The organism is Proteiniborus sp. MB09-C3, from assembly GCF_030263895.1.
Taxonomy (GTDB): Bacteria; Bacillota; Clostridia; order Tissierellales; family Proteiniboraceae; genus Proteiniborus.
On the sequence record NZ_CP127161.1, the window covers coordinates 2420656 to 2535998 of the forward strand.

Annotated in this window: 119 protein-coding genes (2 of these 119 only partly in view); 110 read left to right on the forward strand and 9 right to left on the reverse strand. The window is 32.0% G+C overall.

Features of this window, described 5'->3' with window-relative positions; all coding sequences use genetic code 11:
* The 18 genes from acpP to QO263_RS11845 all read left to right on the forward strand — a co-directional run.
* On the forward strand, positions 1 to 128 hold the 3' portion of the coding sequence (gene acpP / locus QO263_RS11760; RefSeq protein ID WP_285621588.1) for an acyl carrier protein. The gene continues 103 nt to the left of window position 1, outside the view; the window shows 128 of its 231 coding nt (coding positions 104-231); its start codon lies beyond the left edge, outside the window; it ends in the stop codon at positions 126 to 128.
* A 178-nt stretch (positions 129 to 306) separates the two neighbouring features.
* Entirely contained in the window at positions 307 to 1548 is a 1242-nt protein-coding gene (gene fabF, locus QO263_RS11765) for a beta-ketoacyl-ACP synthase II (RefSeq protein ID WP_285621590.1), read from the forward strand.
* Between the two features lie 171 nt (positions 1549 to 1719).
* Positions 1720 to 2451 (forward strand): ribonuclease III, encoded by a 732-nt coding sequence (gene rnc / locus QO263_RS11770; protein WP_285621594.1) that lies wholly within the window; start codon positions 1720 to 1722, stop codon positions 2449 to 2451.
* A complete protein-coding gene (locus tag QO263_RS11775) occupies positions 2441 to 3532 on the forward strand; it encodes an elongator complex protein 3 (RefSeq protein ID WP_285621597.1) in 1092 nt (363 codons plus the stop codon). The genes rnc and QO263_RS11775 overlap by 11 nt, the downstream gene beginning before the upstream one ends.
* A 77-nt stretch (positions 3533 to 3609) precedes the next feature.
* Entirely contained in the window at positions 3610 to 7191 is a 3582-nt protein-coding gene (gene smc / locus QO263_RS11780) for a chromosome segregation protein SMC (RefSeq protein WP_502928716.1), read from the forward strand.
* A gap of 278 nt (positions 7192 to 7469) precedes the next feature.
* Positions 7470 to 8429 (forward strand): signal recognition particle-docking protein FtsY, encoded by a 960-nt coding sequence (ftsY, locus tag QO263_RS11785; protein ID WP_352169738.1) that lies wholly within the window; start codon positions 7470 to 7472, stop codon positions 8427 to 8429.
* 81 nt (positions 8430 to 8510) lie between these two features.
* Positions 8511 to 8891 carry a YlxM family DNA-binding protein gene (gene ylxM / locus QO263_RS11790; protein ID WP_285621603.1) on the forward strand — a complete coding sequence of 127 codons (381 nt, stop codon included), beginning with the start codon at positions 8511 to 8513 and terminating at the stop codon, positions 8889 to 8891.
* A complete protein-coding gene (ffh, locus tag QO263_RS11795; RefSeq protein WP_285621605.1) occupies positions 8891 to 10228 on the forward strand; it encodes a signal recognition particle protein in 1338 nt (445 codons plus the stop codon). Before ylxM ends, ffh begins: the two co-directional genes overlap by 1 nt.
* Before the next feature lie 32 nt (positions 10229 to 10260).
* A complete protein-coding gene (gene rpsP, locus QO263_RS11800) occupies positions 10261 to 10533 on the forward strand; it encodes a 30S ribosomal protein S16 (RefSeq protein ID WP_285621607.1) in 273 nt (90 codons plus the stop codon).
* Between the two features lie 22 nt (positions 10534 to 10555).
* A complete protein-coding gene (locus QO263_RS11805; protein ID WP_285621611.1) occupies positions 10556 to 10786 on the forward strand; it encodes a KH domain-containing protein in 231 nt (76 codons plus the stop codon).
* Between the two features lie 258 nt (positions 10787 to 11044).
* Complete coding sequence (rimM, locus tag QO263_RS11810; RefSeq protein ID WP_285621612.1) at positions 11045 to 11560, forward strand: ribosome maturation factor RimM; 516 nt, start codon at positions 11045 to 11047, stop codon at positions 11558 to 11560.
* On the forward strand, positions 11557 to 12318 hold the full coding sequence (gene trmD / locus QO263_RS11815; RefSeq protein WP_285621615.1) for a tRNA (guanosine(37)-N1)-methyltransferase TrmD: 762 nt from the start codon (positions 11557 to 11559) through the stop codon (positions 12316 to 12318). The genes rimM and trmD overlap by 4 nt, the downstream gene beginning before the upstream one ends.
* 92 nt (positions 12319 to 12410) lie before the next feature.
* Entirely contained in the window at positions 12411 to 12758 is a 348-nt protein-coding gene (gene rplS, locus QO263_RS11820; RefSeq protein ID WP_285621618.1) for a 50S ribosomal protein L19, read from the forward strand.
* 87 nt (positions 12759 to 12845) lie between these two features.
* A complete protein-coding gene (gene ylqF, locus QO263_RS11825; RefSeq protein WP_285621621.1) occupies positions 12846 to 13709 on the forward strand; it encodes a ribosome biogenesis GTPase YlqF in 864 nt (287 codons plus the stop codon).
* Between the two features lie 74 nt (positions 13710 to 13783).
* A complete protein-coding gene (rnhB, locus tag QO263_RS11830; RefSeq protein ID WP_285621624.1) occupies positions 13784 to 14416 on the forward strand; it encodes a ribonuclease HII in 633 nt (210 codons plus the stop codon).
* Between the two features lie 22 nt (positions 14417 to 14438).
* Positions 14439 to 15923, forward strand: coding sequence for a DUF6240 domain-containing protein (locus QO263_RS11835; protein ID WP_285621627.1), 1485 nt, complete (start codon positions 14439 to 14441; stop codon positions 15921 to 15923).
* Positions 15924 to 15928: 5 nt separating this feature from the next.
* Positions 15929 to 16213 carry an EscU/YscU/HrcU family type III secretion system export apparatus switch protein gene (locus QO263_RS11840; protein ID WP_285621631.1) on the forward strand — a complete coding sequence of 95 codons (285 nt, stop codon included), beginning with the start codon at positions 15929 to 15931 and terminating at the stop codon, positions 16211 to 16213.
* A complete protein-coding gene (locus QO263_RS11845; RefSeq protein ID WP_285621633.1) occupies positions 16206 to 16562 on the forward strand; it encodes a YraN family protein in 357 nt (118 codons plus the stop codon). Before QO263_RS11840 ends, QO263_RS11845 begins: the two co-directional genes overlap by 8 nt.
* 15 nt (positions 16563 to 16577) lie before the next feature.
* On the opposite strand, the gene QO263_RS11850 is transcribed toward QO263_RS11845, so the two are convergent.
* On the reverse strand, positions 16578 to 16991 hold the full coding sequence (locus QO263_RS11850) for a putative ABC transporter permease (RefSeq protein ID WP_285621635.1): 414 nt from the start codon (positions 16989 to 16991) through the stop codon (positions 16578 to 16580).
* Between the two features lie 229 nt (positions 16992 to 17220).
* On the opposite strand from QO263_RS11850, the gene QO263_RS11855 reads away from it, so the two are divergent.
* From QO263_RS11855 to QO263_RS12305, 91 genes are all read left to right on the forward strand, one after another.
* Positions 17221 to 17742, forward strand: a complete 522-nt coding sequence (locus QO263_RS11855; protein ID WP_285621641.1) for a peptidylprolyl isomerase — start codon at positions 17221 to 17223, stop codon at positions 17740 to 17742.
* A 192-nt stretch (positions 17743 to 17934) separates the two neighbouring features.
* Positions 17935 to 19482: a YifB family Mg chelatase-like AAA ATPase gene (locus QO263_RS11860; protein WP_285629290.1), complete on the forward strand. Its 1548-nt coding sequence runs from the start codon at positions 17935 to 17937 to the stop codon at positions 19480 to 19482.
* A gap of 28 nt (positions 19483 to 19510) precedes the next feature.
* Positions 19511 to 20605, forward strand: a complete 1095-nt coding sequence (gene dprA, locus QO263_RS11865) for a DNA-processing protein DprA (RefSeq protein WP_285621644.1) — start codon at positions 19511 to 19513, stop codon at positions 20603 to 20605.
* A 72-nt stretch (positions 20606 to 20677) separates the two neighbouring features.
* On the forward strand, positions 20678 to 22750 hold the full coding sequence (gene topA, locus QO263_RS11870) for a type I DNA topoisomerase (protein ID WP_285621647.1): 2073 nt from the start codon (positions 20678 to 20680) through the stop codon (positions 22748 to 22750).
* Positions 22751 to 22907: 157 nt separating this feature from the next.
* Positions 22908 to 23693: a GTP-sensing pleiotropic transcriptional regulator CodY gene (gene codY, locus QO263_RS11875; protein ID WP_285621648.1), complete on the forward strand. Its 786-nt coding sequence runs from the start codon at positions 22908 to 22910 to the stop codon at positions 23691 to 23693.
* Between the two features lie 286 nt (positions 23694 to 23979).
* Complete coding sequence (flgB, locus tag QO263_RS11880; protein ID WP_285621651.1) at positions 23980 to 24384, forward strand: flagellar basal body rod protein FlgB; 405 nt, start codon at positions 23980 to 23982, stop codon at positions 24382 to 24384.
* A 2-nt stretch (positions 24385 to 24386) separates the two neighbouring features.
* Positions 24387 to 24827 carry a flagellar basal body rod protein FlgC gene (gene flgC, locus QO263_RS11885; RefSeq protein ID WP_285621654.1) on the forward strand — a complete coding sequence of 147 codons (441 nt, stop codon included), beginning with the start codon at positions 24387 to 24389 and terminating at the stop codon, positions 24825 to 24827.
* Positions 24828 to 24839: 12 nt separating this feature from the next.
* A complete protein-coding gene (fliE, locus tag QO263_RS11890; protein ID WP_285621658.1) occupies positions 24840 to 25133 on the forward strand; it encodes a flagellar hook-basal body complex protein FliE in 294 nt (97 codons plus the stop codon).
* A gap of 30 nt (positions 25134 to 25163) precedes the next feature.
* Positions 25164 to 26708: a flagellar basal-body MS-ring/collar protein FliF gene (gene fliF / locus QO263_RS11895; protein WP_285621661.1), complete on the forward strand. Its 1545-nt coding sequence runs from the start codon at positions 25164 to 25166 to the stop codon at positions 26706 to 26708.
* Between the two features lie 10 nt (positions 26709 to 26718).
* Positions 26719 to 27726, forward strand: a complete 1008-nt coding sequence (gene fliG / locus QO263_RS11900; protein WP_285621663.1) for a flagellar motor switch protein FliG — start codon at positions 26719 to 26721, stop codon at positions 27724 to 27726.
* Positions 27719 to 28450: a FliH/SctL family protein gene (locus tag QO263_RS11905; protein WP_285621664.1), complete on the forward strand. Its 732-nt coding sequence runs from the start codon at positions 27719 to 27721 to the stop codon at positions 28448 to 28450. Before fliG ends, QO263_RS11905 begins: the two co-directional genes overlap by 8 nt.
* A gap of 5 nt (positions 28451 to 28455) precedes the next feature.
* Positions 28456 to 29784, forward strand: a complete 1329-nt coding sequence (gene fliI / locus QO263_RS11910; RefSeq protein WP_285621667.1) for a flagellar protein export ATPase FliI — start codon at positions 28456 to 28458, stop codon at positions 29782 to 29784.
* A 21-nt stretch (positions 29785 to 29805) separates the two neighbouring features.
* On the forward strand, positions 29806 to 30243 hold the full coding sequence (gene fliJ / locus QO263_RS11915; RefSeq protein ID WP_285621669.1) for a flagellar export protein FliJ: 438 nt from the start codon (positions 29806 to 29808) through the stop codon (positions 30241 to 30243).
* Positions 30244 to 30255: 12 nt separating this feature from the next.
* The gene (locus tag QO263_RS11920) at positions 30256 to 31479 is read left to right on the forward strand and encodes a MotE family protein (RefSeq protein WP_285621671.1); all 1224 of its coding nucleotides are present in this window, start codon (positions 30256 to 30258) and stop codon (positions 31477 to 31479) included.
* 29 nt (positions 31480 to 31508) lie between these two features.
* Positions 31509 to 32981 carry a flagellar hook-length control protein FliK gene (locus QO263_RS11925; RefSeq protein ID WP_285621673.1) on the forward strand — a complete coding sequence of 491 codons (1473 nt, stop codon included), beginning with the start codon at positions 31509 to 31511 and terminating at the stop codon, positions 32979 to 32981.
* A gap of 11 nt (positions 32982 to 32992) precedes the next feature.
* On the forward strand, positions 32993 to 33424 hold the full coding sequence (locus tag QO263_RS11930) for a flagellar hook capping FlgD N-terminal domain-containing protein (RefSeq protein ID WP_285621674.1): 432 nt from the start codon (positions 32993 to 32995) through the stop codon (positions 33422 to 33424).
* Position 33425: 1 nt separating this feature from the next.
* Positions 33426 to 33803 carry a TIGR02530 family flagellar biosynthesis protein gene (locus QO263_RS11935; RefSeq protein ID WP_285629292.1) on the forward strand — a complete coding sequence of 126 codons (378 nt, stop codon included), beginning with the start codon at positions 33426 to 33428 and terminating at the stop codon, positions 33801 to 33803.
* A gap of 77 nt (positions 33804 to 33880) precedes the next feature.
* A complete protein-coding gene (locus QO263_RS11940; RefSeq protein ID WP_285621677.1) occupies positions 33881 to 35341 on the forward strand; it encodes a flagellar hook protein FlgE in 1461 nt (486 codons plus the stop codon).
* 64 nt (positions 35342 to 35405) lie between these two features.
* Positions 35406 to 35603 (forward strand): flagellar FlbD family protein, encoded by a 198-nt coding sequence (locus QO263_RS11945; RefSeq protein ID WP_285621683.1) that lies wholly within the window; start codon positions 35406 to 35408, stop codon positions 35601 to 35603.
* Positions 35604 to 35618: 15 nt separating this feature from the next.
* Positions 35619 to 36407 (forward strand): motility protein A, encoded by a 789-nt coding sequence (locus QO263_RS11950; RefSeq protein ID WP_285621685.1) that lies wholly within the window; start codon positions 35619 to 35621, stop codon positions 36405 to 36407.
* Positions 36408 to 36443: 36 nt separating this feature from the next.
* On the forward strand, positions 36444 to 36860 hold the full coding sequence (locus QO263_RS11955; RefSeq protein ID WP_285621687.1) for a flagellar basal body-associated FliL family protein: 417 nt from the start codon (positions 36444 to 36446) through the stop codon (positions 36858 to 36860).
* Positions 36861 to 36873: 13 nt separating this feature from the next.
* Positions 36874 to 37869, forward strand: a complete 996-nt coding sequence (gene fliM / locus QO263_RS11960; protein WP_285621690.1) for a flagellar motor switch protein FliM — start codon at positions 36874 to 36876, stop codon at positions 37867 to 37869.
* Complete coding sequence (gene fliY / locus QO263_RS11965) at positions 37862 to 38998, forward strand: flagellar motor switch phosphatase FliY (RefSeq protein ID WP_285621691.1); 1137 nt, start codon at positions 37862 to 37864, stop codon at positions 38996 to 38998. The genes fliM and fliY overlap by 8 nt, the downstream gene beginning before the upstream one ends.
* 13 nt (positions 38999 to 39011) lie before the next feature.
* On the forward strand, positions 39012 to 39374 hold the full coding sequence (locus QO263_RS11970; protein WP_285621694.1) for a response regulator: 363 nt from the start codon (positions 39012 to 39014) through the stop codon (positions 39372 to 39374).
* Positions 39375 to 39417: 43 nt separating this feature from the next.
* Positions 39418 to 39783 (forward strand): flagellar biosynthetic protein FliO, encoded by a 366-nt coding sequence (locus tag QO263_RS11975; RefSeq protein ID WP_285629294.1) that lies wholly within the window; start codon positions 39418 to 39420, stop codon positions 39781 to 39783.
* A gap of 74 nt (positions 39784 to 39857) precedes the next feature.
* The gene (fliP, locus tag QO263_RS11980) at positions 39858 to 40619 is read left to right on the forward strand and encodes a flagellar type III secretion system pore protein FliP (protein WP_285621696.1); all 762 of its coding nucleotides are present in this window, start codon (positions 39858 to 39860) and stop codon (positions 40617 to 40619) included.
* Between the two features lie 15 nt (positions 40620 to 40634).
* Complete coding sequence (gene fliQ, locus QO263_RS11985; RefSeq protein WP_285621699.1) at positions 40635 to 40904, forward strand: flagellar biosynthesis protein FliQ; 270 nt, start codon at positions 40635 to 40637, stop codon at positions 40902 to 40904.
* A 14-nt stretch (positions 40905 to 40918) separates the two neighbouring features.
* Entirely contained in the window at positions 40919 to 41701 is a 783-nt protein-coding gene (gene fliR, locus QO263_RS11990) for a flagellar biosynthetic protein FliR (protein ID WP_285621702.1), read from the forward strand.
* Between the two features lie 5 nt (positions 41702 to 41706).
* Positions 41707 to 42792, forward strand: a complete 1086-nt coding sequence (gene flhB / locus QO263_RS11995) for a flagellar biosynthesis protein FlhB (RefSeq protein ID WP_285621705.1) — start codon at positions 41707 to 41709, stop codon at positions 42790 to 42792.
* A 12-nt stretch (positions 42793 to 42804) separates the two neighbouring features.
* Positions 42805 to 44838 carry a flagellar biosynthesis protein FlhA gene (gene flhA / locus QO263_RS12000; RefSeq protein WP_285621708.1) on the forward strand — a complete coding sequence of 678 codons (2034 nt, stop codon included), beginning with the start codon at positions 42805 to 42807 and terminating at the stop codon, positions 44836 to 44838.
* Positions 44838 to 45968: a flagellar biosynthesis GTPase FlhF gene (gene flhF / locus QO263_RS12005; RefSeq protein WP_285621711.1), complete on the forward strand. Its 1131-nt coding sequence runs from the start codon at positions 44838 to 44840 to the stop codon at positions 45966 to 45968. The genes flhA and flhF overlap by 1 nt, the downstream gene beginning before the upstream one ends.
* 4 nt (positions 45969 to 45972) lie before the next feature.
* Positions 45973 to 46863: a MinD/ParA family protein gene (locus tag QO263_RS12010; protein WP_285621714.1), complete on the forward strand. Its 891-nt coding sequence runs from the start codon at positions 45973 to 45975 to the stop codon at positions 46861 to 46863.
* A 57-nt stretch (positions 46864 to 46920) separates the two neighbouring features.
* A complete protein-coding gene (locus tag QO263_RS12015; protein ID WP_285621717.1) occupies positions 46921 to 47583 on the forward strand; it encodes a flagellar brake protein in 663 nt (220 codons plus the stop codon).
* A complete protein-coding gene (locus QO263_RS12020; RefSeq protein ID WP_285621720.1) occupies positions 47584 to 48633 on the forward strand; it encodes a protein-glutamate methylesterase/protein-glutamine glutaminase in 1050 nt (349 codons plus the stop codon).
* 3 nt (positions 48634 to 48636) lie between these two features.
* Positions 48637 to 50667, forward strand: a complete 2031-nt coding sequence (locus QO263_RS12025; protein ID WP_502928667.1) for a chemotaxis protein CheW — start codon at positions 48637 to 48639, stop codon at positions 50665 to 50667.
* Between the two features lie 17 nt (positions 50668 to 50684).
* Entirely contained in the window at positions 50685 to 51140 is a 456-nt protein-coding gene (locus QO263_RS12030; protein ID WP_285621723.1) for a chemotaxis protein CheW, read from the forward strand.
* A 12-nt stretch (positions 51141 to 51152) separates the two neighbouring features.
* Positions 51153 to 51767 carry a chemotaxis protein CheC gene (locus tag QO263_RS12035; protein WP_285621726.1) on the forward strand — a complete coding sequence of 205 codons (615 nt, stop codon included), beginning with the start codon at positions 51153 to 51155 and terminating at the stop codon, positions 51765 to 51767.
* Complete coding sequence (locus tag QO263_RS12040; protein WP_285621728.1) at positions 51767 to 52249, forward strand: chemotaxis protein CheD; 483 nt, start codon at positions 51767 to 51769, stop codon at positions 52247 to 52249. The genes QO263_RS12035 and QO263_RS12040 overlap by 1 nt, the downstream gene beginning before the upstream one ends.
* Before the next feature lie 36 nt (positions 52250 to 52285).
* Positions 52286 to 53029, forward strand: a complete 744-nt coding sequence (locus QO263_RS12045) for a FliA/WhiG family RNA polymerase sigma factor (protein ID WP_285621731.1) — start codon at positions 52286 to 52288, stop codon at positions 53027 to 53029.
* A gap of 18 nt (positions 53030 to 53047) precedes the next feature.
* On the forward strand, positions 53048 to 54886 hold the full coding sequence (locus QO263_RS12050; RefSeq protein ID WP_285621734.1) for a flagellar assembly protein A: 1839 nt from the start codon (positions 53048 to 53050) through the stop codon (positions 54884 to 54886).
* A gap of 23 nt (positions 54887 to 54909) precedes the next feature.
* Positions 54910 to 55239 (forward strand): hypothetical protein, encoded by a 330-nt coding sequence (locus tag QO263_RS12055; protein ID WP_285621737.1) that lies wholly within the window; start codon positions 54910 to 54912, stop codon positions 55237 to 55239.
* A gap of 11 nt (positions 55240 to 55250) precedes the next feature.
* Positions 55251 to 55697 (forward strand): hypothetical protein, encoded by a 447-nt coding sequence (locus QO263_RS12060; RefSeq protein ID WP_285621740.1) that lies wholly within the window; start codon positions 55251 to 55253, stop codon positions 55695 to 55697.
* A 202-nt stretch (positions 55698 to 55899) separates the two neighbouring features.
* A complete protein-coding gene (rpsB, locus tag QO263_RS12065; RefSeq protein WP_285621743.1) occupies positions 55900 to 56598 on the forward strand; it encodes a 30S ribosomal protein S2 in 699 nt (232 codons plus the stop codon).
* A gap of 75 nt (positions 56599 to 56673) precedes the next feature.
* Positions 56674 to 57321, forward strand: a complete 648-nt coding sequence (gene tsf, locus QO263_RS12070; RefSeq protein ID WP_285621748.1) for a translation elongation factor Ts — start codon at positions 56674 to 56676, stop codon at positions 57319 to 57321.
* Between the two features lie 125 nt (positions 57322 to 57446).
* On the forward strand, positions 57447 to 58163 hold the full coding sequence (pyrH, locus tag QO263_RS12075; protein WP_285621750.1) for a UMP kinase: 717 nt from the start codon (positions 57447 to 57449) through the stop codon (positions 58161 to 58163).
* A 2-nt stretch (positions 58164 to 58165) separates the two neighbouring features.
* Positions 58166 to 58723 (forward strand): ribosome recycling factor, encoded by a 558-nt coding sequence (gene frr / locus QO263_RS12080; protein ID WP_285621755.1) that lies wholly within the window; start codon positions 58166 to 58168, stop codon positions 58721 to 58723.
* Positions 58724 to 58728: 5 nt separating this feature from the next.
* Positions 58729 to 58923, forward strand: a complete 195-nt coding sequence (locus QO263_RS12085) for a hypothetical protein (RefSeq protein WP_285621759.1) — start codon at positions 58729 to 58731, stop codon at positions 58921 to 58923.
* Between the two features lie 60 nt (positions 58924 to 58983).
* Positions 58984 to 59727 carry an undecaprenyl pyrophosphate synthase gene (gene uppS, locus QO263_RS12090; protein WP_285621761.1) on the forward strand — a complete coding sequence of 248 codons (744 nt, stop codon included), beginning with the start codon at positions 58984 to 58986 and terminating at the stop codon, positions 59725 to 59727.
* Between the two features lie 10 nt (positions 59728 to 59737).
* The gene (locus QO263_RS12095; RefSeq protein WP_285621764.1) at positions 59738 to 60511 is read left to right on the forward strand and encodes a phosphatidate cytidylyltransferase; all 774 of its coding nucleotides are present in this window, start codon (positions 59738 to 59740) and stop codon (positions 60509 to 60511) included.
* A 60-nt stretch (positions 60512 to 60571) separates the two neighbouring features.
* Positions 60572 to 61723 carry a 1-deoxy-D-xylulose-5-phosphate reductoisomerase gene (locus QO263_RS12100; RefSeq protein ID WP_285629298.1) on the forward strand — a complete coding sequence of 384 codons (1152 nt, stop codon included), beginning with the start codon at positions 60572 to 60574 and terminating at the stop codon, positions 61721 to 61723.
* A gap of 16 nt (positions 61724 to 61739) precedes the next feature.
* Complete coding sequence (gene rseP / locus QO263_RS12105) at positions 61740 to 62747, forward strand: RIP metalloprotease RseP (RefSeq protein ID WP_285621767.1); 1008 nt, start codon at positions 61740 to 61742, stop codon at positions 62745 to 62747.
* Between the two features lie 11 nt (positions 62748 to 62758).
* Positions 62759 to 63805: a flavodoxin-dependent (E)-4-hydroxy-3-methylbut-2-enyl-diphosphate synthase gene (ispG, locus tag QO263_RS12110; protein WP_285621770.1), complete on the forward strand. Its 1047-nt coding sequence runs from the start codon at positions 62759 to 62761 to the stop codon at positions 63803 to 63805.
* A gap of 19 nt (positions 63806 to 63824) precedes the next feature.
* On the forward strand, positions 63825 to 64463 hold the full coding sequence (locus QO263_RS12115) for a glycosyltransferase (protein WP_285621773.1): 639 nt from the start codon (positions 63825 to 63827) through the stop codon (positions 64461 to 64463).
* Positions 64464 to 64467: 4 nt separating this feature from the next.
* On the forward strand, positions 64468 to 65133 hold the full coding sequence (locus QO263_RS12120) for an MgtC/SapB family protein (protein ID WP_285621776.1): 666 nt from the start codon (positions 64468 to 64470) through the stop codon (positions 65131 to 65133).
* 18 nt (positions 65134 to 65151) lie between these two features.
* The gene (locus QO263_RS12125) at positions 65152 to 69459 is read left to right on the forward strand and encodes a PolC-type DNA polymerase III (protein WP_285621779.1); all 4308 of its coding nucleotides are present in this window, start codon (positions 65152 to 65154) and stop codon (positions 69457 to 69459) included.
* A 149-nt stretch (positions 69460 to 69608) separates the two neighbouring features.
* Positions 69609 to 70073 (forward strand): ribosome maturation factor RimP, encoded by a 465-nt coding sequence (gene rimP, locus QO263_RS12130; protein WP_285621781.1) that lies wholly within the window; start codon positions 69609 to 69611, stop codon positions 70071 to 70073.
* A 19-nt stretch (positions 70074 to 70092) separates the two neighbouring features.
* On the forward strand, positions 70093 to 71130 hold the full coding sequence (gene nusA / locus QO263_RS12135) for a transcription termination factor NusA (protein WP_285621788.1): 1038 nt from the start codon (positions 70093 to 70095) through the stop codon (positions 71128 to 71130).
* A gap of 20 nt (positions 71131 to 71150) precedes the next feature.
* A complete protein-coding gene (gene rnpM, locus QO263_RS12140) occupies positions 71151 to 71411 on the forward strand; it encodes an RNase P modulator RnpM (protein ID WP_285621790.1) in 261 nt (86 codons plus the stop codon).
* Positions 71412 to 71726, forward strand: a complete 315-nt coding sequence (locus QO263_RS12145; protein ID WP_285621792.1) for a L7Ae/L30e/S12e/Gadd45 family ribosomal protein — start codon at positions 71412 to 71414, stop codon at positions 71724 to 71726. It begins immediately after the preceding gene.
* A 16-nt stretch (positions 71727 to 71742) separates the two neighbouring features.
* Positions 71743 to 73836 (forward strand): translation initiation factor IF-2, encoded by a 2094-nt coding sequence (infB, locus tag QO263_RS12150; RefSeq protein ID WP_285621795.1) that lies wholly within the window; start codon positions 71743 to 71745, stop codon positions 73834 to 73836.
* A 38-nt stretch (positions 73837 to 73874) separates the two neighbouring features.
* Positions 73875 to 74252 carry a 30S ribosome-binding factor RbfA gene (gene rbfA / locus QO263_RS12155; RefSeq protein WP_285621798.1) on the forward strand — a complete coding sequence of 126 codons (378 nt, stop codon included), beginning with the start codon at positions 73875 to 73877 and terminating at the stop codon, positions 74250 to 74252.
* Positions 74245 to 75228: a DHH family phosphoesterase gene (locus tag QO263_RS12160; RefSeq protein WP_285621801.1), complete on the forward strand. Its 984-nt coding sequence runs from the start codon at positions 74245 to 74247 to the stop codon at positions 75226 to 75228. The genes rbfA and QO263_RS12160 overlap by 8 nt, the downstream gene beginning before the upstream one ends.
* A gap of 6 nt (positions 75229 to 75234) precedes the next feature.
* A complete protein-coding gene (gene truB / locus QO263_RS12165) occupies positions 75235 to 76140 on the forward strand; it encodes a tRNA pseudouridine(55) synthase TruB (RefSeq protein WP_285621805.1) in 906 nt (301 codons plus the stop codon).
* Between the two features lie 12 nt (positions 76141 to 76152).
* The gene (locus QO263_RS12170) at positions 76153 to 77070 is read left to right on the forward strand and encodes a bifunctional riboflavin kinase/FAD synthetase (protein WP_285621807.1); all 918 of its coding nucleotides are present in this window, start codon (positions 76153 to 76155) and stop codon (positions 77068 to 77070) included.
* A 138-nt stretch (positions 77071 to 77208) separates the two neighbouring features.
* On the forward strand, positions 77209 to 77478 hold the full coding sequence (rpsO, locus tag QO263_RS12175; protein WP_285621810.1) for a 30S ribosomal protein S15: 270 nt from the start codon (positions 77209 to 77211) through the stop codon (positions 77476 to 77478).
* Between the two features lie 107 nt (positions 77479 to 77585).
* On the forward strand, positions 77586 to 79691 hold the full coding sequence (locus QO263_RS12180; protein WP_285621813.1) for a polyribonucleotide nucleotidyltransferase: 2106 nt from the start codon (positions 77586 to 77588) through the stop codon (positions 79689 to 79691).
* Between the two features lie 98 nt (positions 79692 to 79789).
* Complete coding sequence (locus QO263_RS12185) at positions 79790 to 80506, forward strand: polysaccharide deacetylase family protein (protein WP_285621816.1); 717 nt, start codon at positions 79790 to 79792, stop codon at positions 80504 to 80506.
* A 62-nt stretch (positions 80507 to 80568) separates the two neighbouring features.
* Positions 80569 to 81840, forward strand: coding sequence for a M16 family metallopeptidase (locus QO263_RS12190; RefSeq protein WP_285621819.1), 1272 nt, complete (start codon positions 80569 to 80571; stop codon positions 81838 to 81840).
* Positions 81841 to 81971: 131 nt separating this feature from the next.
* A complete protein-coding gene (locus QO263_RS12195) occupies positions 81972 to 82247 on the forward strand; it encodes a YlmC/YmxH family sporulation protein (RefSeq protein ID WP_285621821.1) in 276 nt (91 codons plus the stop codon).
* An 81-nt stretch (positions 82248 to 82328) separates the two neighbouring features.
* On the forward strand, positions 82329 to 83528 hold the full coding sequence (dapG, locus tag QO263_RS12200) for an aspartate kinase (RefSeq protein WP_285621823.1): 1200 nt from the start codon (positions 82329 to 82331) through the stop codon (positions 83526 to 83528).
* A 139-nt stretch (positions 83529 to 83667) separates the two neighbouring features.
* Positions 83668 to 84420, forward strand: a complete 753-nt coding sequence (locus QO263_RS12205; protein WP_285621827.1) for a ClpP family protease — start codon at positions 83668 to 83670, stop codon at positions 84418 to 84420.
* Positions 84421 to 84726: 306 nt separating this feature from the next.
* Positions 84727 to 87027, forward strand: a complete 2301-nt coding sequence (locus QO263_RS12210) for an FtsK/SpoIIIE family DNA translocase (RefSeq protein WP_285621830.1) — start codon at positions 84727 to 84729, stop codon at positions 87025 to 87027.
* A 37-nt stretch (positions 87028 to 87064) separates the two neighbouring features.
* On the forward strand, positions 87065 to 88108 hold the full coding sequence (gene mnmH / locus QO263_RS12215) for a tRNA 2-selenouridine(34) synthase MnmH (RefSeq protein ID WP_285621832.1): 1044 nt from the start codon (positions 87065 to 87067) through the stop codon (positions 88106 to 88108).
* A gap of 63 nt (positions 88109 to 88171) precedes the next feature.
* Complete coding sequence (pgsA, locus tag QO263_RS12220; protein WP_285621837.1) at positions 88172 to 88717, forward strand: CDP-diacylglycerol--glycerol-3-phosphate 3-phosphatidyltransferase; 546 nt, start codon at positions 88172 to 88174, stop codon at positions 88715 to 88717.
* 27 nt (positions 88718 to 88744) lie between these two features.
* Entirely contained in the window at positions 88745 to 89977 is a 1233-nt protein-coding gene (locus tag QO263_RS12225; RefSeq protein ID WP_285621838.1) for a competence/damage-inducible protein A, read from the forward strand.
* A gap of 113 nt (positions 89978 to 90090) precedes the next feature.
* Positions 90091 to 91131: a recombinase RecA gene (gene recA / locus QO263_RS12230; protein WP_285621840.1), complete on the forward strand. Its 1041-nt coding sequence runs from the start codon at positions 90091 to 90093 to the stop codon at positions 91129 to 91131.
* A 351-nt stretch (positions 91132 to 91482) separates the two neighbouring features.
* On the forward strand, positions 91483 to 93009 hold the full coding sequence (gene rny / locus QO263_RS12235) for a ribonuclease Y (protein WP_285621842.1): 1527 nt from the start codon (positions 91483 to 91485) through the stop codon (positions 93007 to 93009).
* Between the two features lie 143 nt (positions 93010 to 93152).
* Complete coding sequence (gene spoVS / locus QO263_RS12240) at positions 93153 to 93413, forward strand: stage V sporulation protein SpoVS (RefSeq protein WP_050354976.1); 261 nt, start codon at positions 93153 to 93155, stop codon at positions 93411 to 93413.
* A 125-nt stretch (positions 93414 to 93538) separates the two neighbouring features.
* Complete coding sequence (locus QO263_RS12245) at positions 93539 to 94405, forward strand: PHP domain-containing protein (protein WP_285621844.1); 867 nt, start codon at positions 93539 to 93541, stop codon at positions 94403 to 94405.
* 2 nt (positions 94406 to 94407) lie between these two features.
* Positions 94408 to 94779, forward strand: a complete 372-nt coding sequence (locus QO263_RS12250; RefSeq protein WP_285621847.1) for a PadR family transcriptional regulator — start codon at positions 94408 to 94410, stop codon at positions 94777 to 94779.
* A 93-nt stretch (positions 94780 to 94872) separates the two neighbouring features.
* Positions 94873 to 96063 carry a pyridoxal phosphate-dependent aminotransferase gene (locus QO263_RS12255; protein ID WP_285621850.1) on the forward strand — a complete coding sequence of 397 codons (1191 nt, stop codon included), beginning with the start codon at positions 94873 to 94875 and terminating at the stop codon, positions 96061 to 96063.
* A gap of 140 nt (positions 96064 to 96203) precedes the next feature.
* Positions 96204 to 97976: a sigma 54-interacting transcriptional regulator gene (locus tag QO263_RS12260; RefSeq protein WP_285621853.1), complete on the forward strand. Its 1773-nt coding sequence runs from the start codon at positions 96204 to 96206 to the stop codon at positions 97974 to 97976.
* Between the two features lie 284 nt (positions 97977 to 98260).
* The gene (locus QO263_RS12265) at positions 98261 to 98578 is read left to right on the forward strand and encodes a (2Fe-2S)-binding protein (RefSeq protein ID WP_285621856.1); all 318 of its coding nucleotides are present in this window, start codon (positions 98261 to 98263) and stop codon (positions 98576 to 98578) included.
* Complete coding sequence (locus QO263_RS12270) at positions 98565 to 99653, forward strand: NAD(P)/FAD-dependent oxidoreductase (protein WP_285621866.1); 1089 nt, start codon at positions 98565 to 98567, stop codon at positions 99651 to 99653. The genes QO263_RS12265 and QO263_RS12270 overlap by 14 nt, the downstream gene beginning before the upstream one ends.
* Positions 99654 to 100154, forward strand: a complete 501-nt coding sequence (locus QO263_RS12275) for a 4Fe-4S binding protein (RefSeq protein WP_285621869.1) — start codon at positions 99654 to 99656, stop codon at positions 100152 to 100154. It abuts the gene before it with no gap.
* On the forward strand, positions 100147 to 100425 hold the full coding sequence (locus tag QO263_RS12280) for a (2Fe-2S)-binding protein (RefSeq protein WP_285621872.1): 279 nt from the start codon (positions 100147 to 100149) through the stop codon (positions 100423 to 100425). Before QO263_RS12275 ends, QO263_RS12280 begins: the two co-directional genes overlap by 8 nt.
* Entirely contained in the window at positions 100418 to 101566 is a 1149-nt protein-coding gene (locus QO263_RS12285; protein ID WP_285621875.1) for an NAD(P)/FAD-dependent oxidoreductase, read from the forward strand. The genes QO263_RS12280 and QO263_RS12285 overlap by 8 nt, the downstream gene beginning before the upstream one ends.
* A 30-nt stretch (positions 101567 to 101596) precedes the next feature.
* Positions 101597 to 101983, forward strand: coding sequence for a 4Fe-4S binding protein (locus QO263_RS12290; protein WP_285621878.1), 387 nt, complete (start codon positions 101597 to 101599; stop codon positions 101981 to 101983).
* Positions 101984 to 102010: 27 nt separating this feature from the next.
* The gene (locus QO263_RS12295; RefSeq protein ID WP_285621881.1) at positions 102011 to 104167 is read left to right on the forward strand and encodes an aldehyde ferredoxin oxidoreductase family protein; all 2157 of its coding nucleotides are present in this window, start codon (positions 102011 to 102013) and stop codon (positions 104165 to 104167) included.
* Positions 104168 to 104184: 17 nt separating this feature from the next.
* Positions 104185 to 104382, forward strand: a complete 198-nt coding sequence (thiS, locus tag QO263_RS12300; RefSeq protein WP_285621883.1) for a sulfur carrier protein ThiS — start codon at positions 104185 to 104187, stop codon at positions 104380 to 104382.
* Positions 104383 to 105019: 637 nt separating this feature from the next.
* Positions 105020 to 105976, forward strand: coding sequence for a tyrosine recombinase XerC (locus tag QO263_RS12305; protein ID WP_285621886.1), 957 nt, complete (start codon positions 105020 to 105022; stop codon positions 105974 to 105976).
* 115 nt (positions 105977 to 106091) lie between these two features.
* Here the strand turns inward: QO263_RS12305 and QO263_RS12310 are convergent, their stop codons facing one another.
* Positions 106092 to 106391 carry a LysM peptidoglycan-binding domain-containing protein gene (locus QO263_RS12310; RefSeq protein ID WP_285621889.1) on the reverse strand — a complete coding sequence of 100 codons (300 nt, stop codon included), beginning with the start codon at positions 106389 to 106391 and terminating at the stop codon, positions 106092 to 106094.
* 155 nt (positions 106392 to 106546) lie between these two features.
* Here QO263_RS12310 and lexA point away from each other — a divergent pair, with 155 nt between their 5' ends.
* Positions 106547 to 107170, forward strand: coding sequence for a transcriptional repressor LexA (gene lexA, locus QO263_RS12315; RefSeq protein ID WP_285621893.1), 624 nt, complete (start codon positions 106547 to 106549; stop codon positions 107168 to 107170).
* A gap of 15 nt (positions 107171 to 107185) precedes the next feature.
* Here lexA and QO263_RS12320 read toward each other — a convergent pair whose 3' ends face one another.
* The 7 genes from QO263_RS12320 to miaB form a co-directional block, all read right to left on the reverse strand.
* Positions 107186 to 108499: a methionine gamma-lyase family protein gene (locus QO263_RS12320; protein ID WP_502928717.1), complete on the reverse strand. Its 1314-nt coding sequence runs from the start codon at positions 108497 to 108499 to the stop codon at positions 107186 to 107188.
* A 145-nt stretch (positions 108500 to 108644) separates the two neighbouring features.
* A complete protein-coding gene (gene hfq / locus QO263_RS12325; protein WP_285629300.1) occupies positions 108645 to 108896 on the reverse strand; it encodes an RNA chaperone Hfq in 252 nt (83 codons plus the stop codon).
* A 73-nt stretch (positions 108897 to 108969) separates the two neighbouring features.
* Positions 108970 to 109914, reverse strand: a complete 945-nt coding sequence (miaA, locus tag QO263_RS12330) for a tRNA (adenosine(37)-N6)-dimethylallyltransferase MiaA (RefSeq protein WP_285621899.1) — start codon at positions 109912 to 109914, stop codon at positions 108970 to 108972.
* 14 nt (positions 109915 to 109928) lie between these two features.
* The gene (gene mutL, locus QO263_RS12335; RefSeq protein ID WP_285621902.1) at positions 109929 to 111815 is read right to left on the reverse strand and encodes a DNA mismatch repair endonuclease MutL; all 1887 of its coding nucleotides are present in this window, start codon (positions 111813 to 111815) and stop codon (positions 109929 to 109931) included.
* Between the two features lie 9 nt (positions 111816 to 111824).
* Positions 111825 to 114473: a DNA mismatch repair protein MutS gene (gene mutS / locus QO263_RS12340; protein ID WP_285621904.1), complete on the reverse strand. Its 2649-nt coding sequence runs from the start codon at positions 114471 to 114473 to the stop codon at positions 111825 to 111827.
* A gap of 91 nt (positions 114474 to 114564) precedes the next feature.
* Positions 114565 to 114852 (reverse strand): hypothetical protein, encoded by a 288-nt coding sequence (locus QO263_RS12345; protein ID WP_285621907.1) that lies wholly within the window; start codon positions 114850 to 114852, stop codon positions 114565 to 114567.
* Positions 114842 to 115343, reverse strand: partial view of a tRNA (N6-isopentenyl adenosine(37)-C2)-methylthiotransferase MiaB gene (miaB, locus tag QO263_RS12350; RefSeq protein WP_285621910.1) — the end only. 836 nt of this gene lie beyond the right edge of the window; only the last 502 of its 1338 coding nucleotides appear in the window; the start codon falls outside the window, past its right edge — the gene reads right to left on this strand; it ends in the stop codon at positions 114842 to 114844. The genes QO263_RS12345 and miaB overlap by 11 nt, the downstream gene beginning before the upstream one ends.

The following is a 115343-nucleotide window of genomic DNA, read 5'->3' on the forward strand; positions in this document are numbered from 1 at the left end:
CATTGGATGTTGTTGAGTTAATAATGGCTATTGAGGATGAATTTGATATAGAAATATCTGATGAAGATGCAGAAAAGATAGCTACTGTAAAAGATGCAGTTAATTATATTCAAAATAATACTAAGTAAAGAATAAAAAGAGGGTCCCGTTTAAGCCGGGACCTTAAAAAATAAATTAGATATATAAAAAACGTCAAATCATATTTTACACTATTTAGAATCAGAATACTAGTTAATAAATTTTTATTATAGAATGATATTGAAATCTAAATCATTTAGTTTATTTTATTATGAGAGTAGGTATAGCATGAAAAAAAGAGTAGTTATAACAGGTTTAGGAATCATAAGTCCCATAGGAATTAGGAAAGAACAGTTTTTGGATTCTCTTTTTCATGGAAAAAGTGGTATATCACATATTACTCGATTTGATACAAGTGGTTATGGTACAACGATAGCAGGTGAGGTTAAGGACTTTGAGCCTGAAAACTATATAGACAAGAAAGAAGCTAAAAAGATGGACAGGTTTACTCAATTTGCTGTTGCTGCTTCTAAGTTGGCGATAGAAGATGCTGGAGTTAAATTAGAAGAAATCAGCAAGGAAAGATTTGGAGTCATCATTGGTTCAGGAGTAGGAGGAATTGAGACTTTTGAAGAGCAGCATAAAAAACTATTAGAAAAAGGTCCAAAGCGAGTTAGTCCATTTTTTATTCCCATGATGATAGGCAATATGGCAGCAGGACAAATATCTATAATGCTGGGTGCAAAAGGAATAAGTGAAACTATAATTACTGCTTGCGCTTCATCAACAAATGCAATTGGAGATGCATTTAAGGTAATTCAAAGAGGAGACAGCGATATAATTGTTGCTGGTGGTACAGAAGCTTCAATTACACCTATGGCATTAGCAGGATTTGCTGCTATGAAAGCATTATCAACAAATAACCTAGAGCCTTCTAAAGCAAGCAGACCTTTTGATAAAAATAGAGATGGCTTTGTAATGGGTGAAGGAGCAGGTATTCTTATTCTAGAAGAGCTGCAACATGCATTAGACAGAGGAGCTAGGATATATGGGGAAATAGTAGGCTATGGTTCCACAGCTGATGCATATCATATTACAACGCCTTCTGAAGCTGGTGAAGGAGCAGCTAGAGCTATGAAAATGGCCTTAAATGATGCTAAAATACTGCCTGAAAATGTAGACTACATTAATGCCCATGGTACGTCTACATCCTACAATGATGCCCTAGAAACAGCTGCAATTAAAGAGGTGTTTAAAGAACATGCATATAAATTAAAGATAAGTTCTACTAAGTCAATGACAGGACATTTATTAGGAGCAGCAGGAGGTATAGAGGCCTGTGTATGTTCTCTAGCTATAACTAATGGGTATTTGCCTCCAACAATTAATTACGAAACCTATGATGAGGAATGTGATCTAAATTATTTACCTAATAAAGGTATTTTTGAAGAAGTTAATATTGCTCTTTCTAATTCTCTCGGCTTCGGGGGACATAATGCAACGATAGTAATTAAAAAATTTAAGGGTTAGTATTCTAATCCTTATTTTTTTATTCATAGGTTTCTAATACAAAATAGTTTGCATAATCTACATGTTATATAGTAAACTAATGTATGTGGGTGTTATCGTAGATGCTTTAAATCCCTTAAAACATCTACAATAATACCTCTATGTACAATTTATTATATGGAGGAATTCATAATGAGATATGTAATAAATACTGACAGAATACATTTGCTAAACGAAATTCAGGCTAAAATCGGATATAAATTTAGAAATGTCGAATTATTAAATTGGGCATTGACTCATAGCTCTTATGCAAACGAACACAAGAGATTTAAAATTACCTACAATGAAAGGCTTGAGTTTTTAGGAGATTCCGTTTTAGGACTTATAGTAAGTGACTTCATCTTTACAAAATATTTAGATTATCCAGAAGGAGAATTGACTAAACTTAGGGCTACAGTTGTCTGTGAACCATCTCTTTCCTATGTTGCAAAACAAATAGATCTAGGGAAATATATGCTTTTAGGAAAAGGAGAAGAAGTTACTGGAGGACGGGAAAGGGTTTCTATATTAGCAGATGCTTTTGAAGCCTTGATAGGCTCCATTTATCTGGATGGAAAATTTAATAATGCTAGGACTTTTGTGCTGAAGTATATGACTGGAATTATTGAAAATGCAGTTGATGGAAGAGAATTATTTATAGACTATAAAACACAGCTTCAAGAGATACTACAGAAAAAAACAAAGTCAAAGATTGAATATAAAATAGTTTCTGAAGAGGGGCCAGATCATAATAAAGTATTCCATACAGAAGTTGTGGTGAAAAATAAAATCCTAGGAAAAGGCATTGGTAAAAGTAAAAAGGAAGCAGAGCAAAATGCCGCCAAGATTGCCTTGGAAAGAATGGAAGTTGAAAATGAGCATTAAGTATCATATAATTCCAATATTTGTTCCTCATGTAGGATGTCCCCATGACTGTATTTTTTGCAATCAAAGAAAAATTGCACAGGAAAAAGCTAATATAGATGGAAATAGTATTAAAGATACAATTGATAGCTATTTAAGCACTATTCCTAATACTAATGAAAAGCTGGAGATAGCTTTTTTTGGAGGCAGCTTTACAGGCATAGATGTTGAGAGTCAAAAAAAACTTTTGGAAATAGCCTATAATTATAAAAACAAAGGCTATATAGATAGAATTCGTCTATCTACAAGGCCTGATTATATAGATAATGAAAGGCTGAATTTGCTGAAACAATACGATGTTGACATTATTGAATTAGGAGTTCAGTCAATGTGCCCTGATGTTCTTCAAAATAGTTTCAGGGGTCATAGTGATGTTGATGTAATTAATGCCTCTAAGCTTATTAAAGACTATGGTTTTACATTAGGCTTACAGATGATGGTAGGGCTTCCAGAAAGCAATTATGAAAAGGAGATATTTACGGCAAAACAACTGATTGATTTAAACCCAAGTATTGTACGTATATATCCTACATTGGTCATTAAGGACACATATTTAGAAAAAAATTTTTACAATGGCGATTATATTCCTTTGTCCTTAGATGAAGCTATTGAGATATGTATTGACTTATTGATGCTGTTTAATTACTATGATATAAATGTTATTAGGGTGGGGCTTCAACCCACAGATAATATAGCTAAGAATAAGGACGTTGTAGCGGGACCTTTTCACCCTGCCTTCAGACAGCTAGTTGAGGAAAAAGTTTGTAGAGAGTATTTAAAAATATTTTTTAAATATAATACAGAGATTAAAAATATTCAAGTATATATAAATAAAAAGGAAATATCGAATTTCGTAGGTCAGCATTCATCTAATTTGAAATTTTTAAGAGAAGCATATGGAATAGATAAGGTAAAGATCATGGGCAAAGATATTAATAAAGAATCATTTTTTATAGCAAATGAAGGAATAAACTATGAAATAAAAACAAAAGAGCTCACAGAAAGATATTTAATAAATAAAGGTCTAGTTACTATGAACTAGATACCTACAGGTTTCCTCAGTGGAAACCTTTAATTCATGTATTGATATTTATTCCTTAGGAATTGAGGTGTATGGATTTGTATCTAAAGAAAATTGAAGTTCAAGGGTTCAAGTCTTTTGCAGACAAAACCGAAGTCGAATTTAAAGGTGGTATTACAGCCGTTGTTGGGCCTAATGGCAGTGGAAAAAGCAATATTTCAGACGCATTACGGTGGGTATTAGGTGAGCAAAGTGCTAAGACATTGAGAGGCAGCAAAATGGAAGATGTTATTTTTGCTGGAACTAATAACAGAAGACCTACTGGATTTGCAGAAGTGACATTGGTTCTTGACAATAAAGAGGGAAGCCTTCCTATAGACTATTCAGAGGTTAGTGTTACCCGTAGGGTATTTAGATCAGGAGAAAGCGAATATTATATAAATAAAAACTCATGTAGACTAAAGGATGTAAGAGAGCTTTTTATGGATACAGGGGTTGGAAAAGACGGTTACTCAATTATTGGACAAGGTAGAATAGATGAAATATTAAGTACAAAATCTGAAGATAGAAGAATGATTTTTGAGGAAGCCGCTGGAATAGTAAAGTACAAGACTAGAAAAGAAGAAGCAGAGAAAAAATTAGAAAAAACAAAAGAGAATTTAATAAGAATAAATGACATCATAAATGAACTTGAGAATCAAATAGAGCCACTTCAAAATCAATCAGAAAAAGCAAAGGAATATCTCTTGCTTTCAGAAAAGCTAAAGGATTTAGAGGTTAGTCTTTTTGTAAGAGAATACGATAGGCTTAAAGAGGAACTGAACCATATAGAGGAACAAAAAGAATTAGTGGTATCCCAGCTTAAATACAATGAAGAAAAAAGAGATGCCTTTGAGAGTAAATATAATAAGGTTAAAAATGAAATAGAAAAAATGGATGCCAAAATAGAAGAAATACAGAATTTTAAATATTCAACTCAGAATATTATTGAAAAGAATGAAGGAGAATTAAAGCTAAGCAAAGAAAGAATCTTTTATTTGGAAAAAGAGACAGAAAGACATCTAAATGATGTGAAATTAATTGAAAAGCAAATCAATGATACTAATGACAAGGAAAATGAAGAAATGGACCATAAGCTAGAGCTTGAGAAAAAAGTTGAAGCTCTAGATATCCAGCTAAATAGAAAGGTTAAAGAGCTGGAGGATTTAATCAATAGTATGAAAAAAACCGAAGAAAGCATGGAAAATAATAAAAGTGATTTAATTCAGTACCTAAACCAAATAGCAGATAAAAAAAGCAAACTAAATAGCATATCCACGTTTAGTAAGAGTATAAATAAGAGAATAGAACAGATAGAACATGATATCAATGGCATTAGGCTGCAAATTGAAGAAAATAGTAAGCAAAGTGATAATATTTCAGAGGAAATACTAAATTATAAAAATACTTTGGATGGACTCAATAAAGAAAAAAGAGAGAAAATAAAAGCTAGAGATCAAGTTATAACACATCAGGAGTCTTTAAAAGCTGAAGCTGATAGCATAAAAGGTCAAGTTCACGGAAAGCTGTCAAACTTGAAGCTGCTTATGGAGATGAAGGATGAGTATGAAGGATATTATAAGAGTGTAAAAAATACTCTTTTAGCATGTAAAAATGATAAGAGGTTAGGTAAAGGAGTTAAAGGCGTAGTTGCTGAACTAATAAGTGTGGACAAGAGATATGAGAGAGCCATAGAGGTGGCTTTAGGCTCATCATTACAAAACATTGTTACTGAAACCCAAGAAGACGCAAAGATTATAATAGATTATTTGAAAAAAAATAAGTTGGGGAGAGTAACATTTTTACCTATTTCATCAATAAAAGCTAGAGGGCTAAATGCAGCTGAAAGAAAGTTGCTGGGAAGTGAAGGATTAATAGGAGTTGCCTCAGAATTAATTAACTTCCACAGTGACTATAACAAAATATTTGAATATTTGCTTGGAAGAGTTTTAATAGTTGAAACACTAGATGATGGAATAAAGCTTTCAAAGCAGAGCGGCCATTCATATAAGATTGTATCTCTAGATGGTGAAATACTAAATCCAGGTGGATCAATGACAGGGGGAAGCTTTAATTCCAGCAATACAAACATATTAGGCAGAGATAGACAGATAAAAGAACTGGAAGAGGATTTGAAGGAGCTAAATAATAAATATTCATATTCCAATAATAAGATTGGGGAGTATCAAAAGGAAAAGATAGAGTTAGAAGCTAGGCTCTTAAATATAGATGATAAAATAAATGAGCTTAATGTTTACCTAGTTAAATTAGAGAATAAACATAATCAATTTACTACAGATAATATTAGAAACAATTCTTTAGTGGAAAAATATATAAGAGAAAAAAATCAGCTTATAAATGAAAATCACGATTCTAGTGTTGATATCTGTGGCCTAGAAAAAGACGTGGAGACCTTAAATGAAAAAACCAGATTAACTCAAACTAAAATTGAAGAGTTGACTGAGAAATTTGAAAAGCAAAGAGCTATTAAAGATGAGGTTATAAAGGCTAATACAGATTTGCAAGTAGAAACAGCTACAATAAAACAAGAATTAAAAGCTATTTCAGAATCAATAAATAGTTATATTGATAATCGTTCTAAGCTAGAAGAGGATATTGAAAGGAAAACTAAGGAGAAAGAGAATAATAAGGAAGAAGTGCTTAAGGAAAGAACTAGAATAGATTCTTTACTTGAAGAAAAGAAAAGATTATCAGAAGAGCTCTTGGAGTATGATATTAGACTTGATGAGGTAAAGTCTGAAAGAAATAATTTTATGCAGGCCTATTACACAGATCAAGAGAAGCTGAATGAAATGAATAGAAAAATAAATGATCTTCAAAAGAGTGTTTCTTCTCTAGAGGTAAAACAAGAAAAGTACAACATGCAGGTTGAAAATATAAACACTAAGCTATGGGAAGAATATGAAATGACTTACCAAATGGCGCTTAAATACAAAAAAGAAATCGAAAATGTAACCAGAGTTCAAGGTGAAATACGGGAGCTTAAAAATAGAATAAAAGCTTTGGGCAATATAAATTTAGATTCCATTGAAGAATTTATAAAGACAAGTGAAAGATTTGAATTTTTAAAAACCCAAAAAAAAGATTTGACTGAGGCTAAAGAATCCCTTGATGTTGTGATTAAGGATATGAATATAAAAATGAAACAACAATTCAAAGAGAGCTTTGATATAATTAGAGTTAATTTTACTGAAGTATTTTCCAAGTTGTTTGGTGGTGGCAAAGCGGATGTATTACTAGAGGATGAGGAGAATATTCTTTCTAGTGGTATTGAGATAATAGCCCAGCCGCCAGGCAAAAAGCTACAAAGCTTATCCTTATTATCTGGTGGAGAAAGGGCTCTGACAGCAATTGCTCTTTTGTTTGCAATATTAAAAACTAAGCCAACACCATTTTGTATACTCGACGAAATTGAAGCAGCTCTTGATGACGCAAATGTTTATAGATATGCAGATTATTTGAAGGAATTTTCTAATGAAACACAATTTATTATAATAACCCATAGGAAAGGAACTATGGAATGTGCTGACTCTCTATATGGAATAACTATGGAGGAAGAGGGAGTAAGTAAATTAATTTCAGTAAAGCTAACAGAAAAAAATAATGAAAGAGCTAGCTAAGGAGGTATATAATGTTTAAGAACTTATTTAAATGGGGAAAAAAAGATAAACAAGACAATACTGATAAGCCTATTGATGAAATGATTAATGAAGAAATATATGCTAAAGATAGCCAGTACGATGAAACATCTACTGAAGATTTTGAGTTAAATGAAGATGAGATAGAAGAAATGTTTAGCGAGGATATTCAAGAGGATGTAGAAAATTATAATGTAGATACAACTATTGATGAAGCTGAAGCAGAGAAGAAAAATGATCTTGAAGATCAAAAAAATGTAATTACTGAAGAAAATGATACTGAAGATAAATCAGATTCAGAAAAATTAGGTTTTTTTGGTAGACTAAAAAGTGGGCTTTCTAAAACTAGGAAGGGAATCACTGAAAAGGTTGATATAATTTTAAAATCCTATAAAAAGGTAGAGGAAGAGCTTTTTGAAGACTTAGAAGAAGTTTTGATTACAGCAGATGTTGGTGTTAACACATCATTGGCTATTATTGAAGAGTTAAGAAATAGAGTGAAAGAAAGAAAGGTTAATGAAGTATCTGAAGTAAGAGAGTTGCTAAAAGAAGTGCTTAGAGATGTTTTGATGAAGGGTGAAACGAACAAGCTTGATATTGAGCCCTCACCTGCAATTATTTTAGTAGTTGGTGTAAATGGAGTTGGGAAAACAACAACTATAGGAAAACTATCTTCAAGACTAAAATCAGAAGGCAAAAAAGTCCTTATAGCAGCGGGTGATACATTTAGGGCTGCAGCCATAGAGCAGCTGCAAGAATGGGGTAATAGAGCTGGTGTAGATATTATTTCTCACCAAGAAGGTTCAGATCCTGCAGCAGTAATCTTTGACGGAATCCAAGCTGCAAAAGCTAGAAAAACTGATGTGTTGATTTGTGATACAGCTGGAAGACTACACAATAAAAAGAATCTGATGAACGAGCTCAGTAAAATATTCAGGGTTGTAGAAAGAGAATACCCAGAAGCAAAAAAAGAAGTATTGCTTGTAGTAGATGCTACTACAGGGCAAAATGCTGTTTCTCAAGCAAAAGTATTTAAAGAAGCATGCGATATAACTGGAATTGTATTAACTAAGCTTGATGGAACTGCTAAAGGAGGAGTAGTTTTAGCAGTGCAGTCAGAACTAAATGTACCAGTTAAATTAGTTGGTGTAGGGGAAAAAATAGCAGATTTACAAGATTTTGACCCAGTAAACTTTGTAGAAGCAATTTTTGAAGAATAGATGTTGACAAAGAGTATATTATGATATAGAATAACACTGTCAAGCAAATAGCTTTACACTAAAACTAATAATGGTGATCATATGTTTGAGAAAATTTTTGAAATTGGATTACTTTTTGATTTTTATGGTAAGTTATTAAATGATAAACAATATTCAGCTATTGAATTTTATTATATATACGACCTGTCATTAAGTGAGATTGGAGAACTTCTTGGTATAAGTAGACAAGGAGTACACGATTTACTAAAGCGTTCTGAAAGCAAGCTTTTTGCCTATGAAGAGAAATTAGGCTTAGTTAAAAAGTTTTCAGATAACAAGATTAAAGTAAAATACATTTTAGAGAATGCGGATGGAATAATAAAATCACTTGATGACAAAGATTTTATTCATGCAGGAGAACATATAAAAAGGATAAAAGATATTGCTGTAGAGATATTAGAAATCGGTCAGGAGGTTAAGTGATGGTTTTTGAAGGTTTAGCTGAAAAGCTACAAAATGCTTTAGGTAAGCTTAAAGGAAAAGGAAAACTTTCTGAAAAAGACGTAGATAACGCTATGAGAGAAGTAAAGCTGGCTCTTTTAGAAGCCGATGTTAACTTCAAAGTGGTTAAAAATTTTGTGAATGCAGTTAAGGAAAGATCTATAGGTCATGAAGTCATGGAAAGTTTAACACCTGGACAACAAGTGATTAAAATAGTAAATGAAGAATTGACAAAATTGATGGGTGAAAAAGAAAGTAAAATTGAATTTTCAAGTACTCCGCCTACAGTTATAATGATGTGCGGTCTTCAAGGAGCAGGTAAAACTACTACTTCTGGTAAATTAGGTGCTTTATTAAAGAAAAAAGGCAGAAGACCTTTACTTGTAGCATGTGATGTCTATAGACCTGCTGCCATTAAACAGCTGGAGGTTGTTGGAGAAAAAGTTGGCATTCCAGTCTTTACTATGGGTGATAAGCAAAACCCAGTTAATATAGCAAAGGCTTCAATTGAGCATGGAAAGAAAAATGGAAATGATCTTATTATAATAGATACTGCTGGTAGACTTCATATTGATGAGGAGCTAATGGAAGAGTTAGAGAATATAAAGAGTCAGGTTAAACCTAGTGAAATATTATTAGTAGTTGATGCAATGACTGGTCAAGATGCTGTAACGGTGGCACAATCATTTGACGAGTCACTAGGAATTACTGGAGTAGTATTGACAAAACTCGATGGTGATGCAAGAGGAGGAGCTGCTCTTTCTATTAGAACAGTAACTAATAAACCAATTAAGTTCGTTGGTATGGGAGAGAAATTAGATCAACTAGAGACTTTTTATCCTGATAGGATGGCATCTAGAATATTAGGCATGGGTGACATGTTAAGCCTAATTGAAAAAGCTCAAGCAAGCTTTGATGAAAAAAAGGCATTAGAGCTTGAGAAAAAATTACGTAGTCAGCAATTTACTTTTGAAGATTTTTTAGATCAGCTTCAACAGATGAAAAACATGGGACCAATGAATCAAATATTAGAGATGATACCAGGTGTGAATTCCAAACAGTTAAAAAATCTCAATGTAGATGAAAAAGAATTAGTTCATATAGAGGCAATTATTCAATCAATGACTAAAGATGAAAGAATGAATCCAGTCATTATTGACGGCAGTAGAAGGAAAAGAATTGCCAAGGGAAGTGGAACCAGCATTCAAGAGGTAAACAAACTCCTTAAGCAGTTTAGTGAAACTAAAAAAATGCTTAAGAAATTTTCTGGAATGGAAAAGACCATGAAGAAGAAAGGAAAATTTGGGTTACCTTTTTAAAATAATTCATAATTTTTAAAGGAGGTGAAAAAATGGCAGTAAAAATCAGACTAACAAGAATGGGTTCTAAGAAAAAACCTTTCTACAGAATTGTAGTAGCAGATTCTCGTTCACCAAGAGATGGTAGAATTATTGAGGAAATTGGACACTATAATCCTGTATCAGAACCAAAGGAAGTTGTAATTGATGATGAAAAAGCAATAAAATGGTTAAATAATGGTGCAAAACCAACTGACACAGTTAGTTATTTATTTAAAAACAATGGAGTTTTAGAAAAATATGAAGCTACAAAAAAAGCCGAATAATTGCTTTCAGGGGGTGAAATAGATGAGAGAATTAGTTGAAATACTTGCAAAGGCACTTGTTGATAATCCAGATGAAGTTATAGTAAACGAAATAGAAGGTACTCAATCAATTATCATTGAGTTAAAGGTAGCCCCAGAAGATATGGGAAAAGTTATAGGCAAACAAGGCAGAATAGCAAAAGCTATGAGAACTTTAGTAAAAGCTGCAGCAATCAAGGAAAATAAAAGAGTAGTAGTAGAAATCATACAATAAGGGATTAGATTAGCTAATCCCTTTTTATGACCTAACCCAATTTTCCGAACGCTTTTTTCGGGAAATTGTTGGTAGGTCAAACGCAACGAGCACCAAATTTATGAGAGCGATAGCGAGCAAATAAATTTGAGTTGCGAGACTGCGGAAAATGACCTAACCCAATTTTCCGAACGCTTTTTTCGGGAAATTGCTGGTAGGTCAAACGCAATAGACAATCCATATTATAGAATATATTTAATTAAAATGGCAGGTGTACGTATGGAATATATTCGGGTAGGTAAGATAGTTAATACACATGGTATAAAAGGCGATGTTAAAGTATTACCTCTAACAGATAATATTAATAGATTTGAAAAATTAGAATCAGTATATATTGAAGATGATAAAAGCCGCATTAAAATAGAAAAGGTTTGGTACAGCAAGGGATTTGTGATGCTAAAATTCAGAGGACATGATGACATTAATGATGTTTTAAAATATAAGGACAAATATATCGTTATTGAGGAAAAAGATGCCATAGAATTACCAGAAGATTCATATTTTATTTATCAGATAGTTGGAATTAAGGTTTTTTGCTCCGATGGAAGAGAACTAGGAGAGATAGTTGACATTTTACAGCCTGGAAGCAATGATGTTTATGTAGTCAAAGGAAAGGACATAATCAGTAATGTTGAAAAGGAATATTTAATACCAGCTATAAAAGATGTTGTTAAATATATTAATATAGAAGATAAAAAAATGATTATAGAGCCCATTGAAGGATTGATAGAATGAGAATAGATGTACTTACGTTGTTTCCTGAAATGTTTTTTAACTTCCTAGATGCTAGTATTGTTGGAAGAGCAGTAAATAGCAACATTGCAAGAATTAATTGTATAGATATCAGAGATTTTTCTAAAGATAAGCATAGGAGAGTAGACGATTATCCTTTTGGTGGAGGGCCTGGTATGGTTATGGGACCTGAACCAATTTATAATGCAATTAATTCAGTAAAAAGCGAAAAAAGTAGAATTATTTGTCTTAGTCCAAAGGGGAGAACCTATAATCAAGAAATTGCAAACAAATTATCCTTAGAGGAGCATATTGTTCTTTTATGCGGACATTATGAGGGAATAGATAATAGAGTAATAGAGAACTATATTGATGATGAGATATCCATAGGTGATTATGTTTTAACTGGTGGAGAGATTGCTGCAATGGCTGTAATAGATTCTATTATAAGATTATTACCAGGAGTATTAAATAATCAAGAATCCTATATGGACGAATCTTATTTTAATGGACTTTTGGAATATCCTCATTATACTAGGCCAAGAATATTTAACGGTATTGAGGTTCCTGAGGTTCTTTTATCAGGTAATCATGAAAAGATTAACCAATGGAGAAAATATCAATCACTAAAGATAACTTATGAGAGAAGGCCAGATTTACTTGCGAATATAGAATTAGATAAAAATGAACAAAAGATGCTAGAGGATATTATTAAAAAAGATAGTAATTGCGAAAAAATCAAGGCTAAAAATAAGTTGTAATATTATTTTATATATGTTATAATGACATTTGTGGAAAATGGGCGGTCCTCTGCATATAGGCAAGAACGTCTAGGAGGAAGGGAGGTAATACAATGGATATTATTAAAATGCTTGAGCAAGAACAAATCAATAATGAGGTTATTGACTTTAACGTAGGAGATACTGTACAAGTACACTATAGAATTAAGGAAGGTAACAGAGAAAGAATCCAAGTCTTTGAAGGAACTGTACTTAAAAGACAAGGTGGAGGATTAGGAGAAACTTTTACAGTAAGAAGAATTTCTTATGGAGTAGGAGTAGAAAGAACTTTCCCTCTACACACACCAAAGATTGAAAAACTTGTTGTAGTAAGAAAAGGTAAGGTAAGAAGAGCTAAGCTTAACTACTTAAGAGAAAGACAAGGTAAATCAGCAAAAGTAAAAGAGAAAACAGATTATTAATAAATTTGGGACTGGCTACAGTCCCAATGTTTATTTTAAGGAGTAAATAACTAGGGTGTGACTAGCTAATTAAGGGTTGGTGATAAAATGAATATTAATTGGTATCCTGGGCATATGAAAAAAACAAAAGATTTAATAAGTAATAATTTAAAGCTGGTGGATTTAGTAATAGAACTATTAGATTCTAGAATTCCATACAGTAGTAAAAATCCCGACATTGATAAGTTAATCAGCAACAAGCCCAGAATAGTTATTATGAATAAAAGTGACCTCAGTAATGAGAAAGCAAACTATAAGTGGATTAGATACTATAAATCAAAAGCTCAGCCTGTTGTATTGGCTAATTCAATAAGCAATATAGGCATAGGCAATATTATAAATGAAGCCAATAGAGCTGTGGAAGAAAAGCTGCAGCTAAGAGAACAAAAAGGAATTAGAAACACGTCTATTAGGGCTATGATTGTAGGTATTCCTAATGTGGGGAAATCAACGCTGATTAATTCTTTGGCTGGAAGAAAGGGTGCACAGACTGGCAATAGGCCTGGAGTAACTAAAGGAAAGCAATGGATAAAGTTAAAAGGTAATATTGAGCTATTAGATACCCCAGGAATACTATGGCCCAAATTTGATGACAAAAATGTAGCACTAAACCTAGCTTTTACTGGCGCTATTAAAGATGAAATAATGGACATAGAAACTCTTGCCCTCAAATTGATTGAGAGGCTTAGAGATAAAGAACAAGGTCTTTTAGAGAATAGATATAATATAAAGATAGAAAACGATGAACCTATTGAAATTATGGAGAAAATTGCCTTTAAAAGAGGCTGCCTTTTAAAGAAAGAGGAAATTGATTACACCAGAGCAAGTCATCTTATACTAGATGAATTTAGAAGGGGTCTGATAGGTCAGATTACATTAGAATATCCAGAAGATATAAAGAATTATGATTAGCCTTCCGATATTATATATAGGAGGGCTTTAATTCTATAAATATATAATTAGAAATTATTACAGATAAAAATAAATTGGGGGCAAATAATATGCTAGAATTTGAACGAGAATTATGGGATAAAGGATATAGAAATATTGCATGCATAGATGAAGTTGGGAGGGGTTGTTTAGCAGGTGATGTTGTAGCCTGTGCAATTATACTTCCTATGGAATTATTAATTGAAGGTGTTAAGGATTCTAAAAAGCTTACTCCTAAGAAAAGGGAGACTCTTTATGATGTAATAACTGAAAATGCTGTTGCCATAGGCATAGGTAGTGTTGATCCTAAAACAATTGATGAGCTCAATATAAAAGAATGCACATTGATAGCTATGAAAAAAGCAATAGAAGCTCTTAAAGATAAAGATGGGAACCCAGTAACTCCAGATTTTGTTTTGATTGATGCAGAAAAGTTAGCCATTGACATACCTCAAAAAAGTATAATTAAAGGTGATGAAAAGTGTCACGGCATAGCAGCAGCCTCTATAATAGCTAAGGTATATAGGGACAGAAAATGTGGAGAATGGGCAAAAAAATATCCAGATTATAGTTTTGAAAAGCATAAAGGATATGGAACTAAAGTACATATAGATGCAATAAAAAAATATGGACCATGCTTAATACATAGAGAGAGTTTTTTAAAAAAGATTATTGGCGCCCGAAAATAATAAGGAATGTTGGTGGTTTAATGTGAAAGTAACAAATGCTTATTTAAATGAAAAATTATCAATTAACAACAATAAGCCTTTAAAAGAGGGGCTATTTATTAGGGCAAAAGTAGCAGAAATAAATGGTGATGACATTACTATAGTCCTAGAAAATGGAGAAATTCTAGATGCAAAAACTAATATAGATCTAGAAAATATGAAGAATAGTTTATTAACTTTTCTGATCAAAAGCGTTCAAGATAATAAGATATTTTTATTACCAATTGATGAGGGAAGCCTACTCATTCCTAATATAGAAAACGGAGATGCTGAAAATAAAGTAGAGCTTTTTATTAACAAAGTACTTGATGATTACAATCTGCCAAAGAATAAAGAAAATGTACAAATTGTCAGAACAATGCTTAGTTTTAAAATTCCATTGACACAGGAGAATGTTACTAAAGTCATAAAAAATTTAGATAAAATTAATAATCTTAAAAATGTACAGAGGGAGGATAAAATAATTACATTTAATTCTGGCAGATCTCCACTAAATGAAAATATTATGAAACTCATTAAAGTGGACTCTAGTGCTGACATTATTAGACATAGCTATAACAGTGAAGCTTCACATAATAGCTTTTCAGACTTGACGAATATAGTAGTTCAAAATAATAGCACAGGAAATATGAAATTTATTGACGTTACTGAGATTGTGTATTCAAAGCTAGAATCTATTTTTCCTGAGCATAATACATCAACTGATATCATAAATAAACTCGTTTTCCTAATGAATTTAGACCTTGAAATATCTATAGAAAATATTGAAATATTGACTAACTTATTGAATAAAGAAGAGGGAATAACAAAGCCTCTATTTGAACTATTTAGCTACTTGAAGAATCATAGCAGAAGTGATAATATCTTTTCAAGTGAGAATATTGATTTATTTAATAAAATAAATTTCAAGCCCTTAAAGGTTAACTATGAGAATAATTTCAACAAGGAAAATGTGAAATTATTTTTAAATGAAATAAATGACTTATCGGAGCAAATAAAATCCTCTATTATAAATAAAAAAAATATCATTAAAGAGCTGAATATTAAGCTAGATGACTTTTTTCAAAGTATAGAGCTACATAATAAGATAAACTCATATTATTCCTTTGTTAACATACCTATTGAATTTAATGAAGAAAAAGATAATAGTCATATAACTATATTGAAAAAGAAAAATAAGCTCAAGAAAAATAGCTATGTTTTTTATATATCTTTAAATACTAAAAATTTAAGAAAGGTAGATATATTATGTAATATTAATTATGAAGAGATAAGATTAGATTTTATAGTAGAAAAAGAGTTTGTTTCCTATTTCACTAGAGAACTTAAGCACTTAAGAAAATCTTTAGTAAATCTAGGATACCAAAATATCGAGATTAATTTTAAGGAAGATAAAGAAAGTGATTTACTAAGCATGTTCATAGATGAAGATTTATTTTTAAACTATAATCTAAATATTAGGGTGTGATAATATTGTATAAGGAAAATGATAGAAAAGTAGCAGTAGCCATAAAATATGATGGGAATAAAAAAGAGGCACCCTATGTAATAGCAAAAGGAAAAGGATTAGTTGCAGATAACATTATTGAAAAAGGCATTGAAGAAGGAATAAATATTATTGAAGATAAAGTATTAGCTGACAATCTAATAAAGCTAGAAATTGCTGAAGAAATACCAGAGGAACTGTATACAGCAGTTGCAGAAGTGCTTTCTTTTATTTATAGGCTTGATAAAGAAAGGGAAGATAGTCATGAATAGTACAAGAAATATTGGCATTATTGGAGAAGATATAGCAGAAAGATATTTATTAGAAAATGATTACAAAGTACTAGAAAGGAATTTCAGAGTTAAGGCTGGCGAGATAGATATTATTGCTCAAAAAAATCAGATTATAATTTTTGTTGAAGTAAAGGCGAGAAGTAGCAATAAATATGGTTTTCCATATGAATCAGTTGACTATAGAAAGCAGCAGAAAATTATTAGAGTGGCAGAAAATTATATAAAATTTAAAGGACTAACTAATTGTCAGTATAGATTTGATATTATTGAAGTATTTTTAAAAGAAAATAAAAAAATCAATCACATTCAAAATGCTTTTTGGGCATAATTCATAGGGTCATTACTAAGTTAACCCTATGAATTTTTTGTCTAAAAAATCATGTGCCTTTTCAAAAATTAGACCTACAATAAACCAAGCAGGAAAATAATCAAACCGTATATATCCTCTTAGTGTATACGTAGTTGAGCTTTTATAATCCCATGGACATGAACCTATTAACTGTTCAAGCAGAAAACCACTGAGAAATTCAATCGTATATATTAAAAATACCCACGTTATTCCTCTAATGAATATATTATTCCTCCTTATTTTGTCATGTATAGGCTCTAAGAATACTGCTGAACCATATATAAAAAACATCCAGATGCTTGTTTTGCTTATTAAATTTAAATTTCCTGATAGCAAAGAATGCATACCAGTCCAAAATACCTCCATTAACATTCCTAATAATCCGTATATAACAAAGTGAGTTAACATAATAATATTATGTTCTATATATTTTTATTTATGCTTTTAGACATGTAGTGGTATAAAGTAACAAAAAATCATTAGGTTTAAAAAGAAAATGTCATTATGTGACTATTGCCCAAGGAATATCATTGGGAAATTGATATTATATGTTTTAAAATTCGTGGAAACATTATATAATAATATATGCTGCATTAGAGCAGTATTTTAATATTATAAATAGCAGGGGAGGATTAAGATGAGCAACAAACCTATAGTAACTATTGAAATGGAGAATGGAAAGAACATAAAAGTGGAGTTGTATCCAGAGATTGCACAAAATACTGTAAGAAATTTCATCTCATTGGTTAATAAAGGCTATTATGATGGTCTTATTTTTCACAGAGTAATTCCTGGTTTTATGATACAAGGAGGCTGTCCACATGGAAATGGAACTGGCGGTCCTGGCTATTCAATAAAGGGAGAATTCAAAAGCAATGGCTTTGAAAACAACTTAAAGCATGAAAGAGGAGTTATTTCTATGGCCAGATCAATGATGCCTGATTCTGCAGGTTCACAATTTTTTATTATGGTTGAAAAAGCATCTCATTTAGACGGTGAATATGCTGCTTTTGGAAAAGCTATTGAGGGCTTGGAAGAAGTTGATAGAATTGTAAATGTTAAAAGAGACTATAGCGATAAACCCTTAGAAGATCAAAGAATAAAAAAAGTAACAGTTGATACTTTTGGAACTGATTATGGTGATGTGGAAAGGATTTAGATGGAAAACTGCCTTATAAATGGCAGTTTTTTATTTGAATCCTTGAAATAATTATTGCTAATCATGCTTTATATAACAAATTTTCAGAAAATTTAAAGGAATAACGAACTTAATATTGAATTATTCATAATTATAGAATAAACTAAAATATGACAATTATTATGACTAAATTATTTTTTTACCTATAATCAGATAAAAAAGGAGAAAAGTCATATGCTATCTAAAATAAAAACCTGTGTTTTGCAAGGATTAGACGGGTCTATTGTAGAGGTGGAGACTGATATATCACGTGGCCTCCCAATGTTCAATATAGTAGGGCTGCCAGATGCTTCAATTAAAGAATCAAAAGAAAGAGTGAGGACTGCAATAAAAAATAGTGGATTTGAATTTCCCCTAAGTAGAATTACTGTAAATCTTGCACCTGCTAACACCAGAAAAGAGGGCTCACAGATAGATTTATCTATAGCTGTTGGAATACTTACTTCTATGGAGGTTGTTAAACATGGCTTTGAGGATACCTGTTTCATCGGTGAGCTATCCTTAGATGGTAACATAAGCAGAGTAGATGGGGCTCTTCCAATAACTATTTCTTTAATGGAGCAAGGACTAAAAAGAGTTATTATTCCATTTGATAATAGAGACGAATGTAGTGTAGTTAAAAATATCGATATTATTCCTGTAAAAAATATAGAAGAATTGGTTTTGTTTTTAAATGGAGAATTAGCTATAGAGCCCTATACATCATCAGATTACCTTATAGATGATGAGGAAGAAAATTATTATGATGATTTTGCTGATATTAAAGGTCAATATGCTTTGAAAAGGGCAATGGAAGTAGCAGCTGCTGGACATCATAATGTACTCATTCTTGGCCCTCCTGGCTCGGGAAAGACTATGGCAGCAAGGAGACTGCCATCAATATTACCCAAACTTACATTTGAAGAATCCTTAGAAATAACCAAAATATATAGTATTGCTGGATTACTAGATAATAAATCGTTTATAAGTACTAGGCCCTTTAGATCACCTCATCATACGACCTCAGCTATTTCGTTAATTGGAGGGGGAAGAATACCTAAGCCTGGGGAAATATCATTGGCGCATCATGGTATTTTATTTTTAGATGAATTACCTGAGTTTTCGAAAAGTGTTATAGAGGTTCTAAGACAACCAATGGAGGATGGAATAGTTACTATTTCCCGAGTAAATGCTACCTTAACATACCCAACAAAGTTTATGTTAGTGGCAAGTATGAATCCATGTCCATGCGGCTATTATGGTGATCCAATTCATCAATGCAGCTGTAGTCAGAAAAACATTGATAGATATTTAGGTAAAATTAGTGGACCTCTTTTAGATCGTATGGATATTCATATTGAAGTAACTCCTGTTTCCTACAATGATTTAGGAGAAAACAGCTCTAACGTAGAAACTTCAAAGGAAATCAGAGAAAGGGTTAATAAAGCAAGGAAGCTGCAAGTAGAGAGGTATAAAAATGATAATATTTTTTCTAACTCACAATTAACTACAAAAAATATCAACAAGTATTGTAAACTAGATTCAAGAAGCAAGAAACTTATAAAGGAAGCCTTTGATAAGCTTGGATTAAGTGCTAGGGCATATAATAAAGTATTAAAGGTTGCAAGAACAATTGCAGATTTAGAGGGTAAGGAAGAAATTCAATATAATCATTTAGCAGAGGCTATTCAATATAGAAATTTGGATAGAAAGTACTGGTAAACAAGAGAATGTTTAAGGATGGGCTAATATGAATAATAGAGATATATTAATATGGCTTTCAAGTATTGAAGGAATCAGCAATAAAGCAATTGATTTATTAGAAAAAAAATTAGGTGATTTATCATGTCTTTGGAGTACAAGTGATAATGATATCTTATCTATGAATGAAATAAATGAAAAAATAAGACATGAAATTATTAAGAATAGAAATGATGTATATTACGAAAACTTATATAAAAAGATAGATGACTTTAATGTAAAATTAATAACATATTATGACGAGGATTATCCTCAAAGTCTTAGATATATAAATGACAGTCCCAAGGTTTTATATTTAAAGGGTCAACTGCTTCCAGAAGATGAAACTTCTATCGCCATTGTTGGTTCTAGAAAATCTACATCATATGGAAAGTGGGTAGCAGAAAAAATTTCTAGTGAACTTGCTAGCTTAGGAATTGTGCTAATAAGTGGAATGGCTAAAGGGATAGATACTCAGGTGCATGTCAGTGCACTAAATAGTAAAACGAGAACAATTGCTGTTTTGGGATGTGGAGTTGACGTGGTTTATCCAAGCTCAAACAGAGAATTATATGATAGAATACAAGATAATGGTTGTATTATTTCTGAATTTCCCTTAGGCACTCAACCCTTGCCATATAATTTTCCACAAAGAAATAGAATTATTAGTGGACTATCCTTAGGAGTAGTGGTTGTAGAAGCTGCTGAAAAAAGTGGTTCATTGATAACAGCTCACCATGCTATGGAACAGGGTAAGGATGTATTTGCAATACCGGGCAATATAAATAGTATTTTTAGCAGAGGAACTAATCTTCTAATTAAGGATGGAGCTAAACTGGTCATGTCAGTTGAAGATATTATAGAAGAAATTCCATGCTTAGTAGAAAAATATACAAAACTTTATAAAAAAAATGAATTGGACTATAATCAATTTAGTGAAGATGAAATTAATGTAATAAAATGCATTTCAGAAAGACCTATACATTGTGACTTAATAGCGTATAAGACAGGTATTAGTGTTGTTGAGCTAACCAGCCTTCTCACAATACTTGAGATGAAGGGAGCTGTTAAACAGCTTCCAGGGAGAATATATACCATTAGATAATGGAAAACATAGATTTATGTTAACTTTTTTGATATAATTACACACGTCATCATATTTTCGGAGGTGGAAGTCTTGGCAAAGGATTTAGTTATAGTTGAATCACCTGCAAAAGCTAAAACTATATCGAAATTTTTAGGAAAAAATTATGAGGTCAAAGCCTCTGTTGGACATATTAGGGACTTACCTAAAAGTAAGCTTGGGATTGATATAGATAATAATTTCGAGCCAGAATACATTACCATTAGAGGAAAAGGACCAGTAATAAAGGAATTAAAGAATGAAGCTAAAAAAGCAAGAAAAGTATTTTTAGCAACAGACCCTGATAGAGAGGGAGAAGCTATATCATGGCACTTATCCAATATATTAGATTTAGATGAAACCAATAAAAGTAGGATAGAATTTCATGAGATCACTAAGAGTGCTATTCAAAATGCAATTAAAAATCCAAGGGCAATAAATAAATCATTAGTAGATGCTCAACAAGCGAGGAGAGTATTAGATAGGCTAGTGGGATACAAAATAAGTCCTTTACTTTGGAAAAAAGTAAAGAAAGGTCTTAGTGCAGGGAGAGTACAGTCTGTTGCTACTAAGCTAATTTGTGACCGTGAGGAAGACATAGAAAAATTTATACCTAAAGAGTACTGGTCATTAGATGCTATTTTGTTGAAGAATAAAAATAAAATCAAAGCTGGCTTTTATGGAGAGATTAAAGATAATAAAGAATTAAAAATTGAATTAAATACAAAGGAACAGGTAGACGAAGTAATATCTGCCGTAAAAAACAAGGGATTTATTGTTCAAGATGTAAAGAAGGGGAAGAAAAGCAGAAATCCTAATCCTCCTTTTACTACTAGTAGCTTACAACAAGAGGCATCAAAACGCATCGGTTTTTCTACAAAAAAAACCATGATGATAGCCCAGCAATTATATGAGGGTGTTGACATAAAGGGTGAAGGAACAGTAGGACTTATTTCATATATAAGAACTGACTCTACGAGAATTTCTGAAGAAGCGTTAAAAAGTGTTAAAGAGTATATAATAGATGAATATGGTGAGAAATACTTAGGAACTACTAATAAAAATAACACGAAAAAGAAAAAAGAAATTCAAGATGCGCATGAGGCTATTAGACCTACATCTGTTACTAGGACACCAAGTATGGTAAAAGATTCTTTAAAGAAGGATCAATATAAACTCTATCAGCTTATTTGGGAACGCTATGTGGCAAGTCAAATGGGACCAGCACTGTATGAGACTCTTACTATTAAGATTTATGCTGGGAACTATGTATTTAAAGTTACAGGATCTAAAATTATCTTTGAGGGATTTTTAAAGGTATATAATTCTTCTGAGGATGAAAAAGATGTTTTATTGCCAGAGCTAGAGCCAGGAGAAAAATTAGCACTTAAAGATTTGGAACCTCAACAGCATTTTACCCAACCTCCCCCAAGATATACGGAGGCTTCATTAGTAAAAGCTTTAGAAGAATTAGGGATTGGTAGGCCTAGTACCTATGCTCCTACTATAAGCACAATATTAAGTAGAGGATATGTGATACTAGAGAAAAAGGTTTTTAAACCGACTGAGTTGGGCATAGTAGTTACAGATTTACTAAGGGAATACTTTAAAGGGATAGTTAATGAAGAATTTACTGCCGAAATGGAGAAGCAACTGGATCAAATCGAAGAAGAAAGCACTGACTGGAAAAAAGTAATTGAATTTTTCTATAGAGATTTTTCGAAAGAATTGGAGATAGCTGAAAGAGAAATAAGTAAAATTGAAATACAAGATGAAGAAACAGATGTAATATGTGACAAATGTGGTAGAAATATGGTTATAAAAATGGGTAGGTATGGAAAGTTCTTAGCCTGTCCTGGATATCCAGAATGTAAAAATACCAAGCCTATTACACAGGAAATAGGAGTTAAATGCCCTAAATGTGGTGGAGACATAGTTGAGAGGACATCTAAGAGAGGAAGAAAATTTTATGGATGTAGCAAATACCCAGATTGTAATTTTGTTTCCTGGGATAAACCACTTAATGAGAAATGTCCAAAGTGTAAAAGTATTTTGGTAGAAAAGAAGTCTAGAAAAGGAACCGAAAAAAAATGCATTAACTCGGAATGTGATTTTGTTGAAGAATAAAAAATAAATGTATATATGGTTATACTATATAGTAGAAAATTAAATATGTTGTAATATTTCGAAAAGTATGATAACATCTTTATTGCTTTGTTTAGTATGATAAATAAGGGAAAAGCCTTTATTAGAAATAAGGGAAAATTTCATAAGGAGGATTTAAATGGGTGAAAGCTTGTTGATTAAAGCTAGAAGATTAAACAAAATTTTGCAAAACACGGGATATAAACCTGTTTCTTTCACTGAGATTAGTAGATTGCTATCTGATATATTAGCTGCAAATGTCTATATTGCAAGTAGAAAAGGAAGGGTATTAGGATTTGCACTGCATGAAGGCTTTGAATGCGGAATACTTCATAGTGAGGTAGTAGAAGAAAAGCGATTTCCAGAAGAATATAATAGTGATTTATTAAGGATAATTGAAACTAAGGAAAATATTAGAGAAATATCAGAATGTGTATTTGACCAAGTTTCAAAATGTGATTATCAAGATAAAATCACAACTGTAATTCCATTAATAAGTGGAGGGACAAGATTAGGAACATTAGTATTAGCAAGATTCGGGAGAGAGTTTTCAGAAGATGACTTAGTTTTATCTGAATACAGTGCTACCATTGTAGGAATGGAAATACTTAGATCCAAAAACGAAGAAATAGAAGAAGAAGCAAGGAAAAAAGCAGTGGTTCAAATGGCCATAGGTACACTTTCATACTCAGAGCTAGAGGCTATAGAACATATATTTAATGAATTAGATGGAAACGAAGGCTTGTTAGTTGCCAGCAAGATTGCAGATAGGGTAGGCATTACTAGGTCAGTAATAGTAAATGCCCTGAGAAAGTTTGAAAGTGCTGGAGTGATTGAATCTAGGTCACTAGGCATGAAAGGAACACATATCAAAATATTAAATGATAAGCTGCTAGATGAGCTTAATAAGTTAAAAGAAAGTTGATAGTTTCTATCGGCTTTTTTTATTTTGCTTCAATTTTTTAGCATAAATCTAAAATAATTATGGACATGTTGCTTTTAGGCCCAAGGTACCAAAACTTAAAATTCGATAAATATTTACATGAAATAGCAGGAAAAGCAAAATAAAAATAGAATATACATTCATTATGTTTAAAACCATTTTAAAACCATAAAAAACAGCATAAATATTAGGTAATAAGTATTAAAATAGAAATTATAGTAGAAAATTATCGAATTCTATAATAAACTATCTTTGAAAGGTGATGTATATGATAAATGGAATTTTTAACTCAGTAGACTTTCTTAAAATAGCTCTTGATGGTTCTATTTTAAGACATACTGCTATATCAGACAATATAGCTAATGTGAATACACCTGGCTATAAGAGAAAAACAGTAGATTTTGAAAATCTTTTAAAAGATGAATTAGAAAAAAACAAATTAAGGCTGTCTACTACTAATAGCAGACACATAGGGGGGACTTCTATTAGCAATTTAGATTTGGCAATTAAGGAGCAAAATAATATTGCAGTAAGAAGAGATGGTAATAGTGTGAACATAGATATTGAAGTAGCTGAAAGAGCTAAGAATGAAATCTACCATAATGCTATTAGCAGACAATTATCTAGGCAATTTGAGACAATTAATTCTGTTATCAATGAAGGGGGGAGATAATTATGAAAATGTTTAATTCTATAGATATTAGCGCAACGGGTATGACGGCTGAAAGAACAAGAATGGAGATAATTTCCAAGAACATTGCAAATGCTAGTGTAACTAGAACTAGCAGTGGAATGCCTTATAGAAGACAAATGGTTGTATTTAAGCAAAACGAAGCCTCACCTTTTTCAGCATATTTATCAGAGTTCAGTAATGAGCTCCAGAAGGCTAAAGGTGTAAAAGTAAGTGAAATAGTTGAAGACAAAACCCCATTTAAGCAAATATATGAACCTGGTCACCCTGATGCAGATAATAATGGTTATGTACAAATGCCAAATGTTGATATAACTACTGAAATGGTGGACATGATTTCTGCTACTAGAGCCTATGAAGCTAATATGAGTGCAATAAACTCAGCTAAGAATATGGCCCTAAAAGCTTTAGAAATAGGACGATAATGGAGGAAAATTATGAAAGTTGAAAATATAAATAATTTATTTACGAAGAGTAATAGTAACGCCATCGAAAAAAATGCTACAGAAGCTACTACATTTAGTGATTTTTTAAAAAATGCCTTGGATGAAGTTAATGAATTACAAATCAACTCAGAAAACTATACAAAGTTGTTAGCTTTAGGAGAAATTGATAATATTCATGACGTTCCAATAGCAGCAGAAAAAGCCAAGGTTGCATTTCAGATGACTCTTGCCATTAGAAATAAAGTGGTTGATGCCTATAAAGAAATTATGAGAATGCAAGTCTAATACATATGCGGTAAGAAATGAGGTGATATGGTGGGAGAATCCATACAGCAAATGATAAGGCAATTAAACGAGTTTTGGAACAACCTCGAAAAAAAGAAAAAAATTAAGTTAGTAGTAGGAAGTGTAGTATTAGTATTTAGCGTTACAGCTTTGATTTTTTTTATGACCAGAACCAAATATGATGTTCTTTTTAGTGGCTTAAATCCAAAAGAGGCAGGAACAGTTACAAAGAAGCTTGAGGAATTGAATATTCCTTGGAAGGACGAAAATAATGGAACTACCATATTGGTGCCGCAAAAGATGGTAAGTAAGGCAAAAATGGAACTGGCCACAGAAGGTATACCTAAAGGAAGATATAGCATGGAGGATGCCTTAAATGATTCAAGCTGGACGATGACTGAATTTGATAAAAAACAGAGAGCAAATTATGGACGTGCCAATGATTTAGCCATGGATTTAGAAAAAATCGATGGAGTAGAAGAAGCGTCTGTTTTTTTGAACATACCTGAGGACACTAGTTTTGTATTAAACAATGATGAAAAGCCTTCTGCTTCTGTATTTATTACTCTATCTAAGGGAAGAACATTGACTTCAAACCAAGTACGAGGAATACAGGATCATATAGCAAGGGCAGTAGGAATGGATCCTGAAGATGTCTCTGTTGTTGATGATTCGGGAAAAATTTTAACAATTACAAATGAAAATCAAGAGGACTTTGATTTAACCGAACAGCTTAATCTTCAACAAGGCTTACAGGAAAGGATTAATAAGAGTATAAAGGATTTTCTTGAAAGTGTATTTGGATATGGAAATGTTGTAGTAAGGTCTGGAGTTAAGGTAAACTTTGATACAGAAATGACAAGCATTCAAGAGTTTAATCCTCCTGTTGAAGGTATGGAGGAAGGCTTAGCACGAAGCATGGAAAGACTTGAAGAGCAAATGGAAAACATGCTGGATGGTGGTATACCTGGTGTAGATTCTAATGTAGATGATATTACTGATTATGCTCAAGTGACTGGAGAAAATTCAAAATATAATAAAGCTAGTGAAACTATTAATTTTGAGTTAAATGAAATAAACAAGCAAATAAGAAAAGCACCTGGACAAGTTGAATCAATTACTGTTGCCATAATACTAAACAAGGATTCTTTGCCTGAAGATGGACTTAATGATGAACTGAGAAAAGAAATTTCAAACCTTATATATGCCGCAACAGGTCTTGATACAAAACAAGTTGAAGTTAGTGCTATGAAATTTAATGATGGACTTTCAGCTCAGGAAGGGCTTGAAAGTGATGTAAAAGATAGCACTATGTCTTGGCTTAAATACTTGATTTTTGGACTTGCTATAGCAGGTGGATCAGCCATCATAACAATAGTAGTGTTTAAAAGAAGAAAGAACGAGGAAATTGACATCAATGAGATGATTGAACAAAGAGCAAACGAAATGGCTATTATTGAAGACATTGATTTTGATTCAGAGAAATCTAAAGTAAAAGAACAGATTAATAATTTTGTTGACAAGAAACCTGATGCAGTGGCACAACTTTTAAGAACTTGGTTGAATGAAGATTAGAGGTGAAATTATGTCTAGAAAACAATCTGTGAAGGGGAAAGAAAAGGCAGCAATTCTTTTAATAACTCTAGGTCCTCAAAAATCAGCAGAAATTTTTAAACATTTAAGTGATGAAGAAATTGAAGAGTTAACCCTCGAGATAGCAAACATGAGAGTTGTTTCACCTGAAGAAAAAGAGAGTGTTTTAGATAGTTTTTATCAACTATGCTTAGCGCAGGAGTACATATCTGAAGGTGGTATTAACTATGCAAAAGATGTCTTAGAAAGAGCATTAGGCTCACAAAAAGCTGTTGATGTTATTAATAGATTAACAGCATCGCTTCAGGTTAGACCTTTTGAGTTTGTTAGAAAGGCGGATCCTAACCAGATACTGAACTACATACAAAATGAGCATCCTCAAACAATTGCTTTAATATTAGCCTATCTAAGGCCGCATCAAGCTGCGCAAATATTAGCAAAATTATCTGTAGACAAGCAAGCGGATGTAGCTAGAAGAATTGCAGTGATGGATAGAACTTCGCCTGAAGTAATAAAGGAAATTGAACGTGTGATTGAAAGTAAATTTTCTACACTTGTTTCTCAAGATTATACTACTGCTGGAGGAATATCTACAATTGTATCTATATTGAATTCTGTTGATAGAGGTACAGAAAAATACATAATGGAAGAACTTGATATTAAGGATGCAGAATTGTCCGAGGAAATAAGAAAGAGAATGTTTGTATTTGAAGATATAGTAACTCTTGACAGCAGGTCTATTCAAAGATTTGTTAGGGAAATCGACAATAGCAGGTGGGCTGTTGCTCTTAAGTCTGCTAGTGATGAAGTCAAGGATGTTATCTTCAACAACATGTCTAAGCGTTTGGTTGAGATGATTAAAGAGGATATGGAATTTATGGGTCCAATTCGAATTAAAGATATTGAAGAAGCTCAACAAAGCATTGTTAATACAATAAGAAAACTAGAAGAAGAAGGTGAAATAGTAACACCAAGGGGAGGAGACGATGTAGTTGTCTAATATTATCAAATCTTCTCAAGTAAGAATTGTAAGTCCACCTGTTCACAAAAACTGTGAGCAGGAAAATAGGGAAGCAGAATTAGCTGATAAAATTGCAGAAGCAGAGTTAACGGCAAATATAATCATTGAAGATGCAAGGATTGAGGCTGAAAACCTAGTTTTAAACGCAAGGAAGGATGCTGAAAAGGTTCTTGAAGATACCCACTTACATGCAAAAAATATATGCGATGCTGCTAAAGAAGATGGGTATAAAGAAGGATTCGAGAAGGGATACAATGAAGGAAAGAAGGTTTCTGATGAGCTAATTGAAGAAGCCAATGAGATTAAGAAAAGCTATTTAAGAGAAAGAGAAATAGTTCTTTCAAATATAGAAAAAGATGTCATCAATATGACGATGTCTTTGTGTGAAAAAATAATACATAAAAAACTAATAGATGATGAAGAAACTATAATTTCGATAGTATTAAAAGGAATAGACAGTTTAAATGTAAAAGAAAACTTATTAATTAAGGTTTCCAAAGAGGATTATGATGTTGTTGAGATGTCTAAACAGAGAATATTAGCTATGGCAAATCTAGTTGAAGATATCCAAGTGCGTATAGACTCTACATTATCAAGAGGTGGATGTATAATAGAAGGCTCAAAGGGTAATGTTGATGTAAGCGTAGATATGCAAATAGAAGAAATGAAAAAGCTTTTAACTACTTTACTTAATAGCGAGTGATAATCATGCATACTATTAATATTCAAAAATACTTAGATGTAATAAAGGGTGCAGAATTTATTAAATACAATGGCGAGATTACAAAAGTAACTGGCCTAACTATAGAATCAAAGGGTCCCCAATCAAATATTGGCGAACTATGCTATATAAAGCCTTTTAATTCGAGCAGTCCTATCATGGCAGAGGTAGTAGGATTTAAGGAAGACAAGATTCTGTTGATGCCATTTGGTGATATGGAGGGGATTGGTCCAGGAAGTAAGGTAATTGCTAGTGGCCATTCCTTACAAGTAAGTGTGGGGGAAGAATTAATAGGAAGAATTTTAGACGGATTAGGAAGTCCTATGGATGGCAAAGAACCTATTGTAACTATTAAGCAGTACCCTGTTTCAAATATGCCTCCTAATCCTCTTCAAAGGACAAGGATTACTGATGTCATACCATTAGGAGTCAAATCAATTGACGGATTGCTGACCTGCGGAAAGGGGCAAAGAATAGGAATATTCGCAGGAAGCGGTGTGGGGAAAAGCACTCTGATGGGTATGATTGCGAGAAATGCAAAATCAGATATAAACGTTATAGGACTAATAGGTGAAAGAGGTAGAGAGGTTAGAGAATTTATTGAAAATGATCTAGGAGAAGAAGGATTAAGAAACTCTGTAGTAGTAGTAGCTACTTCAGACCAACCAGCTCTAGTTAGGATGAAAGGAGCATTATTGACTACTGCAATTGCTGAATATTTCCGTGATAAAGGTAAGAATGTAATGCTAATGATGGATTCTTTGACAAGATTCGCCATGGCCCAGCGGGAAATAGGACTAGCTATTGGCGAGCCGCCAGTTACCCGTGGATTTACACCATCAGTTTTTTCTGTATTGCCTAAGCTCTTAGAAAGAGCAGGCACATCTTCTGTTGGCAGCATTACTGGTCTTTACACAGTTCTGGTTGATGGTGATGATTTAAATGAACCAATTACAGATGCCGTGAGAGGTATACTAGATGGGCATATTGTTCTCACTAGAAAGCTAGCGAATCAAAACCACTACCCTGCAATTGATATACTACAGAGTGTCAGTAGAGTAATGCCTAGTATTTGCTCTAAAGAACATATAGATATGTCAAATGAAATTAAAGATATATTAGCAACCTACAGAGAGGCAGAGGATTTAATTAACATTGGCGCTTATAAGCTAGGCACTAATCCTAAAATAGACAGAGCAATAAAAATAATTGACCAAATTAATGGCTTTTTAAAGCAAGATAAAGACTCAAGTTATTCATTTGAACAAATAACTGAAATGTTAGAAATTATTATAAATAATTCTAATACGAACTAGCATTATCAAGGAGTTGATATTATGGGAAAGTTTGTTTTTAGATTAGACAAGGTATTAGAATACAGAGAAAAAATTGAAGATATCAATAAAACTGAGTATGGAAAAGCAAAAAGAAATCTTGACGATGAGATTGTTTTATTTGAAGAAATCTTATCTCATAAAGAAAGTATTGGTTGTGAAAGAGATAAAATGGCTTCAAGTGCTACAATAAATGATTTAAAAAATTACAACTTATATTTGAAAAATGTAAAAGAAAAGCTAATCAATCAAAAAGAAATAGTAGAAAAAGCTCAAAACAAAGTTGAATTGGCTAGAAATAAACTTATTAATTCTTCCATAGATAAGAAAACACTTGAGAATTTAAAAAATAGAGATTTTGATAATCATTTATATGATATGAAAAAGAAAGAAGAGAAAATCATAGATCAGGTTGTAAGCTATCAAAGCAGTATGAAATAGTGGGGGACAAAAATGCCTAAAGAAAAAAAGAGCAAAGAAATATTTAAAGTCATACTAATATTTGCCTTAGTTTTTATATTAGTACCTATAGTAGTTTTTGCATTAGTATATGCTATGAACGATAATTTTAAAAAAAGTGCTAATGAATATTTTAGAAATACTCCCGGCGTAGTTGGCGAATATTTTAGTAAATATCCTACAGAAAACGAAAAAGCAGAAAAAGAGCTTTTTCTTGCAAACTACTATCTTTCAATGAATGAAGAAAATTCTGCTGACAAGCTGTATATTATTAAAAAGTCAAATGAAGAATTATTTAATAATATTATAAAAAAAATGAATCAAAAATCACCAGCTAAGACAAAAAACATTATCAGCTCGGTCAGAAATATTGAGCTTCGAAAAGATTTACTTCATACCTTATATGAAGAAATAAAAGAGGAGCAAAAAGTAGCCTTAGGTGAAGAACTAAAAAGACTAGAAGGCTTAGAGCTGAGCTTGGCTATAAAAGAAGTCGAGATGATGATTGAAAAAAATGGCGGCAAAGAAGATCTTGGAAAAATATTTGAAAATATGAAGGAAAATATTGCTGTTGATATTCTCTATTACATACAACCTGATATTCAGAGCCAAATAATGACCAATATTGAAACAAAAAAAAGAAAAGAAATTACTACACTTTTGCTTAAAAAAGGGAAAAAAGAAGAAGAATTAATAAAGAAATCTGAAGTATATGAGGCAATGGATACTGAAAAGGCTTTTTCTGAGATCGGCAATAGTAATACATATAAAATTGAAGATTTATCAATAATTTATATGAACCTTAGTATAAAGAAGGCAGCAGGTATTTTATTAGACTCAGACGATAGCTTTATTAATGAACTTATTTCAAAGATAGAGACAATGGAAGACCTAGTTGGAGAAGATGAGTCAAGAGCTGTAAAGATAATGGAGACTATTAATTTTAAAAAGCAATATGATAAAAAAATATCTGAGTTAGTAGCACTATATGAAAAAATGGAAGCTGCTGATATAGTGAAAATTGTAGAAAAAATGATGGCAAACAAAAATAGTGTGACAGTATTTGAAATTGATGAGAATCCAATTTATACTATATCTGATTCTTCAATAATTATGGATGTATTGAAGAATATGAAAAAGCAAAAGATATCTCAAATTCTAAGCATTATGGATCCGGATAAAGCAGCTGAAATTACCAGAGAGCTTGCAATTCAATAGAATATTCTTATTTGAAAGGGGGTGAAAAAATGATAACAAATGATTTTTTTATGTTCATTTCTAAAGCAGATGTTAATAATGGAAAAGGTAATCAAGCAAGAACAAACGAAATGAAGAAAAATGGGGCCTTTGAAAGTATTCTTAATAGTAAGAAAGAAGCTTCCAATTATTCAAAATCAAACACGAGAAATAATTTTCGGACAAGTCCTGTAAGTAATCAAAATTATAATGTGAAAAAAGCACAGGCTCCAGAAAATACAACTAAAGAACAAGCTAAAGTTAATGATTCTTCTGTAGATAATCGCAATAATCAAAGTAAAAATGCTGACTCCACTAAGGTAATGAATAGTGATAAAGAACATTCTAATTTAGAAGAAGTTAATGAAGAAAATGTTACTGATGATTCAAACAATACTTATGATTATCTAGCTTCATTTATGTTAGGTACAGTTGATCTAGATAAGACCCTAGATTTAAATGAGTTATCTAGTGAAGTAACTGAGGAGCAAATGCTTAATGCAACAACCTCCATGGAACTAGTAGTTAATCCAGATGTAGTTGATGATATGACTACTACACATACGCAACAAAATCCTGAAGCTTTGACTAAATCAAATGAAACTAATAATTTACACGAGCTAGATGGTGATATTACATTAAACTTTGACTTTGAATTAAATCAAATTAATAAAGAGGAAAAGGAAGCTACACTTTTTACAGATGAGACTATAGAATTAGAAAAGAATATAAGTAAAGAATTTAAAGCTAGCAACTTTATTCTTAATACCTACCATAGCGAAGAAGACCAAAGCATTGAACAGGATACTGATACAATAATCAAGACTGATTTTGATGAAAAAGTTGTTACTCTACAGAATGCAAATAATGAAAAAGGCTCTGGAAATGAAGAAAAGGTAGAATTTATAGAAGAACTAGATACGCAAAGAATTATTGAACCAAGAGATGAAGGTGTCTTTTCACAATTCAATGATAACAATCTTAACTATCATGGAAAAGATCTAGGTAATGGATTAAAGACTATTACTAATGAAAAAACAGCGGCATTTAATAAGGAAAGTATTTTTGAACAAATAGTAGAAAAAGTGAAAATAGACATGGACAATAAAGATGAGATTAGAATTAAGCTTAAGCCTGACTTTTTAGGAGAAGTATCCTTAAAACTGCTATCAGAAAAAGGTGTAATTACAGCTAAAGCTTATGTAGAAAACTATAATGTCAAGCAGTTAATAGAGTCTAACTTAGATAATCTTAAGGAAAACATGAAGGAGCTTGGGATTAATTTTGAAGCATTGGATGTTTCAGTTGGCAAAGATTCAGGATTTGACAAAAAGAATTCTCAGGCATGGAAACAAGAACAGAAACTTAGAGCTAAAAAACCAAGCATTGATAAAGCTTCTATAAATTCAGCGTATCAAGAGGAAATAGAACAAGTAATTGGAGGCTTATATTCAGCAGAAGGGAATATTGATTTAATTGTATAGGTGGTGAGATGATGGATGTAAACAATGTAGATGACAAGCTTATATGGCATAAATTTGGCAATACGGCAAAGGAAGCAGAAGAAACGAATAATAATGGAATGCTTGGAAAAGATGCCTTCTTAAAGCTATTGATAACACAGCTCAGAAACCAAGACCCTTTAAATCCTATGGAAGATAAAGAGTTTATAGCTCAGATGGCACAGTTTAGCACATTGGAACAAATGCAAGAGATTAACAAGAATATGTTATCTTCTCAAGAGCAAACATTGGATTTACTAGATAAGATGAATGAAAATCAAGTTCTTGGAAGTGTTCAAATTATTAAAGAGCTGATGAATATTAGGAAAGCTATAGAAGCATATACGGGAGAACCCATAGAAAAACCAGAAGAAACTCCAGAAGAGACGCCAGAGGAAACACCAGGAGATGATAAGGTTGAATAAAATGGATATACAAAATATTAGTTTTAAAATTCTTAATAACAATAAATTAGGACAGGCACAACAGATTCGTCGAGATGTTCCTAAAAGCAGCTTTGATGAATTACTTAAAATAGAGGAACAAAAGCAAAGCATTAAGTTTTCCAAGCATGCAGTAGAAAGAATGCAGGTCAGAGATATTAGCCTAGACAATATGGAAATGACGAGGATTGAAGAAGCTATTGATAAAGCTTCAAAAAAGGGAGTTAAGGAAGCGTTGATATTAATGGACGATAAAGCATTTATTGCAAGCATTAAAAACAAAACTATCGTTACTTCTGTAAATAAGGAACAACTAAAAAACAACATATTTACCAATATAGATGGGGCTATAATAATATAACTGGACCTTTTTAAGGAAGTTATTTATGTCTAACTGATAGAGGACATATAGTAGCCTAAAAGGGAGGAAAATTAATTATGATGAGATCAATGTATTCAGGAGTTTCAGGACTCCGAGTCCATCAAACAAAGATGGACGTCATAGGTAACAATATTGCTAACGTAAATACAGTAGGATTTAAAAGAGGACAAGTTACATTCCAGGAAGTATTCAGTCAAGTAGTTAGAGGAGCTTCAGCACCACAAGGCGGAAAGGGAGGTACTAATCCGCAGCAAATAGGTTTAGGAGTCAATATTGGTTCAATAAGCACAGTACATACAAAAGGAGCTGTTCAAAGAACAGATAACCCAACTGACTTAATGATAGATGGTGAAGGCTTTTTTGTAGTAACGGATGATCCTAACTTTCAGAATAAATTCTATACAAGGGCAGGTAATTTTGACGTAGATGGTGCTGGAAATTTAATAACAGCAGATGGATTTAAGATTTTAGGCTACAAATTTGTAGATGGAAAATGGACAAGCGAAATAGGACCTATAACTATCAATAAAACAGAGACAGTTCCACCAACTACTACTAAAGATGTTGAATTTAGAGGAAATTTGGATTCTAGAATAGGGCTACCCTATAAAACAGTTGAGGTCACAGATAACTCAGACCCAGATAATCCTGTAACAAAATATAAGCTAGTATTGAACCCAGATGGATTTCACAAGACAGATACAATTATAAGAGACAGCTTAGGAAATGGATATAAAGTTGAATTTGAAATTTTTAGAGATTTTGCTGAAGCAAAAGATAGATTCGATACTAGTGGTGAATGGCCTGAAGAATACGATGGTACTGAATATGCTACAAAAGCAGAAGCAGAAGCAGCACTATTGAATGGTATTTCCACGGGAGCTTGGAAAACACGTATGGTTTCCGTTAAGCCTTTAAATGGTGATTCTGAAATAGTGCCTAATAATGCAAGTCTATTTCATGATCTAGTGTTCAGTACAGAAGGAAAATTAGTTAGTGGTAATAAATTTACCTTGGAGATTACTAAAGCTGGTGTAGGTTTTGGTAAAGTAGATAGTAATGGAGTATATGGAGGTAAAATAGAATTTGATTTGTCCAAGCTAACTCAATATGCCAACGAAGCAGATGCTAAGCCACATGCATTAAATGGAAATACAGCAGGTGTTTTAGACGGATTTGCTATAGATGCTACTGGTACTATTATAGCCAGCTTTACAAATAATGAGAAAAGAGAGCTAGGTCAGCTTATACTTGCTAAATTTGATAACCCAGCAGGGCTCCAAAAAATAGGCAATAACTTCTTTATAGACACAAGGAACTCTGGAGAGGCTCAAATTGGAAGAGCTGGAACTACTGGCTTAGGAGCAATAGCACCTGGTTCACTTGAAATGTCAAACGTAGATTTGTCTCTAGAATTTACTGAAATGATTACTACACAAAGAGGCTTCCAAGCAAACTCAAGAATCATAACGACATCTGATGAAATGCTGCAAGAGCTAGTTAATATGAAGAGGTAGGAAAAACCCATAAACTTTAATTAGGCAGCATTGCTGCCTAATTAAAGAAAAAAAGGATGGTTATATGATTAGAGTTAGCAGATTTAACAATACTGAGTTTATGATTAATTGTGAGCTTATTGAAATTATTGAAGAAACTCCTGACACAGTCATTACATTAACAACAGGAAAGAAATTTGTTGTAAAAGAATCTATGGAAGAAATAGTTAACAGGATAATTGAGTACAAAGGCAGTATCAATTATCTTAAAATTACGAAGTAAAAAGAGGTGTGGCTAATGGACATAGCAACAATTATTGGTTTTATAGCTGCTATAGGCTTTACAGTTTGGGGAATAATGGATTCAGGCGATATAGGAAATTTCTATGATTTTTCTTCAATTGTCATAGTATTTGGAGGAACCATCGCTTCAACTTTAGTAGCTTATCCATTAAAAAAAGTAATAGGAGCTATGAAAGCAATTAGAAAAGCTTTTTTTGTAAAAACATTGGATCCTAGTGGAGTAATTAGCCAGCTAATTGAGCTTTCAAATCTTGCAAGAAGAGAGGGTTTATTAGCACTAGAAGAGGCTGGGGAAAAAGCAGAAGATGAATTTTTAAAGAAAGGAATTATGCTAATAGTAGATGGTACTGACCCAGAGCTTGTAAGGAATATTCTTGAGACAGAACTAACTTTCCTAGAAGAAAGACATAAGGACGGGCAAAGTGTATTTGAGTCTATGGGTAGCTATGCTCCAGCTTTTGGTATGATAGGAACACTTATAGGGCTTATAAATATGCTAGTTGGCATGGAAGATGCATCAAGTGTTGGGCCAAACATGTCTGTTGCACTAGTAACTACTTTTTATGGTTCCTTGTTAGCGAATGCTGTATTTATTCCTTTAGCTAACAAGCTTAAAGGTAAAAGTAGCGAAGAAATATTACTTAAAGAATTGATGGTAGAAGGACTTCTTTCTATACAAGCAGGAGAAAACCCTAGAATAATAGAAGAAAAGCTAAAGACCTTCTTATCACCAGAGATAAGGAAGAATTATAAAAAAGGGTTTGAAAGTGAAGATGCATTGTAAAAAATACATAAACTGAATTAAAAAGGAGTCGTAAAAATGAGTACTAAAAAGATTTTTCTCTTAGCTATTATTTCCTTTGTTATGATAATGATGATAATCGGTGCTGTTTTCTTGTTGATTTCATATAAAAACAATAGTGAGAAAAACACATCAAAAGAACTTTATTATTATGATGTAGGTGAAATGTATTGCAACTTAAGAGAGAGTAAAAAAATAATTAAACTGAAAATTACTATTGAGGCGACAGATAAAAAAATTATTGAAGAGCTTGATAAAAAGAATTTTTTAATTAAGCATGAAATTAATGCTATAATGATTAATAAGAATGAAAAGGATTTAGAGGGAAAAGAAGGAATATTAGTACTTCAAAGTGAAATATCTAATAGATTATCAGAAATTTTTAATTCAAAGGATATTACAAAAATTTACTTTGAAGAAATTATTGTACAGTAGGGAGGTAACAATATTGGCTGAAGTTTTATCACAAAATGAAATAGATGCCCTACTTAACGCTTTAAGCTCTGGCGAAGTTGATGTTAAAGAGATGAAGGACGATAGCTCCGAGAAAAAGATTAAAAAGTATGATTTCAGAAATCCTCAGAAAATAGCTAAGGATCAGCTAAGAACATTGGAAATTATACACGATAACTTTAGCAGGCTTCTACAGACTTTTTTATCAGGATATTTAAGGGCTCCGGTAAAGGTTTCTGTTTTAACAGTAGACCAGTATGCGTATAGTGAATTTACAAATGCTATTTCCAACCCTGCTTTTCTTTCATTAGTTGATTTTGAGCCTTTAGACGGACAAATTATTATAGATATTTCGTCTAACGCTGCATTTGCAGTTATTGATCGCTTATTAGGCGGTGATGGAGAAAAATTAGTAGATGTTAGAAGCTTTACAGAAATTGAACTAACATTGCTGAAAAACATGATGAAAAAAATTATAGGCCTTATAGCACAGGCTTGGGATAATGTGATTATTTTAACACCATCATTAGAAAAAATAGAGACAAACTCTCAGTTCGCTCAAATTATTTCTCCAAATGAGACAATAGCATTAGTTACCATGAATTTATCGATAGGAAGTATAGAGGGGCTGATTAATATATGTATTCCACATATAGTCATAGAACCTATTTTAGAAAAGCTGAGTACAAAGCTATGGTTTTCAACTACTAAGAAAGAGGCTGCTGATACAGATAAAGAACTTCTTCATAGAAGAATTAAAAACACTTATGTTAGCTTAAATGCTAATCTTAGTTCAGCAAGAGTTACTGTAAGAGATTTATTAAACATTCAAAAAGGCGATGTTATTATGCTAGATAATATGGTTGATGACGAGGTTTATATAAATGTGGGTACACAACTAAAGTTTTATGGGAAGCCTGGTAGTAGCAAGAACAAAGTAGCAGTTCAGATAACTAGAGTTCAAAAGGAAGGTGATGTAACTGATGACTAATAACATGCTAAGTCAAGAAGAAATCGATATGCTATTAAAAGGGAGCTATGATAAAGTAGAAGATGAAACGATTAATGAAGTGGAAAAAGATGCATTAGGTGAGATAGGAAATATAAGCATGGGTACTGCAGCAACTACCTTGTTTACACTTTTAGGGCAAAAGGTTATTATTACTACTCCTAAGGTTTCTTTAACTACAATAAGAGAAATATCTGAGCAGTATCCTATACCTTTTATTGCTGTTAATGTTAAGTATAAACAAGGGCTACAAGGAACTAACCTATTGATACTTAAAAGCCATGATGTCAAAGTGATTACTGATTTGATGATGGGTGGAGATGGTACAAATGTCGATAGAGATATTAATGAAATGGATATCAGTGCTATTAGCGAAGCTATGAACCAAATGGTTGGATCTTCATGCACATCCTTATCAGAATTATTTTCAAGTTTTATAGATATTGAACCTCCAATGGCATTTCAGATTAATTTAAATGAAGGTATTGATATTGACGCTTTTACCTTTGATGAAACCATTGTGAAAGTTTCATTTAAAATGATAGTGGGAGATTTGATAGATAGTGAAATAATGCAGCTGATACCATTAAAATTTGCGCAGGATATGGTAAATCAGCTTTTAGAAAAGGATGAGGCGGAAGATTTAAGTGATATTAGTGAAATTGAGGATTTAAATTATTCTTATGGAGCTGATGAATCCTTGGAAACATCAATAAAACAAAATACTTCATCAACGCAACAAATAATGCATGATGAAAGAGACTTAGAAAAAAGCAACAATATTAAACAAAACCCTGTAAATATGAAAAAATTTGAGTTACATCAATTTGAAACGGCTGAGAATAAAGTATATAATGAGGGCATCGAGTTAATCAATGAAATTCCTATAGATATTACTGTAGAATTAGGAAGGACTACTAGAAAAATTGGAGAAATTTTAGAGTATGGCCCAGGAACTATTATTGAACTGGACAAGCTCCTAGGAGAGCCCCTAGAAATTTATGCAAATGGGAAATTTATTGCAAAAGGTGAGGTTGTAGTTATAGATGATAATTTTGGTGTTAGGATAACCGATATTATAAGTCCATCAAAAAGAATAAGCAAGAATTAAGGGAGGAATTTTTATGGCAAATGGAATATTGATTGTAGATGATGCAGCATTTATGAGAATGATGATAAAAGATATTCTCACAAAAAATGGATTCAATGTAGTAGGTGAAGCAGAAAATGGGGCAAAAGCTATAGATAAATATAAAGAGCTTACGCCCGAGCTAGTAATCATGGATATTACAATGCCTGAGGTAGATGGTATTCAAGCTGTTAAAGAAATTAAAAAGATCGATAATAGTGCAAAAGTAGTAATGTGCTCTGCTATGGGGCAGCAGGCTATGGTTATTGAGGCCATACAGGCTGGGGCTAAGGACTTCATTGTAAAACCCTTTCAAACTGATAGAGTAATTGAGGCTGTTAAAAAAGTTTTAGGATAGTTTATTTAAATACAAATTTTCAATTGGGTGTGATGTCTTAGTGATGGCTGAAATTGTAAAAACAACAATATATTTAGGTTCTTTTATAATTGTAATATTTTTAGCCTTTTTTTTTACAAAGTACATAGCTAGAAAATCAAGCTCATTAAGTAGAAGTAAAAATATCAAAATAATTGAAGCTATTTCATTAGGAAATAATACTAGAGTATTTGTTATTGAGATATTTGAAGTCATCTATATTATCTATGATAATAATTCACACTTACTATTATTGGATAAGTTTAATAAGGAAGATATGAATACTCAATTCATGGATTCTGGAACTGAAAAGGCTGAAATTAATAGTGTTGTAGAGAAATTTTTAATGCGAAAGGATAATATTATTAATAAGCTAGGTAAAAAGAAATAGAGATTAGAACAAAAGCCACAATTGTGACAAATATTATAGGGTAAATTACATGAGAAAAGATAAGGAATGGGATTATGAAACTAACTTTTAGAATATCTTTAATTTTGCTTATAATTATGCTTTTTATTACAGGAACTAGTTATGCAGCACCTCAAGCTCCATCATTTGATGGGGCATTAGGCTTTATTAATGGCAGTAGCGACAATGCTGGATATGTCTCAGCTATTCAGCTATTGATATTATTTACGATTTTATCTTTAGCGCCATCAATACTGATTATGATGACCAGCTTTACTAGAATAATTATTGTTTTATCTTTTCTTAGAAACGCAATAGGAACACAGCAAACTCCGCCAAATCAAGTTTTAATTGGAATAGCTTTGTTCTTAACATTTTTTTTAATGGCTCCTATAGCCGCTGAAATTAATCAGGAAGCAATTCAGCCCTACTTAGCAGGTGAAGTGGGGCAGGAAGAAGCTTTAGATACTGCAATGGGCCCCATAAGGGAATTTATGTTTAAACAGACTAAAGAGAAGGATATTGCACTTTTTTTAAGGATTGCTAAAATCGATAAGGTAGATAAACTTGAGGATATTCCTACAAGGGTGCTAATTCCTTCGTTTATAATAAGCGAATTAAAAACAGCATTTCAAATTGGCTTTATTCTATACATCCCATTTTTAGTCATTGATATGGTAGTGGCTAGTACATTAATGTCTATGGGAATGATGATGCTTCCACCTGTTATGATATCATTGCCATTCAAATTGCTGCTTTTTATAATGGTAGATGGATGGAACCTAATAATTGGGCAGATTATTTCTAGTTTTAAATAATTGAGGAGAGATATTATGAGTCAAGGTGAAGTATTAAATATTGCACAGCAAGCTCTTAGAACAATCCTAATGGTATCGGCTCCAATGCTTGGATTTGGGCTACTGGTGGGATTATTAGTTAGTATTTTTCAAGCAACTACACAAATCCAGGAGGCAACTCTAGCTTTTGTACCTAAAATAGTCGCAGTGTTTATATCTATTTTAGTATTTGGCCCTTGGATTTTGAATGTGCTAATGGACTTTACACTAAATCTTATAAATAACATAAATACATATATCAATTAAACTGAGGGATTAGCATGGAAGCCTTATTAATAGACACATTAAATAAATACCAAATTTTTTTATTGATTTTAGTAAGAATGGCAGGGCTTTTCCTGATTACTCCAATATTTAGTAGAAATAACATTCCTAATGTACTAAAAATTGGTTTTTCATTTTTTTGTTCGATTATATTAGTTAATGTTATGGAGGTTGAGATTTTAAATCTAGCTCCTTATGAATTAATATTATTTTCAATTAAAGAGCTGTTAGTAGGTCTAATGCTAGGCTTTATATCCTACCTTTTTTTCACTACCCTGTATTTAGCTGGACAAGTTATCGACATGCAAACAGGCTTTGGTATGGTTAATGTATTAGATCCACAGCAAAATATACAAGTACCTATAATGGGTACCTTTTACTATATAATTACCGTATTGGTTTTCCTTATTATAGACGGTCATCATACCTTGCTAGAGGCTTTAGTAAAATCTTATGAGTATGTTCCAATTGGGCAATTTAGATTTTCAGGAGATATGATTAATCAGTTGGTGCGTATCCTTACTCAAACCTTTATCGTTAGTTTTAAAATAAGTGGGCCTGTTTTGGCTGCAATTTTTTTAACTGATGTCTTATTAGGTATATTAGCAAAGACAATGCCTCAGATGAATGTATTCATAGTAGGAATGCCTTTAAAAATATTTATAGGAATAGCGACAATAATAATTACCTTGCCTTTATTTATTGCTACTCTTCAGAATATTTTTTCTAATATGTATGAGGAGATTTTTAACTTTTTAAAGGTTATTCAAAAAGGATGATAAATGTGAGCTTAAATTTAATAATTAATCTACAACTATTTTCTGAAGAAAAAACGGAAAAAGCGACTCCCAAAAGAAGAAGAGAAGCCAGGGAAAAGGGACAAGTGCTTCAAAGTAAAGAAATTAATTCTGCGATTATCATTATAGTTTCCTTTGCATGCTTAAAAATCCTTGGAGGATATATGTTTAATCATTTATTATCTTTTTCGAATAATTTTTACGAAGACTACTTTCCAAATCTTGATATATTTAATACTAAGGATATTAATATATTGATGATGAGATTAACTAGTATTATAGTAATTATTGTTGGTCCATTGACGGCAATAATATTGCTATTTGGGGTGTCAACTAGCTATTTGCAGGTAGGATTTTTGTTTACTACCAAAGCTCTAGAGTTTAAATTGAGTAGATTAAATCCTATTGAAGGATTTAAAAGGATAATCTCAAAACGGTCTTTAGTAGAATTAGTTAAATCATTATTTAAAATTATAGTTGTAGGATATTTAATATATGTATATGCAATTAAAGAAGTATATAATATTTTCAAACTAATGGAGCTTAACATTGAAAGCATAGCAACCTATATAGGAAATATAGTGGTCAATGTTGGAATTAGGTCAGGAATTGCTCTTTTGGTTTTGGCTATATTTGATTATGGCTATCAATGGTGGGACTATGAAAAGAACTTAAAAATGTCTAAACAGGAAATAAAAGAAGAGTTTAAACAAACTGAGGGTAACCCTCAAATAAAATCGAAGATAAGAGAAAAACAGAGACAAATGGCTATGAGAAGGATGATGCAAGATGTGCCTAAAGCGGATGTAATTATTACAAACCCAACTCATTTTGCTATTGCTCTAAAGTACGATAAAGATATGTATGGTGCTCCCTATGTATTAGCTAAAGGAGCCGATTTAATTGCTAAAAATATTAAAGATATAGCTAAGAAGCATGGGATACCAACTGTAGAGAATAAGCCTCTTGCACAGACATTATATAATACAGTTGAAATAGGTCAAATAATACCTGAGGAACTCTATCAAGCAGTAGCTGAGGTCCTTGCCTATGTTTACAGTCTTAGATACTAAAAGGAGGATTCTATGAAAAAAGGGGATATTTTCATAGCAATTGCGGTAATTGCTATAATAATGCTTATAATAATTCCAGTTCCTATGGGAGCTTTAGATGTCTTGTTAAGTCTCAATATTTCTCTGGCATTGCTTATCCTTATGATTTCTATGTATGCAAAGGATGCGCTCCAATTTTCTATATTTCCTTCATTATTACTGATAACCACTTTATTCAGGTTATCTTTAAACATATCTACTACTAGGTACATTTTAAGCGAAGGCCAAGCAGGAGATGTTATCGAAGCATTTGGTAACTTTGTTATACAAGGAAATGTTTTTGTAGGTCTTATTATATTTCTTATTATTGTAATCATCAATTTTATAGTAATAACAAAAGGTGCAGAAAGAGTTGCAGAAGTAGCTGCTAGATTTACTTTGGATGCCATGCCAGGTAAGCAGATGGCCATAGATGCAGATTTAAACTCAGGATTAATTACCGAGCAGGTTGCTAAAACCAGAAGAAAAGAAGTACAGCAACAGGCAGATTTTTATGGAGCAATGGATGGTGCCAGTAAATTCGTTAAGGGAGATGCAATTGCAGGGATTATTATTACATTGGTCAATATTACTGCGGGTCTAGTTATTGGAGTTGTGGTAAAAAAGCTACCTATAGGGGAGGCTTTAGTTAAATATACTTTATTGACAGTAGGCGATGGTTTAGTAAGCCAGATTCCTGCACTTTTAATTTCTACTGCTACTGGTATTGTCGTAACAAGGGCAGCTTCCGAATCAAACCTTGGCCAAGATATTTTAACTCAACTTTTTGGAAACAATCCAACACTGATGTATATAGTTGGTGGGGTACTACTCTTTCTTGGAATAGCAACGCCTTTACCTAGTGGACCTTATTTAACTTTAGGAGCCATATTTGTATTTGTAGCCTATACTATGAACTCAAATAAGAGAAAAAATGAACATGAAGAAATAGAAATTTCTCAATCGGCTGAAATAGAAGAAATACGAAAACCAGAAAATGTTATGACCTTACTAAAGGTAGAAGATATTGAGCTTGAATTTGGTTATGGAATAATACCTTTGGCAGACATAAATCAAGGCGGGGATTTATTAGATAGAGTCGTAATGATAAGAAGGCAGGTTGCACTAGAGCTTGGAATGGTTGTACCTATTGTAAGGATACGCGACAATATTCAGCTCAATCCCAATGAATATGTAATCAAGATAAAAGGTGTTGAAATAGCAAAGGGAGAAGTCCTTTTTGATCATTTTCTTGCCATGGATCCAGGCACTTCTCAGGGAGATATAATTGGTATAGATACTATAGAGCCTGCTTTTGGTCTGCCTGCTAAGTGGATAACAGAGCAAGAAAGAGAAAAAGCTGAGGTCTTGGGCTATACTGTAGTAGACCCTCCATCAATAATTGCAACCCACTTGACGGAAATTATCAGAAGAAATGCCAGTGAGCTTCTAAGCAGGCAAGATGTCAAGGTGTTAGTAGACAATGTGAGAGAGGAGCATCCTGCTTTAATTGAAGAGCTTACTCCTAAGCTCTTATCAATCGGAGAGATACAAAAAGTTCTAATTAACTTATTAAAGGAACAAATTTCAATCAGAGACATGGTAACTATATTGGAAACCTTAGCTGATTATGCAGCTATCACTAGAGACACAGAAATGCTTACAGAATATGTAAGACAAAAGCTTTCTAGATATATTACAAAAAAATATGTAGAAAAAAACAAAATAAAAGTAATAACGCTAGATAGCGAATTAGAGCAGCTAATTATGGAATCAATTAACCAGACTGATACAGGATCGTATTTGGCTATTGAACCTAACAAAGCTCAGAATATATTAAATAAGATTATAGTGAATATTGAAAAGATGACTTCCATAGGATTACAACCTATTATTTTAACTGCACCTATTGTTAGAATATATTTAAAAAGATTGACTGAACAGATAACTAAGGATTTAATTGTTTTATCTTATAATGAAATAGACTCTTCTGTTGAAGTGCAATCAATTGGGATGGTGACTATATAATGAAGGTAAAAAGGTTTATAGGTGATTCAGTTCAGGAGGTAATGGGTAAAGTAAAAAAAGAGCTAGGCTCAGATGCTATAATATTGCATACTAGAAATATTAGACAATCTGGCTTTTTAGGCCTTTTTAAAAAAAACCTAGTAGAAGTCGTTGCAGCTCTTGAGGAAAACAAAGTAGAGCATAGACATAGCTTAAATACTTCAAATGGCATATCGAATAGTGGAATAAATAACAGCTTAAGATATGAAGGCAATTCTTTAAAGTCTAAGGATCATCTAGAAGACGAAATTAGAAAGATTAGAACAATGATGGAGACAATGGTTAATACATTAGATTTTAAAAAGTCTGAATTACCTAAAGAACTATCAAAATATTTAGATTGCCTTATTGCTAACGGAGTCAATGATGAAGTCGCATTTCAAATATTAACTAGGATAAATCAGCAAATTAATATTGCAAATAAAGATAGCACTCAGGTACAGGAAATAGTTTTATATAGTATTAAGGATTATTTGGGGGAATCATGTCCTATTACTTATGATGGGAAACAAAAAGTAATATTTTTCGTTGGCCCCACAGGAGTAGGAAAGACAACAACCTTGGCGAAAATAGCAGCAAATTTTTCTATAAACAATGGATATTCTGTTGGTATGATTACTGCTGATACTTATAGAATTGCAGCTGTTGAACAAATAAAAGTATATTCTGAAATTATGAATATTCCTATTAAAGTAGTATATGAAATAAAGGATATTTATAAATCTCTGTCGAATTTTAGAGATATGGATATTATTCTTGTAGATACTGCTGGAAGAAATCATAAAAATGGGGAACAAATGAATGAAATAAAAGAGCTAATTGAATCAGTAAACAATAAGGAGATACATCTTGTTATTAATGCCACTACAGATTTTAAAACTATTAAAGATGTATTAGATAGATATAGTTTTATTACCGACTTTAAAATAATATTCAGTAAAGTTGATGAGGCAAATAATCTAGGGAATATACTTAATACAAGGTTCTATTTTGATAATAAAATATCCTATTTAACAACTGGGCAAAATGTTCCTGATGATATAGAAGCACCTAATATGGAAAATTTAAGCGAGAAATTGATTGGGGAATGAAATCATGTATGATCAAGCAGAAAAACTAAGACAATTAATAAAAAAAACAGGAAATTCTCATCAAGAAAGTGATATCAAAAAAAGGACTAATGATACAAGAATTATTGCTGTTACTAGTGGAAAAGGTGGCGTTGGAAAAACAAATTTTACTATTAATCTAGCCATTTCACTAAGCAATCTGGGATATAGTGTCATTGTAATGGATGCTGATATAGGTCTTGCAAATATTGATGTATTGTTAGGTTTGCTTCCCAAAGATACTATAAGCAGTGTATTAAACAAAAATAAAAAAATAACTGATGTTATTACTGATGGGCCAAATGGTATAAAAATAATTGCTGGTGGTTCTGGCCTATATGATATGTTTCAGTTAGATCAGGAAAATATAGAGCACTTAAAAAAGCAGTTGATGGAATTAGAGAACTTATTTGATTTTGTGCTAATAGATACTGGTGCAGGAATCTCAGAGATGGTTATGAGTTTTGTAACTGCTGCCCATGAAGTGATTTTAATAACAACACCAGAGCCAACTTCATTAACTGATGTATACGCACTTATTAAAGCATTGAGAATTAAAGGGTGCTATAATAAGCTTCAATTAGTAGTGAATAGGGTAGAAAGCCCGAATGAGGCATTTAGTGTATTTGAAAAATTAAGTATAGCATCAACTAAGTTTTTAAATACAAAGATAGAAAATCTAGGGTATATGCAAAATAGTAAACAGGTACTGGAGGCTGTAAAAAATCAGCATCCATTTGTAAATCTTTACCCTAACTCTACTGTAGCTAAAAATGTTAACAGTATCGCAATTAAGATTATAGGGACTCCTATAGAAAATGAAAATAACAATTTTTTGAGTTTTATTAGTAAATTTAAAAGCTTTTTTCGTCAATAATAAAACTTAGCTTAAATTCAATTATATAAATGTCTATTTGAAGGGGGTAAGTTCCTAGTGTCTATAGGTTCATTTGCACTAAAAGTAGGAGATAAAATTGAAATTTCAAAATTGGAGTATCCTGTAAACAAATATAGTAGTCAGATATTAGATATATTAAATGATAAAGAGTACATAATTGGTGGGCCAATACGAAGAAGCACTATTATACATATTAGACCAAATACTATTATAGAAGTTAGCTATTATAAAGAAAAAATAGGAAAGTTTATTTTTAAAGCATTAGTAAGAGATATATGGGAGAAAGGAATATATAAATTAAGGATAGAAAGACTCAATGATATTATCAAAATTCAGGAGCGTAACTTCTTCAGACTACCGATATCAATAAAAGTCCAAAAGAAATACGAAGTAAAAAACGAAGGTGAAGATAAAGCCATAGAAGAGATATGCAGAACTGGAGATATAAGTGGAGGAGGACTAAGACTCTTTTCAAATTTTAAGCATAAGAAAAACGATCAATTATCACTTACTCTATTTATAGAAGATATGGAGTTTAACATGCAAGGAGAAGTTGTGAGAGTCTTTGAATCTAGAAGCGATGATTACAAATATGAAATTGGGGTTAAGTTTAAAGATATTGATAGTATTCAAAGAGACACAATCGTTAAATTCATTTTTGAACAACAAAGAGAACTTAGGAAAAAAGGGTTGATTTAAATGACAATTAAGGTAATGGTAGTAGATGATTCTGCATTTATGAGGAAAATAATATCTGACATATTAAAAGATGATAGAGACATTGAGGTACCATGGACAGCAAGAAATGGACAAGATGCATTAGAAAAATTAAAATATGTTAATCCAGACATAATTACACTGGATATTGAAATGCCAGTAATGGATGGAATCACTACTTTAAGGGAGATAGTAGAAAAATACAGCACTCCTGTAGTAATGTTAAGTAGTCTAACTGTAGATGGTGCAGAGTCAACTATAAAGGCCTTAGAAATTGGCGCGATAGATTTCATAACTAAACCGACTGGTATTTTTGATTTAAATAAAAAAGAAGAAAGAGTTAAGCTAATAGAAAAAGTCAAGGTAGCTTCCAAAATTAATAGAAATTCTAAAGGTTACATTTCTAGTGCAAAGCCTAAGAATATATACAAATCTTTTACTTTAGACAAAAGTAAAGAATTGGAATTTGTTATTGCTATTGGGACTTCAACGGGTGGACCTAAAGCTTTACAATCAGTGATTCCTCAAATTCCCGCGGATATTAATGGTAGTATTTTAGTTGTACAGCATATGCCAGAAGGATTTACTAAGTCTTTAGCTACAAGGCTAGACTCTATGTCTAATATTAGGGTAAAAGAAGCAGAGGATGGAGAAAAGCTGATAAGAGGATATTGTTACATTGCTCCAGGTAACCATCACCTAACAGTTCACGAAGAGAAAGATGGAATTACCTTGAGACTTAATCAAAATCCTTCCGTATCTGGACATAGACCATCTGTTGATGTGATGATGGACTCTGTTGCAGCAATAAAATCCTTGAAAAAAGTAGCTATTATCATGACTGGTATGGGTTCTGACGGCGCCAATGGAATGAAAAAAATATCTGACACTGGTGGTTTTACTGTAGCACAGGATGAAGATAGCAGTGTGGTATTTGGAATGCCAAAGGCGGCTATAAATAACGGTTCTGTTAATAAAATATTGCCATTAAATGAAATAAGTAATGAGATAATGAATATATTGGGGGTGTAAGATATGGATATAAATATGAATCAATATCTTGATATGTTTATCGAAGAATCTAAAGAGCATTTGCAGTTTATGAATGAGCATCTATTAAATCTGGAAAAGAATCCTGATGACAAAGACCTTATTAATGAGATTTTTAGGATAGCACATACTTTAAAGGGAATGTCAGGAACTATGGGTTTTAGTAAGATAGCAAATCTTACTCATGAAATGGAGAATTTACTTGATGCAGTAAGAAGTAATAAAATGGAGGTTTGTTCAGAGATTGTAGATTTACTATTCTCTTGTTTTGATGTACTTGATGAGTACATAGGCAATATTACAAGCACTGGGAAAGAGGGAGAGCAGGATAGCACTGAGTTAATTCAGCAGCTTAATGACAGGTTAAATGGCAGAAAGAATACATCATATAGTAGTCAACCTGTTAAAAACAATAAATCTAAGAAAACTGACTTAGATGAATATGTTATCAATGCAATTAGAAAGGCAAAAAGTAAAAGATTAAATGTCTATAGTTTAGTAGTCAGGTTAAGTGAAAGCTGCTTACTGAAATCTGCTAGAGCGTTTATCGTTTTCAATACCTTAGAATCCTATTCAGATATAATTCACTCTTTACCATCAACTGAAGACATAGAAGACGAAAAATTTAATTTTGAATTTTCACTAACACTGGTTACAGAGAAGGCAAAGGAAGAAATAAAAAATGATATTTTAATGATTTCTGAAATTGATAAAGTTGAAATAGATGAAGTATCAATTGAGGGTATGAATATCGAAGAGGAAAATCAAATTGATGCTAAGAGCAATGAGGCCATTGAAATCGACAAAGAAGGCAATACAGAAGTCAATTCAAGCAATGAAACAGTTGTACATGAAAAGAAAAAGGTAGCCAGTATTATTGGTAAAACTGTTAGAGTAGATATAGATAGATTAGATAATTTGATGAACTTAGTAAGCGAACTAATAATAATCAAGACTAGACTTGAAGATAGTGGCAATACTGAAAGAAGCAACATGAATGAGGCAATTGAATATCTAGAGAGAATCACTACAAACCTTCATGATGCAGTAATGAAAGTAAGGATGGTCCCTATAGAAAGAGTATTCAATAGGTTCCCAAGAATGGTAAGAGACCTTGCTAAAGAGCTTGGCAAAGAAATTGAGTTAGAAATGACTGGTGAAGAAACAGAAGTTGATAGAACAATAATTGACGAAATAGGAGATCCGCTTATTCATCTTATTAGGAATTCTCTTGATCATGGAATAGAAAGCCCTGAAACTAGGAAGGAAAGAGGAAAGCCAGCCATAGGTAAGATAAAGCTTAGAGCATACCCTGATGGAAATAATGTAGTTATTGAGTTAGAAGACGACGGAGCAGGAATTGACGTTGAAAAAGTTAAAAGAAAATCAGTAGATAAAGGTCTATTGACTCAGGCAGAAGCTAAAGAATTAGCCGATAACGAGATTATTGAACTATTATTTAAGCCTGGCTTTAGTACGGCAGATTCAGTCTCAGATGTATCAGGTAGAGGTGTAGGTTTAGATGTGGTAAAAAATAAAATTGAATCTATAAATGGTATTGTAGAAGTTGAGACAAGCCATCACAAAGGCAGTAAGTTTAGCATAAGGTTACCTTTAACACTTGCTATTATTCAAGCACTTCTAATAAATATAAAAGAAGAAATATATGCGATACCATTAAGCTCTATAAGGGAAATAACTCCTGTTCAAAGTAATGAAATTAGGAAAATACAAAATCAAGAGGTTGTGCTATTTAGGAATAATACCCTTCCAATAATTAGACTTAATAGAGTATTAGGAAAATATGATACTGAAGATGATGAAGAAGCAATAATGGTTGTAGTAAAAAAAGGTGAAAAAGAAGCTGGATTAATAGTGGACAAGTTAATAGGGCAGCAAGAAATTGTAATTAAATCCCTGGGTAAATACCTATCAGGAATACCATATTTAGCTGGTGCGACTATTTTAGGTAATGGACAGATTTCTTTGATTTTAGATGTTAACTCTTTATTCTAGAGAAAAGGAGGGTAAATATGAGCGACACAAATATTAATACAAAGTACGTGGTATTTAAAATAGATAATGAGTATTATGGAATTGATATTAGTAATGTAAAGTCTATAGAAAGGGTACAGTATTTTACTAGAGTGCCCAATTCACCCTTGTATATAAAAGGTGTGATTAATCTTAGGGGCGAAGTAGTGCCTGTAATAGATCTAAGACTAAGGTTTGAGCTAACTCACAAGGAGATAGATTCTAATTCTAGGATAATAATTGTCTTTGTAAATGATATAGAGATCGGCCTATTAGTAGACTCGTCTTCGGAGGTAATTGAAATTAACTCTGAAGATATTGATAGCCCACCAATGGTAAAGGATAATGCGGCTGAAGTCTTTATTAAAGGAATTGGAAAGCAAGATGGAAAACTAATAATACTAATTGATATCGAGAAAGTTATAGGAATCAAGGAGATTGAACAAGTCGGTTAGGGGTGAAAGAACATGGTGGATATGAACAACTTAAATTCTATCTTGTTAGATGTTTTAAAAGAGCTAGGAAACATAGGATCTGGAAATGCAGCAACTGCACTTGCGACTATGATTGATAAAAAAGTTGATATGAGGGTGCCTCAGGTAAAAATTCTGGAATTTAAAGATGTAGGTGAAATCTTAGGAGACAGTGAAACACCAGTAGTAGGCATTTACTTCAAAATGTCTGATGAAATAGAAGGAAATATTATGTTTGTATTAGATATTGATTCAGCATTAAATTTAACTAATATGCTTTTTGGCCGCAGTAATTCAAAAAACGAACTAGACGAAATGGATATGTCTGCTTTGTCTGAAGTTGGGAACATTTTGTCAGCATCGTATATTAATTCCTTAAGTGCTCTTACTGGATTAAAGTTAAAGCTTTCTGTTCCATCTATTTGTGTAGACATGGCTGCTGCAATTCTTAGTGTACCTGCAGTTCAATTTGGTCATATTGGAGAACATGTTATTTTTATAGAAACCCAGTTTGAAGAGGATGATAGATTAATTACAGGAGATTTATTTCTGATACCAGAGGTTGATTCTTTTGAAAAAATATTAAGTAGTTTAGGGGTAGTTGGATAATGGAAATAGTTAAGGTAGGGATGGCAGATTTTAAAGTGATAAAATCCACAGGTATATTGACCACATTAGGTCTTGGTTCATGTGTAGGTATTGCTTTATATGATAGAATAAACAAGGTTGCAGGACTAGCGCATATCATGCTGCCGTCCAGTACGGAAATAAAAAACAATAGCAATAAAGCTAAGTTTGCTGATACTGCAATTCAAGAACTAGTAAAGGAAATGATTCTACTAGGAGCAAATAAAAAATATATAACTGCTAAACTTGCAGGTGGTTCTCAAATGTTTTCTTTTGATTCAAATACTGATATTTTGAGAATAGGAGAAAGAAACACATTGGCTTCAAAAAAGAAATTACAAGAATTAGATGTGCCTATAGTCGCTGAGGATACTGGGGGAAATTATGGTAGAACTATTGAGTTAAATAGCCAAGATGGCAATCTATTAATAAAAACAATAGGACATGGTGTAAAAAACATATAAAGGTTAACTTTTACCACCTTTTTTGGAGGTGACAATATGGCAATTGACGAGTTATGGAAACTCTATAAAGATACTAAAGATATTGAGTATAAACAAACCTTAATTGAACGATATGTCCAACTAGTCAAGATTGTTGCTGGTAGAATGTATAATTATTATGGTGGAAATGTTGAGTATGAAGACTTAATAGGGTTTGGAATATTTGGGCTTATTGATGCAATAGATAAATTTGATATTAACAGAGATTTAAAATTCGAGACCTATGCTCAGATCAGAATAAGAGGCTCCATCATAGATAGTTTAAGAAAAATCGATTGGGTACCTAGGGGATTGAGAAAAAAGGCAAAAGAGATAGAAAAAGCAGTGAGCATCATAGAAAACAAACTTGGAAGAAGTGCTACAATCAAAGAAATTGCTGACGAACTAAATATTAATGAAATAGAAGTGGAAAGTATACTTTCAGAGATTTCAACTATAAATGTACTATCTTTAGAGGAAACACTAGTCAGCAAAGGGGATATATATTTAAATTTGAGTGATTTGGAAAGTCCAGAGAAAAAGTTCGAAATTAAAGAACTAAAGTCTATTCTAAAGGAAGCTATAGAGGATCTTAATGAGAAGGAAAAAATAGTAGTTTCTTTATATTATTTTGAAGAGTTAACATATAAAGAAATAGCAAATATTTTAGAGGTTTCCGAATCGAGAATATCTCAGCTACATAGTAAAGCTATTCTATCACTTAGAAACGTATTAACATCAAAAGGAATTGGGAAATATTAATTATTAGGATGTGATTATATGTCTCAAAATTATGTTATTTTAGAGGGTAAGGATCTTAATACATTAATAGATGAAGGACTTAATAGATTAAAAAAAGACAAGGATCAAGTAGAGATTGAGGTTTTAGAAAAAGACAAATCATTAATGGGGGTATCTATCAGAGATTACAAGATAAAGATGTCATTAAAGCAGCCTATTAGTGAAGAAATCCATATGAGCAAAGAAATAGCAAAAAGTGAAAAATTATTAGATTTAATATCAAGTGAGTCTTATAATAAAGACTATTTTATGCTAAAATTTTTAGATGATGGTGTATATCTTACTATTCTAGATTGGGACACTTTTTATTCAAATACAAGACAAGTACTTGATGCAATAAGAAAGAAAAAAATAACAGATATCGATATTAAAGCAATAGAAGAAGCTTTAAATTCCACAGAGAAAAAAGAGTTTAAGATTGCGCCAAAGCAAGAAGAAATATTGTTTGATGCAGAGCTGAATATAGATATTTCAAAGGACAGCTTATATGCTTATATTACATTAATTCCTCCAGATGGTGGAAAAGAAATGGAAATAGATTCAGCGTTAGAAGAAATCGGTAAACAAATTAAACATGGATTGGATATCAACTTAGTTAGTAAAGTAATTAGTGAGAGACATTACAACAATAAAACATTAGTAGCAACAGGTGAAGTAGCCATAGATGGAGAAGATGGCTATATAAAGTATCTTTTTTCAGATAAGACAAATACAACTCCTCGTATGCTAGAGGATGGCAGTGTTGATTTTAGAAACCTTGACATAATACACAATGTTAGAATGGGAGATATATTAGCAGAATTGATACATCCAACTAGTGGTAAGCAAGGTACTACAGTACGGGGAGAGCTTATAAAGTGTAAAAACGGAAAAGAAGCAATATTTAGATATGGCAAAAATGTAAAAGTTTCTGAAGATGGAAACAAGTTAATAGCAGAAAAAGATGGGCAGGTACGTTTAGAAGATGGCAAGGTTGAAGTGAATGAAGTCCTTGAAGTAAAAGAAAATGTTGATAATTCAACAGGTAATATAAAATTTAATGGCACTATTAAAATTAGAGGTAATGTTATAACTGGATTTAAGGTAGATTCAGATGGAGATGTGGAAATTGAAGGAGTAGTTGAGGGTGCTGAAATAACTAGTCTAGGTAATATTCTTTTAAAAAGAGGAATTCAAGGATATAATAAGGGCAGACTTATTTCTAAAGGCTCTATTGTTGCAAAATATATTGAAAATAGCTATTTAGAAGCTGATAGTGATATTATAGCAGATGCAATAATGCATAGCGAGGTGTCTAGCAAGGGAAATATAAAAGTATCTGGGAGAAAAGGTTTAATTGTCGGAGGAACCTGTAAAGCAGCCGTTGAAATAGCAGCTAAAACCATTGGTTCAACTATGGCAACTGCAACTATTTTAGAAGTGGGAGTGGTTCCAGGTCAAAGAGCTAATCAAGAAGCAATTAAGAGCAAAATCGATGAAACTGAAAGTAATATTGAAAAGTTAAATAAAACCATTACCTTATTTAATAGACTATCTAAAAATGGCGAATTAACAGAAGAAAAAGAAGACATGTTGAGCAAAACCATTCGAACAAGAAATATCCTTAATCAAAACCTAGATAATCTAAAAAAAGAATTAGCCTACATTGGAATGCAGATAGAATTATTATCTAGAGGTAGGGTAAAAGCTGAGAATGTTATATATCCTGGAGTAAAGATTATTATTGGTAACAGCACTATGTTTGTAAGAGATGAAATAAAGCATTGTACTATCTATAGAGAAGATAACGAAATAAAGATTGGTCCATATGAATTATAATAGTATTAAGGGGGTATTATTCGATGAGACCAATTGATTTAAATAACCTTGTTCCAAATACACAATTAGTTTCAAAGGTACAGCATGTAGAAAATAACAAGCAAAAACATTTTGTACATGATCAAACCATAATCCAAAATAGAAAGTTTGAGAGAGAGCTAAAGAAGGTTAATACAACAGATAAACCATATCATGTTAAGATCGATAATAAACAGAAGGGTAATAAAGGCAAGGGTAACCATGGGGAAAAAGAGGAGAAATCTAACCAAGAAAAAAATGAAAAAGAAATAAGCAAAAAAACTGAGAGCATATCATGCGGAACTGTAGGCACTAAAATTGATATTAAAATTTAATGAGGTGCAGAATGAATACTATTATATTCTTTTTTGGTTTACTTTTGATTATATTATCATCTATAGCTATTATGTATAATAAAAAGAGTGAAAAAAACATCATTAAGGAGACAGTCTTATCAAATTATACTGCTGGGATTAGTTCTTATCCAGAGGAAAAAAAAGCACGCTTTGATAAAATATTAGATGCTGCTAATGATAATAAGGAAGCTGTGTTTATTGATGAAAAATCGTTTTCGGATTCATTTGATAAGGAATCCAGTTTTGCAGATGTTAATACTAATAACATTATTGACTATAGAGAAGAAGTAAAGGGTGACATTCAGAATTATAGTTTTGATAAAATTATTGAACTAAGTAATTCAGGATTAAAGGCAGAAGAGATTGCAAAGATTACGAGCAAAGGTATTAGAGAAGTCGAGATTATTTTAAGGCTTCAGAATAAGAAAAGTAATTAACAAAATATAGTATAAAAACGAAAAAAAAGAGGATTATAGTATAATACCATGTATATCGTAAAAAACTTATTGCTAAATTAAACGTGGTATGTTATACTACATAAGGTGAAACTACACACACTCTTTGATCTTTAGGGTTGTGCCATTATGGTGCCCTATAGAGCTGAGAAGAGTGGAGGAAAAACAAAGGGAGGTGAATGGCATGTCAGTTATTACTATGAAAAGTCTTTTAGAAGCAGGAGTACATTTTGGACATCAGACAAGAAGATGGAATCCAAAGATGGCAGAATATATTTTTACCGAAAGAAATGGAATATACATTATTGATTTACAGAAGACAGTTGTAAAAGTAGAGGAAGCATATGAATTTATTAAAGATGTAGCTGCTAATGGTGGAGAAATACTTTTTGTTGGTACAAAGAAACAAGCACAGGAATCTATTGAAAGCGAATCAAAAAGATGCGGCATGCATTTTGTAAGCCAAAGATGGCTTGGAGGAATGCTTACAAACTATAAGACAATAAGAAAAAGAATTGAGAGACTTCAACAGCTTCAAAAAATGGAGGAAGACGGAACTTTCGATGTTCTTCCTAAGAAAGAAGTAATTAAATTGAAGCATGAAGCTGAGAGATTAGAAAAATTCCTCGGTGGCATTAAAAATATGCAAAGAACACCAGATGCATTATTCGTTGTTGACCCTAGAAAAGAAAAAATTGCAGTTAAGGAAGCTAGGATACTTGGAATACCTGTAGTAGGGATTGTAGATACAAATTGCGATCCAGAAGAAGTAGATTTTGTAATTCCAGGAAACGATGATGCAATAAGAGCTGTTAAGCTACTTACTGAAACTATTGCTAATGCTGTCTTAGAGGGTAAACAAGGCGAGCAAATAGAAGAGTAATCATAAAGGTAAGGGTTATAGGGGATTTTTTCCCTTACTGCTCTTACCTTTTTAATTTAAAAGGAGGCATGGAAAATGGCTATATCAGCAGGAATGGTTAAGGAATTAAGAGAAAGAACAGGCGCTGGAATGCTTGATTGTAAAAAAGCTTTAGAGGAAACAAACGGAGACATTGAAAAAGCTATCGATTTGTTAAGAGAAAAAGGATTGTCGAAGGCTGCTAAAAAAGCAGGAAGAATTGCATCCGAAGGTATTGTAGAAGCATACATACATGGAGGCAGAATTGGTGTATTGATTGAAGTTAATACTGAGACAGACTTTGTTGCAAAAAATGAAGAGTTTAGAGCTTTTGTAAAAGATATGGCAATGCAAGTAGCAGCTTCAAATCCTAGATATGTTTCAGTAGATGAAGTTCCACAAGATGAAATAGAAAAAGAAAGAGAAATATTAAAGCATCAAGCATTAAATGAAGGCAAACCTGAGCATATTGCAGAAAAAATGGTTGAAGGAAGAATTGAAAAATACTATAAAGAGGTATGCCTATTAGAACAACCATTTATTAAAGATTCTGATGTTGCTGTAAAGGACCTTTTAGCTGAAAAAATTGCTAAGATTGGTGAAAATATTAAAATAAGAAGATTTGTTAGATATCAGGTTGGAGAAGGCCTAGAAAAAAGAGAAGAAAACTTTGCTGAAGAGGTAGCTAAACAAATCAATGGCTAATTGGATGGAGAACACAAAGTGTTCTCCATTTGAATAAAAATTTCAGGCCTTTTATTCAGGTGAAATTACTATTTATTGAAGGTATTTTTAATATAATGTAGAATATGTATGCTAGGAGTGTTTACATGATAGAACCCAAATATAAAAGAATTGTTCTTAAACTAAGCGGTGAAGCATTAGCAGGAGATAAAGGTTTTGGTATCGATGAAAACACTATTGTTAAGATAGCTGAAGAAATAAAAAAAATACAAGAGATGAAAGTGCAGGTGGCCATAGTAGTTGGAGGAGGAAACTTTTGGAGAGGCAGAAGCTCAGAAGGAATGGATAGAACGACTTCAGACTACATGGGAATGCTAGGAACTACAATTAATGCACTTGCTTTACAGGATGCTTTAGAAAAGATAGGTGTTTTAACAAGGGTACAGACTGCTATTGAAATGAGACAAATTGCGGAGCCTTATATAAGAAGAAGAGCTATTAGGCATTTAGAAAAAGGTAGAGTTGTGATTTTTGCAGGTGGTTCAGGTAATCCTTATTTTTCAACTGATACTACGGCTGCACTGAGAGCTGCAGAGATTGAAGCAGAGGTTATCTTACTTGCTAAAAAAGGTGTAGATGGAGTTTATGATTCTGACCCTTATTTGAACACAGAAGCTAAAAAATTTGAGAAATTAAAATATATAGATATATTAAACTTAGGGTTGGGAATTATGGATTCTACTGCTACTTCATTATGTATGGATAACAAAATACCTTTAATTGTTTTCGGTATCGATGATGCCAACAATATTGTAAGAATTATTCAGGGAGATCAAATTGGAACACAAGTAAAGGAGGAATGATTATGTATCTAGATATTCATAAGCAAACAGAAGAAAGGATGAAAAAAGCTATTAAGTCATACAAAGATGAACTTAATAGTGTAAGGGCTGGAAGAGCTAATCCTACTTTATTAGACAGAATTTCTATTGATTATTATGGAACTCAAACACCACTAAACCAAATAGCAAATATATCTGCACCAGAGCCAAGACTCCTTGTCATTCAACCATGGGATGTTAACGTTGTATCTCAGATTGAAAAGTCAATTTTGAAATCAGACTTAGGTCTAAACCCATCAGTTGATGGGAAGATAATTAGACTAGCTATACCTCAACTAACAGAGGAACGAAGAAAGGAATTAATAAAAGTAGTGAAAAAGGTTGCAGAGAATGCAAAAGTTGCTATTAGAAATGGTAGAAGAGAAGCAAATGAACAGATTAAGAAATTGCAGAAATCTTCGGAAATAACTGAGGATGAACAAAAACAAGCAGAAGATCAAATGCAAAAAATTACAGATAAATACATTGAAGAGATTGATAGCTTACTAGGCCAGAAAGAGAAGGAGCTATTGGAGGTATAGTTTTTTTGAATGAATTTGATGTTTTAGGTTTCCCATTAGAAGAAGGATTAGTTTTTTTAAGAAGATTAGGTGACAAAAGAATAGAGATTAAAGGGACAACAGCAAATAAAAAGGATAAAGAGACTTTACTATTTGAGCCAAGGATAATCAGATGTACTGAAACTGAAAGTATTATTACTGTTGTAATTAGTTACTTTTAACCCCTTCTTATGTAAAGAAGGGGTTTTTAGTAGTTTCTATGCTATATGGAGGTAATAGATATGAGCACAAAAAGTATTAATTTTATGTTAAATAAAATAGATATGGATAGGATGCCTAAACATGTGGCTATAATAATGGATGGTAATGGGAGATGGGCAAAAAAAAGATTACTTCCAAGGACAGCAGGCCATAGAGAAGGAGTAGAAAGAGTCAAGGAAATTGTTGAGGAAGCTGGAAATCTTGGAATACCATACTTAACCCTATTTGCTTTTTCTACAGAAAATTGGGGACGTCCTAAAGATGAAGTTGATACATTAATGAAACTTTTAGTTGAATATTTGAAAAAAGAACTTAATACCTTACATGAAAATAATGTAAAAATAAACATTTTGGGTAACTTAGATAAATTGCCTCCTACACCGAGAAAAGAAGTATATAATGCAGTTGAGAAAACAAAATACAATAGTAAAATGAATTTAAATATTGCATTAAATTATGGTGGTAGATATGAAATAGTTAATGGGATAAAGTTATTAGTAAATGATGTGAAAAGTGGTAACATTAATTTAGACGATATAGATGAAGACTTATTTAAGAACTATCTTTTTACAAAAGATCAACCTGATCCTGATTTGCTAATTAGACCAAGCGGAGAAAAACGTATAAGTAATTTTTTACTTTATCAAATTGCTTATACAGAATTTATTTTTACAGATGTATACTGGCCAGAGTTTACTACAGAAGAATTTTATAAATCTATAATTGAATTTCAAAGTAGAAAACGTAGATTTGGGGGAATTTAGGTGAATAGCTATGAAGGTTAGAGTTATTTCTGGAATTATTGGGTTAGTTATTCTTTTTACAGTGGTTTTAGTAGGCGGTCAAGTATTAAATATTTCTACTCTATTGATTTCCTTTATAGGACTATATGAATTTGATAGAGCAGTAAGAAAAATTAATGGACTCAAGCCCATACTAGTTATTAATTATTTATTTACAATTTGTTTATACACTTTACTTATGATAAATAAAAATAATTTATTTACACTTATACTATTTATATATATTATGTCTTTACTATGCTTATTAGTTTTTGATGAGAAGGTAAAGATTAGCGATATAGCAGTTACTGCTCTAGGGGCTTTATATATACCTTTTTCCATTTCGCATATAGCCTTACTAGGTGGAAGTATTTATATTTGGCTAGTCTTCATAACTGCTTGGGGTACAGATACTTTTGCTTATTTTGTTGGGGTTAATTTTGGAAAGAGAAAATTATGTCCTAACTTAAGTCCAAATAAAAGCATAGAAGGTTCTTTCGGAGGAATTTTAGGAAGCTTATGCTTAGCCTTGATATTTTCCTTTTACTTTAAGCTTGATAATGTATTTGGCATCGCCGTATTAAGTATTATTTGTTCAGTAATGGCACAAATCGGAGATTTAACTGCTTCAAGAATCAAGAGACTAGCTAATATTAAAGATTATGGAAAAATAATGCCTGGACATGGAGGTATTTTAGATAGATTTGATAGCATACTTTTTACTGGACCCTTAGTATATTATTATATAGCTTTATTTGTTTTATAATAGTTCTCTATCTAAAACTATGTAATAATAACTAATAATGGTTGTCAGAATAGGAGTGATATTTTGAAAGGAATAAGTATATTAGGGTCTACGGGTTCAATAGGGACTCAGGCCTTAGATGTGATTAAGCATTCTGGAGAATATAAAGTCATTGCATTAACAACAAATAGAAATATCGACTTATTAGAACAGCAAGCTTTAGAATTTTCTCCAAGGCTTGTTGCCGTTATGGACTTAGATAAATCTAAGATTTTAAAAGATAGACTAAGAGGGTATAATATAAAAGTAGTGTCTGGCATAGAGGGATTAATAGAAGCAGCTGCCATAGAAGGAGCGGATGTGGTAATTACTTCTGTAGTTGGTATGATAGGCCTGCTTCCTACTTTAGAGGCAATTAAATCTGGTAAAAAAATTGCACTTGCCAACAAAGAAACTTTAGTAACAGCAGGTGAAATTGTAATGAAAGAGGCTTCAAAGAATAAAGTGGATATAATACCTATTGATAGCGAGCATTCTGCTATCTTTCAAGGCTTGAGATGTGGGAATAGAGATGAGGTTTCTAAGCTAATATTGACTGCCTCAGGAGGACCCTTTAGAGGAAAATCCACAAATGATTTAAAGAATATTAAAGTGGAAGAGGCACTTAAGCATCCAAACTGGTCTATGGGTAAAAAGCTAACTATAGATTCAGCTACTTTAATGAATAAAGGCTTAGAGCTTATTGAGGCTAAATGGTTGTTTAACGTTGATATTGATAAAATAGATGTGATAGTACATCCTCAAAGTATAATTCACTCAATGGTAGAATATATTGATGGTAGTATAATTGCTCATATGGGTATTCCTGATATGAGAATACCCATTCAATATTCATTGACTCACCCTAAAAGAATAGGAAACCAATTAAAAAAACTTGATTTTATTGCTTTAAAGGAGCTCACATTTGAGTTACCTGATACAAAGGTTTTTCCATGTTTAGAGCTAGCATATGAAGCTATTAAGTCTGGAGGAACTATGCCTGCAGTATTAAATGCTTCAAATGAAGTTGCTGTAGAGCTGTTTTTAAGCAATAAAATTGGTTTTTTAGAGATACCTAATATCATTCATAATGTTATGACTCGTCATATTTTAATTAAAAATCCTACATTAGATGATATTCTAGAAAGTGATAAATGGGCAAGAGAAGTAGTTATAAATAGAACATGTAATTAAGGGTGGTGTTTTGTAATTGAAAACAGCTTTAGCGACGATTTTTGTGTTTTTTATAGTTGTAGTCTTTCATGAATTTGGACATTTCATTATAGCAAAGATTTCAGGAATAAAGGTACATGAATTTGCCATTGGAATGGGTCCTCAATTATTCAAAATAAATAAAGGGGATACAGATTATAGCCTAAGACTTTTACCTATTGGTGGCTATGTCAGAATGGAAGGTGAAGATGAATATTCTGAGGATGCAAGGAGTTTTAGTAAAAAGCCTATTGGAACTAGAATGGCAGTTATTGCTGCAGGGGCTATAATGAACTTTATTTTAGCGATTATCGTGTTCAGTATTTATTCTTACAATGTAGGCGTGCCTACTACAACCATAGATGAAGCTACAGAAAAGTTGCCTGCATATGAATCAGGACTTAGAAGTGGCGATACTATTATAAGCATTAACAATTTTAAGGTAAATAGTTGGGGAGATATTTCAAAAATTATTAACGCTGCACAGGGAGAAAAAATAACAGTTTTAGTTACAAGAAATGAAAAAGAACATAATTTTACAATTAAACCGATAATAAATAAAGAAGAAAATAGACTGATTATCGGTATTTCCCCTAAAACGACCAGATCTTTGTCGTTAGCAATAAAGAGTGGATTCCAGAATATGATAATGATCTTGGGATTGATGTTTCAATTTATTGCTATGCTCTTCAAAGGTAAAGTGAGTAGTGGAGATATTTCAGGCCCTGTGGGTATAGTTTATCTTGTGGGAGAAGCTGCTAAGTCAGGCTTTCAATATGTCCTTTATGTTGCAGGATTTATAAGTATAAACCTAGGATTTTTTAATTTACTGCCAATACCTGCACTGGATGGAAGCAGGCTTGTATTTCTGCTGTTTGAACTAATTCGAGGAAAGCCAGTAAAGCCAGAAAGAGAAGGATTTATCCACTTTATAGGGTTTGTATTTTTAATTGCATTGATGTTAATTGTGGCTTATAAGGACATAATTAAATTCAACATTTTTTAGGCGGTGAAGCTATGAGAAGAAAAAGCAAGGAAATATTTATAGGTAATGTAGGCATTGGAGGAGAGCAACCTATAACTGTTCAATCAATGACAAACACAGATACAAGGGATGCGGAAAAGACGATTAAACAAATATTAGAGCTTGAAAAAGAAGGCTGTGATTTAGTGCGTGTTGCTGTTCCTGATAAGGAAGCCGCTGAAGCCATAAAAAGAATAAAGCAAGGAATTAATATTCCCCTTATAGCTGATATACATTTTGATTATAGGCTTGCCCTTAACTCAATAAAAAATGGAGTAGACGGCCTTAGAATAAATCCAGGGAATATTGGTTCAAAGGATAAAGTAAGGGAAGTAGTTTTGGCATGCAAGGAAAGACAAATTCCCATAAGGATTGGGGTTAATTCAGGCTCAATTAAACGAGAAGTAATTGAAAAATATAAGGGAGTGAATGAAGATTCTATAGTCTATAGTGCATTAGAGCATATTAGAATATTGGAAGATTTGAATTATGATAATATCAAGATTTCTTTAAAAGCTACAGATGTGGAATTAACCGTAAATGCATATAAAAAAGCAGCTGAAATAATAGATTATCCCTTTCACATTGGAATAACTGAATCGGGTACTCCTTGGAGTGGCACCATTAAATCGGCCATAGGCATTGGTTCATTGCTCCTTATGGGCATTGGTGATACCATAAGGGTTTCACTTACAGGTAATCCTGTTGAGGAAGTAAGAGTTGGTAAACAAATATTAAGGACATTAGGATTACTTAAAGATAAGATAGAGATTATTTCATGCCCCACTTGTGGCAGGACCCAGATTGATCTAATTAATCTAGTTGGTAGAGTTGAAGAGAGAATTAGAGGCATATCAAAGCCCATAAAAATTGCAATTATGGGATGTGCAGTCAATGGGCCTGGAGAAGCTAGAGAAGCTGACTTAGGAATAGCAGGCGGTGTAGGGTGTGCCCTCATATTTAAAAAAGGTGAGATAATTAAAAAAGTTGAAGAGGATAAGTTACTTGATGAACTTATTAATGAAATAGAAAAATTATAGATAAAACTAGGGTGATAAAATGTGCTCTGTAACTGTAATAATACCCGCATATAACGAAGGCAAAACTATTGGTGAAGTTATTAAAGTAGTGAAGAAAGTTAAATTAGTTGATAAAGTCATAGTAGTGAGCGATGGCTCGGTAGATAATACTGTAGATATTGCCAAAAAACATGATGTAGAAATACTGGAGTTAGTAAATAACATTGGTAAAGGTGGAGCATTAAGCAAAGGTGTAGATGCTACATATTCAGAAATTATATTATTTTTGGATGCAGACCTTATTGGAATAAACGAGCAGCATGTTATTGATTTATTAATTCCAGTTATAGATGGAGAAGTTGATATGACAATTGGTGTATTTACTAATGGAAGGTTTACAACAGATTTAGCACAGAAAGTAGCACCATATCTATCTGGGCAAAGAGCAATTAAGCGATATATATTTGAAAATATACCTGGTATTGACATCACAAGATACGGCGTAGAGGTAGCTTTAACTAAATACGTAGCGAATAATAACATAAAGTCTAAAGAAGTTACATTGAAAAACCTTACTCATGTAATGAAAGAGGAAAAGTTAGGGCTAGTGAAAGGCTTTGCTTCTAGACTTAAAATGTATTGGGATATTGTAAAAATATTAACTAATATAGATAGGTGATGGAATGCTTTCGGTTAAAGAGGTAACTTTTAGATTGATACTTTCTGTTTTTTTATCAGGTATTATTGGTATTGAAAGAGAAAGCATCAAAAGGCCTGCTGGGCTTAGGACCCACATTTTAGTATGTGTTGGGTCAACACTTGTTATGCTTACATCTATATTCATTTTTGATATGTTTAAAGAGCAAACTGCCTTGCAGCCTGATAGACTTGGAGCACAGGTTATAAGCGGAATAGGTTTTTTAGGAGCAGGGACAATTATTAGGCAAGGAGATACAGTTAGGGGATTAACTACAGCAGCTAGCTTATGGGCAGTTGCATGTATAGGAATTGCTATAGGGGCAGGTTTTTATATAGGTGCTATAATTTCTGTTTTATTAGTTCTAGTTACTCTATTATCTTTCTCTAGGGTTGAAAAGCGTATAAAAGTTAGAAGCAACTATTTGAACCTAGAAATAACTGCTATCAATAAGCCGGGACAGTTAGGAAAGATATGCAAAACCATTGGAGATTTAGGTGGACATATTTTAAGTATTGAGCTAGAACCTGAGGATGATCAAATAGAAATAGTAAATTTAATAATAAAAGTTCCTAATCTTTCCTTAAAAAATGACTTAATTAATAAATTAAGCAATGAAGACGGCGTTGTAAATGTATTAAACAGATCATAATACAGGAGGATATGTAGTATGGCCTTGCTAAAGAAAAAAACTCTTAATAGCCTTTTAGAGGCTTTAGGTATAGATAATAAGAATGAATCTATGTCTAATATTATTATTGAAAGAGTTACTGTAAATACTAATAATAAAGCATTAAAATTATACTTGAAATCAGATAATATTATAACGAATGATTTAATTGATGAAATTAAATCAAGATTATTAAATAGATTTATTGGACTAGATAACATTTTTATATCAATGAATTATAAAGATATGAAATGCAGTAAAGAATCCTTAATCGATCTTTATATGACGAATATTTTGGATTTAATTAGAAATGAAATACCCTCAAGTTCAGCTTGGATAGATTCAATTAAATGGGAAGCCAGTAACGAAATATTAAATATTTACATAGGAAGTAAGATAGGATTAACAGCTTTACATAATAAAGTTATGGACAAGCAAATAGAAGAACTGATAAATGATGATTTGGGATTAAACTATAAAATTGAATTCAATTATGTTGAGAGTCAACTTCTATCAGAAGAAGAGCATTATAAAATCAAAGAAATAGAAGAGACTAAGATGCTAGAGAATCTATTAGCAGAAGTAAATGATAATGGGAAAAAGTTTGATTCCAAGAAAAAAAATTCAAATGATAGAAAAAATTCAGGCTCACTTATCTATGGAAATAAAATACAAAATGAAATAATAAAGATTTCTGATATTAATATTGAATCAGGAAGCGTTGCTATTGAGGGAGAAATATTTGATTTAGATTGCAAAGAAATCAAAGGTGACAAAAAAATATATACATTTAACATTACTGATCTAACAAGTTCAATTACTATAAAGATTTTTGCGAACAAGAAGGTGCAAGAAGTCTTTGATTCGAGTCTAGTAGAAGGCTTGTATGTAAAAGCCTATGGCGATGTAATTTATGATAACTATTTAAGACAAATAGCTATCAACCTGAGGTCATTAGAACTAGCCGAAAGAACAGTAAGAGTTGATAATTGCCAAGAGAAAAGAGTTGAACTTCATTGTCATACAAAAATGAGTGCTATGGACGGAGTTTCTAATTTTAGTGATATTGCGAAAAGAGCTGCTGATTGGGGACATAAAGCCTTAGCTATTACAGACCACGGCGTTGTTCAAGCTTATCCAGAGGGCATGGAATCTGCGAAAAAATATGGAATAAAGATATTATATGGTGTAGAGGGATATTTAGTCAATGATATTAAACCCATTGTAACTTATACAAAATCACAAGATATTGATACAGAATATGTTGTATTTGATATTGAGACTACTGGATTTTCAAATAAAAATGATAAGGTAACTGAAATTGGAGCTGTTAAGATAATAAATGGTCAAGTTGTTGATAGATTTAGTCAACTGATAAATCCAAAGATAAAAATACCAGAGAAAATAATTGAACTAACAGGAATTACGGATGAGCTTGTTGCAAATGAACCTATTATAGATGAGGTTTTACCTAGGTTTATTGAATTTATAGGAAATAGTGTTTTAGTAGCTCATAATGCATCCTTTGACACGGGATTTATTAGAGAAAATTGTAATCGTATTGGTTTAGTATTTAATAATACTACACTAGATACTTTACAGCTTTCAAGAGAATTACTTCCACATTTAAAAAGTCACAAGCTAAATATCATAGCTAAGCACTTAAATGTTAGTCTTGAAAATCATCATAGAGCTGTTGATGACTCTGAGGCAACTGCTAAAATTTTTATCAAATTAGTTGAAATGCTTAAGGAGAAAGGTGTTACAAAGCTTGAAGAAATAAATACTGTATTTGAAGGCAACAAAAATATTAAATCAGATAGTACTTTCCATATAATTATATTTGCTAAAAATCAAAATGGTCTTAAAACCTTATATAAAATAATTTCTGAATCTCATTTAAAGTATTTTCATAGAAGACCAAGAATACCTAAATCTATGCTTTCGAAATATAGAGATGATTTGGTTATAGGAACAGCATGTGAAGCAGGTGAGCTATATAAAAGTATTTTATCTAATAGAGCAGAGGATGAAATAAAAGATATAGTTAATTTCTATGATTTTCTGGAAATTCAGCCTCTTGCAAATAACATGTTTTTAATAGACAACAATTCAGTAAAAGACATAGATGAACTAAAATCTATAAATAGAAAAATAGTTGAACTAGGTGAAGAACACGATAAACCTGTGGTAGCAACAGGAGATGTACATTTTTTAGATCCTCACGAAGAAATGTATAGACGTATACTACTAGCTGGGCAGGGTTTTTCCGATGCAGATAAACCTATGCCGTTATATTTAAGGACTACTAATGAAATGCTAGAGGAATTTAGTTATTTAGGAGAGAAAAAAGCAAAAGAAGTTGTAATACAGAATACAAACCTTATAGCTGACATGATAGAGGAAATATTACCAATCCCAGATGGAACCTATCCTCCAGTTATTGATGGAGTAGACGAAGAACTTAGAAATATGAACTATAAGAAGGCGAAAGAGATTTATGGTGACCCTTTACCCGAGATAGTACAGGCTAGATTAGATAGAGAGTTGAATTCAATTATTTCTAATGGATATGCAGTTATGTATATAATTGCACAGAAATTAGTTACAAAGTCACTAAGTGATGGTTATCTTGTTGGCTCAAGAGGTTCAGTAGGTTCTTCTTTTGTTGCAACTATGAGTGATATAACGGAGGTAAATCCTCTACCACCTCATTATATATGTGAAAACTGTAAAAACTGCGAGTTTATTCTTGATGGTTCTTTTAGCTCTGGAGCAGATCTTCCTAATAAGATATGTCCTAAATGTGGAGCTCAATATAAAAAGAATGGGCATGATATACCATTTGAAGTTTTCTTAGGATTTGAGGGAGACAAGGAACCAGATATTGACCTAAACTTTGCAGGGGAATATCAACCTAAAGCCCACCAGTATACGGAAGAAGTCTTTGGAAAGGGTTATGTATTTAGAGCTGGTACAATAGGCACTATTGCAGAAAAGACTGCATATGGATATGTGAAAAAATATTTTGAAGAAAGAAACATATCTGTTAATAATGCTGAAATAAATCGTTTAGTAAGAGGTTGTACTGGAATAAAAAGAACCTCAGGACAACATCCAGGAGGAGTTATGGTTGTACCTAACTATAAGGAAATATATGATTTTACACCTATACAATATCCCGCAGATGACAGTAAATCAGGTGTAATAACAACCCATTTTGACTATCACTCTATAAGTGGTAGAATCCTTAAATTAGATATACTTGGGCATGATGTACCAAGTATTATAAGGATGTTGGAAGATATTACAGGCATTAATGCACAGAGTATTCCATTAGATGACAAAGATACCTTAAAGCTCTTCACTAGCACTGAACCACTAGGTGTCACTACGGAAGAAATAAATACTGAAGTTGGCACTCTTGGAGTACCTGAATTCGGAACAAAATTTGTAAGACAAATGCTGGTAGATACTGGACCAACTACTTTTGGGGAATTAGTAAGAATAAGTGGGCTATCTCACGGAACCGATGTATGGGTAAATAATGCACAGGATTTAGTAAGAAATGGAGTTGCTAAGTTAACTGGGGTTATATCGACCAGAGACGATATAATGCTCTATCTAATATATAATGGGCTAGATAAAAAAAGATCCTTTAAGATAATGGAAAGAGTAAGAAAGGGGAAGGGGTTATCGGAGGAGGACGAAGAATACATGAGGGAAAATAAAATACCAGAATGGTATATACAGTCATGTAACACCATAAAATACATGTTTCCTAAGGCCCATGCTGTTGCGTATGTTATGATGTCCTTCAGAATAGCCTATTTTAAAGTACATTATCCAAGTGCCTTTTATGCTACTTATTTTACTTCAAAGGCAATAGATTTTGATGCAGAACTTGCTTTAAAGGGTAAAGAAGTTGTAAAAAATAAGATCCAAGAGTTAGAGAATATGGGGAATAACAAAACTGCAAAAGAAAAAAACCTGCTTACGGTTCTAGAAGTTGTACTTGAAATGTATTCAAGAGGCTTAGAATTCGAAAGAGTTGATTTATACAAGTCAGATAGTGATAAGTTTATAATTGGAGAAAAAGGCTTAATTCCTCCACTTAAATCCCTGGAGGGAGTTGGAGAAAATGCAGCAAGAAGTATTGCTGAGGAAAGGAAAAAAAGTGAATTTATATCCTTAGAAGACTTGACCAGTAGGTGTAAGATAACAAAAACTGTTTTAGAAGCTCTAGAGGCTCACGGATGCCTTGAAGGTATTCCTGAAAGCAATCAGCTTACTTTATTTAATATTTGATTTTTGGAAAAAACTATGATAAGCTTAAAATAAATAAACGTATGCAGCAAGAGTGGGTTTTCCCACTCTTACTTTGTTATAGTACGTATTTTAGAATAATTAGGCTATTTTATGGCAAAATATTAAAGTAATTGCTTGGAGGTGAATATATGAAAAAAAATGCATTAGAGAGCATGATCACTGAAATTGTAGCCCCAATATTAATGGAATATAATGTTCAACTAGTTGATGTTGAATATGTAAAAGAAGGTCCAAATTTGTACTTAAGAGTTTTTATTGACAAGCCTGGTGGAGTAACAATAGATGATTGCCAAAAGGTCAGTGAAGAATTAAGTACTCTTCTTGATGAAAAAGACCCTATACAAGATAATTATTTTCTAGAAGTATCTTCTCCTGGGCTTGACAGACCACTAAAAAATAATAAAGATTTGGAAAGAAGCATTGGAAAAGATATAGAAATTAGTTTATATAAGCAAATAAATGGTAAGAAAAAATATACAGGTAAATTTGTTGAATTTGATGATAATAATATCGTTATAAGCGATGAAAAAGAAGAGAATATGCAAATAAGCAGAGATATTATTGCAAAGATTAATTTAGCAATTAAATTTTAGTGGGGAGGTAAAAGGGGATATGAAAGCCGAATTTATTGAGGCTCTTGAAGATATAGAAAAAGAGAAAGGTATTTGTAAAGATATAATATTTGATGCATTAGAAGCGGCACTTATTTCTGGTTATAAAAAGAACTTTGGATCTTCACAGAATGTAGAGGTTGAAATAAATAAAGGAAATGGTGAAGTGAAGGTATATGCAAAGAAGACAGTGGTTGAATTGGTAGAAGATGAATTATTAGAAATTAGTTTGGAAGCTGCCAGAGAAATAGATACAAAATATGATATAAATGATATAGTAAATATAGAGATAACACCAAGAAATTTTGGAAGAATAGCAGCTCAAACTGCAAAACAGGTTGTAATGCAGAAAATAAAAGAAGCCGAAAGAGAAATTGTCTTTGATGAATTTATTAATAGGGAAAATGAGATCATTACTGGGTTAGTTCAAAGAGTAAGCAAAAACAATGTTTTTGTAGACTTAGATAAAACAGAAGGAATATTAGCTCCAAGTGAGCAGATTCAGGGAGAAAGCTACAATCAAGGTGATAGGATTAAGGCATATATTTTAGAAGTCAAGAAGACTACTAAAGGTCCGCAGATACTTCTATCAAGGACTCATCCCGGTCTTGTCAAAAGGCTTTTTGAACTAGAGGTTCCTGAAATACAGGAAGGAATTGTTGATATATTCAGTATAGCAAGAGAGGCTGGATCAAGAACTAAGATAGCGGTATTTTCCAAGGACCCTGATGTGGATCCTGTTGGAGCTTGTGTTGGATTTAAAGGTGCTAGAGTAAAGGCTATTGTTGATGAGCTCAAAGGTGAAAAAATCGATATAATCAACTGGAGTAAGGATATTGCTGTATTTCTGTCAAATAGTTTAAGTCCAGCAAAAGTAATAAAAGTAGATGTTAATGAAAATGAAAAATCTGCATTAATTGTTGTACCTGATTATCAATTATCATTGGCTATAGGTAAGGAAGGTCAAAATGCTAGATTGGCTGCAAAGCTAACTGGTTGGAAAATAGACATAAAAAGTGAAGGACAAATGGGTAATTAATATATAAGGGGTGAAGAAATGTGAAGACGAAAAAGATACCTCTTAGAAAATGTTTAGGCTGCTCTGAGGGGAAACCTAAACGTGAGCTTATAAGAATAGTAAAGAATAAAGACGGAGATATTTTTGTTGATCCTACAGGAAAAGCAAATGGACGTGGAGCTTATATTTGTAAAAGCATAGATTGCTTAGAAAAGGCAGTTAAAACCAAGAGGCTTAGTAAGGCTTTAGAGATCGAAATTCCTGACAAGATTTATGATGATTTGTCGAAGGAGATTAAATAGATGAAAAAGCTATTGTCGATGCTTGGTATAGGTAGAAAAGCTGGGCTTATAGTATCAGGTGAGATGGGTTGTATTCAATCATTAAAAGAAGGAAAATCTAAATTATTAATCATAGCTTCTGATGCTTCATATAATACAAAAAATAAATTTCTAAGTTTATGTGATAAAAAAAACACTAAATATATTGAAGTAGGCTTGAAGGAGGAGCTTGGTGTAGCAATTGGGAAAGGACTTACTTCTGTGATATCAATAAATGACGAAGCATTTGCAAAGGCTTTATTTAAAATTGTAGATGAGATTATCACCTGTAAATAAAGTGGGGGTGTATAGTTTGACTAAAATAAGAGTATATGAATTAGCCAAAGAAATAGGAATATCAACTAAAGAATTAATGGATAAGTTGGATGAACTGAACATGAAAGTTGGGAGTCATATGAGTTCTGTAGATAAAGAAGAAGCTGAGCTTCTTAAGGAATATATTCAAGATGAAGATAAAGAGAATAAAGATGGCGAGAATGAAGATTTAGAAGAGGTTTTTGATGAAGATATTTATGAAAAAAAGGCCTCTGCTTCAAAGCCTAAGAAAGTAAAGAAAACTGAAGAAAAAGAAAATATAAACAAAACCAAAGAAAAGGATAATAACGAATTGAATAATAAAGAGCCTAAAATCATTGAAATAGACAATAAAGTTCAAGTTAAAGAATTAGCTGAAAAGATGGATATAAATTCTACTCAATTAATTGCAAAATTAATTGCATTAGGTGTTATGGCAGGAATAAATCAAGAAATTGATTTTGATACAGCCAGTATAGTGGCCTCAGAATTTAATTGTGAGTTGAAACTTACTGATCAAATAGAAGAGCAAGAAGAAGAAGATAACATATATGATAATTTAGATTATGAGGATTCAGAAGAGAGCTTAAAATTAAGACCGCCAGTTGTAACCGTTATGGGGCACGTAGATCATGGTAAGACTTCACTATTAGATGCCATAAGAGAAACTCATGTTACCCAAAGAGAAGCCGGTGGTATAACACAACATATCGGGGCTTCAGCTGTAACGATAAATAATAAGAAAGTTGTTTTTTTAGATACACCTGGTCATGAGGCTTTTACTTCTATGAGAGCAAGAGGTGCACAGATAACAGATATAGCTATTCTTGTAGTGGCAGCAGATGATGGTGTAATGCCTCAAACTATAGAGGCTTTAAATCATGCTAAAGCAGCTAATGTTCCAATAATAGTTGCAGTAAACAAAACCGATAAGGAAGAGGCTAATCCAGATAGAGTCAAACAAGAACTGACTGAATATGGCCTAATACCTGAAGAATGGGGTGGGGATACAATATTTGTACCTGTATCCGCACTTAAGAGAATAGGAATAGATGAATTATTAGAGATGATATTATTAGTAGCAGAAATGCAGGAATTAAAGGCAAATCCCAATAGAAAGGCAGTTGGAACTATAATAGAGGCTAAATTAGATAAGGGCAGAGGTCCAGTTGCCACTGTATTAGTACAAAAAGGTACCCTTAGTGTTGGAGATTCTGTAGTAGCAGGCGCTGCTCACGGGAAAGTAAGAGCAATGCTTGATGATAAAGGAAAGAGAGTAAAAAAAGCAGGTCCATCTACTCCAGTTGAAATACTTGGATTATCTGAGGTTCCAGAAGCTGGAGAACACCTATATGCAGTTGAAGATGACAAAAAATCAAGAGAAATATCTGAACGCAAAAAAGAGATTATTAGAAATGAGCAACTAAAGGTTAACCAAAAAGTTTCTCTTGACGATCTATTTGAAAGAATAAAGCAAGGTGAGGTCAAGGATTTAAATATTATCATTAAAGCTGACGTAAAGGGATCCATAGAGGCAGTAAAACAATCATTAGAAAAGCTGAGTATTGAAGAGGTGAAGGTAAATCCAATTCATGGAGGAGTGGGGGCAATAACTGAAAGTGATATTATGTTGGCTTCAGCTTCAAATGCCATAGTGATTGGGTTTAATGTAAGACCTACCAATGCGGCTATGGATATTGCAAATAGGGAAAATGTTGACGTAAGAACGTATAGAGTAATATATAATGCCATTGAAGATATTGAAGCTGCCATTAAGGGTATGCTTGCTCCTGAATACCGTGAAGTAGTTCTTGGAAGAGCAGAGGTTAGGGCTACATTTAAGGTGCCGAATGTTGGTGTAGTAGCTGGAGTATACGTACAACAAGGAAAGGTGTTAAGAAATGCTAAGGTTAGGCTTCTAAGGGATAACATAGTAATACATGAAGGGTCAATTTCTTCGCTAAAGAGATTTAAGGATGATGTTAGAGAAATATTGACTGGATACGAAGGTGGACTAGGCATCGAAGGATATAATGACGTTAAAGAGGGAGATGTAATAGAAGCATATACCTTAGAAGAAATAAAAAGGTAAATATAAAGCATAAAGGAAAAAGAGGATAGGTGACTTCTATGAGTTTAAAAAGGTTAGGAAGGATTTCAGAAGAAATAAAAAAAATTGTGAGTAATGTCATAATGTCGGAATTAAAGGACCCAAGAATTTCCTCTATGACAAGTGTAACAGATGTCGAAGTAACTAGGGACTTAAGGTATGCTAAGATTTATATAAGTGTGTTAGGAAGCCAGCTTGATAAGGAAGAAACTTTAAAAGGCTTGGAAAGCGGGAAAGGTTTTATCAGAAAGGAAATTGGAAAGAACTTAAATTTAAGATACACTCCAGAACCGCTATTTTACTTAGATAAATCTATTGAGCATGGCTTTAAAATATCAAAATTATTAAATGATATGAAGGACAGTAGCGACAATAAAGGAAGTATTGAAGATGAATGATAACAGGGAAATGCTTTTAAGAGAAGCCCTCTCTGTAATTAATCATAACAACAATAACAATATATGTATCGTCTCCCATGTAAATCCTGATGGAGACAGCATTGGATCTGTATTGGCTCTAGGATTAGCTCTAAAAAGAAATGGCTATAGAAATATTACAATGTTGATACCTGATGAAATACCTAATAATTTAATGTTTTTGCTGGGTATAGACTTAATTCAAAAAGAAATTTCAGTTGAAAAAATAGACTTGCTAATTGCTTTAGATTGTGGAGATATGGAGCGAATAGGAATCAATAAAGCTTTACTGGAATCCATTGATTTCATTATAAATATAGATCATCATGTGACTAATAAAGGTTTTGGTGATATAAATGTTGTTGATCCATGTTCTAGCTCAACTGGAGAAATGATTTATCGTTTTTTAGAACTCATGAAGGTAAAGCTTGACAAGGATATTGCAACTTCACTTTATGTAGCGATATCCACTGATACTGGGAGTTTTAAATATGATAATACTACTCCAGTTACCCATATGATAGTATCTGGTCTGCTTAACATAGGGATTGATATTAATCTTATTAATATTAATCTTTATCAAAGTAGAAGCATTGAAAAAACAAATTTGCTTATAGCAAGTCTTAACACTTTGGAATTACTTAAACATAAAAAAATTGCTTTAGTTGTAGTGACTAGAGAAATGATAAGAAAATGCAATGCGACTATAAATGATGCTGATATAATAATAGATTTTATTAGAGACATTGATGGAGTGGAAATTGCTTGTATTATTAAAGAAATTGACGATAAATTGATTAAAGTCAGCTTTAGATCAAAAAACTATGCTGATGTGTCAGTGATCGCAAAGAACTTTAATGGTGGAGGGCATGTGAAAGCTTCTGGATGTACATTATACTCTAGCATAGAAGAAGGAAAGATATTGATATTAGAAGAAATAGAAAAGGCATTAAGGTGATCTCATATGAATGGAATTATTAATGTTTTGAAGCCTCCAGGTATGACATCTCATGATATTGTGAGTTTTATTAGAAAAACATTTAACATCAAAAGAGTTGGGCACACTGGTACCCTAGATCCTAATGCGGCTGGTGTGCTGCCTATTTGTATTGGAAAAGCTACGAGAGTTGTTGAGTACTTTGATGATTTTACAAAGATATATAGAGCAGAATTAACTTTAGGCTATGAAACCGATACTCAGGATAAGTATGGAGAAATTATTGATAGAATGAGTATACCTAATATTACATCTAATGAAATTGAAGAAGTACTTGATGGTTTTAAAGGAAAAACAAATCAGATTCCTCCCATGTATTCCGCATTAAAGCATAATGGCAGGAAGCTATATGAACTGGCTAGAGAGGGGAAAACTGTAGAAAGAAAGCCTAGAGAGATAGTAATTCATAATATAAGTATGTTAAGAAATTATGATAATAAAAGAATTCTTTTTGATGTAGAATGTTCAAAGGGAACTTATATAAGAACTTTGTGTAAAGATATTGGCAGAAAACTTGGAACCTTAGGCTGTATGACATTTTTGTTAAGAACTCAAGTAGGAGACTTTAGCATTGACAATGCGTATACTATTGAAGAAATACAAGAGTACACCTATAACAGTAGACTAGATAGTATTATTATGCCTTTAGATAATGCACTTAGACACTATAGCTCTATAAATATTCATAAAAATTATTATAATATATTAAAAAATGGTGGGAAAATACAACTTAATTACAATTCTCTTGAGTCCAATTTTCATAATGTTGAAAGAGGAATACGAGTATATTGCGATGATTTATTTATAGGAATGGGTTTAATTGAAAAAAGCTCTGATAACACAATCTTAAAAATGGACAAAGTTTTTATATAAAGGTGATTGACAATGAAAATCTTACTAGATACTAGGACAAATGTAAAGGAAAATACTGCTGTAGCTCTTGGAAATTTTGATGGTCTACATTTAGGGCATCAGTATTTAATAGAAGAAATGAAGAAAAAAGCTAATGAAAAAGGTTTGACTAAATCTGTCTTTACTTTTAATAATGATTCATTAGTTCAGTTTAAAACTAACAAAACAAATAATATACTTACGAGCAATGAACAAAAGGTTTTATTATTTGAGAGTATTGGAATTGAATTATTATATTTAGTTGATTTTACAGAAGACCTAATGCATATGTCACCTTATGAATTTGTGAGGAATATACTTGTTGAAAAACTAAGGACAAAGCTAGTAGTCATAGGCTTTGATCATAGGTTTGGCTATAAAGCACAAGGGGATGGAGAATTTTTAATAAAAGCAGGCAATGAATTTGGCTTTGAAGTAATGATCATAGAGTCAATAACTAAGAATAATAAGATAATTAGTAGCTCATATATAAGGAAACTAATTAGGGATGGACTTATAAAGGAAGCTAATACATTGCTGGGAAGACCTTTTGCTATTTGCGGAACCATAGTTAAAGGAAAAGGTAGAGGTAAGGGATTAGGCTTTGCTACAGCTAATTTAAAAATGGACACAGATTATCAAATTCCCAAATTTGGGGTTTATAAATCATTTACATATATTGACGGGAAAGAATATTTGAGTATTACAAATATAGGAAGCAATCCGACTTTTAATGATGTTGGCTTTAGTATTGAAACTCATATAATTGATTTTGACGAAAATATATATGATAAAAAGATTGAAATTCAACTAGTGGATTTTATTAGAAAAGAGAAAAAATTTTCTAGTAAAGATGAATTAAAAAAGCAGGTCATGAAAGATATTCATGAAATAACAAGTAATTCAGATTGATAGAAAAATATATTTATATATTTACAAGATATATTTGATATGGTACAATTAGGATTGACAATACCTCATGCTAAGTTTACAGTAGCCTCGACTGCATACTTGGCTTAAGGTGAAACACAATATTAAGGAGGAAACAAAATGAATTTAAGTAAAGAAGAAAAAGCAAAAATTATTGAAGAGTACAGAGTACATGAGGGTGACACAGGTTCACCTGAAGTTCAAATTGCAATTTTAACACACAGAATTAACAAGCTTAATGAGCATTTAAAAGCTCATAAGAAAGACCACCATTCTAGAAGAGGTCTGCTAAAAATGGTAGGTCAAAGAAGAGGATTACAAAATTATTTAGAGAAAACTGACATTGAAAGATATCGTAACCTTATAGAAAAATTAGGTTTAAGACGTTAATAAGAGCGGGGATACCCGCTCTATTAATTTATTCTATGATTTGTTTTTTTTATGCTTTCGAGGCAATAATAAATAATGTATAATATACATATTGAAGGAGGTAGAACATGGAGAGAACTTTTGAAAGTACTATAAGTGGAAGAAAGCTTTCGGTTACAATAGGTAAGGTAGCAGAACAGGCTGGTGGTTCATGCTTAGTTAGATATGGCGATACTGTTGTATTAGCTACAGCTACAGCTTCAAAAGAACCAAGAGAAGGTATTGACTTTTTCCCCTTAAGTGTTGATTATGAAGAGAGACTTTATGCAGCGGGGAAAATACCTGGAGGATTTATTAAGAGGGAAGGTAAGCCTAGTGAAAAAGCAATTTTAACTTCAAGGCTTATTGATAGACCAATCAGGCCTCTATTCCCAAAGGATTTTAGAAATGATGTGCAAGTAATTGTCACTGTTTTATCAGTTGATCAAGATTGTACTCCTGATATAGTGTCTATGGTAGGTGCGTCTATTGCTCTTACTATATCAGATATACCTTTTAACGGTCCTACTGGTGCAGTAGCAATCGGCTTAATTGATAATAAGCTTATTATCAATCCTACTTGCGAACAAAGAGAAAAATCTGCATTGAGTTTAATTGTGTCCGGAACTGAAGAAGCGGTAATGATGGTTGAGGCTGGAGCAAATGAAATAGATGAAGCTGTGATGCTAGATGCAATAATGACTGGACATGATGAAATAAAGAAAATATGTCAATTTATTAATGAAATCAGTAAAGAAGTAGGTAAGCCTAAAAAAGAATATAAAGCTTTTCATGCAGATAAAGAAATTGAAGAAGCAATAATAGGATATGCTAGAGATAAAATGCTAAATGCTATAAGAACAGAAGATAAACAAGAGAGACAAGAAAATATAGATAATGTAAAAAAGGAAACATTTGAGTATTTCATTGAGGAATATCCTGAAAATGCTACTGATATTGAAGAAGTGCTATATAATATTGTTAAAGAAGAAGTTAGAAAGCTTATTGTTGAAGAGGGAATTAGGCCAGATAATAGACATGTAGATGAAATAAGAAAAATTACTAGTGAAGTAGGGATATTACCAAGGACTCATGGCTCTGGATTGTTTACTAGAGGACAGACTCAAGTTTTAACTGTTGCAACCCTAGGAGCTGCTGGAGATGTTCAAATTATAGATGGACTTGGAGAAGAAGAAGAAAAAAGATATATGCATCACTACAATTTTCCTCCTTATAGTGTTGGAGAGACAAGATTTTTAAGAGGTCCTGGAAGAAGAGAAATAGGCCATGGTGCATTAGCAGAGAGAGCTCTTGAACCAGTTATTCCTAGTGTTGAAAAGTTCCCTTATACAATAAGATTGGTTTCAGAAGTATTAAGCTCAAATGGCTCTACATCACAGGCAAGTGTTTGTGGAAGTACTTTAGCCTTATTAGATGCAGGAGTACCTATAACTGCACCGGTAGCTGGTATTGCAATGGGTCTAATAAAGTCTGAAGAAAAAGTAGTAATATTAACAGATATTCAAGGAATGGAAGATTTCCTAGGTGATATGGACTTCAAAGTTGCTGGAACAGAAAAGGGTATAACAGCTATACAGATGGATATAAAAATAGCAGGTATTGATAAAGAAATACTTAAAAATGCACTAGAAAAAGCAAGGGTAGGGAGACTATTTATTCTTAATAAGATGAGTGAAGTCATTTCGGAACCACGAAAAGATTTATCTCCTTATGCTCCTAGAATATTAACAATGACTGTAAACCCAGATAAAATAAGAGATATCATTGGTCCTGGCGGAAAGATAATTAATAAGATTATTGATGAAACAGGAGTTAAAATAGATATTGAAGATGACGGAAAAGTAATCATAGCAGCAAATAATATTGAATTTGGAAAAAAAGCTATGAAAATGATAGAGAAAATAGTAGAGGAAATAGAGGTAGGTAAAATATACCTAGGAAAGGTGACTAGAATAATGCCTTTTGGTGCCTTTGTAGAAGTATTAAGTGGAAAAGAAGGCTTAGTTCATATATCAAATATAGCAAGAGAGAGAATAAATAAAGTAGAAGATGTTTTATCAGTTGGAGATGAAATATTAGTAAAGGTAACAGAAATAGATAATCAAGGTAGAGTAAACCTTTCTAGAAAAGATGCACTTCCAAATGAAGAGAAAAATGAGGGTGAACAAAAATAAGGACATGAGCCTAAAGGTTTATGTCTTTTTTTTATTATATTTTTAAAATCTAAGAATACTTATATAGTATATCACACTATTAAAATGGGAGGCATTTTATGAAAATAATCTATATAAGATTCAAAACTATGCTTATAGCATTAATAGCAATCCTAGCGATTTTAGCATTAATTATCTTCTTCAGCTTTAACTTCACTACAAAAACAAAGGATATTTTTAACAATGATGATGTCTACTATAAAGGCACTATTGATGAAAAGATAATTGCTTTTGCATGTAATGTAGATTGGGGAAACGAATGTATACCAGGCATGCTAGATATTTTTAGAGAAAGTGATATTAAAATAACTTTTTTCGTTACGGGACGGTGGGCAGAAAAAAATCCAGAATTATTGAAAACCATATATGAGAATGGACATGAGATTGGAAATCATGGATATTTTCACAGAGATTACAATACTTTGAATTATGAGGATAATAAAAAGGAAATACAAAAAGCAGATCTAATAATAAGTGAAATACTTGGAATAAAATCTAAGTATTTTGCTCCTCCCTCTGGAGCATATAATGACTACACTGTGAGGGCTGCTACTGATTTAGAATACAAGCTAATTATGTGGAGTATTGATACAATAGATTGGAGAAATGACAGTACAAAAGATAAAATAATAAATAGGGTCATAGGTAAACATCACAATTCAGCAATAGTTTTAATGCATCCTAAAGAGGAAACAGTTAAAGCATTACCTGTGATAATTCAAAATCTTAAAGATAAGGGTTACAAAATAGGATCTATAAGTGATATAATAAAATGAAAATGTAATAAATTATATTTTTGTTGCAAAATAGTATGCAATAATTAGCTTAGGAGGAGAATATGTATAATAAAATAACCTTAGATAATGGCCTTCGGATTGTTACAGAATATATCCCATACGTTAAATCAGTATCCATTGGGATATGGGTGGAAGCAGGCTCTAGAAAAGAAAATAAGCAAAACAATGGGGTATCCCATTTTATAGAACATATGTTGTTTAAAGGTACAAAGAATAGAAGTGCAAAAGAAATAGCTGAAAGCATAGATAATATTGGAGGTCAAATCAACGCATTTACTAGTAAAGAGTGTACTTGTTACTATGCTAAAGTATTAGATAATCACATTGATATAGCTATTGATGTATTATCTGATATGCTTTTTAACTCATTGTTTGATAGTGAGGAAATTATTAAAGAAAAATCTGTTATATATGAGGAAATAAAAATGTACGAGGATTCTCCAGAAGATTTAGTACATGATTTATTATCACAAACTATTTTTAATGAGAATTCATTATCTTTTCCTATTCTGGGAAGTAAAGAGTCACTGGAGAATATAACAAGAGAAGAATTAATTAGTTATTTTGAGAGCTTCTATATACCTTCTAATACAGTTATATCTATTGCGGGGAATTTTGATTTTAATTCAACTATAGAGATGATTAAAAGATATTTTGCTGAATGGAAACCAAAAAGAAGCTTAATTGAAAAATATGATAAACCAATAATATATCATAATATATCTAAAAAGAAAAAAGACATTGAACAATTACATTTTTGTATAGGAACAGAAGGGATTCCTCAAGGGCAGGATGACCTTTATGCACTACTGATACTAAATAATATATTTGGTGGAAGCATGAGCTCTAGATTATTCCAGGATATTAGAGAAGATAAGGGATTAGTATATTCGATATATTCCTATCCATCATCATATAAAGACACAGGCATATTTACCATCTATGCTGCGTTAAATCCTGATTATTTTGTGGAAGTAATAGATATAATTATGGAAAATATAAATATAATTAAAAAGGACTATTTATCTGAAGAGGAGATTTATAAATCCAAAGAACAATTGAAAGGTAATTATATTTTAGGGCTTGAAAGTACATCTAGTCGTATGACTTCAATAGGTAAGTCAGAGCTTTTATTAGGTAAAGTAATTTCTTCCCAAGAAATAGCTTCAAAAATAGATAAGGTAGAGTTAAAGGATATTACTAGAGTAGTTAATAGAATATTTGACAGTAGTAAATACAACATTGCTTATGTAGGTAAGTTTGATAACGAGGAAGAAATAGATATTAAATTAAAAAGATTACTTTTCAAATAGTAATCTTTTTTTAAGCTATAAGTCATAATTGACCTTATCATAATTGATAAAACATATTTCATAATTTATTTCATATTATATAGAAATTACATCTATAAAAAATCTAACGAAAATAATGAGGAGGGTATTTTATGAGATTAAGTGAATTAGGTGGTAAGGAGATAGTTAATTTAAATGATGGAGGTAGATTAGGAATAATTGCAGATTCAGATTTAGTTATCGATGAAAAAAGCGGAAAAATATTAGCTTTATTAGTGCCTGATAGGAGAAGTCAAATTAAAATTTTCGGTTTCAATGACAGAAGCGGAGTAGAAATTCCCTGGTCTTCAATAAGAAAAATCGGAAATGATATGATTATTATCGAGCTAGACGAGGAAAACAGAAATAAGAGGATATATAGCGTATAACATCACAATTAATACAAAAGAACATATAATAAACTATGGATAAACATTGTGCATCAACTCATATACATTAGAGGTGAAAGTATGAATATAATTGTACAAAAATTTGGGGGTACATCAGTTGCAAATGAAAAGAATAGGAAGGAAGTAGTAGACAGGATAATAGAAAAGATAAAGACCGGATATAAGGTTGTGGCAGTGGTTTCTGCAATGGGAAGAAAAGGTGATCCATATTCTACTGATTCACTAATAAACTTAGTTGATGAAAAACATACACAGAAGAGGGAATTAGATTTGCTAATGTCTTGTGGTGAGATAATTTCAGCTACAATTTTATCAAATCTTATGAGTACCGCAGGCTATAGCAATACAGTACTTACTGGCTATCAAGCAGGAATTATAACAGATAATAATTTTGGAGATGCAGATGTTATAGAAGTAATTCCCAATAAAATTTTAGAAATGTTAAAAAAGGAGGATATAGTTATAGTTTCTGGCTTTCAAGGGGCAACTAAGGATGGAGAAATCACTACTTTAGGAAGAGGTGGAAGCGATACAAGTGCCTTAATAATTGGAGAAGCTATTGAAAGTGAATGTGTAGAAATATATACAGATGTAGAAGGAGTAATGACTGCAGACCCTAAAATAGTTCCCAATGCACAATTAATTAAAAAAATATGTTATTCTGAGGTACATCAGTTAGTAGAAGAAGGAGCTGGAGTTATACACCCCAAGGCAGTAGAAGTGGCCAAAAGATGCAACATAAAAGTAATAGTTAAAAATATTACAAATAACAGTACAGGTACTATTATAGGGCCTCCTAATGATATAGTAAAGGATAATCTTAATCCTATAGACAATATTATAACAGCAATTACTTATAAGAAAAACAGAACTCAAATTACTGTATATCTCGATAACAATGATGAACATCTAAAAGAACTATTAGATTTAATAGCCAATAACAAAATTAGTATAGATCTAATAAACTTATTGACAGAAAGAAAAGTATTCACAGTAGACGAAAAAAATGTTCCAATTATTGAAAATATACTGCAAGCTAAAGGATATAAATATAAGATAATCAAAAATTGCAGTAAAATAAGTATTATAGGACATAAAATCAATGGATTACCTGGTGTAATGGCTAGAATTATTGGCGCGCTTTTAAGTGTTAATGTTTCAATCCTTCAATCTTCTGATTCTCATACCACTATCTGGTGCCTTGTTAGGGAAGAGGATACAGAAAAGGCCTTAAATGCATTGCATAATGAATTTTATTAAAAAAATATTATTAGCAGGCTATATAGCTTGCTTTTAATTTTTCTTAAGCATATTAATCTGTGTTTAGCGTAAACTATATAAATAGTAAACTAACAATTGTTTCTTGACTAATTTATAGTGTGCAAAGGAGGAAATATTAATGGCAGCAGACAAATATAATTCTGATTTTCTATTTTTAAATAATGAAGAAAACGGTGGAGATCAAGAAGAAAGCAATTCGGAACAAAATACTGACAATGAAGATATAGAAAATTTAAAAGCATTTGGTACACCTAATATTCCAACAACTCCTCAGGATATACAATTCATTTCAATAATTGGAGAAGTTGAAGGACATTTAGTATCACCTCCCCAAAAGAAGGCTACAAAATATGAGCATATTATGCCTTTACTAGTAGCGGCCGAACAGAATCCCGAAGTTAAGGGTATTTTAATATTCTTAAATACTGTTGGAGGAGATGTTGAAGCAGGCTTAGCATTGGCAGAAATGATTAACAGCTTAAGTAAACCAAAAGTATCCCTTGTTCTAGGAGGTGGGCACAGTATTGGAGTTCCTCTAGCTACTTCCAGTGATTATTCATTTATTACACCTACAGCTACAATGACAATTCATCCTATTCGTATGACTGGGTTAGTCATAGGAGTTCCTCAGACATTTAGATATTTTGAAAAGATGCAGCAAAGAATAATAAATTTTATATTAAGAACTTCAAATATAGAGAGAGACATGCTTATGAAATTGATGTATGATACTGATGAAATCGCTAATGACGTCGGGACTATCCTTATTGGTGAAGAGGCAGTCAATAATGGATTAATAAATGCTGTTGGTGGATTTACTGATGCCTTAAAAAAGCTTAGAGAGCTTATGGAAAAGAATAAGGAGAGTTAATTTGAATAGAATATTTATATGGATTATGTTATAATTACAAAGTAAAAGTGTTAATGATGGCCATTAGCACTTTTACTCTATATGAGGAAGAAACATTCTATGAATTGCTATTACTCATGATATATCTAAACTAGGGTCTACAATAGTAGGAGGTCTCTTCAAGGGCTAAACAAAAACTGGCAACTAATTATCTATGGTTAATCGCTGCTATAATCATAGATAGGCAATTTTTTTGTCATAAGAATTATTTGTTTTCACTAAAGGATTTTAACCTCCTCTGTAGAAATACATTATAGAGGTGATTATATGACTAAAGCAAAGGGCAGAGTAGCTACAAAGAATAGAGTTAAAACAAAACGAAACATTAAAATGGAGATAGCTGGAATACTAATTATCGCTATAGGACTTTTATCCCTATTAAGCATGTATAATAAGTCTACAGGCTTCATTGGAGAAGTAATAAGAAAATATTCAATATTAATAGCTGGTTTAGGAGGCTATGTTTTCCCCACTATAGTATTGTTGCTTGGTTTTCTATTTATAACGAACAAAATAGAGCATATAAAAAAAACTATATCAATTATAATTGCCTATATTGGCTTTCTAACTATTGTAGACATTAATTTCTTCCCTTTTGTGGAGGGATTATCTTTTATTGATAGAGTTAAGCTATCTATTGATGTAAATAATTCTGTCATTACTTCAGAAAAATTAGCTACAGGTGGCGGAATTATTGGCTCTTCCTTTTCTTATATATTTTTAAGCTTATTTGGAACTATTGGTTCTTATGTTGTAATCATTGCAATGGTTTTAATATCCTTTCTGTTATTTACAGATATAAGTGTTATAGATATGTTAAGGGGTATTTGTAAAAGAACTGCTGCTTTAATAAAAACAGGCCTTAAAAATATAATGGGTTTTGTTTACATAGAAGATAATGGGAAAAAGAATTCCAATAAGAATGATAAAAAGGATAGTGTAATTTTAAAGAACATAATTAGAGAAAACGAAGATGCTAGTACTAATGATATTATTACTGTTTCTAATGAAGTTGATAGTAAGATTAGGGTTTTAGATTACACTAAAGTAACAGAAGAATCCATGAAAACTACTGAAAAAAACAGGGATGAAATATTAGAAAAAGAAGATATGAATATCAATATATCTGAAGGCCAAAAGCAAGAAAATTATGAGGACTACAAACTACCATATACAGAACTGCTTAAAGAGATAAAAACAAACGTGAAAAGCATAGAAAAAAAAGAGGTACTTTTAAATGCTAATAAATTAATCGATACTTTAAACAATTTCGGAATTGAAGCAAAAATACTTCAAGTAAGTATTGGACCTAGCATTACGAGGTATGAGATACAACCTGCTCCTGGTGTAAAAGTAAGTAAGATAGTAAGCTTGACTAATGATATAGCATTGAGCTTAGCATCATCAGATATTAGAATGGAAGCACCTATACCAGGGAAATCTGCTATTGGAATTGAAGTTCCAAATAAGAATAAAGTAGGTGTAGGCTTAAAAGAAATACTGGAATCAAAAGAATATAATGAGTTAGATACTCGTATACCTTTTGCTTTAGGCAAGGATATTGCTGGTAAACCAATGGTTGCTAATATAGAAAAAATGCCGCATTTACTAATTGCAGGAGCAACAGGTTCAGGAAAGAGTGTCTGTATAAATACTTTAATAACGAGTATTCTCTTTAAAGCAAAGCCAGATGAAGTAAAGCTAATGCTTATTGATCCTAAAGTTGTTGAGCTAAGCGTATATAATGGTGTGCCACATTTATTAGTTCCTGTTGTTACAGACCCCAAAAAAGCAGCATTTTCTCTTAATTGGGCAGTTCAAGAGATGACTAGAAGATATAATCTTTTTGCCAAGAATAGTGTAAGAGATTTAGACTCATATAATAATAAGGCAGAAGATAATATAGAAATGGAAAAGCTTCCTAAGCTTGTAATAATCATAGATGAGTTAGCTGATTTAATGATGGTTTCTGCTTCTGAGGTTGAAGATTATATATGTAGGCTTGCTCAAATGGCTAGAGCTGCAGGAATACACCTAATCGTAGCAACTCAGAGGCCATCAGTAGATATCATTACTGGAACTATTAAAGCCAATATACCTTCAAGAATTTCTTTTGCAGTATCATCCCAAGCAGATTCTAGAACTATACTTGACATGGGAGGCGCAGAAAAATTACTTGGTAAAGGAGATATGCTTTTTTATCCAGTTGGCGAATCAAAGCCTGTCAGAATACAAGGAGCATTTATTAGTGAGGAAGAAATTAATGGATTAGTTGAATATTTAAAAGGTCAGTGTAGTGCACAGTACGAAGAAAAAATTATTGGGGAAATAAATAATAATTTTAAACAGAGTACAAGCGAATCTGATGAACTGTTACCAAATGCTATTGATATAGTAATTGATGAAGGTCAAGCCTCTATATCCTTACTTCAACGCAGATTAAAAATAGGCTATGCTAGAGCAGCACGTATTATTGATGAGATGGAGGAAAGAGGAGTTGTAGGAGGCTACGAAGGAAGTAAACCTCGAAAGGTCTTAATTACCAAAGAAGATTATGAGAATGATTAATAACTAAAGCTAAATTGTTGTTTAAGAAGGTGAACTATTGATAAGGGAAATAAATATTGAGGATGCATTGCCTCTAAAAGATCTGGCTTTTATTGACGTAAGAAGTGAAAGTGAATACGAAATTGACACAATCCCAGGTGCAATTAATGTACCTATTCTTAATAATAGTGAACGTGAACATGTAGGTTATATTTATACCCAAGTTGATAAGGATGAAGCAAAAAAAATTGGTCTAAAATATGCTTCAGCTAAGCTTGTAGAATTCTATGAAAAGGCAAAAAATATTGAAAAAAATAATAAGCATGTTGCATTGTTCTGCTATAGAGGGGGAATGAGAAGTAACTCAGTAGCCAATGTATTAGATACTATGGGAATAAATCTATTCTTAGTAAGAGGTGGATACAAAAGCTATAGAAAATATGTATTAGAGGAACTAGTAAAATATGAAGGAAAGTATAAATTCATAGTCTTACATGGTTATACTGGTGCTGGTAAAACAAAGATACTTAAGATGTTAGAAAAGCTTGGCAAATCAGTGCTTGATTTAGAAAGCTTAGCCCGAAATGCTGGTTCAGTATTTGGTAATATTGCATTTGAAGGTGAATCTAACTCTCAAAAGAAATTTGAATCTTTACTACTCAATAATCTTGAAAATACTAAGGATGTTTATGTATTTACGGAAAGTGAAAGTAAAAGAGTAGGAAAAGCAGTGCTGCCTGAATTTTTATTTCATGATATGGAAAATGGATATCATGTTTTAATTGAAACTACTTTAGAAAAGAGAGTAGAAAATATAGTAGATGATTATGTAAGCAGCACCTCATGCACTAAAGATATGGAGATTAAAGAAGCTATTGACAAGCTAAGAAAAAAAATAGGTGGTGATAAGGCTAATACTCTTATTGAAGAGTTAAACAAAAAAAATTATTCAGTAATTGCAAGGGAACTTATGAGAAGCTATTATGATCCACTATACAAGTATTCTATAGAAAAACTAGATAAATATGATAAGATTGTTAAATATACAGATATTGAGCATGTAATAAAGGAATTAACAGAGTATGTAAATACATTGTGTTAAAGAACTAAATATATACAACATTATTTTGCGGAGTATTATATAATTAGATAGGGGATGTTTATTTTGAATCTAGCTAATAAATTAACGATAATTAGAATACTATTAGTTCCTATTTTTATGATTTTTCTTATATTTGAAATTCCCTTTGGGAACTATATAGCAGCAGGTATATTTATTATAGCAGCTCTAACAGATACCTTAGATGGATATATTGCAAGAAGTAGAAATCAAATAACTAAATTTGGGAAATTTATGGATCCTTTAGCTGATAAGCTTTTAGTTTCAGCAGCATTAATCTCTCTAGTGGAAATGAGCAAAGTTCCTGCTTGGGTTGTTGTTATTATCATCGCTAGAGAATTTGCAGTCACAGGGTTAAGAGTTTTAGCTGCTTCAGAAGGTATCACTATTGCAGCAAGCTGGTGGGGAAAAATTAAGACAATTACCCAGATTGTAACTATTGTTTCATTACTTATCAATAATTATCCTTTTAATAGAGTAGGTATTCCTTTTGATAAATTGTCCTTAGCATTGGCAGTTATTTTTACAATTGTTTCTGGTATTGATTACTTCTATGTTAACAGAAAAGTATTTCTAGTAAGCAATAAATAACGTGAGAGGTACTAAAGAGGTGAGAGTATGAAGGCTGAAATAATTTGCGTAGGAACCGAATTACTATTAGGTAATATCACTAACACTAATGCAAAATTTTTATCTGAAAAGCTTGCAGAGATTGGAATAGATGTATATTATCAGACTACTGTGGGAGATAATATGCAAAGAATTATGGATACTACTATTAGTGCTTTAAATAGGGCTGATATTTTGATTTATTCTGGAGGACTTGGACCTACAGAAGATGATTGTACCAAAGAAGCTGTATGTAAAGCTATAAATAAGGCTTTATATTTAGATGAACAAATAGTAGAGGATATAAACTGTTTTTTTACTAATAAGCAAATACCTGAATCGAATAAAAAACAAGCCTATGTTCCAGAAAACAGTATAATACTAAAAAATGATGTAGGCACTGCACCCGGATTTTATATTGAAATAGATAATAAAATAATAATACTGCTTCCTGGTCCTCCTAATGAACTAACACTTATGTTCAATAAATATGCAATGCCAAGGCTTGATAATAGTTCAAATAATACGATTAGGTCAAGAGTAATTAAAACAATTGGCATTGGTGAATCATCATTGGAAGAGAAAATAATTGATTTAATAAACACTCAATCCAATCCAACAATTGCAACATATGCAAGTAATGGACAAGTAGATATAAGAATTACTGCAAAGGCAGATTGTGCAACTAAAGCTGATGGATTGCTTGATGACATGCAAACTGAGTTAGATAAGAGGATTAAGGAGTATATTTACAGCTATAATAATGAAAGTATAGAGGAAGTAGTATTTAAAATGCTTACCCATAGAAAGCTTAAAATAGGATTCTGTGAATCATGTACTGCTGGACTTACTACCTCTATGCTGGCAAGTATTCCAGGTGCCTCTAAGACCTTAGAAAGGTCCTATATAACTTATAGTAATCTATCAAAGGTAGAAGAAGTTGACGTCAAAGAGAGCACTCTAAATAGCTATGGAGCGGTAAGCAAAGAGACTGCCATTGAAATGGCACAAGGGCTACTAAGAAAATGTCCAATAGATATAAGTGTATCTATTACTGGAATAGCTGGTCCTACTGGAGAATCTGAAACTAAGCCAACAGGGCTAGTGTATGTATGTCTTGCTGCTAAGGATAGATATGTAGTGGTTGAAAAAAAATTTAACGGCAATAGAGAAAGCAATAGACTTAGATCTGCAAAACTTGTATTTGATTTAGTTAGAAAATATCTTCTAGATTTAATTTAATAAATTCAATATTTTCTGTTTGACTATTATTAAGCATTGTTATATAATTACAATAGAACGTTTGTTCGAATACGGGTAAGGGTGGTGAATCCCAGAATTTCTGGGAATACTTTATGCTAGAAAAAAAGAAAGCATTAGAAATGGCCATAAGCCAAATAGAAAAGCAATTTGGTAAAGGCTCTATAATGAAATTAGGTGAAGATTCAAAGCTTAATGTTGAAGCAGTCTCTACAGGCTCTCTTGATTTAGATATTGCAATAGGAATTGGAGGACTTCCAAAGGGAAGAATAATAGAAATTTATGGACCAGAATCTTCAGGTAAGACGACTGTAGCTCTGCATTCCATAGCAGAAGTACAAAAAATAGGCGGAACAGCTGCTTTTATCGATGCAGAACATGCTCTAGACCCTAGCTATGCAAAGAATCTTGGTGTCAATATTGAAGAATTAATAGTATCTCAACCAGATACTGGGGAACAAGCTTTGGAGATTGCTGAAGCCTTAGTTAGAAGTGGAGCTGTTGATGTTGTAGTAGTGGATTCAGTTGCTGCTCTAGTTCCTAAAGCAGAAATTGAAGGTGAAATGGGAGATAGCCATATTGGTTTACAAGCAAGACTAATGTCTCAAGCCCTAAGAAAATTAGCAGGAGCCATAAAGAAATCTAATACCATAGCTATATTCATTAATCAGCTTAGAGAAAAAGTCGGTGTTATGTTCGGAAATCCTGAAACAACTACTGGAGGTAGGGCCTTAAAGTTTTATGCCTCTGTAAGACTAGACGTTAGAAGAGTTGAATCTTTAAAACAGGGAGAAGATATCATTGGTAATAGAACTAGAGTTAAAGTGGTTAAAAATAAGGTAGCTCCTCCTTTTAAACAAGCTGAGTTCGATATTATGTATGGAACAGGGATTTCAAAAGAAGGAAACATATTAGATGTGGGAGTTGCAGCTGAAATTATTAATAAATCTGGTTCTTGGTATAGCTACGAATCCAATAGATTAGGACAGGGAAGAGAAAATGCTAAAGATTTTTTACGTGATAATGCTGAAATAGCTAATGAAATAGAAGCAAAAATAAGGGAAAAATACAACCTGCAAAGTCCTGCCCAAATCAATAAATTAATAGATACAAGTAAAGAAGAAGATAAGAAATAATATTTTATAAGAATGGCGAATAACACGCCATTTTTTTATGACCTAATCCGATTTTCTGAATGCTTTTGTCAGAAAATATATGTGAGCAGTAGCAAGCAAATAATTTTGAGTTGGGAGACAGCTTTATTTACTTGACATATAAATTAAAAAGTAATAAAATTAAATCGTATAGCAATATACTTATTAATGTAACATAAAAAACATTCTAAAAGATAATACGTAGATCTCATAAGCCGAGATTACTCGGTTTATATTTTTATTAATCTGCTTATTGTATTCAAATGAAAATGTTTTAAAAAACGAAACTTGAAAACTGAATAGTAAAGGAGGTGCTTTATCATTTTACCACTAGTGATTGCAGGAGCTGTTGGTGGGCTAGCAGTTGGAACTGTCTTAGGTATATACTTAAGGAAAACAATTGCTGAAGCAAAGATAATAAACGCAGAGGAAGAGGCTTCAAGAATAGTCGACGAGGCAAAAAAACAGTCAGAGACCTTAAAAAAAGAACAACTTCTTGAAGCAAAGGAAGAAGTTCATAAGGCAAGAAATGAATTAGAAAGAGAAATTAGGGAAAGAAGAATGGAGATTCAGAAGCAAGAAAGAAGATTGCTTCATAAGGAAGAATCCATTGATAGAAAAAGTGAAACATTAGAGAAAAAAGAAGATCAATTGGCAAAGAAAATTAAGGATTTAGAGCAAAAAGATTTAGCAATTGAAGAATTATATGTTAAGCAAGTCGAAGAATTAGAGAGAATATCTAATTTAACATCAGATGAAGCTAGAGAATTATTATTAAACGATATCAGAAAAGAAATAACTCATGATGCAGCGATAATGATCAAGGATATCGAAAATAAGGCAAAAGAAGAAGGCGAGAAAAAAGCAAGAGAAATAATCGCCTATGCAATTCAAAAATGTGCTGCTGATCATGTAGCAGAAACTACAGTTACAGTAGTTTCATTGCCAAATGACGAAATGAAAGGTAGAATTATAGGTCGGGAAGGCAGAAATATCAGAACTTTGGAAACTTTAACTGGTATTGATTTGATAATTGATGATACTCCTGAAGCAGTTATTTTATCTGGATTTGACCCAATTAGAAGGGAAGTAGCAAGGGTTGCTCTAGAAAAGCTTATAATTGATGGACGTATACATCCTGCAAGGATAGAAGAAATGGTTGAAAAAGCTAAAAAGGAAGTAGACAACCATATCAGAGAGCAAGGAGAGCAAGCTACATTTGAAACAGGAGTACATGGACTTCATATAGAAATAATTAAGCTTTTAGGTAGATTAAACTATAGGACTAGTTATGGACAAAACGTACTTAAACACTCTATAGAAGTATCGCATTTAGCGGGGTTAATGGCTGCAGAACTAGGCGCAGATATAAAAATCGCTAAAAGAGCGGGACTTTTACATGATTTAGGAAAGGCTGTAGATCATGAGGTAGAAGGTCCACATGTTGCTATAGGAGCAGATTTGTTAAAGAAATATAGAGAATCTAAAGAAGTAATTCATGCCATGGAGGCACATCATGGAGATGTTGAACCAGAAACCGTTGAGGCTGTTTTAGTTCAAGCAGCAGATGCAATATCAGCTGCAAGACCAGGAGCAAGAAGAGAAACGTTAGAAGCTTATATTAAAAGGCTAGAAAAACTAGAAGAAATAGCTAATTCTTTTGAAGGTATAGAAAAATCATTTGCTATACAAGCAGGTAGAGAAATTAGAATTATGGTTAAACCCGAACTCATTAATGATGACCAGATTATTCATACAGCTAGAGAAATAGTTAAGAGAATAGAAAGTGAACTAGAATATCCTGGACAAATTAAAGTGAATGTTATAAGAGAAACAAGAGCTATTGAATATGCAAAATAGAGAAGACATGGTCTTCTCTTTTTTAATATTGTAAAATATATATTATTTTGAAAAAATTTAGCTGGGAAAAGAGGATTTTTTTGTTATTTGTAGAATATTATTATCATACTGCATTAATAATATTATTTAAGGGGGCTATTTTAATGGATGTATTAAAAGTATCAGCAAAATCAAACCCAAATTCTGTTGCCGGAGCATTAGCTGGAGTATTAAGAGAAAAAGGTGCTGCAGAAATACAAGCAATAGGCGCAGGTGCTCTAAATCAAGCAGTAAAAGCAGTAGCTATTGCTAGAGGATTTGTTGCTCCTAGTGGTGTTGATTTAATTTGTATACCTGCGTTTACCGACATTGAGATTGATGGGGAAGAGAGAACCGCTATTAAATTAATTGTTGAACCTAGGTAATTAAAAAAAGCCTGCATAATATGTGCAGGTTTTTTTATATTTGATTTTTTATTTTAATAAGGATTTAGGTAATAATAATATTTAAATTCTATATATACTTTTTTATGCTTTACATGGAGAAAGGAATGATAGCTGATATGAATGCAATAATAAAAAAATCTGATTTACATGTCCATACAACATTCTCTGATGGATCCTTAGCTCCCCTTGAAGTTATAAAATGGGCTTCTAAGAAGAAAATTTATGCAATTGCTATAACGGATCATGATACTATAGAAGGTGTAAAATATGCGATAGAGAATACTAATTTATTTGATATTACTATTATACCGGGAATTGAAATAAGCTGTATATTTGAGGATGAGGAAGTACATTTACTGGGATATTATATTGATATACAGAATATAGAATTATTAGAAACACTTAAATTATTTAAAGAATCAAGAGAATCGAGGGGTGAAAAAATTGTTGAAAAGCTTAATCGTCTAGAATTTAATTTAACCTTACAGGAAGTTTTTCATATTGCTGGTAAAGGGGTTATAGGTAGGCCCCATATAGCTAAGGCAATGATTAATAGGAACTACGTAGATACGGTACAAGAAGCCTTTGATAAATACTTAAATAAGCATAAGCCTGCTTATGTAGATAGATTTAGGGTTTCCTTAAAGGAAGGCATTAATTTAATACATAATGCAGGTGGTGCAGCAGTAATTGCACATCCAGGATTAATAAAAAATGAGAAGGCTGTAAATGAGGCAATAAGTATGGGAATAGATGGAATAGAGGCAATACATTCTAAACATTCTTCTCAAGATGTTATGAATTACAGTAAGATAGCTAAAGACAACAATTTGATAATAACAGGAGGTTCTGACTTTCATGGAGACTTTATTAATAATGTGCCTGCACTAGGTGACTTTTTTATAGATTACTCTCATGTAGAGCTTTTATTTAGCAAAGCAAATTTTTATAAGGAAAGGAGAGAATTTTGAAAATGTATAAAAATGAAAGGAACAGACAATTTCCATCAAAAATTAGTACAACATCTTTTGTAAAATTATATATACTACACTTATTGATAGAAAAGAGCTATTATGGTAATGAAATAATTGATGAAATAAAATCTAGACTTAATAACAAGTGGGAGCCAAGTCCAGGAATGATATATCCTCTTTTAAGAGAATTAGAAGAAAATAATTATATACAAGGCTGGTGGCAGGAACCAGACAAAAGATCAATAAGATATTATAAAATTACTGATATTGGATATGAACATTATAAAAAAATAAAGTTATTATATAGATCTACTTTTGAAGACTCTTTAACAATTATTAAAAATACTTTGAAGGATATTTATAATAATTAAATTTCATGACTCAGCTAACTTTAAAAGGAAATTTGATTATAATGTAGAATTTATAATTAACAAAAATTAATTTGTAGAGGAAGGATGATTATTATGAAATTTAACCTTTCATCAAGAGCCTTAATGATATCCTCTTCCATAACTTTGGATATCACAGCAAAAGCAAAAGAAATGAAAGACAAGGGTATAGATGTAATAAGCTTCGGAGCTGGAGAACCTGATTTTAATACTCCTGATAATATTCAAAAAGCTGGAATTGAAGCAATAAAATCTGGTAATACAAGATACACTGCAACTTCTGGTACTCCTGATTTAAAAAAAGCAATATGTGAAAAGCTAAAAAAAGAAAATGGTTTAGAATATAAACCAAGTAATATTATAGTATCCAATGGTGCTAAACAGTCAATTTTCAACTCATTATTCGCAATTCTAAATCCTGGAGATGAGGTTATTATACCAGTACCTTATTGGGTAAGTTATCCTGAATTTATAAAGCTATCTAATGGAATACCAGTACCTGTAGAGACGAAAGAAGAATATAATTTTAAATTTAACCTAGAGGATTTGGAAAATGCATTGACTCAAAGAACAAAGGCTATTATTTTAAATAGCCCTAGTAATCCAACAGGTTCAGCCTATAATTTAGAGGAATTAAAAGCTATTGCTGATTGGGCAGTAAAGAATAACATTTTTGTTATATCTGATGAAATATATGAAAAGCTAATATATGATGGACATAAGCATATAAGTATTGCTTCATTAGGTGAAGAAATTAAAAGATTAACAGTGGTAGTTAACGGCATGTCAAAGGCCTATGCAATGACAGGTTGGAGAATAGGATATGCAGCAGCAGATGAAGAAATAGTCAAAGTAATGACTAATATACAAAGTCATACGACCTCTAACCCCTGTTCTATATCACAGTATGCTAGTATAGAAGGATTAATTGGAGATCAGTCGATTATTGAAGATATGAAGGAACAATTTGTTTTAAGAAGAGATTATATGGTCGATAAAATAAACTCTATTAAAGGATTATCATGTAGAAAGCCAATTGGTGCCTTTTATGTAATGGCTAATATATCTAAAATAAAAGGTAAAGAAATAAAAGGTAAAATTGTTAATACTTCTTTAGATTTAGCAAATCTACTTCTTGAAGAAGCAAAAGTTGCAGTTGTTCCAGGATCTGCTTTCGGGGCTGATGATTTTATTAGACTATCTTATGCAACATCAATGAAGAATATTGAAGAAGGATTAAGGAGAATAGAAGAAATGCTAAAATAAATTACTTTGTACAATAAAAGCGTCTATTTTGATAAAGAGATATGAATCTTCATATCTCTTTATTTCTGTATACTATACCTTTTTTTTATTTACTTCCAAAAAACAATAAGCTTTGATATTATAAAGCTAGGGGTGAGGATATGGAACTTATTAATACAATTATTGATAATATAAAGGCTAAGGATATTATGGATAGCAATATCCTTAGGGTATGCAAAGTCCATAATATTTTCAAAACAATGGAGCTGATGAATAAATCCAAAATCAATACAATTGTAATAATAGAACATAGCAATGGAGAAAATCCCAAAGATTTTGTTCTTACTTCTGACGATATGATAAATATTATTTGTGAAGGTATTTCCTTAGAGGATTATGTAAATAGAGATACAATTTCTATCTATAAAAGTGTTAATATTGAGGATTCAGTAGGAAAAGTAATGGATTTAGTAAAAGAAGGCTACAATAAAATAATTCCTGTATATGATGATAATAGAATTAGAGGCATAATACATCCTAATGATGTAGTTTTCTTTTTAAATAACCTATTATTTAAAACACATGACCTATTCGTTAAAATTTTAGATAACATACATGACGCAATATGTGTAGTTGATAAAGATTCAAATGTTCTAATATGGAATAAAAGTGCAGAAAATTTATATAAGATAAGTAAAGAAAAAATTTATAGTAGAAAGATACAAGAAATCTTTCCAAGTGCATTATTGCCTAGGGTGCTGGTAGAGGGCAATTCTTACGAAAATATATTTAATAGTCCTAGAGAAGGATGTTATAACATAATTAGTGCAAAGCCTTTAATAGATAATGAGCAGATTGTTGGTGCTGTTAGCTGTGACAAGGATATTTCGGAACTAATAAGAATTACAGAACTGCTAAACAAAACCCAATCGAATCTACAAGTTCTTGAAAATGAGGTTTTAAATCTTAATGAAAGTAGATTTGCATTTTCCAAGATTATTGGCAATGATGAAAAATTCAATGAGATTGTCGAATTTAGCAAAAGCATTTCTAAATCAACTATAAATGTATTAGTAACAGGCGAAAGTGGAACAGGTAAGGAAGTATTTGCTCGTGCTATACATATAGAAAGTGGACGTAAAGGTTATTTTGTTCCCATCAACTGTAGTGCTATACCTAGTGAGTTAATGGAAAGTGAACTCTTTGGATATAAGGGAGGGGCATTTACAGGTTCATCAAGAGAGGGTAGAGCAGGTAAATTTGAACTAGCACATAACGGTACCATTTTTCTTGACGAGATAGGGGACATGCCATTAAACATGCAGCCCAAAATATTAAGAGTAATCGAAGATGGTATTATAACTCGAGTTGGAAGTGAAAGTTCTATAAAAATTGATGTAAGAATTATTGCTGCCACGAATAAGAACTTAAGAAAATTGATGGACAATGGTTTGTTCAGAAAAGATTTATACTATAGACTCAACTCTGTTTTAATTGAGCTACCTCCATTAAGAGAAAGAAAGAAAGACATACCTCTGTTAGTTAATAAATTTATAAGGGATTTTTGTATTTCTTATGGAATCAATATAATAGAAATTCCATCAGAGGTCATGAATATTTTAATAGATCATGATTGGGAAGGTAATATCCGTGAGCTTAAAAATTTAATTGAAAGAATAGTAATTTTATCAAAGCATAATAAATTTGATATTAGCTATTTACCTAACGACATAATTAATGCCCACCAGAAAAGCTTTGTATCGCAAACGAAGAATGAAATTAGTTTAAATGAAACAGTAAATAACAAAGAAAAGGAACTAATTTTAAAAGCTTTAAAAATAGCTAATCATAATAAAAGAAAAGCAGCTGAAATACTTAATATTCCTAGAAGTACATTATATTTTAAAATGAATAAGTATGATATAGAAATATAAAAAAGTGTCAGTTATTTGGCTATCCGTCAAATAACTGACACTTTTTTATATTATTAATGTATAGCACAATTTGCATGGAATTAAGGCCCTAATTTTTCTTTAAACATTATTCATGGGATAAAATATTAGAAATTTTGTCAATTTTCTGACATTAGGATATTAATTGCAGCTAAGGTCATGTAAAATGCACATCTACTTTAACTAATAATTGGTACGTTTTTTGCTTTATTAATCTTTATGACACATATTAATAATGCATTAAATAATATTTAGGGGGAAAAGCAATGAGAATTGAAAACCATCCAATATTAGAATTTAATAGAGGAAAAAAGATCAAATTCTTTTTTAATGGTAAAGAACTAGAAGGATATGAGGGGGAAACCATTGCAGCTTCACTTCATGCTGCTGGTGTAAAAGTTTTAGGAGAAAGCCTATTTAAACATAGGCCTAGAGGTTTTTATTGTGCAATTGGAAACTGTTCATCTTGCAACATGGTAGTAGATGGAGAACCTAATGTTCGTACTTGCATAACTGAGCTTAAGGATGGAATGATTGTTGAAACACAACATGGAAAGGGGGTTATTAATTATGAAACATTTTGATTTGGCTATTATAGGAGGTGGACCTGCTGGATTATGTGCGGCTATCAATGCTGCCGCCAGTGGAGCAAAAGTATTGCTCATAGATAGGAATAAAAACTTAGGTGGACAATTGATAAAACAAACACATATGTTTTTTGGCTCTGAAAAACAGTATGCCTCTACAAGAGGAATAGATATAGCAAAACTTTTATTAGATAATTTGATGAAATATGAAAAGAACGTTGAAGTTATGACTGATGCAACAGTTTTGGGAATATTTGAAGATGGTGTTTTAAGTATAGAACATGAACAGAAATATATAAAGATTAATCCTAAATCAATATTAATTGCTACTGGAGCAAGCGAGAAGGTATTAGCCTTTCCAAATAATGATTTGCCAGGAATTTATGGAGCTGGTGCTGTTCAAACGCTTATGAATGTATATGGGGTTAAACCAGGAAAAAAAGTCTTAATGGTAGGAGCAGGAAATATTGGTTTGATAGTGAGTTATCAGCTTATGCAAGCAGGTGTAGAAATAGAAGCTATTATAGATGCTGCACCCAAAATTGGCGGCTACTTAGTACATGCTTCTAAAATAAGAAGGATGGGTGTTCCTATTTTAACAGGATATACAGTTAAGGAAGCAATTGGTGATTCATATTTGAATAAAGTTGTTATATGGAAATTAGATAGTAGCTGGAATCCTATTGAAGGTACCGAGATGGAATTTGATGCTGATATCATGTGTATTTCAGTGGGCCTTTCTCCTCTAACAGAATTATTAATGCAAGCAGGATGCGAAATGAGATATATACCTGAATTAGGTGGACTAGTTCCAATTAGGGATGAAAATTACCAGACTACCAAAAAGGGGATTTTTGTAGCAGGTGATGTATCTGGGGTAGAGGAAGCTAGTAGTGCGATGGTTGAAGGATATCTCTCTGGCTTATGTGCAGCAAAGAGTATAGGCCTTGAGCATCAAAGCTTTAATGGACTTAGAGAAGATTATATTGCACAATTAAAGTCTTTACGTTCAGGTGCTGTAGGAGAAAAAATTAGAAATGGAATTAGCAAAATCGTAAGAGAGGTGATTTAAATGATAGAATGTACAGGAGTACCAACAGATGATTTAGTAAGAAAGGTCTTTCCTAGTATAGAAAGAGTAAATCAAGGGCCAGTGGCTGTTATAGAATGTTATCAAAACATTCCCTGTAATCCTTGCTCTACATCCTGTATTAGAAAAGCAATGCATTATATGAATGATATCAATGATTTACCTTCACTAGATGAAAATAGATGCAATGGCTGTGGTATATGTATGAGTAAATGTCCAGGATTAGCTATTATGGTTGTAGATGGAAGTCTTTCAGAAGAAGAAGTATTGTTTAGAATACCTTATGAATTTTTACCTCTACCTACTAATGGTGATATAGTTGAAGGGCTAAATAGGAATGGAGATTACATTACTGATGTAAAAGTAGTAAGGGTACAAAATCAGAAATCCTTTGATAGAACAGCTATAATAGATGTAGTAGTCAATAGAGATCTATTATATGATTTTAGAAATATAAGAATGGGAGGAAAATCTCATGAATAATGATACAATAATCTGCAGATGCTCAGACATTACCTTAGAAGATATCAGAAAGCTAATCCAAGATGGATATAGAACAGTAGAAGAAATAAAAAGAATATCTAGAGCTGGAATGGGTCCATGTCAGGGGAGAACCTGCAGTCAGCTCATATTGAGGGAAATTGCTAATTATACTGGCCAAAACATAGCCGAATTAGATGTTTGCATCAGTAGACCTCCAGTGGCTGGAATAAAAATAAAACAAATATTGACCGGAGGTGAATTTAATGATTAATGCAGCAGATGTTGTCATAATTGGTGGTGGAATATCTGGTTGTTCTATAGCATACAATTTAGCAAAAAAAGGAGTCAAAAATATTGTTGTTCTCGAAAAAAGATTTCTTGCAAGTGGAGCTACAGGTAGATGTGGAGCCGGCATTAGACAGCAATGGGGAACAGAGATGAATTGTCGACTGTCAATGGAAAGTATAAAGTTCTTCGAAACTGCAAATGAAGAATTGGATTATGATGGAGACATTGAATTTAAACAGGGAGGATATTTATTAGTCTCATCTACAGAGAAGGAAGATATTCAATTTAAAAAGAATACTGAACTCCAAAAATCATTAGGGATACCTGTAGATTATCTAACACCTAAAGAAGCAGCTGAAATCGTTCCTTATCTGAATACAGATATAATTAAAAGTGCTACCTTCTGTCCAAAAGATGGCCATCTAAATCCTTTTTTGACAACTGATGCATATGCAAAAGCTGCTAGAAAATTAGGAGTTAAGATATATACATTTACTGAAGTGTTAGGGATTAAAACTGAAAATGGAAGAGTTAAAGAAGTTATTACTAATAAAGGTAATATATTCACTAATATAGTAGTTAATGCTGCTGGCGGCTACTCTAAGCTAATAGCTGACATGGTTAATGTGAATATCCCTGTATACTCAGAAAGACATCAAATATTGGTGACTGAACCTGTAGAACCAATGCAAGATCCTATGGTCATGTCTTTTTCCCTTAATATATATTGTCAGCAAACTCCTCATGGTTCATTTATTATGGGTAGAGGCGATGATAGCGAGCCTAGGGACTTAAGGATAACATCAAGCTGGCAGTTCTTAGACGAAATGGCTAAGACGACTGTAGAATTGCTACCACCTATTGGTGAACTTAGAGTAATAAGGCAGTGGGCAGGTTTATATAACATGACACCTGATAAACACCCAATATATGGTCCTGTAAAAGATTTAGAAGGCTTTTACTTAGCCTTAGGTTTTAGCGGACATGGTTTCATGCTTGGACCTATGACAGGATTACTCATCGCTGAACAAATATTAGGCGAAAAAAATACAATCGATATTAGCAAGCTCACTCTAGACAGATTTGAAAGAGGTGAATTAGTATTCGAACCATCAGTAGTTTAATTTTTACTAGATTTAATGGAGGTGGCTTTATTGAAGATATTAAGAAAAAAAGAAGAACGCTGTATAGGATGTCATCTGTGTGAAGAAACTTGTTCACAAGCATATTTTAAAGAAAATAATTTTAAAAAAGCCTCTTTAAGAGTAACAGAAATTGTAGATGCAAATAATGAAATAATTACCTGTACTCAGTGTGGACATTGCATTGATATCTGTCCAGTAGAGGCCATATACAGAGATAATAGAGGAATTGTCAGAATAAAAAAAGATATCTGTGTAGGCTGCTTGATATGTGTAGGATTTTGCGATGAAAGGGCAATGTTTCAACATGATGACGTTACAGAACCTTTTAAATGTATCTCCTGTGGACTATGTACTAAAAACTGTCCTTCAGATGCAATTTATTTAGAAGATGTATAGTACAATTATTTTAAGGGGGAGAATCTATTGAATATAGATACACTTAAAGATAACCGTAAGTTACTTAATGAATATAGCTACGAGCTTGGTAAAATTGAAAAGGGTTATACGAATAGAAGCCTATATATTGATTTATCAAATAATAAAGTTGATTCAATGCCTGTTACTGTTATGATGAAGGAAAAGTTTATAGGAGGAAAAGGCTTTGGATTATGGTACTTATGGAATGCAGTAAAACCAGAGACAAAATGGACTGATCCAGAAAATGCAATAGTTATAGCTAGTGGACCAGTAGGGGGGATTACACAATATCCTGGGGCAGGTAAGTCCCTAGTAGTGACCATATCACCTCTTACTGGGATTCCTATAGATAGTAATGTAGGGGGGTATTTTGGACCATTGTTAAAATTCTCTGGTTGGGATGCATTAGAAATACAAGGTAAAGCAAATAATGATGTAGTAGTGTACATAGATGGTAACAATGGCATAGTAAGGATAGAGGAAGCACCATTAGAAGCTATAGATGCACATGTACTAGGGGAACAATTAACAGAAATGTACGCTGATTCCGAAGAGGATAAGAGAAATATAGCTGTTGTTACGGCTGGTACTGCTGCTGACAATACCTTAATAGGTTTGTTAAACTTCACATTTTATGATGTAAGGAGAAAAGTGACTAGACTTAAGCAGGCTGGAAGAGGTGGCATAGGCACAGTATTCAGAGATAAAAAAATCAAGGCTTTAGTAGTAAAGTTTAGCGGTGTAAAAGGAAATTTGAACAATCCATCTGATCAAGCTAAAATAAATAGAACTGGATTAAGACTTCATAGAGAAATAAATAGATTTGATGATGAACAATGTAGGATGAGACAAGTAGGTACTGCAAATATCATTGAAGTAATGGATGAGTATGATTTGTTGCCTGTTCATAATTATAAATATGGCAATCATCATGATACTTATAAAATAGCTTCAAATGTATTCAGAGACAATTATTTAACACAAGGAAAACCTGATGGTTGCTGGTATGGGTGTTCACTATCATGCGCTAAGGCAGCTGACAGCTTCGAATTAAAAACAGGACCATATAAGGGAGATAAGGTAACTGTAGATGGCCCTGAATACGAAACTGCTGCAGGAGTAGGGGCTAATTGCGGTATTTTCGACCCTGAATATATTTTGGAATGTAACTTTTATTGTGATACATACGGAATTGATACTATTTCCTTTGCTACTATAACTGCTTTCCTAATGGAGTGTTATGAAAATGGAGTAATTAATAAGGAGATTACTGGAGGATTAGAATTGACCTTTGGTAATAAAGAAGCTGCTATGGAGCTTCTTCATCAGATGTCTAGGGGAGAAGGCTTTGGGAAAACAGCTGGACTAGGTATAAGAAGATTGAAGAAAATATTTATCGAAGAGTATGGAGCTGATAAGAATTTCTTAGAGGACATTGGAATGGAGCAAAAAGGATTGGAGTATTCTGAATACCTACCTAAGGAATCATTGGCACAGCAAGGTGGATACGGATTAACAAATAAGGGACCTCAACACGATGAAGCTTGGCTTATATTTATGGACATGGTAAATAATCAAATACCAACCTTTGAAGACAAAGCAGAAGCTCTACATTATTTTCCTATGTTTAGAACGTGGTTTGGCCTCATGGGACTCTGCAAGCTTCCTTGGAACGATATAGTACCTGCCAGCAATGTATCTACTGATGAGCCTGCCAAAATACCTGAACATGTGCAGAATTATGTTGACTTATATAATGGAATGACAGGAAGTAACATAGATAAGCATGAATTAATAGTTCAATCTGAAAGAGTATATAACTTTCAAAGAATCTTTAATATTAGAATGGGACATGGTAAACGAGTGGATGATAAAGTGCCATACCGTTCTGTAGGTCCTGTTACTGTAGAAGAATATGAATCAAGAAAAGAAAGATATGATGCTCAACTTAAAGAAAAGCTGAATTATGATGTAACAGGAAAGTCTACAGAGGAAAAAATTAATGTTCTCAGAGCATATAGGGAAGATCAATACGAACAATTAATTGATGCAGTTTATAAAAGGAGAGGTTGGACTAAAAATGGAATTCCAACAGTAGAAAAACTAAAAGAGATCAAAATGGACCTGCCTGAATTAATTGAGATTGTAGAAAAACATATCTAAACAGTAGGAGTGAAGGTATGATTTTAATTAATGGTAAGGAGCATGAATGGAGCAAGAACCTAACGGTACAGAAAATATTAGATATTAAAAGGTATACTTTTCCTAAAATCATAGTGAAGGTAAATGGTAAATTAATATCTAAGGATGAATATTTAACTACCTTAATATATGATGGAGATGAAGTACAGGTTATTCATTTGTTAGCCGGAGGGTAAATAATTATAGAAAATACTACATGCAGCTTTGTGTGTAGTATTTTTTATGACATAAATGGTTTTTGTACATTTGTTATATATGCTTTTGAAGATAGACTGTCATTAAGTTTACATAATATAATTACGTAAACTTAATGACAGTCTATTTGTAACGGCAAATATATTGCTAATAATAAAAAATAATATAAATACTTCATCAAAGATGAAAAAAGATATAATTGATAAACTCAACAGATAAAATATAGTTTTCTTTAGATGTTAAAAATAAAATAGGCTCATATTTAAGTTGTGAGGCCTTTATTTTGATTGTATAATAGTTTTATATCAAAGCATATCAAATTATGCTTAAAATCGATTTAAAACGCTAATTTTTGATAAATTAGTTCAAAAAAGTTTTTCAGCATGAATAATTGATATTTTCAATTGAAAAGCAAAATATAGCAGCATTTTTAATCATAAATCTACAAAATTGAGTTTAAAAATAATATTGCAATGTTAATTATTTTATTTTTATAAATTGCATAGAAAAGTAAAGCAAATTAAATAAAAATATTTATCATTTTAAAGAAGGATTTACTGAAAAAACGTAGAATATTATTATACAAAATGTATATTTTGTATAATAAGGAGTGGAAAAATGGATAATTCACCAATAATATTAGAAGATTTTTTAAACTACATAGAAACCATCAAAGGAAAATCCGAAAATACTGCTAAGGAGTACTTTTTCGACTTACGAACTCTATTTAGGTTTTTGAAGCTTAGATATAAGCTAGTTGATAAAAATGCACCTTTTGATGAAATTGATATATCGGATATTGATGAAACCATTATTAGAAAAGTGACCTTGCAAGATTTATATGCTTTTATTTCTTTCGTTGATAAGGATCGCAATAACCAAAATTACGCTAAAGCTCGTAAAGTCGCCAGTATTAGATCCTTCTTTAAATATTTGCACACAAAAATTAAGGTTATTAATGAGAATCCTGCAATAGATCTAGAGTCACCAAAGACCAGTACTAGACATCCTGTTTATCTTTCTCTTCAAGAGGCTGAAAACCTACTAGATTCTATTGAGGGAACATTTAAAGAAAGAGATTATGCTATTATTACACTTTTCTTAAACTGTGGTTTAAGATTATCAGAGTTAGTTAGTATAGATATTGATAGGATTAAAGGTGATACTCTAACTGTAGTGGGCAAAGGAAATAAAGAACGTACTATTTACCTAAATGAAGCATGCTTACAGGCTATTAACGACTATCTCGAAGTAAGGCCTACAGAAGGAGTTAAAACGCCAAATGCTTTGTTTTTAAGCAATAGGAAAAATAGAATAAGCAATAAAACGGTTCAATATCTCGTGAAAAAATATATAAAAGATGCTGGATTAGATGTTGAAATGTATTCAACTCACAAGCTAAGGCATACTGCAGCTACACTTATGTATAAGTATGGTAATGTAGACATTAGAGCTTTGCAGCAAATATTAGGCCATGAAAATGTATCTACTACTCAAATCTATACTCATATTGATGATGATAGATTAAGAAAAGCCGTCAAAAGCAATCCTCTTTCTAAAAAAACTCGTTCTTAGACACCTAAAATCCATAGTGCTCTTTATAACTCTTATCATATAAAGAAATAGACCATACTCAACTTCATATAATGGTCTATCTCTTTATAGCTATTATTTATTTTTAATATTACAATCAATATGTAGGAATTTTTATTACACTGCCTGCCTTTATGCTGGCAGATTTCATGTTATTTATTTTCATTATTTCATAGACTATTTTTCTAACATCCTGATTATAAGGATTATTTCTTTTGGCTATTTCCCATAGCGTATCTCCGGATACTATGGCCATTTCAGCATAATTACCATTATCCGAACCATAAACCAAGTTGAGTCTTAATATACCATTAAATATAATGGTTGTAATAATAAATATAGTTGATAAAAAAATTGTAAATCTTCTTTTGTTTGCAATTCTTATTCGTTTTCCCATAACAATACCTCCAAAGGAACATTTGTTCGTTAATTCAATTATAATAGGAACATATGTTCCTTGTCAATAGTTTTTTTAAAGAAACGAACGAATGTTTGCCATTTGTCTTTTTATATGTTATAATAACAGCAAATACTTTATTGAGGGGTGCCAATATGTATGAGGATTTATCGTCAGTACAGTTAAAAATACTTGAATTCATTAAAAAGGAGATTTTTTCTAAAGGCTATCCTCCTGCAGTAAGGGAAATTTGTAAAGCAGTAGAATTAAAATCCACTTCTACTGTTCATGCCCATCTTGAGAAATTAGAAAAAAAGGGTTATTTAAGAAGAGATCCTACCAAACCTAGGGCAATCGAAATTTTAGATAAAACCGATAATATCATTCCGTTTCCAAGGAGAGAAATCGTAAACGTCCCCATTGTAGGAAAAGTTACAGCAGGAGAACCAATTCTAGCAATTGAAAACATAGAAGATACCTTCCCCTTACCTATTCACTTCGTAGAAAATGATTCTGTTTTTATGCTTAAGGTAAGAGGAGAAAGCATGATAGAAGCAGGTATCCTTGATGGAGATCTAGTACTTATAAGACAACAAAATACTGCAAATAATGGTGACATAGTAGTCGCACTTTTAGAAGAAGAAGCAACTATTAAGAGATTTTTTAAAGAAAAGGATTATATCCGATTACAACCAGAAAATCAATTTATGGAGCCTATTATCACTAAGGATGTCACAATCTTAGGAAAAGTAACTGGTGTCTACCGTAGAATTAAATAGAAAAAGAAAAGCTGACTAAAAAGTCAGCTTTTCTTTTTCTATCATATTGTTCTTATATAAGTTATTTAAGCTCATCATAGCACCAAGCTTACAATGGCTATAGGTTAAACCACCTTGATAATATGCAAAGAATGGTTCTCTCATAGGACCATCTGCGCTTAGTTCTATTGAGGAACCTTGTACAAACGCACCTGCTGCCATTATTACTTCATCTTCATATCCAGGCATGTCCCAAGGTTCAGGCGATACATAAGAGTCCACTGGTGAGGCGCTTTGTATTCCTTGACAAAACTTGATTACCTTTTCCCTCGACTTAAATTCTATTCCCTGAATTATATCACTTCTTTTATCATCTGTATCTGGCACAACTCTGAAACCTAAATCCTTATAAACTAGCGCATTTAATAAAGCACCCTTAAGTGCTTCTCCAACTATCATAGGAGCTAAAAACAAACCTTGCAGAGTATTTCTAGTTGTTCCAAAGGTCAATCCGCATTCTTTACCTATGCCAGGTGCCGTACTTCTATTGGCTACTAGTTCTATTAAATCTTTTCTTCCAACAACATAACCTCCAGATAAGGACATACCTCCTCCAGGATTTTTTATGAGTGATCCTGCCATAATATCTGCTCCTACATTTGTAGGCTCATCTATTTCGATAAATTCTCCGTAACAGTTATCTACCATAATAATCAGATTATTATTAAATGCTTTAACTTTTTCTATAGCTTCACTTATTTCGTCTATTGTTAAAGCTTTTCTATCACTATATCCAGTTGATCTTTGAATCATAACTATTTTAGTACTATCTGTTATTGAAGCTAGTGATTTCTCAATATCAATTTTTCCATCTGCAGTAAGAGGAACTTCTTTGTATTTTATCCCGTATTCAATGAATGTACCCTTTTCATTACCCTTTACACCAATTACTTTTTGCAGTGTATCATAAGGACTGCCACTAATTGCAATAAGCTCATCTCCAGGTCTAAGAATTCCAGACAAAGTAAGCGTAATCGCATGAGTTCCTGAAACAATAGTTGGTCTTACTAAGGCATCTTCTGTACCAAAAACATATGAGTAGATTTCTTCTACCTTTTCTCTTCCAACGTCATCATACCCATAACCAGTAGTCCAATTAAAATGAGTTGCATTAAGTCTAGCTTTCTGCATTGCATGTATAATTTTATATTGATTATATTCTTTAGCTGCTTCGATTTTACTAAAATATTTCTCTCTAAGTATCTTTTCCTTGGATTCTACATAATTAATAACTTCATTACTTATGTCAAACTGTTTACATAATATATTTATAGTATACTGATTCAATATATCACCTTCTATTAGTATTATCTTATGTATTGTAACACATGAATTTCTTAGTTTCAATTAGTTTTACATAATAAAACCTTTTAAGTAACTTTTGCACTTAAAAGGCCTCATTATGTAATCTCTATGATTTTTAGCTTCAATATTATTATTCAAAGCTATCGGTATTATTTCCTTTATTCATAAAGCTTATGGTTTTACCTGGTACAATAGTAGATATTGCATGCTTGTATATAAGATTTTGTTTACCATCGCAATCTAATACTATGGTATAATTATCAAATCCTTTTACTTGACCTTTTAACTGATAACCGTTAAGTAGAAAAATAGTAATAGTAATATTTTCTTTTCTCACTTTGTTTAAAAAAACATCTTGTAAATTCATTGTAGTCTTCACAATTGTCCCTCCCTCATAAAATTTTTTAGATAATTTTAAAAGTAATAAATAAGTAATAAAGATATATTCAACTTTATTATAATTTCTCCTTTATATTTTTAACTACGCAATCAATTAATTTATTACTATTGTCAAAGTCATGAATATTAATCCATTCAATATTTTTATCTCTTCTAAACCAAGTTAATTGTCTTTTGGCATATCTTCTAGAATCCCTTTTAAGAATTTCTATGGACTCATCAAGGCTATAGTTACCCTTTAAATACTGAATTATTTCCTTATATCCTAAGCCCTGCATAGATACAAGGTCTTCAGAATAACCCATATTCAATAATTTTTTTACCTCTTCAATCAGTCCCGATTCTATCATAATATCCACACGTCTGTTTATTCTTTCATATAACTTATCCCTATCCATAGTGAGTCCAATAAATATAATATTATATTTATCATTCTCTTTTCTAAAGTCCTTGTAAAAGTAAGACATAGGTTTTCCCGTCTCATGGTATATTTCTAAAGCACGAATAATTCTTTTGGTATCATTTATATGAATTCTATTAGCAGATTCAATATCTAATTCCTTGAGTTCTTCATAAATACATTGGTTGCCATATTGCTTTGCTTTTTCAATGTATTTGCTTCTTAGTTCCCAATTAGAAATAGCTTGAGTAAAATCTAGGTCATAAACTAATGAATTAATATATAACCCAGTACCTCCTACTACAATAGGGAGTTTTCCTCTATCACGAATTAAGGCTATGTATTCGGTGGCTTTAGATTGAAAATCTGAAACAGAAAAACTGTCATCAGGATAGATTTCATCTATTAGATAATGCTCAATACCATTCATCTCTGTTTTAGAAATTTTAGCAGTTCCGATATCCATGTATTTATATATTTGCATAGAATCAGCAGAAATAATTTCTCCATTTATATTCTTTGCCACTTCTATGGATACACTAGTTTTCCCGACAGCAGTTGGTCCAGCTATTATTATAAGTGGTGGCTTTTTGTCTCCCATAAAATCATCCTTTGCTATACTCTTTTAAATCTCTTTTCTAGTTCGTATTTTGATATCTTTATTATTATTGGTCTTCCATGAGGGCATGTATAAGGTTGGTCTGCATTTCTTAAATCATTTAATAAAGTGTCAATCTCTATCTTTTTTATATTATGTCCAGCCTTTATTGCACTTGAGCAAGCCAGCTTCATTATTTTGTCAAGCCTCATCTCATAGCTACTACTAATCCTATCCTTTAAATTATCTAAAATGTCTAAGAATAAGTTTCTTGTATCTGGAACACCAAATACTAGCGGAACACTTCTTATGACAATAGAATTGAGGCCAAAATCATCAATGTCAAAGCCAATCCTATCAAATAAATCAATATTTTCTTTTATTAATTGCATTTCCCCATGGGAAATATTAATAACTAATGGTGTCAATAATTGTTGCTTATAGACTTCATCCGATTCTAATTGAGTTTTTATCTTCTCATACATTATTCTTTCATGAGCGGCATGCTGGTCAATAATATATAGCTCTTTCCCTACTCTATCTTCAGCCATAATATAGGTATCAAATAGATTGCCAATTATGTTAAGATCAGGTATAGGATTGATTTTAGCCTCTATTTTATTTTCATAGCTCATTTCAGGAGATTCGCTTATGCTATAATCTAGAACTCTTATCATATCATCTACGTCGATGAAGCTCTTATCATCATCTTCTTTATCTTCTTTTTTAAATAAAGCTCTATTCCAAACCTGATTTTCAAGACAAAAAGTACTTTTAGATGAGCTTATATCATTGGTGTCTAATAGATTGGTATTGTCTACTTTTTCTCTCTGAATACTATCAATATCTAAAAAGGTTTCTTGGGTCTCTTTTGTATCATCCTTTTTTGCTGGAATAGTAACCTCTGGTATTAAATTGTTACTTGAGAAAGCAGAACCAATAGCTAATGAAAGTGCGTTCTTAAGCTTTTCTATATTATCAAATCGTATTTCTGTTTTTGTTGGGTGCACGTTTACATCAATTAATTCAGGACTTATATTGATGTAAATAGCATATACAGGAAACCTGTTTATTGGAATTAGAGTCTTGTATAGGCTCTCAATAATCTCGGATATTTCCTCACTCTTAATATATCTTCCGTTGACATAGGTATATTGATGATTTCTATTACCTCTAGTAAAAGCAGGACTACTGATTAGTCCACATATCTCTATATCATCTCCAGAATAATCAATATCAAACATAGAATTCACAAATTCTTTTCCCAAAAGGCTATATATCGTAGACTTTAGATCGTGCTTGCCTGGAGTATTTATAATAACCTTATTATCCTTAATGTACTTAAACTTCAACCCTGGATTTCCTAATGCTAGTCTATATATAATATCACTTATATAAGAAGCTTCTATTGTATCACTTTTAAGGAATTTTTGCCTAACTGGTACATTGTAAAATAAGTTCCTTAAAATAATTGTGGTTCCTACAGGACAACCTACTTCACTTTTTTTTATTATTTCTCCTCCATTAATAAATACATGTATTCCACTAATAGTTTCTTTGGTTCTAGTAATAAGCTCTAGCTGCGATACAGAAGCAATACTTGCTAACGCCTCTCCCCTAAAGCCTAGAGTTGATAAAGAATGAAGATCATCTACATTCTTTATCTTACTTGTGGAATGCCTTAGAAAAGCAAGCTCAACATCATCTGCACTTATACCCGTACCATTATCTGTTACTCGAATATATTTTTTCCCGCCGTCTTCAATTTCAACTGTTATAAAAGATGACATGGCATCAATTGAGTTTTCAATAAGCTCTTTTATTACAGAGGCTGGTCGTTCAATTACTTCTCCAGCTGCAATTTTATTTATTGTATTGCTATCTAAAAGCCTAATATTATTCATATATATCACCTATATTTCCTTAGATTCTTCATGGAGATTATATAGTATATTAATAGCATCAATTGGAGTTAGCTTTTCTACATCAATATCCTTAATTTTCTCAATTAGATTACTTTTCTTTATATTGAACAAATCAAGCTGTAAATCATTATTGCTCTTATGGATATTTTCCTTAATCTCCTTTTCACTTACTGAAATCGCTATTTCTGGCTTACTTTCATCTCTCTTTTCAAGGTCTTGCAATATTTCATAGGCTCTGTTTATTACATCACCTCTTACACCAGCTAGCTTTGCAACCTCGATTCCATAGCTCCTATCCGCTCCACCCTTTTTGATTTTCCTTAAAAAGATAATATCCTCACCTTTTTCTTGAACTAAAATTTTATAGTTAAGTACTCCTTCTAATTTATTTTCAAGCTCTGTTAATTCGTGATAATGAGTAGCAAATAAAGTTTTTGCGCCGATTTTTTTTGGATTGCTGATATATTCTATTACTGCCCAAGCAATACTTAAACCGTCATATGTGCTAGTACCTCTGCCAATTTCATCAAGTATTAAAAGACTATTTTGCGTAGCATTATTCAATATATTTGCTACTTCACTCATTTCTACCATAAAAGTACTTTGACCCTGAGACAAGTCATCAGAAGCCCCTATTCTAGTAAATATTCTGTCAACAATACAAATATCTGCCTCTTCAGCAGGTACAAAGCTCCCTATTTGCATCATTAATACAATAAGCGCAACTTGTCTCATATATGTTGATTTTCCTGCCATATTAGGACCAGTAATAACTAAAACTCTGCTTTCATCATTATTTAGATAAGTATCATTTGGAACAAACAAGCCTTCTTCCAATACCTTCTCTACTACAGGATGTTTACCTTCCTTAATATTTATAAAACCATTTGTATTTATTTTGGGTTTAATATAATTATTGTTAAGAGCAGATAATGCTAATGAATTTAAAACATCAACTTTTGCTATTATCTTGCCTGAATCTTGTATTCTCTTAACTTCTGCTGCAATACTATCTCTAATATTAACAAATACCTGATATTCTAAAGCAACCATTTTATCTTCTGCACCTAGAATTTTATCCTCCATCTCTTTCAACTCTGGAGTTATATACCTTTCAGAATTAGCTAGAGTTTGCTTCCTGATAAAATAATCTGGAACAAATTTAATGTTTCCTTTTGAAACTTCAATAAAATATCCAAAGACTTTATTGAAACCAATTTTTAAATTCTTAATACCTGTTTTTATCCGTTCCTGTTCTTCTATTTTAGAAAGCCATTCTTTTCCCTGGACAGATGCTTCTCTAAGTGATTTTATTTCAAAATTATATTCTTTTTTTATAATACCTCCTTCTCTTACTGAAAAAGGAGGATCATCTACAATTGATTTGTCTATTAAGTCGTAAATATCCTCAAGTCCATCAAGTTTATAGCTAATATCAATTAATTCTTCACAGCCCGTATCCTTCAGGAAAGTCTTAATTTGCGGAAAAACCTTGATAGAATTCTTTAGTGCGATTAAATCTCTGGCATTACAAGTTCCATATATGACCTTTGACATGAGTCTCTCTATATCATATACATCTTTTAGTAACGATCTTAAATCATTAATCAGTATTAAATTATCTACAAAATATTCAACAGTGCTTAGCCTGTATTCAATACTCTTTTTATCTAATAAGGGCTCCTCAATCCATTTTTTTAGTAGCCTTCCTCCCATAGCTGTAGAGGTTTTATCAAGCACCCAAAGTAAGGAGCCTTTTTTTGTTTTACCTCTAATAGTTTCAGTAAGCTCAAGATTTCTCCTTGTATTCACGTCCAGAACCATATAGTTATTAGAAGAATACTGATTAATTTTATTTATATGATAAAATGAAGTTTTTTGAGTTTCCCTTAAATATTCTATTAAAGCACCTGATGCAATTACTGAATAATTCTTATCTCTCATGCCCAAACCATCAAGACTAATAACTGATAACTGTCTTTTTATTGATTCTTCAGCAAAACCTAAATCAAAGGTCCATTCATGGTATGTATTTATCATACATTCAAATCGTTGTCTTATCTTAGATGATATTATTTCATTATCATAAAAAAAATTATTGCATATTATTTCTGTCGGCATTATCTTTCCTAACTCATCAAAAAGTGCATCAATAATGTCGACATTTTCTAAAATTCCTTCAGTAGTAAAAAAATCGCCAGTAGAAACGTCAACATACGCTAATCCATACCCTTTTTCATCTAGAAAAATGCAGCATAGATAATTGTTTTTCTTTTCATCCAACATATTAGGATCTATTACCGTACCAGGAGTTATTACTCTAACTACATCTCTTTTTACAAGTCCAACTGCTTTAGAAGGATCTTCAACTTGCTCACAAATAGCAACCTTATATCCTTTTTCTATTAACTTAGCTATATAGGTATCTGCTGAATGAAATGGAATCCCACACATTGGTGCCTTTTCTTTTTGGCCACAGTCTCTTCCGGTTAATGCAATTTCTAATTCTTTCGAAGCAGTAATTGCATCCTCAAAAAACATTTCATAAAAATCGCCTAATCTAAAGAAGAGAATTGAATCTCTATATTTTTCTTTTATTTCTAGGTATTGCTTCATCATTGGTGTCAAGCTCAACACATTTCCCTCCAAATCCCTTGTTATTAATTATTATACCATATGTGTCCTATACTTTCCTATGAATTACAAAAATAGGCTAAATTAATTTAGCCTATTTTGCACAACCAGAACAGTTAGAATGACATTTTCCACAGCAACCGTCACTAGAACTAATTAGTCTAGTTTCTCCAGTCATATATTCGATGATATTATATACATTTTTAAGTAATTTTTCATAGTCTTTTTTAGCTTGCAAATAATTCTGAATCGTAATATCATTTTCTGTCTCGTTTTGCATTTCCTCTTCTAATTTTTTCAGATTACGATATTGAATTGAATCAATGATAGAGAAGCCTAATTCTCTTGCTAATTCTATAGGGCTTGTATTCTTATTCTCCATTGGTTATAGTTCCTTCTAATGTCCATGTTTTTGTGTTATTAATTTTGACTTTAACTATCTTCCCTATTAGATCCGTATCTCCTTCAAAATGCACTAGCTTACTTGTTCTGGTTCTACCACTTAATATTGTAGAATCAGTCTTACTAGTTTCCTCTACTAAAACTTCCTGAACAGTATTTAAGAGCTGGGAATTTTTATCATGACTTATGGGATTGAGAACATCCAGCAGCTTTTTCAATCTTTTATGCTTAATTTCTTCAGGAATTTGATTCTCCATTTTAGCAGCAGGGGTTCCTTCTCTTATGGAATAGAGGAAGGTAAAGGCTGAATCAAACTCTGCTTTTTTTACAATGTCAATGGTTTCCATAAAATCTTCCTCTGTCTCCCCTGGGAAACCAACAATAATATCAGTAGTTAATGAAATATTAGGTATCTCATCCTTTATTTTTTTAACTAATTCTAAATATTGTTCCTTAGTATACTTTCTATTC

Excerpts from the sequence above, each read along its gene's own strand:
- fabF (WP_285621590.1), top strand. The coding sequence starts at position 307 with ATGAAAAAAAGAGTAGTTATAACAGGTTTAGGAATCATAAGTCCCATA.
- rnc (WP_285621594.1), top strand. The coding sequence starts at position 1,720 with ATGAGATATGTAATAAATACTGACAGAATACATTTGCTAAACGAAATT.
- QO263_RS11775 (WP_285621597.1), top strand. The coding sequence starts at position 2,441 with ATGAGCATTAAGTATCATATAATTCCAATATTTGTTCCTCATGTAGGA.
- ylxM (WP_285621603.1), top strand. The coding sequence starts at position 8,511 with ATGTTTGAGAAAATTTTTGAAATTGGATTACTTTTTGATTTTTATGGT.
- ffh (WP_285621605.1), top strand. The coding sequence starts at position 8,891 with ATGGTTTTTGAAGGTTTAGCTGAAAAGCTACAAAATGCTTTAGGTAAG.
- rpsP (WP_285621607.1), top strand. The coding sequence starts at position 10,261 with ATGGCAGTAAAAATCAGACTAACAAGAATGGGTTCTAAGAAAAAACCT.
- QO263_RS11805 (WP_285621611.1), top strand. The coding sequence starts at position 10,556 with ATGAGAGAATTAGTTGAAATACTTGCAAAGGCACTTGTTGATAATCCA.
- rimM (WP_285621612.1), top strand. The coding sequence starts at position 11,045 with ATGGAATATATTCGGGTAGGTAAGATAGTTAATACACATGGTATAAAA.
- trmD (WP_285621615.1), top strand. The coding sequence starts at position 11,557 with ATGAGAATAGATGTACTTACGTTGTTTCCTGAAATGTTTTTTAACTTC.
- rplS (WP_285621618.1), top strand. The coding sequence starts at position 12,411 with ATGGATATTATTAAAATGCTTGAGCAAGAACAAATCAATAATGAGGTT.
- ylqF (WP_285621621.1), top strand. The coding sequence starts at position 12,846 with ATGAATATTAATTGGTATCCTGGGCATATGAAAAAAACAAAAGATTTA.
- QO263_RS11845 (WP_285621633.1), top strand. The coding sequence starts at position 16,206 with ATGAATAGTACAAGAAATATTGGCATTATTGGAGAAGATATAGCAGAA.
- QO263_RS11850 (WP_285621635.1), bottom strand. The coding sequence starts at position 16,991 with ATGTTAACTCACTTTGTTATATACGGATTATTAGGAATGTTAATGGAG.
- QO263_RS11855 (WP_285621641.1), top strand. The coding sequence starts at position 17,221 with ATGAGCAACAAACCTATAGTAACTATTGAAATGGAGAATGGAAAGAAC.
- dprA (WP_285621644.1), top strand. The coding sequence starts at position 19,511 with ATGAATAATAGAGATATATTAATATGGCTTTCAAGTATTGAAGGAATC.
- codY (WP_285621648.1), top strand. The coding sequence starts at position 22,908 with ATGGGTGAAAGCTTGTTGATTAAAGCTAGAAGATTAAACAAAATTTTG.
- flgB (WP_285621651.1), top strand. The coding sequence starts at position 23,980 with ATGATAAATGGAATTTTTAACTCAGTAGACTTTCTTAAAATAGCTCTT.
- flgC (WP_285621654.1), top strand. The coding sequence starts at position 24,387 with ATGAAAATGTTTAATTCTATAGATATTAGCGCAACGGGTATGACGGCT.
- fliE (WP_285621658.1), top strand. The coding sequence starts at position 24,840 with ATGAAAGTTGAAAATATAAATAATTTATTTACGAAGAGTAATAGTAAC.
- fliG (WP_285621663.1), top strand. The coding sequence starts at position 26,719 with ATGTCTAGAAAACAATCTGTGAAGGGGAAAGAAAAGGCAGCAATTCTT.
- fliI (WP_285621667.1), top strand. The coding sequence starts at position 28,456 with ATGCATACTATTAATATTCAAAAATACTTAGATGTAATAAAGGGTGCA.
- fliJ (WP_285621669.1), top strand. The coding sequence starts at position 29,806 with ATGGGAAAGTTTGTTTTTAGATTAGACAAGGTATTAGAATACAGAGAA.
- QO263_RS11920 (WP_285621671.1), top strand. The coding sequence starts at position 30,256 with ATGCCTAAAGAAAAAAAGAGCAAAGAAATATTTAAAGTCATACTAATA.
- QO263_RS11925 (WP_285621673.1), top strand. The coding sequence starts at position 31,509 with ATGATAACAAATGATTTTTTTATGTTCATTTCTAAAGCAGATGTTAAT.
- QO263_RS11930 (WP_285621674.1), top strand. The coding sequence starts at position 32,993 with ATGGATGTAAACAATGTAGATGACAAGCTTATATGGCATAAATTTGGC.
- QO263_RS11935 (WP_285629292.1), top strand. The coding sequence starts at position 33,426 with ATGGATATACAAAATATTAGTTTTAAAATTCTTAATAACAATAAATTA.
- QO263_RS11940 (WP_285621677.1), top strand. The coding sequence starts at position 33,881 with ATGATGAGATCAATGTATTCAGGAGTTTCAGGACTCCGAGTCCATCAA.
- QO263_RS11945 (WP_285621683.1), top strand. The coding sequence starts at position 35,406 with ATGATTAGAGTTAGCAGATTTAACAATACTGAGTTTATGATTAATTGT.
- QO263_RS11950 (WP_285621685.1), top strand. The coding sequence starts at position 35,619 with ATGGACATAGCAACAATTATTGGTTTTATAGCTGCTATAGGCTTTACA.
- QO263_RS11955 (WP_285621687.1), top strand. The coding sequence starts at position 36,444 with ATGAGTACTAAAAAGATTTTTCTCTTAGCTATTATTTCCTTTGTTATG.
- fliY (WP_285621691.1), top strand. The coding sequence starts at position 37,862 with ATGACTAATAACATGCTAAGTCAAGAAGAAATCGATATGCTATTAAAA.
- QO263_RS11970 (WP_285621694.1), top strand. The coding sequence starts at position 39,012 with ATGGCAAATGGAATATTGATTGTAGATGATGCAGCATTTATGAGAATG.
- QO263_RS11975 (WP_285629294.1), top strand. The coding sequence starts at position 39,418 with ATGGCTGAAATTGTAAAAACAACAATATATTTAGGTTCTTTTATAATT.
- fliP (WP_285621696.1), top strand. The coding sequence starts at position 39,858 with ATGAAACTAACTTTTAGAATATCTTTAATTTTGCTTATAATTATGCTT.
- fliQ (WP_285621699.1), top strand. The coding sequence starts at position 40,635 with ATGAGTCAAGGTGAAGTATTAAATATTGCACAGCAAGCTCTTAGAACA.
- fliR (WP_285621702.1), top strand. The coding sequence starts at position 40,919 with ATGGAAGCCTTATTAATAGACACATTAAATAAATACCAAATTTTTTTA.
- flhA (WP_285621708.1), top strand. The coding sequence starts at position 42,805 with ATGAAAAAAGGGGATATTTTCATAGCAATTGCGGTAATTGCTATAATA.
- flhF (WP_285621711.1), top strand. The coding sequence starts at position 44,838 with ATGAAGGTAAAAAGGTTTATAGGTGATTCAGTTCAGGAGGTAATGGGT.
- QO263_RS12010 (WP_285621714.1), top strand. The coding sequence starts at position 45,973 with ATGTATGATCAAGCAGAAAAACTAAGACAATTAATAAAAAAAACAGGA.
- QO263_RS12020 (WP_285621720.1), top strand. The coding sequence starts at position 47,584 with ATGACAATTAAGGTAATGGTAGTAGATGATTCTGCATTTATGAGGAAA.
- QO263_RS12025 (WP_502928667.1), top strand. The coding sequence starts at position 48,637 with ATGGATATAAATATGAATCAATATCTTGATATGTTTATCGAAGAATCT.
- QO263_RS12030 (WP_285621723.1), top strand. The coding sequence starts at position 50,685 with ATGAGCGACACAAATATTAATACAAAGTACGTGGTATTTAAAATAGAT.
- QO263_RS12035 (WP_285621726.1), top strand. The coding sequence starts at position 51,153 with ATGGTGGATATGAACAACTTAAATTCTATCTTGTTAGATGTTTTAAAA.
- QO263_RS12040 (WP_285621728.1), top strand. The coding sequence starts at position 51,767 with ATGGAAATAGTTAAGGTAGGGATGGCAGATTTTAAAGTGATAAAATCC.
- QO263_RS12045 (WP_285621731.1), top strand. The coding sequence starts at position 52,286 with ATGGCAATTGACGAGTTATGGAAACTCTATAAAGATACTAAAGATATT.
- QO263_RS12050 (WP_285621734.1), top strand. The coding sequence starts at position 53,048 with ATGTCTCAAAATTATGTTATTTTAGAGGGTAAGGATCTTAATACATTA.
- QO263_RS12055 (WP_285621737.1), top strand. The coding sequence starts at position 54,910 with ATGAGACCAATTGATTTAAATAACCTTGTTCCAAATACACAATTAGTT.
- QO263_RS12060 (WP_285621740.1), top strand. The coding sequence starts at position 55,251 with ATGAATACTATTATATTCTTTTTTGGTTTACTTTTGATTATATTATCA.
- rpsB (WP_285621743.1), top strand. The coding sequence starts at position 55,900 with ATGTCAGTTATTACTATGAAAAGTCTTTTAGAAGCAGGAGTACATTTT.
- tsf (WP_285621748.1), top strand. The coding sequence starts at position 56,674 with ATGGCTATATCAGCAGGAATGGTTAAGGAATTAAGAGAAAGAACAGGC.
- pyrH (WP_285621750.1), top strand. The coding sequence starts at position 57,447 with ATGATAGAACCCAAATATAAAAGAATTGTTCTTAAACTAAGCGGTGAA.
- frr (WP_285621755.1), top strand. The coding sequence starts at position 58,166 with ATGTATCTAGATATTCATAAGCAAACAGAAGAAAGGATGAAAAAAGCT.
- uppS (WP_285621761.1), top strand. The coding sequence starts at position 58,984 with ATGAGCACAAAAAGTATTAATTTTATGTTAAATAAAATAGATATGGAT.
- QO263_RS12095 (WP_285621764.1), top strand. The coding sequence starts at position 59,738 with ATGAAGGTTAGAGTTATTTCTGGAATTATTGGGTTAGTTATTCTTTTT.
- ispG (WP_285621770.1), top strand. The coding sequence starts at position 62,759 with ATGAGAAGAAAAAGCAAGGAAATATTTATAGGTAATGTAGGCATTGGA.
- QO263_RS12115 (WP_285621773.1), top strand. The coding sequence starts at position 63,825 with ATGTGCTCTGTAACTGTAATAATACCCGCATATAACGAAGGCAAAACT.
- QO263_RS12120 (WP_285621776.1), top strand. The coding sequence starts at position 64,468 with ATGCTTTCGGTTAAAGAGGTAACTTTTAGATTGATACTTTCTGTTTTT.
- QO263_RS12125 (WP_285621779.1), top strand. The coding sequence starts at position 65,152 with ATGGCCTTGCTAAAGAAAAAAACTCTTAATAGCCTTTTAGAGGCTTTA.
- rimP (WP_285621781.1), top strand. The coding sequence starts at position 69,609 with ATGAAAAAAAATGCATTAGAGAGCATGATCACTGAAATTGTAGCCCCA.
- nusA (WP_285621788.1), top strand. The coding sequence starts at position 70,093 with ATGAAAGCCGAATTTATTGAGGCTCTTGAAGATATAGAAAAAGAGAAA.
- QO263_RS12145 (WP_285621792.1), top strand. The coding sequence starts at position 71,412 with ATGAAAAAGCTATTGTCGATGCTTGGTATAGGTAGAAAAGCTGGGCTT.
- rbfA (WP_285621798.1), top strand. The coding sequence starts at position 73,875 with ATGAGTTTAAAAAGGTTAGGAAGGATTTCAGAAGAAATAAAAAAAATT.
- QO263_RS12160 (WP_285621801.1), top strand. The coding sequence starts at position 74,245 with ATGAATGATAACAGGGAAATGCTTTTAAGAGAAGCCCTCTCTGTAATT.
- truB (WP_285621805.1), top strand. The coding sequence starts at position 75,235 with ATGAATGGAATTATTAATGTTTTGAAGCCTCCAGGTATGACATCTCAT.
- QO263_RS12170 (WP_285621807.1), top strand. The coding sequence starts at position 76,153 with ATGAAAATCTTACTAGATACTAGGACAAATGTAAAGGAAAATACTGCT.
- rpsO (WP_285621810.1), top strand. The coding sequence starts at position 77,209 with ATGAATTTAAGTAAAGAAGAAAAAGCAAAAATTATTGAAGAGTACAGA.
- QO263_RS12180 (WP_285621813.1), top strand. The coding sequence starts at position 77,586 with ATGGAGAGAACTTTTGAAAGTACTATAAGTGGAAGAAAGCTTTCGGTT.
- QO263_RS12185 (WP_285621816.1), top strand. The coding sequence starts at position 79,790 with ATGAAAATAATCTATATAAGATTCAAAACTATGCTTATAGCATTAATA.
- QO263_RS12190 (WP_285621819.1), top strand. The coding sequence starts at position 80,569 with ATGTATAATAAAATAACCTTAGATAATGGCCTTCGGATTGTTACAGAA.
- QO263_RS12195 (WP_285621821.1), top strand. The coding sequence starts at position 81,972 with ATGAGATTAAGTGAATTAGGTGGTAAGGAGATAGTTAATTTAAATGAT.
- dapG (WP_285621823.1), top strand. The coding sequence starts at position 82,329 with ATGAATATAATTGTACAAAAATTTGGGGGTACATCAGTTGCAAATGAA.
- QO263_RS12205 (WP_285621827.1), top strand. The coding sequence starts at position 83,668 with ATGGCAGCAGACAAATATAATTCTGATTTTCTATTTTTAAATAATGAA.
- QO263_RS12210 (WP_285621830.1), top strand. The coding sequence starts at position 84,727 with ATGACTAAAGCAAAGGGCAGAGTAGCTACAAAGAATAGAGTTAAAACA.
- QO263_RS12225 (WP_285621838.1), top strand. The coding sequence starts at position 88,745 with ATGAAGGCTGAAATAATTTGCGTAGGAACCGAATTACTATTAGGTAAT.
- recA (WP_285621840.1), top strand. The coding sequence starts at position 90,091 with ATGCTAGAAAAAAAGAAAGCATTAGAAATGGCCATAAGCCAAATAGAA.
- spoVS (WP_050354976.1), top strand. The coding sequence starts at position 93,153 with ATGGATGTATTAAAAGTATCAGCAAAATCAAACCCAAATTCTGTTGCC.
- QO263_RS12245 (WP_285621844.1), top strand. The coding sequence starts at position 93,539 with ATGATAGCTGATATGAATGCAATAATAAAAAAATCTGATTTACATGTC.
- QO263_RS12250 (WP_285621847.1), top strand. The coding sequence starts at position 94,408 with ATGTATAAAAATGAAAGGAACAGACAATTTCCATCAAAAATTAGTACA.
- QO263_RS12255 (WP_285621850.1), top strand. The coding sequence starts at position 94,873 with ATGAAATTTAACCTTTCATCAAGAGCCTTAATGATATCCTCTTCCATA.
- QO263_RS12260 (WP_285621853.1), top strand. The coding sequence starts at position 96,204 with ATGGAACTTATTAATACAATTATTGATAATATAAAGGCTAAGGATATT.
- QO263_RS12265 (WP_285621856.1), top strand. The coding sequence starts at position 98,261 with ATGAGAATTGAAAACCATCCAATATTAGAATTTAATAGAGGAAAAAAG.
- QO263_RS12270 (WP_285621866.1), top strand. The coding sequence starts at position 98,565 with ATGAAACATTTTGATTTGGCTATTATAGGAGGTGGACCTGCTGGATTA.
- QO263_RS12275 (WP_285621869.1), top strand. The coding sequence starts at position 99,654 with ATGATAGAATGTACAGGAGTACCAACAGATGATTTAGTAAGAAAGGTC.
- QO263_RS12280 (WP_285621872.1), top strand. The coding sequence starts at position 100,147 with ATGAATAATGATACAATAATCTGCAGATGCTCAGACATTACCTTAGAA.
- QO263_RS12285 (WP_285621875.1), top strand. The coding sequence starts at position 100,418 with ATGATTAATGCAGCAGATGTTGTCATAATTGGTGGTGGAATATCTGGT.
- thiS (WP_285621883.1), top strand. The coding sequence starts at position 104,185 with ATGATTTTAATTAATGGTAAGGAGCATGAATGGAGCAAGAACCTAACG.
- QO263_RS12305 (WP_285621886.1), top strand. The coding sequence starts at position 105,020 with ATGGATAATTCACCAATAATATTAGAAGATTTTTTAAACTACATAGAA.
- QO263_RS12310 (WP_285621889.1), bottom strand. The coding sequence starts at position 106,391 with ATGGGAAAACGAATAAGAATTGCAAACAAAAGAAGATTTACAATTTTT.
- lexA (WP_285621893.1), top strand. The coding sequence starts at position 106,547 with ATGTATGAGGATTTATCGTCAGTACAGTTAAAAATACTTGAATTCATT.
- miaA (WP_285621899.1), bottom strand. The coding sequence starts at position 109,914 with ATGGGAGACAAAAAGCCACCACTTATAATAATAGCTGGACCAACTGCT.
- mutL (WP_285621902.1), bottom strand. The coding sequence starts at position 111,815 with ATGAATAATATTAGGCTTTTAGATAGCAATACAATAAATAAAATTGCA.
- QO263_RS12345 (WP_285621907.1), bottom strand. The coding sequence starts at position 114,852 with ATGGAGAATAAGAATACAAGCCCTATAGAATTAGCAAGAGAATTAGGC.